General features: G+C 65.3%; 95 protein-coding genes and 1 pseudogene. 46 read left to right on the top strand and 50 right to left on the bottom strand.

Annotated elements, in window-relative coordinates:
• Window positions 1-134 precede the first annotated feature (134 nt).
• Entirely contained in the window at window positions 135-428 is a 294-nt protein-coding gene (locus ACED18_RS13695; protein ID WP_377293111.1) for a restriction endonuclease, read from the bottom strand.
• Between the two features lie 32 nt (window positions 429-460).
• On the opposite strand from ACED18_RS13695, the gene ACED18_RS13690 reads away from it, so the two are divergent.
• From ACED18_RS13690 to ACED18_RS13680, 3 genes and pseudogenes are all read left to right on the top strand, one after another.
• The gene (locus ACED18_RS13690; protein ID WP_377293089.1) at window positions 461-1,048 is read left to right on the top strand and encodes a biosynthetic peptidoglycan transglycosylase; all 588 of its coding nucleotides are present in this window, start codon (window positions 461-463) and stop codon (window positions 1,046-1,048) included.
• A 931-nt stretch (window positions 1,049-1,979) separates the two neighbouring features.
• Window positions 1,980-2,168 (top strand): annotated as a pseudogene (locus ACED18_RS13685) (transposase); the annotation flags it as partial.
• 23 nt (window positions 2,169-2,191) lie between these two features.
• On the top strand, window positions 2,192-3,730 hold the full coding sequence (locus ACED18_RS13680) for an IS3 family transposase (protein WP_377293087.1): 1,539 nt from the start codon (window positions 2,192-2,194) through the stop codon (window positions 3,728-3,730).
• Here the strand turns inward: ACED18_RS13680 and ACED18_RS13675 are convergent.
• Window positions 3,687-6,842 (bottom strand): multidrug efflux RND transporter permease subunit, encoded by a 3,156-nt coding sequence (locus ACED18_RS13675; RefSeq protein ID WP_377293085.1) that lies wholly within the window; start codon window positions 6,840-6,842, stop codon window positions 3,687-3,689. The two genes, ACED18_RS13680 and ACED18_RS13675, sit on opposite strands and share 44 nt — an antisense overlap.
• 11 nt (window positions 6,843-6,853) lie before the next feature.
• On the bottom strand, window positions 6,854-8,017 hold the full coding sequence (locus ACED18_RS13670; protein ID WP_377293083.1) for an efflux RND transporter periplasmic adaptor subunit: 1,164 nt from the start codon (window positions 8,015-8,017) through the stop codon (window positions 6,854-6,856).
• 164 nt (window positions 8,018-8,181) lie between these two features.
• On the opposite strand from ACED18_RS13670, the gene ACED18_RS13665 reads away from it, so the two are divergent.
• The 3 genes from ACED18_RS13665 (at window position 8,182) to ACED18_RS13655 (ending at window position 10,629) form a co-directional block, all read left to right on the top strand.
• Window positions 8,182-8,871, top strand: coding sequence for a response regulator (locus ACED18_RS13665; protein WP_377293081.1), 690 nt, complete (start codon window positions 8,182-8,184; stop codon window positions 8,869-8,871).
• Window positions 8,868-9,929 carry an ATP-binding protein gene (locus tag ACED18_RS13660; RefSeq protein WP_377293079.1) on the top strand — a complete coding sequence of 354 codons (1,062 nt, stop codon included), beginning with the start codon at window positions 8,868-8,870 and terminating at the stop codon, window positions 9,927-9,929. Before ACED18_RS13665 ends, ACED18_RS13660 begins: the two co-directional genes overlap by 4 nt.
• A 178-nt stretch (window positions 9,930-10,107) precedes the next feature.
• Complete coding sequence (locus tag ACED18_RS13655; protein WP_377293077.1) at window positions 10,108-10,629, top strand: GNAT family N-acetyltransferase; 522 nt, start codon at window positions 10,108-10,110, stop codon at window positions 10,627-10,629.
• An 18-nt stretch (window positions 10,630-10,647) separates the two neighbouring features.
• On the opposite strand, the gene ACED18_RS13650 is transcribed toward ACED18_RS13655, so the two are convergent.
• From ACED18_RS13650 to kdpF, 7 genes are all read right to left on the bottom strand, one after another.
• Window positions 10,648-10,851: a hypothetical protein gene (locus tag ACED18_RS13650; protein WP_377293075.1), complete on the bottom strand. Its 204-nt coding sequence runs from the start codon at window positions 10,849-10,851 to the stop codon at window positions 10,648-10,650.
• Window positions 10,852-10,940: 89 nt separating this feature from the next.
• The gene (locus ACED18_RS13645) at window positions 10,941-11,633 is read right to left on the bottom strand and encodes a response regulator (RefSeq protein ID WP_377293073.1); all 693 of its coding nucleotides are present in this window, start codon (window positions 11,631-11,633) and stop codon (window positions 10,941-10,943) included.
• The gene (locus ACED18_RS13640) at window positions 11,630-14,314 is read right to left on the bottom strand and encodes an ATP-binding protein (RefSeq protein ID WP_377293071.1); all 2,685 of its coding nucleotides are present in this window, start codon (window positions 14,312-14,314) and stop codon (window positions 11,630-11,632) included. The genes ACED18_RS13645 and ACED18_RS13640 overlap by 4 nt, the downstream gene beginning before the upstream one ends.
• Window positions 14,315-14,324: 10 nt before the next feature.
• Window positions 14,325-14,894: a potassium-transporting ATPase subunit KdpC gene (gene kdpC / locus ACED18_RS13635; protein WP_377293069.1), complete on the bottom strand. Its 570-nt coding sequence runs from the start codon at window positions 14,892-14,894 to the stop codon at window positions 14,325-14,327.
• Between the two features lie 2 nt (window positions 14,895-14,896).
• The gene (gene kdpB / locus ACED18_RS13630; protein WP_377293067.1) at window positions 14,897-16,960 is read right to left on the bottom strand and encodes a potassium-transporting ATPase subunit KdpB; all 2,064 of its coding nucleotides are present in this window, start codon (window positions 16,958-16,960) and stop codon (window positions 14,897-14,899) included.
• Between the two features lie 10 nt (window positions 16,961-16,970).
• Window positions 16,971-18,680, bottom strand: coding sequence for a potassium-transporting ATPase subunit KdpA (gene kdpA, locus ACED18_RS13625; protein WP_377293065.1), 1,710 nt, complete (start codon window positions 18,678-18,680; stop codon window positions 16,971-16,973).
• Between the two features lie 13 nt (window positions 18,681-18,693).
• Window positions 18,694-18,780: a K(+)-transporting ATPase subunit F gene (gene kdpF, locus ACED18_RS13620; protein WP_377293109.1), complete on the bottom strand. Its 87-nt coding sequence runs from the start codon at window positions 18,778-18,780 to the stop codon at window positions 18,694-18,696.
• Between the two features lie 585 nt (window positions 18,781-19,365).
• Between kdpF and ACED18_RS13615 the strand changes: the two genes are divergently transcribed.
• Window positions 19,366-21,117, top strand: coding sequence for an MFS transporter (locus tag ACED18_RS13615; RefSeq protein WP_377293107.1), 1,752 nt, complete (start codon window positions 19,366-19,368; stop codon window positions 21,115-21,117).
• A gap of 182 nt (window positions 21,118-21,299) precedes the next feature.
• Here ACED18_RS13615 and ACED18_RS13610 read toward each other — a convergent pair whose 3' ends face one another.
• A complete protein-coding gene (locus ACED18_RS13610; protein ID WP_377293063.1) occupies window positions 21,300-22,754 on the bottom strand; it encodes a DHA2 family efflux MFS transporter permease subunit in 1,455 nt (484 codons plus the stop codon).
• Between the two features lie 288 nt (window positions 22,755-23,042).
• Here ACED18_RS13610 and ACED18_RS13605 point away from each other — a divergent pair, with 288 nt between their 5' ends.
• The gene (locus ACED18_RS13605) at window positions 23,043-24,050 is read left to right on the top strand and encodes an MBL fold metallo-hydrolase (RefSeq protein WP_377293061.1); all 1,008 of its coding nucleotides are present in this window, start codon (window positions 23,043-23,045) and stop codon (window positions 24,048-24,050) included.
• Between the two features lie 216 nt (window positions 24,051-24,266).
• Here ACED18_RS13605 and ACED18_RS13600 read toward each other — a convergent pair whose 3' ends face one another.
• Entirely contained in the window at window positions 24,267-24,575 is a 309-nt protein-coding gene (locus tag ACED18_RS13600) for an ATPase inhibitor subunit zeta (RefSeq protein ID WP_377293059.1), read from the bottom strand.
• A gap of 278 nt (window positions 24,576-24,853) precedes the next feature.
• Here ACED18_RS13600 and guaB point away from each other — a divergent pair, with 278 nt between their 5' ends.
• From guaB to adhP, 4 genes are all read left to right on the top strand, one after another.
• The gene (gene guaB, locus ACED18_RS13595) at window positions 24,854-26,350 is read left to right on the top strand and encodes an IMP dehydrogenase (RefSeq protein WP_377293057.1); all 1,497 of its coding nucleotides are present in this window, start codon (window positions 24,854-24,856) and stop codon (window positions 26,348-26,350) included.
• A gap of 154 nt (window positions 26,351-26,504) precedes the next feature.
• A complete protein-coding gene (locus ACED18_RS13590; protein ID WP_377293055.1) occupies window positions 26,505-26,870 on the top strand; it encodes a hypothetical protein in 366 nt (121 codons plus the stop codon).
• 140 nt (window positions 26,871-27,010) lie between these two features.
• Window positions 27,011-27,436, top strand: a complete 426-nt coding sequence (locus ACED18_RS13585) for an MAPEG family protein (RefSeq protein ID WP_377293053.1) — start codon at window positions 27,011-27,013, stop codon at window positions 27,434-27,436.
• 103 nt (window positions 27,437-27,539) lie between these two features.
• Entirely contained in the window at window positions 27,540-28,613 is a 1,074-nt protein-coding gene (gene adhP, locus ACED18_RS13580) for an alcohol dehydrogenase AdhP (protein WP_377293051.1), read from the top strand.
• A gap of 283 nt (window positions 28,614-28,896) precedes the next feature.
• Here the strand turns inward: adhP and ACED18_RS13575 are convergent, their stop codons facing one another.
• Window positions 28,897-29,847: a LysR substrate-binding domain-containing protein gene (locus ACED18_RS13575; RefSeq protein ID WP_377293049.1), complete on the bottom strand. Its 951-nt coding sequence runs from the start codon at window positions 29,845-29,847 to the stop codon at window positions 28,897-28,899.
• A 204-nt stretch (window positions 29,848-30,051) separates the two neighbouring features.
• Here ACED18_RS13575 and ACED18_RS13570 point away from each other — a divergent pair, with 204 nt between their 5' ends.
• Complete coding sequence (locus ACED18_RS13570; RefSeq protein ID WP_377293047.1) at window positions 30,052-30,342, top strand: DUF1127 domain-containing protein; 291 nt, start codon at window positions 30,052-30,054, stop codon at window positions 30,340-30,342.
• Between the two features lie 182 nt (window positions 30,343-30,524).
• Here ACED18_RS13570 and ACED18_RS13565 read toward each other — a convergent pair whose 3' ends face one another.
• The 6 genes from ACED18_RS13565 to ACED18_RS13540 form a co-directional block, all read right to left on the bottom strand.
• A complete protein-coding gene (locus tag ACED18_RS13565; protein WP_377293045.1) occupies window positions 30,525-31,388 on the bottom strand; it encodes a DUF937 domain-containing protein in 864 nt (287 codons plus the stop codon).
• 114 nt (window positions 31,389-31,502) lie between these two features.
• Window positions 31,503-32,876, bottom strand: coding sequence for a glutamate--cysteine ligase (locus ACED18_RS13560; protein WP_377293043.1), 1,374 nt, complete (start codon window positions 32,874-32,876; stop codon window positions 31,503-31,505).
• A 142-nt stretch (window positions 32,877-33,018) separates the two neighbouring features.
• Entirely contained in the window at window positions 33,019-33,756 is a 738-nt protein-coding gene (locus tag ACED18_RS13555; protein WP_377293041.1) for a 16S rRNA (uracil(1498)-N(3))-methyltransferase, read from the bottom strand.
• 16 nt (window positions 33,757-33,772) lie between these two features.
• Window positions 33,773-35,290, bottom strand: coding sequence for an inorganic phosphate transporter (locus tag ACED18_RS13550; protein ID WP_377293039.1), 1,518 nt, complete (start codon window positions 35,288-35,290; stop codon window positions 33,773-33,775).
• A 174-nt stretch (window positions 35,291-35,464) separates the two neighbouring features.
• Window positions 35,465-35,983 carry an NUDIX hydrolase gene (locus ACED18_RS13545; RefSeq protein WP_377293037.1) on the bottom strand — a complete coding sequence of 173 codons (519 nt, stop codon included), beginning with the start codon at window positions 35,981-35,983 and terminating at the stop codon, window positions 35,465-35,467.
• Between the two features lie 241 nt (window positions 35,984-36,224).
• Complete coding sequence (locus ACED18_RS13540) at window positions 36,225-37,034, bottom strand: FadR/GntR family transcriptional regulator (protein ID WP_377293035.1); 810 nt, start codon at window positions 37,032-37,034, stop codon at window positions 36,225-36,227.
• A gap of 166 nt (window positions 37,035-37,200) precedes the next feature.
• Here ACED18_RS13540 and ACED18_RS13535 point away from each other — a divergent pair, with 166 nt between their 5' ends.
• Window positions 37,201-38,490 carry a DUF3422 family protein gene (locus tag ACED18_RS13535; protein ID WP_377293033.1) on the top strand — a complete coding sequence of 430 codons (1,290 nt, stop codon included), beginning with the start codon at window positions 37,201-37,203 and terminating at the stop codon, window positions 38,488-38,490.
• 15 nt (window positions 38,491-38,505) lie between these two features.
• Here the strand turns inward: ACED18_RS13535 and ACED18_RS13530 are convergent, their stop codons facing one another.
• The gene (locus tag ACED18_RS13530) at window positions 38,506-39,402 is read right to left on the bottom strand and encodes a LysR family transcriptional regulator (protein WP_377293031.1); all 897 of its coding nucleotides are present in this window, start codon (window positions 39,400-39,402) and stop codon (window positions 38,506-38,508) included.
• Between the two features lie 178 nt (window positions 39,403-39,580).
• Between ACED18_RS13530 and ACED18_RS13525 the strand changes: the two genes are divergently transcribed.
• The 3 genes from ACED18_RS13525 to glcF all read left to right on the top strand — a co-directional run bounded on the left by ACED18_RS13525 (window position 39,581) and on the right by glcF (window position 43,638).
• Window positions 39,581-41,065 carry an FAD-linked oxidase C-terminal domain-containing protein gene (locus ACED18_RS13525; protein WP_377293029.1) on the top strand — a complete coding sequence of 495 codons (1,485 nt, stop codon included), beginning with the start codon at window positions 39,581-39,583 and terminating at the stop codon, window positions 41,063-41,065.
• A gap of 66 nt (window positions 41,066-41,131) precedes the next feature.
• Window positions 41,132-42,331: an FAD-binding protein gene (locus ACED18_RS13520; protein ID WP_377293027.1), complete on the top strand. Its 1,200-nt coding sequence runs from the start codon at window positions 41,132-41,134 to the stop codon at window positions 42,329-42,331.
• Window positions 42,331-43,638: a glycolate oxidase subunit GlcF gene (glcF, locus tag ACED18_RS13515; protein WP_377293025.1), complete on the top strand. Its 1,308-nt coding sequence runs from the start codon at window positions 42,331-42,333 to the stop codon at window positions 43,636-43,638. The genes ACED18_RS13520 and glcF overlap by 1 nt, the downstream gene beginning before the upstream one ends.
• 380 nt (window positions 43,639-44,018) lie before the next feature.
• On the opposite strand, the gene ACED18_RS13510 is transcribed toward glcF, so the two are convergent.
• The 3 genes from ACED18_RS13510 to ACED18_RS13500 form a co-directional block, all read right to left on the bottom strand.
• Window positions 44,019-44,687 carry an outer membrane protein gene (locus tag ACED18_RS13510; RefSeq protein ID WP_377293023.1) on the bottom strand — a complete coding sequence of 223 codons (669 nt, stop codon included), beginning with the start codon at window positions 44,685-44,687 and terminating at the stop codon, window positions 44,019-44,021.
• Window positions 44,688-45,021: 334 nt separating this feature from the next.
• Entirely contained in the window at window positions 45,022-45,717 is a 696-nt protein-coding gene (locus ACED18_RS13505; RefSeq protein WP_377293021.1) for a L,D-transpeptidase, read from the bottom strand.
• Between the two features lie 263 nt (window positions 45,718-45,980).
• Complete coding sequence (locus tag ACED18_RS13500; RefSeq protein ID WP_377293105.1) at window positions 45,981-46,946, bottom strand: L,D-transpeptidase family protein; 966 nt, start codon at window positions 46,944-46,946, stop codon at window positions 45,981-45,983.
• A gap of 226 nt (window positions 46,947-47,172) precedes the next feature.
• Here ACED18_RS13500 and ACED18_RS13495 point away from each other — a divergent pair, with 226 nt between their 5' ends.
• Window positions 47,173-47,814 (top strand): DNA-3-methyladenine glycosylase I, encoded by a 642-nt coding sequence (locus ACED18_RS13495; RefSeq protein WP_377293019.1) that lies wholly within the window; start codon window positions 47,173-47,175, stop codon window positions 47,812-47,814.
• Window positions 47,815-48,433: 619 nt separating this feature from the next.
• Here ACED18_RS13495 and ACED18_RS13490 read toward each other — a convergent pair.
• The 3 genes from ACED18_RS13490 to ACED18_RS13480 form a co-directional block, all read right to left on the bottom strand.
• Window positions 48,434-48,865 carry a DUF305 domain-containing protein gene (locus tag ACED18_RS13490; protein ID WP_377293017.1) on the bottom strand — a complete coding sequence of 144 codons (432 nt, stop codon included), beginning with the start codon at window positions 48,863-48,865 and terminating at the stop codon, window positions 48,434-48,436.
• Window positions 48,866-48,981: 116 nt separating this feature from the next.
• Complete coding sequence (locus tag ACED18_RS13485) at window positions 48,982-49,365, bottom strand: hypothetical protein (protein ID WP_377293015.1); 384 nt, start codon at window positions 49,363-49,365, stop codon at window positions 48,982-48,984.
• An 87-nt stretch (window positions 49,366-49,452) separates the two neighbouring features.
• On the bottom strand, window positions 49,453-49,971 hold the full coding sequence (locus tag ACED18_RS13480) for a hypothetical protein (protein WP_377293013.1): 519 nt from the start codon (window positions 49,969-49,971) through the stop codon (window positions 49,453-49,455).
• A gap of 162 nt (window positions 49,972-50,133) precedes the next feature.
• Here ACED18_RS13480 and ACED18_RS13475 point away from each other — a divergent pair, with 162 nt between their 5' ends.
• The 9 genes from ACED18_RS13475 (at window position 50,134) to ACED18_RS13435 (ending at window position 60,953) form a co-directional block, all read left to right on the top strand.
• A complete protein-coding gene (locus tag ACED18_RS13475; protein WP_377293011.1) occupies window positions 50,134-50,793 on the top strand; it encodes a helix-turn-helix domain-containing protein in 660 nt (219 codons plus the stop codon).
• A gap of 120 nt (window positions 50,794-50,913) precedes the next feature.
• Window positions 50,914-52,395 carry a histidine--tRNA ligase gene (gene hisS / locus ACED18_RS13470; RefSeq protein ID WP_377293009.1) on the top strand — a complete coding sequence of 494 codons (1,482 nt, stop codon included), beginning with the start codon at window positions 50,914-50,916 and terminating at the stop codon, window positions 52,393-52,395.
• Window positions 52,396-52,661: 266 nt separating this feature from the next.
• Complete coding sequence (locus ACED18_RS13465; RefSeq protein ID WP_377293007.1) at window positions 52,662-53,804, top strand: ATP phosphoribosyltransferase regulatory subunit; 1,143 nt, start codon at window positions 52,662-52,664, stop codon at window positions 53,802-53,804.
• Window positions 53,801-54,496, top strand: a complete 696-nt coding sequence (hisG, locus tag ACED18_RS13460) for an ATP phosphoribosyltransferase (protein WP_377293005.1) — start codon at window positions 53,801-53,803, stop codon at window positions 54,494-54,496. The genes ACED18_RS13465 and hisG overlap by 4 nt, the downstream gene beginning before the upstream one ends.
• Window positions 54,497-54,677: 181 nt before the next feature.
• On the top strand, window positions 54,678-55,346 hold the full coding sequence (locus tag ACED18_RS13455) for a hypothetical protein (protein ID WP_377293003.1): 669 nt from the start codon (window positions 54,678-54,680) through the stop codon (window positions 55,344-55,346).
• Window positions 55,347-55,516: 170 nt separating this feature from the next.
• Window positions 55,517-56,224 (top strand): glutathione binding-like protein, encoded by a 708-nt coding sequence (locus tag ACED18_RS13450; protein ID WP_377293001.1) that lies wholly within the window; start codon window positions 55,517-55,519, stop codon window positions 56,222-56,224.
• Window positions 56,225-56,284: 60 nt separating this feature from the next.
• Window positions 56,285-56,692 (top strand): GFA family protein, encoded by a 408-nt coding sequence (locus ACED18_RS13445; protein WP_377292999.1) that lies wholly within the window; start codon window positions 56,285-56,287, stop codon window positions 56,690-56,692.
• Between the two features lie 44 nt (window positions 56,693-56,736).
• The gene (locus ACED18_RS13440; protein WP_377292997.1) at window positions 56,737-57,954 is read left to right on the top strand and encodes an NAD(P)/FAD-dependent oxidoreductase; all 1,218 of its coding nucleotides are present in this window, start codon (window positions 56,737-56,739) and stop codon (window positions 57,952-57,954) included.
• Between the two features lie 188 nt (window positions 57,955-58,142).
• The gene (locus ACED18_RS13435; RefSeq protein WP_377292995.1) at window positions 58,143-60,953 is read left to right on the top strand and encodes an EAL domain-containing protein; all 2,811 of its coding nucleotides are present in this window, start codon (window positions 58,143-58,145) and stop codon (window positions 60,951-60,953) included.
• Window positions 60,954-61,230: 277 nt separating this feature from the next.
• On the opposite strand, the gene groL is transcribed toward ACED18_RS13435, so the two are convergent.
• From groL to ACED18_RS13415, 4 genes are all read right to left on the bottom strand, one after another.
• Window positions 61,231-62,868 (bottom strand): chaperonin GroEL, encoded by a 1,638-nt coding sequence (gene groL, locus ACED18_RS13430; protein ID WP_377292994.1) that lies wholly within the window; start codon window positions 62,866-62,868, stop codon window positions 61,231-61,233.
• Window positions 62,869-62,977: 109 nt separating this feature from the next.
• Window positions 62,978-63,274, bottom strand: coding sequence for a co-chaperone GroES (groES, locus tag ACED18_RS13425; RefSeq protein ID WP_377292993.1), 297 nt, complete (start codon window positions 63,272-63,274; stop codon window positions 62,978-62,980).
• Window positions 63,275-63,513: 239 nt separating this feature from the next.
• On the bottom strand, window positions 63,514-64,872 hold the full coding sequence (locus ACED18_RS13420) for a hypothetical protein (protein WP_377292992.1): 1,359 nt from the start codon (window positions 64,870-64,872) through the stop codon (window positions 63,514-63,516).
• Between the two features lie 383 nt (window positions 64,873-65,255).
• Window positions 65,256-65,717, bottom strand: a complete 462-nt coding sequence (locus ACED18_RS13415; RefSeq protein ID WP_377292990.1) for a hypothetical protein — start codon at window positions 65,715-65,717, stop codon at window positions 65,256-65,258.
• 206 nt (window positions 65,718-65,923) lie between these two features.
• Between ACED18_RS13415 and chrA the strand changes: the two genes are divergently transcribed.
• The 3 genes from chrA (at window position 65,924) to ACED18_RS13400 (ending at window position 69,271) form a co-directional block, all read left to right on the top strand.
• Entirely contained in the window at window positions 65,924-67,330 is a 1,407-nt protein-coding gene (gene chrA, locus ACED18_RS13410) for a chromate efflux transporter (protein WP_377292988.1), read from the top strand.
• Window positions 67,331-67,432: 102 nt separating this feature from the next.
• A complete protein-coding gene (locus ACED18_RS13405; RefSeq protein WP_377292986.1) occupies window positions 67,433-68,281 on the top strand; it encodes a TIGR01459 family HAD-type hydrolase in 849 nt (282 codons plus the stop codon).
• Between the two features lie 9 nt (window positions 68,282-68,290).
• Complete coding sequence (locus tag ACED18_RS13400; RefSeq protein ID WP_377292984.1) at window positions 68,291-69,271, top strand: bifunctional riboflavin kinase/FAD synthetase; 981 nt, start codon at window positions 68,291-68,293, stop codon at window positions 69,269-69,271.
• Here ACED18_RS13400 and ACED18_RS13395 read toward each other — a convergent pair whose 3' ends face one another.
• From ACED18_RS13395 to ACED18_RS13385, 3 genes are all read right to left on the bottom strand, one after another.
• Window positions 69,272-69,469, bottom strand: a complete 198-nt coding sequence (locus tag ACED18_RS13395; protein ID WP_377292982.1) for a type II toxin-antitoxin system HicA family toxin — start codon at window positions 69,467-69,469, stop codon at window positions 69,272-69,274.
• The gene (locus ACED18_RS13390; protein WP_377292980.1) at window positions 69,469-69,720 is read right to left on the bottom strand and encodes a DUF1902 domain-containing protein; all 252 of its coding nucleotides are present in this window, start codon (window positions 69,718-69,720) and stop codon (window positions 69,469-69,471) included. Before ACED18_RS13390 ends, ACED18_RS13395 begins: the two co-directional genes overlap by 1 nt.
• A gap of 70 nt (window positions 69,721-69,790) precedes the next feature.
• Window positions 69,791-69,976, bottom strand: a complete 186-nt coding sequence (locus ACED18_RS13385; protein ID WP_377292978.1) for a hypothetical protein — start codon at window positions 69,974-69,976, stop codon at window positions 69,791-69,793.
• Between the two features lie 306 nt (window positions 69,977-70,282).
• Here ACED18_RS13385 and ileS point away from each other — a divergent pair, with 306 nt between their 5' ends.
• The 3 genes from ileS to ACED18_RS13370 all read left to right on the top strand — a co-directional run bounded on the left by ileS (window position 70,283) and on the right by ACED18_RS13370 (window position 74,735).
• Window positions 70,283-73,195 (top strand): isoleucine--tRNA ligase, encoded by a 2,913-nt coding sequence (ileS, locus tag ACED18_RS13380; RefSeq protein WP_377292976.1) that lies wholly within the window; start codon window positions 70,283-70,285, stop codon window positions 73,193-73,195.
• Window positions 73,196-73,602: 407 nt separating this feature from the next.
• On the top strand, window positions 73,603-74,220 hold the full coding sequence (locus ACED18_RS13375; protein ID WP_377292974.1) for a hypothetical protein: 618 nt from the start codon (window positions 73,603-73,605) through the stop codon (window positions 74,218-74,220).
• A gap of 32 nt (window positions 74,221-74,252) precedes the next feature.
• On the top strand, window positions 74,253-74,735 hold the full coding sequence (locus ACED18_RS13370) for a GNAT family N-acetyltransferase (RefSeq protein WP_377292972.1): 483 nt from the start codon (window positions 74,253-74,255) through the stop codon (window positions 74,733-74,735).
• Window positions 74,736-74,747: 12 nt separating this feature from the next.
• Here the strand turns inward: ACED18_RS13370 and ACED18_RS13365 are convergent, their stop codons facing one another.
• Together ACED18_RS13365 and ACED18_RS13360 are read right to left on the bottom strand one after the other, a co-directional pair.
• Window positions 74,748-75,263: a cysteine hydrolase family protein gene (locus ACED18_RS13365; RefSeq protein ID WP_377292970.1), complete on the bottom strand. Its 516-nt coding sequence runs from the start codon at window positions 75,261-75,263 to the stop codon at window positions 74,748-74,750.
• A 73-nt stretch (window positions 75,264-75,336) separates the two neighbouring features.
• On the bottom strand, window positions 75,337-75,822 hold the full coding sequence (locus ACED18_RS13360) for a nucleoside deaminase (RefSeq protein WP_377292968.1): 486 nt from the start codon (window positions 75,820-75,822) through the stop codon (window positions 75,337-75,339).
• A 107-nt stretch (window positions 75,823-75,929) separates the two neighbouring features.
• Here ACED18_RS13360 and ACED18_RS13355 point away from each other — a divergent pair, with 107 nt between their 5' ends.
• The 3 genes from ACED18_RS13355 to ACED18_RS13345 all read left to right on the top strand — a co-directional run bounded on the left by ACED18_RS13355 (window position 75,930) and on the right by ACED18_RS13345 (window position 79,724).
• On the top strand, window positions 75,930-78,119 hold the full coding sequence (locus tag ACED18_RS13355; RefSeq protein ID WP_377292966.1) for a pseudouridine synthase: 2,190 nt from the start codon (window positions 75,930-75,932) through the stop codon (window positions 78,117-78,119).
• Entirely contained in the window at window positions 78,119-78,676 is a 558-nt protein-coding gene (gene rsmD / locus ACED18_RS13350) for a 16S rRNA (guanine(966)-N(2))-methyltransferase RsmD (RefSeq protein ID WP_377292964.1), read from the top strand. The genes ACED18_RS13355 and rsmD overlap by 1 nt, the downstream gene beginning before the upstream one ends.
• 190 nt (window positions 78,677-78,866) lie before the next feature.
• Window positions 78,867-79,724, top strand: a complete 858-nt coding sequence (locus ACED18_RS13345; protein WP_377293103.1) for a patatin-like phospholipase family protein — start codon at window positions 78,867-78,869, stop codon at window positions 79,722-79,724.
• 151 nt (window positions 79,725-79,875) lie between these two features.
• Here ACED18_RS13345 and lpxK read toward each other — a convergent pair whose 3' ends face one another.
• From lpxK to ACED18_RS13315, 6 genes are all read right to left on the bottom strand, one after another.
• On the bottom strand, window positions 79,876-80,925 hold the full coding sequence (gene lpxK / locus ACED18_RS13340) for a tetraacyldisaccharide 4'-kinase (protein ID WP_377292962.1): 1,050 nt from the start codon (window positions 80,923-80,925) through the stop codon (window positions 79,876-79,878).
• A 97-nt stretch (window positions 80,926-81,022) separates the two neighbouring features.
• Window positions 81,023-81,763 (bottom strand): HAD family hydrolase, encoded by a 741-nt coding sequence (locus ACED18_RS13335; RefSeq protein ID WP_377292960.1) that lies wholly within the window; start codon window positions 81,761-81,763, stop codon window positions 81,023-81,025.
• A 55-nt stretch (window positions 81,764-81,818) separates the two neighbouring features.
• On the bottom strand, window positions 81,819-83,138 hold the full coding sequence (gene waaA / locus ACED18_RS13330) for a lipid IV(A) 3-deoxy-D-manno-octulosonic acid transferase (RefSeq protein WP_377292958.1): 1,320 nt from the start codon (window positions 83,136-83,138) through the stop codon (window positions 81,819-81,821).
• 188 nt (window positions 83,139-83,326) lie between these two features.
• Window positions 83,327-83,563 (bottom strand): DUF4170 domain-containing protein, encoded by a 237-nt coding sequence (locus ACED18_RS13325; RefSeq protein ID WP_149739481.1) that lies wholly within the window; start codon window positions 83,561-83,563, stop codon window positions 83,327-83,329.
• Between the two features lie 58 nt (window positions 83,564-83,621).
• Complete coding sequence (locus ACED18_RS13320) at window positions 83,622-84,455, bottom strand: 3'(2'),5'-bisphosphate nucleotidase CysQ (RefSeq protein WP_377292956.1); 834 nt, start codon at window positions 84,453-84,455, stop codon at window positions 83,622-83,624.
• Entirely contained in the window at window positions 84,442-85,788 is a 1,347-nt protein-coding gene (locus tag ACED18_RS13315) for a TldD/PmbA family protein (protein ID WP_377292954.1), read from the bottom strand. Before ACED18_RS13315 ends, ACED18_RS13320 begins: the two co-directional genes overlap by 14 nt.
• A gap of 101 nt (window positions 85,789-85,889) precedes the next feature.
• On the opposite strand from ACED18_RS13315, the gene ACED18_RS13310 reads away from it, so the two are divergent.
• Entirely contained in the window at window positions 85,890-87,707 is a 1,818-nt protein-coding gene (locus ACED18_RS13310) for a monovalent cation:proton antiporter-2 (CPA2) family protein (protein WP_377292952.1), read from the top strand.
• 162 nt (window positions 87,708-87,869) lie between these two features.
• Here the strand turns inward: ACED18_RS13310 and ACED18_RS13305 are convergent, their stop codons facing one another.
• Window positions 87,870-88,094, bottom strand: a complete 225-nt coding sequence (locus ACED18_RS13305; RefSeq protein WP_377292950.1) for a DUF2093 domain-containing protein — start codon at window positions 88,092-88,094, stop codon at window positions 87,870-87,872.
• Window positions 88,095-88,186: 92 nt separating this feature from the next.
• Complete coding sequence (gene mutL / locus ACED18_RS13300) at window positions 88,187-90,064, bottom strand: DNA mismatch repair endonuclease MutL (protein WP_377292948.1); 1,878 nt, start codon at window positions 90,062-90,064, stop codon at window positions 88,187-88,189.
• A 262-nt stretch (window positions 90,065-90,326) separates the two neighbouring features.
• Here mutL and ACED18_RS13295 point away from each other — a divergent pair, with 262 nt between their 5' ends.
• Both ACED18_RS13295 and ACED18_RS13290 read left to right on the top strand, forming a co-directional pair.
• The gene (locus ACED18_RS13295; protein WP_377292946.1) at window positions 90,327-92,051 is read left to right on the top strand and encodes a PAS domain-containing protein; all 1,725 of its coding nucleotides are present in this window, start codon (window positions 90,327-90,329) and stop codon (window positions 92,049-92,051) included.
• A 223-nt stretch (window positions 92,052-92,274) separates the two neighbouring features.
• Window positions 92,275-93,615 carry a putative bifunctional diguanylate cyclase/phosphodiesterase gene (locus ACED18_RS13290; RefSeq protein WP_377292944.1) on the top strand — a complete coding sequence of 447 codons (1,341 nt, stop codon included), beginning with the start codon at window positions 92,275-92,277 and terminating at the stop codon, window positions 93,613-93,615.
• Window positions 93,616-93,781: 166 nt separating this feature from the next.
• Here the strand turns inward: ACED18_RS13290 and ACED18_RS13285 are convergent, their stop codons facing one another.
• Window positions 93,782-94,717: a LysR substrate-binding domain-containing protein gene (locus ACED18_RS13285; RefSeq protein WP_377292942.1), complete on the bottom strand. Its 936-nt coding sequence runs from the start codon at window positions 94,715-94,717 to the stop codon at window positions 93,782-93,784.
• A 115-nt stretch (window positions 94,718-94,832) separates the two neighbouring features.
• Here ACED18_RS13285 and ACED18_RS13280 point away from each other — a divergent pair, with 115 nt between their 5' ends.
• Together ACED18_RS13280 and ACED18_RS13275 are read left to right on the top strand one after the other, a co-directional pair.
• Window positions 94,833-96,386, top strand: a complete 1,554-nt coding sequence (locus ACED18_RS13280; RefSeq protein WP_377292940.1) for a trimethylamine methyltransferase family protein — start codon at window positions 94,833-94,835, stop codon at window positions 96,384-96,386.
• Window positions 96,387-96,445: 59 nt separating this feature from the next.
• Entirely contained in the window at window positions 96,446-98,491 is a 2,046-nt protein-coding gene (locus ACED18_RS13275) for an NAD(P)-binding protein (RefSeq protein WP_377292938.1), read from the top strand.
• A 62-nt stretch (window positions 98,492-98,553) separates the two neighbouring features.
• Here the strand turns inward: ACED18_RS13275 and ACED18_RS13270 are convergent, their stop codons facing one another.
• Window positions 98,554-99,192 (bottom strand): PRC-barrel domain-containing protein, encoded by a 639-nt coding sequence (locus ACED18_RS13270; protein ID WP_377292936.1) that lies wholly within the window; start codon window positions 99,190-99,192, stop codon window positions 98,554-98,556.
• A 309-nt stretch (window positions 99,193-99,501) separates the two neighbouring features.
• Window positions 99,502-101,256, bottom strand: a complete 1,755-nt coding sequence (locus tag ACED18_RS13265) for a methyl-accepting chemotaxis protein (protein ID WP_377292934.1) — start codon at window positions 101,254-101,256, stop codon at window positions 99,502-99,504.
• A 417-nt stretch (window positions 101,257-101,673) separates the two neighbouring features.
• Here ACED18_RS13265 and ACED18_RS13260 point away from each other — a divergent pair, with 417 nt between their 5' ends.
• Window positions 101,674-102,402: a helix-turn-helix domain-containing protein gene (locus tag ACED18_RS13260; RefSeq protein ID WP_377292932.1), complete on the top strand. Its 729-nt coding sequence runs from the start codon at window positions 101,674-101,676 to the stop codon at window positions 102,400-102,402.
• A gap of 24 nt (window positions 102,403-102,426) precedes the next feature.
• Here the strand turns inward: ACED18_RS13260 and ACED18_RS13255 are convergent, their stop codons facing one another.
• From ACED18_RS13255 to ACED18_RS13240, 4 genes are all read right to left on the bottom strand, one after another.
• A complete protein-coding gene (locus ACED18_RS13255; protein WP_377292930.1) occupies window positions 102,427-103,311 on the bottom strand; it encodes an SMP-30/gluconolactonase/LRE family protein in 885 nt (294 codons plus the stop codon).
• Window positions 103,308-103,946, bottom strand: a complete 639-nt coding sequence (locus ACED18_RS13250) for a 2-dehydro-3-deoxy-6-phosphogalactonate aldolase (protein WP_377292928.1) — start codon at window positions 103,944-103,946, stop codon at window positions 103,308-103,310. The genes ACED18_RS13255 and ACED18_RS13250 overlap by 4 nt, the downstream gene beginning before the upstream one ends.
• A 70-nt stretch (window positions 103,947-104,016) precedes the next feature.
• Entirely contained in the window at window positions 104,017-104,934 is a 918-nt protein-coding gene (locus tag ACED18_RS13245) for a 2-dehydro-3-deoxygalactonokinase (protein ID WP_377292926.1), read from the bottom strand.
• A gap of 2 nt (window positions 104,935-104,936) precedes the next feature.
• Entirely contained in the window at window positions 104,937-105,692 is a 756-nt protein-coding gene (locus ACED18_RS13240) for an SDR family NAD(P)-dependent oxidoreductase (RefSeq protein WP_377292924.1), read from the bottom strand.
• Between the two features lie 207 nt (window positions 105,693-105,899).
• Between ACED18_RS13240 and ACED18_RS13235 the strand changes: the two genes are divergently transcribed.
• The 4 genes from ACED18_RS13235 to ACED18_RS13220 all read left to right on the top strand — a co-directional run bounded on the left by ACED18_RS13235 (window position 105,900) and on the right by ACED18_RS13220 (window position 110,216).
• Complete coding sequence (locus tag ACED18_RS13235) at window positions 105,900-106,703, top strand: IclR family transcriptional regulator (RefSeq protein ID WP_377292922.1); 804 nt, start codon at window positions 105,900-105,902, stop codon at window positions 106,701-106,703.
• Window positions 106,704-106,892: 189 nt separating this feature from the next.
• Entirely contained in the window at window positions 106,893-107,615 is a 723-nt protein-coding gene (locus ACED18_RS13230) for a LuxR family transcriptional regulator (RefSeq protein WP_377292920.1), read from the top strand.
• Window positions 107,616-107,745: 130 nt separating this feature from the next.
• On the top strand, window positions 107,746-108,492 hold the full coding sequence (locus tag ACED18_RS13225) for a helix-turn-helix transcriptional regulator (protein ID WP_377292918.1): 747 nt from the start codon (window positions 107,746-107,748) through the stop codon (window positions 108,490-108,492).
• 512 nt (window positions 108,493-109,004) lie between these two features.
• The gene (locus tag ACED18_RS13220; RefSeq protein ID WP_377293101.1) at window positions 109,005-110,216 is read left to right on the top strand and encodes an Mrp/NBP35 family ATP-binding protein; all 1,212 of its coding nucleotides are present in this window, start codon (window positions 109,005-109,007) and stop codon (window positions 110,214-110,216) included.
• Window positions 110,217-110,343: the final 127 nt, after the last annotated feature.

Below are 110,343 nucleotides of genomic sequence, written 5' to 3'. Positions count from 1 at the left end.
GTGATCCAACACCATACGAATGGCGCGTTGACGGACTTCAGGTGAAAACTTGTTCGTTGTCTTGCTCATAGTGGCTCCACTTTCTCAGAAGTTGCAGCCTCCGGCAAACCCGGTGCGGTTCAGCAAGCCTGCAATCACTCGTCGCCGAAGAAGTCCTCGTCCAGCCGCTTGAACTCCACCGTGCGGTAGCTGCGGACGCCGACGCCGTGTTCGATCATGAGGTCGGCCAGTTCCTGCCCGTCGATCAGGATCACCCGCTGGGCCAGATGCTTGACGTAGTCGCGGGCCGGCTGGCTGAAGGTGGAGGTGGTGACGAAGACGCCTTTGGTGGCGCCGAGGCCTACGAGGCTTCCGACGAAGGCGTTGACATCCGGGCGGCCGACCGGCTTGCCGGGGGCGTATACAGGTGTGTCATTCCGCCGTACCAGTTGAGTTGAGTTCAGCGGGACAGCGCAATACCATGGGCGCCACGAATGTGATGAGCGCTATGATTTATCGTCGAGATTTTGAGCATCTTGTGGCTGCTGTAAAGTATTTGCTATCAAACAGCACTGCGCAGCGGCGGACCATGGACACTGTCATTCACGCCGTGCTGGTTGCAGAGGATCGTCGCTTCATGCGACACAGCGGTGTGGATTTGATCGCTCTCTTACGTGCGGCAATTAAGTGGGCACGAGGCGGTCGCCTTGAAGGCGCCAGCACCATTGAGCAGCAACTTGTCCGTACTATTCGAGGGCGGTATGAGCTAACTCTGGGAAGAAAGTGCTCCGAAATAATTTTAGCATCGCGGCTGAGTAGGGCTTTTCCGAAGGCGGAGTTAATCAATTGCTACTTGCATATCGCGTACTTCGGTTGGAGAGCCAATGGTATTGAGCAGGCTGCGGCTAGGCTTGGGGTCGATCTAGATGCCTGCAGCATCGAGGAAGCGGCCGCGCTAGCAGCCATGTTGAAGGTGCCTATGCCCAAGGTGCCTACCGCCCGTTTTGCTCAGAGGCACTCGATGAGGGTCGATTATATCATCAAGAACTGGGCTGCCATGAGGGACTAGACCGGATGATTTCGCCGTGGATGCTTAGCTTAACCCAATCTTATCCGAACCCCTCAGAGTGGGGCTCGTTTGGAGCGCTAAGCAGGGAAGATGTATACCGATTTGTGCGCTTGTGGTTGTGTGAGGGTATTCCATTTGCATTTTCTAGGCAGCCCGCCGTTTACGAAATTGCGCGTGAGCGGCTCGCTCAAAGTTTAGGCTTGCATCCGAAAGACGTGAGCATGACGGGGAGCGGCCGCTTGGGGTTTTCACTCGCGGGATACAAGTTTGGTAGCCCATACGATGTTGGCCGGTCAGACTTCGATCTGTTTGTCGTTTCGCAGCATTTTTTTGAAGCGTTGTCTCGTGACGCAAAACTGTTCGTAGACCGCTATGCCACGGGCCTAGCTAAGCCGCGGACCGCAGCCGAAACAAAGTTTTGGCCGGAAAATACCAAGCGGCTCACGGAGAACACGGACAAGGGCTTCGTTGACCAAAAGCTGATACCGAATGTCGATCAATATCCCGCCGCCCAGCGCTGTTATCGTGGGTGCTATGCATTCGCAAAAGCTGTGCAAGACCTTCACAACTTGCATAAAGCGCCTCAAGTCAGTGTGAGAGTGTATTCTGACTGGGGGACGGCCACGCGCCAAATTGTGAGGACGGTCGTATACTCACTAAGGAAAGCGGGATACGAGGTCGCTTGAGGGCTAATAGGTGGGCGTCAGCTCGACATAAGATAAGAAAGGTTGGCCTGCTGCCGGTTTCATGGACACCGAGTTAAGGTGTTCCTCCTGAAAGAGGTGGCTCGTGACCTGAGCCCTGACTTCCCTCCAATTTTCGGGAGAGTCTTGAGTTTTCTGCTCTGGGACTGCTCTGATCCCTAAAAACTGGATCGTTCATAACTGGAGTTTTCCGCGGTAACTTCCCGGCTGGGAGAAGGAGCGGAAGCATGAAGGCATCGAAGTTCTCGGACGCCCAGAAGGCGTTCATTCTGAAGCAGGGCGATGATGGTGTGCCGGTGGCCGAGATTTGCCGGAAGGCTGGGATCAGCCAAGCAACCTATTTCAATTGGCGCAAGAAATATGCGGGTCTGCTGCCCGACGAGATGCGTCGATTGAAGGGGGGTGCGGACGAAAACTTGGACCACCAAGGAGGTAGTTCATGTATTCCTACGCAGACAGACTTCGAGCGGTCGAGCTGTATCTCAGGCTGGGCAAGCGACTTAACGCGACCATTCGGCAGTTGGGTTATCCTACAAAGAATGCCCTGAAGGGCTGGTACCGGGAGTACGTCGAGAACCGCGACTTGCGTGTTCAGGCGGTAGCTCGAGCACCGAAATTCTCGGAGGCCCAAAAGCAGGCCGCACTCGAGCACTTTCGCACCCATGATCGTTGCATCTCCGCGACGATGAGGGCGCTCGGCTATCCTGGAAGAGGAACACTGACCGCTTGGGTTCGTGAGGCGTTTCCGGAGACGCGAACATCGATGGTCGGTCGGTCATGGCATCCGGGTTATAGCGAGGATGTGCGGCAGGCTGGTGTCATCGGGCTATGCGGTGGAGATGAAACCGCACAACAGGTAGCAGACCGACTGGGCGTCTCAAGGCCGACCTTGTACAGCTGGAAGGACCAGCTTCTCGGTCATGAGGCCCCATCATCCATGAAACGCCGCAAAGCGAACTCCAAGGTGCCTGAACGTGAGGAACTCGAGCGACAGCTTGAAGTCCTGCAGCGTGATATCCGCCAGTTGCAACTCGAGCATGATCTCCTGAAGAAGGCCAACGAACTCATAAAAAAAGACCTGGGCGTCGATCTGCAGATCCTGAGCAATCGGGAGAAGACACAGCTGATTGACGCCCTGAAGGAAGTTTATCGCTTGCCAGAGCTGCTCGCCCAGCTCCGAATTGCCCGGAGCTCCTACTTTTACCATCGCACACGCATGTGTCTGGCAGACAAGTATGCCGCCATTCGTCACAGCCTTGCGGAAGTCTTCGAAGCAAACCGTCGCTGCTACGGCTATCGCCGATTGCAGGCGTCGCTAGCCAGGCAAAGCGTGACAATCTCGGAGAAGGTTGTGCAGCGTCTGATGAAGCAGGAGCAACTGATTGTCGCCAAGCCGCGTCGACGGCGGTTTGGATCCTATCTGGGAGAGATCAGTCCCGCGCCGGAGAACCTGATCAATCGTGACTTCCACGCAAAAGCGCCGAACGTAAAATGGCTGACGGATATCACCGAGTTCCAGATCCCGGCCGGGGAGGTGTACCTCTCGCCCATCATCGACTGCTTCGACGGCATGGTAATCAGTTGGTCGATTGGAACGCAACCAGATGCAGGCCTGGTCAATACCATGCTGGATGCCGCCATTGAGACCGTGACCAACGGGGAGGACCGGCCAATCGTCCATTCCGATCGCGGAGCTCATTATCGTTGGCCCGGCTGGCTAACACGGATCAGCAACGCGCAGATGGTTCGCTCGATGTCCCGGAAGGGCTGCTCACAAGACAACGCTGCATGCGAAGGCTTCTTCGGCCGGTTGAAAACGGAACTCTTCTATCCACGAGATTGGAAAACCATCACGATCGAACAGTTCGTCACCGAGGTGGATGCTTACATCCGCTGGTACAACGAGAAGCGCATCAAGATATCGCTAGGATCGCTCAGCCCGGTCGAGTATCGTCAGAGCCTCGGTCTGAACTTATGAAGCACTCCAACTTTTTATCCGCACCCCCGTCCGGCTTGGCGGTGAGGCGCATCACGAAGATGTAGAAGACCGGGACGAAGATCAGCGCCAGGAGCGTCCCGGAGATCATTCCGCCGAACAGGCCGGTTCCGATGGCGTTCTGGGTTTCCGAACTGGCGCCGGAAGCCATTACCAGCGGCACGACGCCCAGGGTGAAGGCGAGGGAGGTCATCACTATGGGGCGCAGGCGCAGGCGCGCGGCCTCGACGATGGCTTCGGCGAGCCCGATCCCGTCGCGCTGACGCTTGCGGGCGAATTCGACGATGAGCACGGCATTCTTGGCGGACAGGCCGATCAGCGTGATCAGTCCGACCTTGAAGAACACGTCATTCTCCAGCCCGCGCAGATGAACGGCGATCACGGCTCCGATGATGCCGAGCGGCACGACGAGCATGACGGAGAGGGGAACCGACCAGCTTTCGTAAAGGGCTGCCAGCACCAGAAAGACGACCAGGAAGGAAAACGCCATCAGCATCGGCGCCTGTGCGCCCGATTGACGTTCCTGCAGCGATTGTCCCGTCCATTCGACGGCAAAGCCCTTGGGAAGGGTGAGCGCCAGCCGCTCGATTTCATCCATGGCCCTGCCGCTGGAAACGCCCTCTGCCGCAGATCCGGAAAGACTGGTGGACGGGTAGCCGTTGTAGCGCGTGACCTGCAGCGGGATGGTGGACCATTCCGGCGTCACGATCTCGGAAAGACGCACCATCTTGCCCGCATCGCTGCGCAGGTGCAGGCTCAGGATATCGTCCACCTGCATGCGGCTTTTCGGCTCGGCCTGCACGATGACCTGCTGCAGGCGGCCATTGCGGGGGAAATCGTTGACATAGCTGGAGCCGACGGCGCCGCTCAATGTGTCGCTGATGGTGGAATAGGCAAGGCCGAGCGCCGCAGCCTTCTGCCGGTCGATGGTGAGGGTGACGCTTGGTCCGCTCGGAAGCCCGTCGACGCGAACGTCGCGCAAGAGTTTGCTTCGCGAGGCAAGTTCGGTCAGCTGGGCCGCCGCCGCGCCGAGTGCGGCCGCGCCCTGATTGGCGCGATCCTGCAACCGCAGCGAAAAGCCTGATGTCGTCCCCAGCTCATCGATTGCCGGTGGCTTCAGGCTGAAGACTTCGCCCTCGCTGGCCGCGGACATGGCTTGCGCGGCAGCGGCCAGTTCCGCGTCCACGCCCGTGGTGCGCTTGCTCCAGTCCGTCAGTGTCGTGAACGACATGGCCGTGTTCGGTCCCGAGCCGGAAAAGCCGAAGCCCATGATCGTCAGGTTGTTGGCGATGTCGGGACGGCCTTTGACATGCGCCTCGAACAGGTCGACGACATCGCGCGTGCGCTCGGCCGTGGCCTCTGCCGGCAAGGTGAAGGAGGTCATGAAGGAGCCCTGGTCCTCTTCCGGCACGAAGGTGGTGGCAAGCGTCGTGTAGCCGAAGCCAACCGCAGCGACGATGGCCGCGTAAACGGCCATGGTCCTTCCGGTCCGCCGGACAAGACCCGCCACCCAGCCGGCATACCCCGCCGTCAGGCGATCGAAAGCGCGGTTGAACCCGCCAAAGAATCCCCTGCTCGGGTGATGGTCGGGGCCGATCGGTTTCAGCAGCGTGGCACACAGCGCAGGCGTGAGGCTCAGCGCCAGGAAGGCAGAGAAGAGGATGGAAACGGCCATGGAGACCGTGAACTGTCGGTAGATCGCGCCGACCGAACCGGACGCCAGGCCCATCGGCAGGAAGACCGCCGTCAGCACCAGCGTGATGCCGATCACCGCGCCGGTGATCTCGCCCATCGCCTTGCGGGTTGCCGCGCGCGGCGACAATCCCTCCTTGGCCATCAGCCGCTCGACATTTTCAACGACCACGATCGCGTCGTCGACGATGATGCCGATGGCCAGAACCATGCCGAACATCGTCAGCACATTGATGGAATAGCCGATCGCCAGCATCACGGCGAAGGTCCCGAGAAGGGCAATCGGAGCCACGATGGCGGGAATGAGCGTGTAGCGCACGTTCTGCAGGAAGAGCAGCATGATCAGGAAGACGAGCACCATCGCTTCGGCGAGCGTCTGCACCACCTTCTGGATCGAGATCTTCACGAAGGGCGCAGTATCGTAGGAAATCGCATATTCCAGCCCGGCCGGCATGGTCAGCGCGAGTTCGGCCATGCGGGCACGCACGCCGGCAGACGTGCTGACGGCATTGGCACCGGGCGTCATCTGGATGGCGGCTGCGGTGGCGGGCTTGCCACCATCGAGGATGGCAAAGCTCGAGGACTGCGGCCCGATCTCGATTGTCGCGAGATCGCCGAGCGTCAGCCGCGAGCCGTCGGGATTGGATCTGACGATGACCTGGGCAAATTCCTCGGGCGATTGCAGCTGCCCCCGCACATTCAGGGGAACGCTGACCTTCTGCCCGGGAACCGTCGGCGCATCCCCCAGACGTCCGGGTGCCACCTGGATATTCTGCGTCTGGATGGCCTGTGTCACCTCCGCCATCGAGATCGAGTGGGCCAGCAGGCGGACCGGATCGATCCAGATCCGCATGGCGGCTTCGGAGCCGAAGGACTGTACCCGCCCGACGCCGGCCACGCGCTTCAGCTCGGGCGCAATCGTGCGCACGAGGTAATCGTCAAGCGAAAGAGCATCGATGGTTCCGTCCTTCGACTTCAAGGACACAATCATCAGGAAGCCGGCAGAGGCGGACTCGACCGTCAGTCCCGCGCGCCGCACCGGCTCCGGCAGCCGCGCCTCCACGGCTTTCAGCCGGTTCTGGATATCCACTTGCGCCAGTTCCGGATTGGTGCCCGGCTTGAAGGTGACGGTGATGGTCGTCGATCCCGACGAATCGGCCGATGAATCGAAATAGAGAACGTCCTTCGCGCCGGAAATTTCCCGCTCGATGACGCTGGTGACGCTGTCGTTGATCACCTGCGGCGTGGCGCCGGTATAGGTGGCGTAGATCGATACGCTCGGCGGCGCGATGACCGGAAAGCGCGAAACGGGAAGCTGCGGGATGGAGATCACACCCGCAATCACGATCAGGATGGCGATGACCCAGGCGAAGACCGGCCTGTCGATGAAGAACTGTGGCATCATTTCCTCCCTTAGTCCTGACGCCGCGTGGCGACCGCCGAGGGCGTAATGTCGAGCGGCTGCCCGGCCTGCACGCGCTCCTGCCCGAGGACGACGATGGTTTCGCCGGCGCCAAGGCCCTTGGTCACGAGATAGTGTCCGTCCACCAGCGGCCCCAGTTCGACCGCCCGTCTTTCGCCGGTCCTGTCTGCGGCGATGACCACGAGTTCCGGCTTTCCCGCCGCATTGCGGCTCACCGCCTCCTGGGGAACCATGAGCGCGGCACGATGAACCTCCCGCGGCACCACGGCGCGAACGAACATGCCCGGCAGCAATTGCCCATCCGGATTGGGAACCCGGATGCGGATGCCGAGGCTGCCCGTGGCGGCATCGACCGAAATGTCGGAGAAGAGAATATGGCCGGCATGCGCATAGGGCTTGCCGGTGACGGTGCGTATGAACACCGGCAAGGCCTGGGGATCGCCGGTGCCGGCCTCCGGTGCCGTCTCCTGCAACTGCTCGAGGCTGATCGAGGATTGCCGGACATCCACATGGACCTGATCGATCTGCTGCACCACCGCCAGCGGTGCGGTCGCCGAGGCGGATGCCAGTCCGCCTTCGCTCATGAAGGACTGGCCGATGATGCCGCTGATGGGGCTGCGCACGGTGGCATTCGACAGCTCAAGCCGTCGCCGCGCCAGATTGGCCCTGGCTTCCGCCACGTTTGCCTTGGCCTGGGCGAGGGCTGCCGTTGCATTGTTGAAGGCCTCGTCGCTGGTGATCTTCTGTGCCGAAAGCCGTTGCGATCGGTCGAACTTCACCGTCGCATTCGAAAGTTCGGCTTCGGCGCGCGCCAGAACGGCAGCCGCCGCATCGGCCTCAGCGACGAAGGGCGCCGGATCGATCTGGAATAGCGCCGTGCCGGCCGTCACCACGCTGCCTTCCTCGAACAGCGTTTTGCGGATGATGCCGTTTACCTGCGGCCGGATCTCCACTGTCCTGAGGGCGGCGACGCGGCCGGGCAGCTCGTCATAGACGGTGACCGCCTGCGGCTGGACGGTCGTGACGCTGACCCGCGCCGGCGGCGTCTGCGAAGACGCGTTCGCGTCGCCGTCGGATCGATCGCTGCAGGCGCAGAGAAGCAGGGCCGGCAGGCACAGGACGCCGAGTGTCCAGAAGCGGGAGCCGCGAAGCATGGGTATCCACCATCCAAGTTGCTGACGAGCTTGTCAGGACGGCTCACTAGCGACGGGACGTTGGGGCTTTGTGGAGGCTGTGTTGCGATTGTGTGGAGCTGGGCCGCGCCCACTCGACGCTTTGAATGTTCGGTGGCATTGAAATCGGGAGGAGCGCAATAACCATGGCAGAACTCGTTTTGATCGCCGAAGACGATGCGGAGATCGCCGGCATTCTTCAGGCCTACTTCACCCGCGAGGGCTTTCGCACCGTCCACGCCCGTGATGGGCAGGTGGCGCTGGACCTGCACCGCACGCTGAAGCCCGACATTGTCCTGGCCGACATCACCATGCCGCGGCTGGATGGCTGGGAGCTTCTGGCGGAAATCCAGAGGCGCGGCCGCACGCCCGTGATCATGATCACGGCACTGGATGAGGATGTCGATCGCCTGCAGGGATTGCGCATCGGTGCGGACGATTACATCGTCAAGCCGTTCAACCCGATCGAGGTTGTCGCGCGGGCCAAGGCGGTCCTGCGCCGGGCCGGCCTCAGCCAGGCAGGAGTGATGATCCGCGCCGGCGCCCTGACGATCGATCTCGATAGCTATCAGGTCAGGATCGACAAGGACGGCGTGCCGGTCACCCTGTCACTGACGCTGACGGAATTCCGGCTGCTCGCCCATCTGGCCCGCACGCCCACCAAGGTGTTCTCGCGAAGCGAACTGGTGGATGCCTGCCTCTCCGGATCGGATGCGCTGGATCGGACCATCGACAGCCATCTGAGCAAGCTGCGCAAGAAGCTCGAACAGGCCGGCGCCGAGGGCATGCTCGCCAGCATCCGGGGCGTCGGTTACCGCCTGGCGGTCGATCCATGATCGCGAAGGGACTGAGCCGGCAGATTCTTGTCGCCATGGCCTTCGTCACCGTGGCCGCCGGTCTGCTGGTCTTCTTCGGAACCTACCTGGCCTTCACGATCCTTTTCTATTTCTCGCCCTGGTCCGACGATACCGAGAATTGGCTGACGGGCTTCGACTTCATCATCCTCGCCATCCTCATCTTCATCGCGCTCATCGTTGCGGCCGTCGCCGCGATCAGGCTGGCGCGCCGTATTCTGGAACCGCTGGAATCGCTGGCGACGAGCGCCCGGCGCATCAAGGACGGCGACCTGTCGGCGCGCGCCGTGCCCGGCGATCACTCCCTGGGCGAGACCGCGCTTCTGGTTCAGGACTTCAACGCCATGGCCCAGCGCCTTCAGGATATGGCTGCCGACATGACCCTGTGGAACGCCACCATCGCCCATGAATTGCGCACGCCCCTGACCATCCTGAAAGGGCGGCTGCAAGGTATGATCGACGGTGTCTTCGAACCGGATGAAGCCTCTCTTCACGCGCTTGTCCTGCAGGTGGACTCGCTGGCAAGGCTTGTCGAAGACCTTCGGACGGTTACGCTCGCCGACAGCGGCCACCTCGATCTGCACCTGCAGCCCGTCCGTCTGAAGGAGGAGATCCTGCGGCTGGCGGGCGTGCTGGATCAGGAGCTGAAACAGGATGGCTTTGATCTGCGGCTCGACCTGGACGATGTCGTCGTGCGTGTCGATGCCATGCGTATCCGGCAGGCCCTTCTGGCCCTCATCACCAATGCGCGCCGCTATGCCATCCGGGGTGTCATCGACATCACCCTTCGCGTGGCCGATGATCAGGTGATCCTGCGCATCGCCGACGAGGGGCCGGGTCTTGACGCAGACATCGCGTCCGCGGCCTTCGAACCGTTCCGGCGGGGCAAGCGCTCGGGCGCGATGGAGAAGGGCGGCAATGGCCTCGGCCTGTCCGTCGTGCGCGCCATCGTCGAGGCCCATGGCGGTAAGGTCCGCTATGCGCCGTCCCCGGCAGGCGGGGCGATGTTCGAAATTGCCTTCGGCAAGCCCGTCCCCTGAGCCGCTGGCCGCAGGCGGGGCCTCCACACAATCTCCACATCCCCTCCACACAGTCTCAAGCCAGTCCTTCTAAGGGAGGGAGGAGGGGCCGATTGAGGCCGCACGGCAATTCCTTCGGTGGAGCCGGGCGTCCGGGCCGTTTTCGATCCCGATCCTCCAGCACTGTCGCGAGAAAGACATGAGCAGCAATATTGTGACCCTGGCACCCGCCGATGCAGGCGATATCCCGGCCTTCAAGAGAGAGCTCCAGGAGGCCTTCGCCATCGCCGTCGTCGATACATTCGGCGATCTCCCCGATGGTCCGATCCCCTCCGACGAGGATCTGGATATGTCCATCTACGCGCCGGGAGCCGCGACGCTGCGCATCCTGCGCGATGGCCGCAAGATCGGCGGCGCCGTGGTGACGATCGATCCGGAAACTCATCACAACACGCTCGACCTCTTCTTCGTGAAGGTCGGCGAGCATGGGCATGGCGTCGGCCATCAGGCCTGGCTTGCCATTGAAGCGCGCTATCCGCAGACCGTCGTCTGGCGCACGCACACGCCGTATTTCGAGAAGCGGAACATCCACTTCTACGTCAACAAGTGCGGCTTCAAGATCATCTCGTTCTTCAATGCCAGGCACACGGATCCGCATCAGCCCGGCCCCGGAGATCTTCCGGACGATGACGGCTTCCTGTTCGAGAAGGTGATGCGATAAGGGCGGCTCTGCCGCCTGTCAGCGGAGGAAGCGGCGCGCCGCCCAGGCGATGACCAGACCGAGGACAAGCGTCAGCAATCCACGCCAGATCCAGGGGCTCTGGTTGATCATGAAACTCGACGCCGGATAGGGAAAGAGGCCGCTGCCCTGGGCCATCCAGATCAGGCCCGCCAGCGCCATGAACAGGCCAAGGATCGTAAGCCCTACGCGTGCATAAGCCATGTCGCCTCCGGACCAAGCCCACCGATGATGCCGACACTACAGGCGACACCGCAGCCGGGCAAGCCGGGTGCCCCATCGGCCGCGCGATATCAGTCCTGGTCCGCCATGCGGTAGCCCACGCCCGGCTCGGTGCGCACGATCTGCGGTTCGGTGGGGTCGCGTTCGATCTTCTGCCGGAGCTGGCCGATGAAGACGCGCAGGTAGTGCAGGTCGTCGGCGTGGGCGGGGCCCCAGATGGTCGTCAGCAGCGTGCGGTGGGTGACGACACGGCCGGCGTGGCGGGCAAGGAGGAGCAGCAGATCGTACTCCTTCGGCGTCAGATGCACAGGCTCGCCGGCGCGCGTGACCAGCCGCTTGACCGGGTCGATGCTGAGGCCATCGACCTCGGTGACGGCAGGGATCGCGTCGCGCCGGCCCCGGTGGCGCAGGGCCGTGCGGATGCGGGCGGTGAGTTCGCCGATGCCGAAGGGTTTTTCGACATAGTCATCGGCGCCGAGATCGAGCGCTGCGATCTTCTCGCTCTCGCGGTCGCGGGCCGAGAGGATGAGGATGGGGATGTCCGACCAGCCCCGCAGGCTGGCAATGACCTCCTTGCCGTCCATGTCGGGCAGGCCGAGGTCGAGGATGACGAGGTCGGGTGCCCTTGTCGCGACGGCCTTCAGGGCCTCCGCTCCCGTTGCGGCCTCCACGACATCGTAGCCGGCGGCCGCAAGCGACGGCTTCAGGAAGCGCTGGATCTGCGGCTCGTCGTCCACCACCAGAATGCGGGCTTCGCTCGTCATGGATCTGTCCTGGCATCGCCTTCGGGAAAGCGCATCACGATCCGCGTTCCGCGCTTTTTCAAGGCAGGACTTTCGGCATGAATGCGACCGCCCATGGCCTCGACGAAGCCGCGGGCGATGGATAGGCCAAGCCCGGTGCCGGGGGCGCGGCCGTCCGGCTTGCCCCTGCGATAGAATTTTTCGAAGATCCGGTCCAGATCCTCGGCCGGGATGCCGCGTCCGAGATCGGTGACGGAGATCACCACGTCCCCCTCGTCGCGTCGGGCATAGACATTGACCGGGGCGTCGCCACCATATTTCACGGCATTGTCGAGAAGGTTGAACAGCACCTGTGACAGCAACACGCTGTCGCCACGGATGAGCGGCAGGGCGGCGGCGATCCCCGTGTCGATCTGCCGGCCGGGTGCATATTTGCGGGTGCGCTCCACCGCCGACTGAACGACATCGGCGACATCCACCCAGTCGCGCTTCGGCTTCAGCGTGCCGGCCTCGATGCGCGTCATGTCCAGGAGATTGGCGACGAAACGGCTCATCCGGCCGCTTTCCTCCTCGATTGACTGCAGGAGATCGTCGCGGCTTTCCGCGCTCATGCGGTCGCCGAGTTCGCGAAGCCCGGTGACGGCGCCCGTGATGGTGGCAAGGGGCGTGCGCAGGTCATGCGAGATGGAGGAGAGCAGCGCCTCGCGGTAGCGCTCGCCCTCCAGCCGTGCGGCCTGCTCCACCGTCTCGTCGGCGAGCCGCGCGCGGTCGAGCGCAATCGCCGTCTGGTCGAGGATGGCGGCCAGCGCGCGCTCGGCATTGAGGTCGAGCCGCTCGCCCGCATGCTCGATGCCGCACACACCGACGATACCGTGGGGGCCGGAGAGCGGGCGGAAGGCGAAGCGGCTGTTGGGAAGCGTGCCGGTGCCGTGGCCGGCCGCCTCGCGCTTGTCATGGGCCCAGCGCGCGGCGGTGTAGTCGGTGAGATCGAGTTCCGTATCCGGCGGCCAGGCGGCGGCCACGGTCAACTCGCCCTTCTTCGGCAGCAGCAGCACCACCTTTCGCCTGAGGCTCGCCTGCAATTGCGAGACGGCGAGCCAAAGCGCGTCCTCGCTTTTCGCGGTGGTCGAGAGCTTGCGGGAGAAATCGTAGAGCGATTGCAGCGCGCTCGCCCGCACCCGCGCCGCCTCCGCCTGTTCGCGGATGCGCGAGGCAAAACCGCCGGCGATCACCGCCACGGCGATGAAGATGAAGAGCGCGAAGACCTCGTGCGGCGCGGCGATGGTGAAGGTGTGGATGGGATCGATGAAGTAGAAATTATAGGCGAGCGCGGACAGTGCCGCAGCGAGGAAGGCGGCGACATAGCCCCCGACGACGGCAGCGCCGAGCACAGCCAGCAGGAAGATCAGCGAAATGTTCGGCAGGTTGACGAAGCGGTCGATGATGACGGCCATCAGCGTGGTCGCGGCAACGAAGCCGAGCGCCGTCAGGGCGGAGCGTTGCAGGTCCCTCAGCAGCGGGCGTGGCAGGGCGGGGGAGAGGTGCAAGCCGGTCTCGCCGTCGCCCGTGACGACGTGAATGCCGAGGCCGGACGCCTGACGCGCCAGCGCGTCCGGCAGCGAGCGGCTGACGAGCGCCTGCCACCGGCTGCGCCTGCGGATGCCGACGACGATCTGGGTCACGTGTTCGCGGCGGGCGAGTTTCAGGATCTCGGCGACGAAATCATTGCCGGTCAGCCGGCGCGTTTCCGCCCCCAGCGCCTCGGCGAGGTGAAACAGCGTGTCGATGCGGTTCAGCCGCTCGGGCGTCTCCACCTCGCGGTCGGCCCGTTCGATGGAGACGACCAGCCAGGGGGCGTTGAGGCCTGAGGCAAGCCGGCTGGCGACCCGCACCACCTTCTCCGACAGGGCATCGGCACCGACGCAGACCAGCAGGCGCTCGCCCGTTGCCCAGGGTCCGTCGATGGCGTTCTGCTTGAGGTAATCGACCATCTGGTCGTCCACCCGGTCGGCGGTGCGGCGCAGCGCCAGTTCGCGCAGCGCCGTCAGATTGCCGAGGCGGAAGAAGCTGTCGGCGGCGCGGCTGGCGCTGTCGGGCAGGTAGACCTTGCCCTCCTTCAGCCGCTCGATGAGTTCGGAGGGCGCGAGATCGACCAGCAGCACCTCGTCGGCCCGCTTCAGCACGGTATCGGGCACGCGTTCGCGCACGGTGACGCCGGTGATCTCGGCGACGAGATCCGCAAGGCTTTCGAGATGCTGGATGTTGAGCGCCGTCCACACATCGATGCCGGCGGCGGTCAGTTCCTCGATGTCCTGATGGCGCTTGGGGTGGCGGCTGTCGTCCGGGTTGGAATGGGGGAGCTCATCGACGATGACGATGCGCGGGCGGCGGGAAAGGGCCGCATCCAGATCGAACTCCTCCAGCATGCGGCCGCGATGCGGCACGCGCCGGCGCGGCAGCACCTCCAGCCCGTCGATAAGGGCCGCCGTCTCGCTGCGGCCATGGGTCTCGACCAGGCCGACGACGATGTCGATGCCGTCAGCCTTCAGCCGCCTTGCGCGCGACAGCATGGCATAGGTCTTTCCGACGCCGGGGGCGGCGCCCAGAAAAACCGTCAGCTTGCCCCGGCGGTCCTTGTCCGCCAGGGCAAGCAGGGCATCGGGATCGGGACGACGCTCGTCCCTGCGGTCGTCATCCGCCATGCGTTCACGCTCACTTCGTCAGGGCATCGAGTGCCAGATTGAGCTCTAGCACATTCACTCGGGATTCGCCGATGAGGCCGAAGGCGGGATGTTGCGTCTGGCGCTCCACCAGCGCGGCGACATCGGCCGGGCCGAGACCGCGCGCGGCGGCAATGCGGGAAACCTGCGCGCGGGCAAAGTCCGGCGAGATATCCGGATCGAGGCCGGAGCCGGATGTGGTCACGGCATCGGCGGGCACCGGGCGGGTCATGCCGGTCGCGGCAAGGCGCTCCACCTCCGCCGCGACTCGGTCGCGAAGCTTGACGGAGGTCGGGCCGAGATTGGAGCCAGAGGAGGCGGCGGCGTTATAGGCGTCCGGTCCGGTGGCGGAGGGGCGCGGCCAGAAATAGCGCGCGCTCGTGAAGGCCTGCCCGATCAGCGTGGAGCCGGCGACGGCGCCGTTGCGCGTCACCAGCGACCCGTTGGCCTGATCGGGAAAGGTGGTCTGGCCGATGCCGGTGATGGCCAGCGGATAGGCAAGGCCGGTCAGCACCGTGAAGGCAACGACGAGGGTGAAGGCGGGGCGGAGATGGTTGAGCATGATCACACCAGATGAAGGGCGCTGACGGCGAGGTCGATGACCTTGATGCCGGCGAAGGGAAGAACGAGACCGCCGAGGCCGTAGACGAGCAGGTTGCGGCGCAGAAGGCTCGCCGCGCCGGCCGGCGAATAGGCGACACCTTTCAGGGCGAGCGGGATCAGCGCAACGATGATCAGCGCGTTGAAGATGACGGCCGAGAGGATGGCCGATTGCGGCGAGGCCAGCCCCATGACGTTGAGCGCGCCAAGTGCGGGATAGGTGGCGACGAAGAGCGCGGGGATGATGGCGAAATACTTCGCGACATCGTTGGCGATCGAAAACGTCGTCAGCGACCCGCGCGTCATCAGGAGCTGTTTGCCGATTTCGACGATCTCGATGAGCTTGGTGGGGCTGGAATCGAGGTCCACCATGTTGGCGGCCTCGCGGGCAGCCTGGGTGCCGGTCTGCATGGCCACGCCGACATCGGCCTGGGCAAGCGCCGGCGCATCATTCGTGCCGTCGCCGCACATGGCGATCAGGCGGCCGCCCTGCTGCTCGCGGCGGATATAGGCGAGCTTGTCTTCGGGCGTCGCCTGGGCGAGGAAATCATCGACACCCGCTTCCGAGGCGATGGCGGCGGCGGTGACCGGGTTGTCGCCGGTGACCATAACGGTACGGATGCCCATGGCGCGCAGCGCCGCAAAGCGTTCCTTGATGCCGGGTTTGACCACGTCCTTCAGGTGGATGGCGCCGAGCAGACGGTCGCCATCGGCAACGGCGAGCGGCGTGCCGCCGCTGCGGGCAATGCCATCGACGGCGCGGCGGAAGTCTTCCGGCGCGGCCTGTTCGGTCAGTCCCGCAAACCGCAGCACCGCATCGACAGCACCCTTGCGCAGGCGGCGCGGGCCGATATCGACGCCCGAGAGGCGCGTTTCGGCGGTGAAGCCGATGATGGCATCGAAGGTTGTCTTCGGCTGTGCGATACCGAATTCGCCGCTGGCGAGCGCCACGATGGAGCGACCCTCCGGCGTTTCGTCCGACAGCGAGGCGATGAGCGCGGCTTCCGCGAGCTCTGCCGCCGTCACGCCCGGGGCGGGCAGGAAGTCGCTCGCCATGCGGTTGCCGAAGGTGATGGTGCCGGTCTTGTCGAGCAGCAGCGTATCGACGTCGCCGGCCGCCTCCACCGCGCGCCCGGAGGTGGCGATGACGTTGAAGCGCACGAGGCGGTCCATGCCGGCAATGCCGATGGCCGAGAGCAGACCGCCGATGGTGGTGGGGATGAGCGTGACGAGCAGGGCCGCGAGCACCGTGACCGACAGGACCGTGCCGGAATAGCCGGCGAGCCCCCAGATGGCGACGCAGACGAAGAGGAAAATCAGCGTCAGGCCCGAAAGCAGGATGGACAGCGCGATCTCGTTCGGCGTCTTCTGCCGCTGCGCGCCCTCGATCAGCGCGATCATGCGATCGACGAAGGAGGAGCCGGGCTGCACGGTGATCTTCACCTTGATCTCGTCCGACAGCACCTGGGTGCCGCCGGTGACGGCAGACCGGTCGCCGCCGGATTCGCGGATCACGGGGGCGGATTCGCCGGTAATGGCGCTTTCATTGACGGAGGCGACGCCTTCGATCACCTCGCCGTCGCCGGGGATCAGTTCGCCGGCCGCAACCAGCACGACATCGCCGATCTTCAGCATCGAGGCGGGAAGCGTCTCGGTGCGACCATCGGCGGTCAGCCGGCGGGCGACCAGCTCCGACTTGGTCTTCTTCAGGCTGTCGGCCTGGGCACGGCCACGCCCTTCGGCCACGGCCTCCGCGAAGGTGGCAAAAAGCACGGTGAACCAGAGCCAGGCGGCGATCTGGCCGGAAAAGCCGGCGGCAGAAGGGTTCGTGACGAGGTCGCGCAGGAAGAGCACGGTCACGACGGCCGCGACCGCTTCCGTCACGAAGATCACGGGATTGCGCAGCAGCTGGCGCGGATCGAGCTTGCGCACCGCATCGCCAAGCGCGGGCACGACGATGTCGGGGTCGAAGAGGCCGGGCGCGCGGTGCGCCTCCCGCGTCTCCGGATGGGTCTTGTCGTTGGACATGGGAAAATCCTTAGAAGGTCTGGCCGGCGAGCATGGCGAGGTGTTCGACGATCGGGCCGAGCGCCAGCGCCGGGAAGAACTGCAGGCCGCCGAGAATGAGGATGATGCCGATGAGAAGGCCGACGAAGAGCGGGCCGTCTGTGGGGAAGGTGCCGGCAGAGGCAGGCGTCTTCACCTTGGCGGCGAGCGAGCCGGCAATGGCCATGACCGGCACGACATAGGCGAAGCGGCCGAGCAGCATGGCGATGCCGAGCGTGGTGTTGTACCAGACAGTATTGCCGGAGAGGCCGCCGAAGGCCGAGCCGTTGTTGCCGGCGGCCGACGTATAGCCATAGAGGATTTCCGACAGGCCGTGCGGGCCTGATGTGCCGATGCTCGCCACGGCGAAGGGCAGCATGGCGGAAACGGCGGTGAAACCCAGGATGACGAGCGGCAGGATCAGCACGGCCAGCATGGCGAAGGTCATCTCGCGACCCTCGATCTTCTTGCCGAGGAATTCCGGCGTGCGGCCGACCATGAGGCCGGCGACGAAGACCGACAGCAGCGCGAAGACCAGCATGCCGTAGAGACCCGAGCCGACGCCGCCCGGCAGCACTTCGCCGAGCTGGATGAGGAACATCGGCACGAGGCCGCCGAGCCCCGTCATCGAGCCCAGCATGCCGTTGACGCCGCCATTCGAAAGGCCCGTGGTCACGGCCGTGTAGAGCGCCGTCATCGCCTGGCCGAAGCGGATCTCCTTGCCTTCCATGTTGCCGAGTGCCGGATCGACGCCGAGCGCCGTCAGGATCGGGTTGCCTTGGGCTTCCGCCCAGTAGGTGACGGCAACGCCGGCGATCAGGAGCACGGCCATGGCGGCGATCAGCGCCCAGCCCTGCCGCCGGTTTCCGACCATCTGGCCGAACGTGTAGACCATCGCCGCCGAGATCGAGAGCATGGCGAAGATGTTGAGGTAGTTCGACCAGGCGGACGGGTTCTCGAACGGATGGGCGGCGTTGACGTTGAAGAAGCCGCCGCCATTGGTGCCGAGCTGCTTGATCGCTTCCTGCGAGGCGACGGGCCCCAGCGAAATCACCTGATTGGCGCCTTCGAGCGTGGTGGCGGTCACGGAGGCCTGGAGCGTCTGCGGCAGGCCCATGGCGACGAAGGCGAGCGCGACGACGATGGCGAGCGGCAGCAGCACGTAGAGCGTCGCGCGCGTCATATCCACCCAGAAATTGCCGAGTGTGGCGACACGCGAGCGGGCCAGCGCACGGGTGAAGGCGACGGCGAGCGCCATGCCGGTGGCGGCCGAGAGGAAATTCTGCACCGTCAGCCCGGCCATCTGGCTGAAATGGCTCATGGTCGCTTCGCCGGCATAGTTCTGCCAGTTGGTGTTGGTGATGAAGGAGACCGCCGTGTTGAAGGCAAGATCCGACGGCACCGCCGCGAAACCCTGCGGATTGAACGGCAGAACGCCCTGCAGGCGCAGGATCGCGTAGAGCGCGAGGAACCCGGCCAGAGAGAAGACGAGCATGGCAAGCGTATAGGCAAGCCAGCTCTGCTCCCTGTCGGGATTGACGCCGCTCAGGCGGTAGAGATCGCGCTCCAGCCGGCCCAGCACGGGGGACAAAAGGGTGCGCTCGCCGGCAAAGACGCGGGCCATGTAAAGGCCGAGCGGCTTGATGACGACGAGAACGGCGAGAAGGAGGAGGCTGATCTGGAGCCATCCGACGGTGGTCATGGCGCGCTCCCGATCAGAACCGCTCGGGACGCAGAAGCGTCACGACGAGATAGATGCCAAGGGCGATGGCGACGAGGAGGCCGAAGAGAGGTTCGAGCATGATGCCGCCTCACAGCCGGTCGAGCGCGCGGGCGTAGAGCGCCAGCACGAGAAGCGTGCCGCAGCCAAGCGCGATGAAGATGAAATCGAACATGTCGATGCTCCTGTTGAGACAGGAACCGGCTTACGCCCGATGACGGTCAGGTTTCGATTGGGAAGGTGGGGGCAGGAGATAAGGAAAGTATAAGGATGCCGCCCGCGCCGCCGCGCCGCGCGGCGATCGCAAGCCCGCAAAGCGATCAAAAGGTAAGTCATGGAGAACGCATTCATCCACAGTCTTACCCCCTCTCTTCAACCAAAGTCGTCCTGAACCGCGCGCCTCCAGCGTGTTACAAAGGATCATGGCGCCCGACAAACCATCCCTTGCGGAGTGCGGTCGGGCGGCAGCCGCGCCATGGGAAGGATGCGGATTTCGTTTGGCTGGCCGCCACAGGGGCCGTGTCCGTTCCGGGAGGTCGAGGACGGAAGCGGCGGTGGCCGGGACAGGGAATAGGACGCCGGACTCGTCAGTCACGGCGAACACTGGAGGAGGAATTTTTCAATGGCAGCGACGGATATCAGCAATGTCGGGGACCGCTCGCGTCCCATGACAGCGGAGGAGAAGAAGGTCATCCTGGCCTCCTCCGCAGGCACGGTCTTCGAGTGGTACGATTTCTATCTTTACGGCTCACTGGCGGCCATCATCGGCGCGCAGTTCTTTACGGCTTTCCCGGAAGCAACGCGCAACGTGTTCGCGCTTCTGGCCTTCGCCGCCGGCTTCATCGTGCGGCCCTTCGGTGCGCTGGTCTTCGGGGCGCTCGGCGACCTCATCGGCCGCAAATACACCTTCCTGATGACCATTCTCATCATGGGCTTCTCCACCTTCCTCGTCGGCATGCTGCCGACCTACAACAGCTGGGGTGCGGCCGCGCCGATCATCCTCATCATCCTGCGTATGGCCCAGGGCCTGGCGCTCGGCGGTGAATATGGCGGTGCCGCTGTCTACGTGGCCGAGCACGCGCCGGCCAACCAGCGCGGCTATTTCACGGCCTTCATCCAGACGACGGCAACGCTCGGGCTCCTGCTCTCGCTCGTCGTCATCCTCTCGGTACAGAGCTATGTGAACAGCCACTGGGATCCGACCCCGGTTCTCGATGCGGCCGGTGCCGCCGTCATGAACCCGGAAGGCACGCCGAAGATGATCAAGGCCTTCGATCTCTGGGGCTGGCGCATCCCGTTCCTCGGCTCGATCATCCTGCTCCTGGTTTCGCTCTATATCCGCATGCAGATGCATGAATCCCCCGCCTTCAAGAAGATGAAGGCCGAGGGCACCGCATCCAAGGCCCCGCTGCGCGAAGCCTTCGGCACCTGGAAGAACGGCAAGTTCGCCCTCATCGCGCTCTTCGGCCTCGTCGCCGGCCAGGCCGTTGTCTGGTATTCGGGCCAGTTCTACGCGCTGTTCTTCATCCAGAACGTCGTCAAGGTCGACAGCTTCACCGCCAACGTCATGGTGGCCTGGTCTCTGATCCTCGGCACCGGCGGCTTCCTGTTCTTCGGCTCGCTGTCGGACCGCATCGGCCGCAAGCCGATCATCCTCGCCGGCTGCCTGATTGCCGCGCTCACGTACCACTCCGTCTTCCCGCTTCTGACGAAGACGGCCAATCCGGCGCTCTATGCCGCCCACCAGACCCCGGTCATCGTGACCGCCGCCCCCGGCGACTGCTCGTTCCAGTTCAACCCGACGGGCACGGCCAAGTTCACCTCGTCCTGCGACATCGCGAAATCGACGCTCGCCAAGACCTCGGTGAATTATGAAACGGTCGAGGATGCGGCCGCCACGACGGCGCAGATCAAGATCGGCGACACCGTCATCCCGGCCTACAACGCCGCAACGCTTGCCGGTGACGATGTCAAGGCAGTGCCGGCCGCCTTCACCAAGTCTGTCAACGACGCGCTGACGGCCGCCGGCTACCCGCTGAGCGCGGAAGCCAACACGACGGTCATCAAGGCCGGCAACTTCTTCGACATCTTCACCGGCCAGAAGATCACGGTCATCCTGATCCTGACCTATCTGATCCTGCTGGTGACCATGGTCTACGGTCCGATCGCCGCCATGCTGGTCGAACTCTTCCCGACCCGCATCCGCTACTCCGGCCTGTCGCTGCCCTACCATATCGGCAACGGCTGGTTCGGCGGCCTGATGCCGGCCACCGCCTTCGCCATCTCCGCCCAGACCGGCAACGTCTATGGCGGCCTGTGGTACCCGATCGTGATCGCCGCTGCGACGGTCGTCATCGGCGTGCTCTTCGTGCCCGGCGGCACGCACAAGAAGGACATCTTCGCCGACGACGCGCGGTGAGGCATGGTTCCGGACGGGGCTCACCGGGCCCCGTCCTCGCAGGTCAATGCAGACAAGGGCAAACGTCCGGTCACTCGCCTGGGTGACCGGACGTTTCCGTTTGGGGAAAAGGTGCCACGAAGGCTGTCAGCGACGAAACGGCGTCGATGAACGGCCGGGCGACTGCCCGCGGCCGCCTGCTTTCACTCCGCCGCTTCCTCGACCAGCTTTGCCGCCCTGCTGCGATGGCCCGATACGCGCTCCCCTGCATTGCCATCCATGCGCACGAAGGGGATCACGGCCAGCAGCGTCAGTACGGCGATGATCATGAAGGCGAGCTGGAAATCGCCGAGCGTCAGGCGCGTGCCGGTGAAAAGGTTCTCCAGCTCGAGGATCGTGCCGGCAACGGCCACGCCGAGCGCCAGGCTCATCTGCTGCAGCACCGCGCTCATGGCGGTCGCCTTGCTGGCGTCCCGGTCGTCGATATCGGCGAAGGAGAGCGCATTGACGCTGGTGAAGAAGAAGGACCGCGCAAATCCGGCGATCAGCAGCGTGCAGAACATCACGGCATAGGGCGTGGCCGGCGTGAAAAGGCCGTTGGCGAAGGTCATGGCCGAGCCGATCAGCGCCGCGATGATCAGCGTGGTACGGAAACCCGCCGCAGCCAGCACGCGGCGGGCGAAAAACTTGGTGGTGATGGCGCCGATCGCCCCGACGAAGGTGATCATGCCCGACTGGAAGGCATTAAGCCCGAAGCCCACCTGCAGCATCAGCGGCAGCAGAAAGGGCACCGCGCCGACCGAGATGCGAAACAGCGTGCCGCCCGTCGCTGCCGCGCGAAACGCGCTGTCGCGGAAGAGCTTGAGGTCGAGGATGGGGGCTGGATGCCGGCGGGCGTGGAAGACGTAGAGCACGCCGCAAACGACGCCGATGACAATCGCCGCGATCCCGATCACCGGCGGAAGGGCCGGCATGCTGACGACCGAAAGACCGAACATGGTGCCGGCGGCGGCGATCGCACTCAGCAGAAAGCCCCTGACGTCGATCGGCGGCGGGGCCGCGGCCTCGATCACCGGCAGGTAGAGCCCCGACGCGATGTAGCCGATCAGCCCGACCGGAACGTTGATGAGGAAGATCCAGTGCCAGGAGAAATAGGTGGTGATGAAGCCGCCGAGCGGCGGTCCGGCGAGCGGCCCGACAAGGGCCGGAATGGTCAGCAGCGCCATGGCGGAGACAAGCTGGCGCCGGTCGGTGCCGCGCACCAGCACCAGGCGCGCCACAGGCGTCATCATCGCCCCGCCCATGCCCTGCAGGAACCGCGCCAGCACGAAATCCACGAGGCTCGACGACACGGAGCAGAGAATGGAACCGGCGATGAAGACGAGGATCGCCCAGCGAAACACGCGCTTGGCGCCGAAACGGTCCGCCATCCAGCCGCTCAAGGGAATGAAGATGGCAAGCGACACCATGTAGGCGGTCAGCGCCAGCTTGAGCGTGATGGGGCCGACGCCGAGATCGCGCGCAATCGCCGGCAGCGAGGTGGAGATCACGGTCGAGTCCATCTGCTCCATGAAAAGCGCGACGGCGAGAATGATCGGCACCAGCCTGTTGAGCGGGGCGGGTTCGGACGGGGAAAGGTCTGAAGCAGAGACTGGCATGGGGCACGCATCGGATGGGGGCCGGAAGGGGAGGGCGCGGCCCGTCGGGATCTTGGTCGAGGCAATAGATAGCGTCGTTACTCCACCTGTCCTCTCGCAAAGATGAAGATTTGGTAAGGGTCCATCACATCGCTGTGAGAGACGTGTCTTTCCGGCTGGTGCGCCTATCTTGCAGCATGGTCCAGACAGCCGTGGCCTTCGTAAGCGGCGACGGAAATGACTTGAGGCTTTTCACTACCGGCCATCCGGCCGCCACCCGCAAGCCGACCAGCAAAAGAGGATATTGCCATGTCCGAACCGCTTTCGACGCCCGCCGCCTTCACGCTCAATCGCCGCGTTCTCTTCGGGCTGACCGCCGGCGCACTCGCCGCACCCGCCATCCTGCCGCGGCTCGCCTCGGCCCAGAATGCCGCCGCACCGGCTGCCGGCGCCGAGCCTGCGCCCCGCATTCACAGCTTCCCGCTCGGCGGCTTCAAGGTCACCGTGATCTCCGATGGCAAGCGCGTCTCGGAAAAACCGCAGGAAACCTTCGGGACCAACCAGACGCCCGAAGCCGTCGGGGAGCTCCTGACCGCCAATTTCCTGCCGGCCGACAAGTTCGTCAACGGCTTCTCGCCGACGCTGGTCGACACCGGCTCGGAAGTCGTTCTCTTCGATACCGGCATGGGCGAGGGCGGCCGCGAGGCGGGCGCCGGCCAGCTGATCAAGGGCCTGGCGGCTGCGGGCTACACCCCCGACAAGGTCTCGGTCGTCGTCATCACCCACATGCATGGCGACCACATCGGCGGCCTCATGGAGGGCGGCAAGCCGGCCTTCCCGAACGCACGCTATGTGACCGGCCAGACCGAGTACGATTTCTGGAAGGACGCGGCCCGCGTCGGCACGCCGGCCGAGAACGGCCACAAGACCGTGCTCGCCAAATTCGCGCCGCTCGCGGAAAAGGCGACCTTCATCGGCGATGGCGGCGAGGTCGTCTCCGGCATCTCCGGCATGAATGCCTTCGGTCACTCGCCTGGCCACATGGTCTACCGCATCGAATCCGACGGCAAGGCGATGATCCTGACGGCCGATACGGCCAACCACTTCGTCCTCTCGCTGCAGCGTCCCGACTGGGAAGTGCGCTTCGACATGGACAAGGCCGCAGCCGCCGCGACCCGCAAGAAGGTTTTCGACATGATCGCGACCGATCGTCTGCCCTTCGTCGGCTACCACATGCCGTTCCCGGCCGTCGGCTTCGTGGAAAAGCAGGATCAGGGCTACCGCTTCGTTCCGGCCAGCTACCAGTTCGATATCTGAGGCCGATCGTCAAACGGGCGGGACGGATGATGTCTGTCGCNCAGGGCTACCGCTTCGTTCCGGCCAGCTACCAGTTCGATATCTGAGGCCGATCGTCAAACGGGCGGGACGGATGATGTCTGTCGCCGCCCGGCGTTCGACGCTGTGGCCGACAGCACCGGCCGCGCGTCTGGGCCCGTCGCTTCTTCCGAGGCGGCGGGCTTTCGCTGACCGCGATCAGTGATCGTGCATGTCGCGCGCGACGTCGCGCAGCACGGCAGCCATGCGGCTCTGCAATTCGTCGTCGCTGACGGATGCGCCGGCCAGCGCAAGATCGGAGCGCAGGCGCTCAAAGGCCGCAGTCGGGCCTTCGGCAGAGGCAAGAGCCAGCTCCTGCGCGTAGGCATCCGCATCCTGCCGGCGCATGGTTGCGGCAGCCCACAGGCCGACCAGCGCATTGCGCCGCGCCTCGGCCTTGAACATGAATTCCTGCTGGTAGGCGAACTCCGTTTCGAGGGCCTGGGCCCGCTTCCTGATGGCAGTCATTTTAGTCCCCGTTCGAAAAGCTTTTATCCGGTTCTGTTCCCGAACCGTGAGCACAACCTAACCGGCAGAGCTTAAAAACGAGGCCACCATAAAGGGCTAATGGACCGTCAACCGATTTGATCGACTTGCAAGGCAGGTCAGGCGTGCGGTTTTTTCAGTTCCCAACCTGTCAAAGACGTGTTACGTGCCCTCGCCAACTTCCAAGAAACGCTTCCAGCGACCGGGCGACCCGCCGTTCCGGAACCGTTTCGTTTTTCGTTTGTGAAAAGGATATTGGCATGGCCCGCATCATCGAGACAGCTACCGGCATGGAGGCCCTGACCTTCGACGACGTGCTCCTGCAGCCCGGTCACTCCGAAGTCATGCCCGGCCAGACGAATGTCGCGACCCGCATCGCCCATGATTTCGAGCTGAACCTGCCGATCCTCTCCTCGGCCATGGACACGGTGACGGAAGGGCGCCTCGCCATCGCCATGGCCCAGGCCGGCGGCCTCGGCGTCATCCACCGCAACCTGACGCCGGCGGAACAGGCCGAGGAAGTCCGCCAGGTCAAGAAGTTCGAAAGCGGCATGGTGGTCAACCCCGTCACCATCGGCCCGGATGCGACGCTCGCCGATGCCCTGTCGCTGATGAAGATCCACGGCATCTCCGGCATCCCGGTTGTCGAAAACGCCGCCTCCGGCAAGGCGGGCCGCCTCGTCGGCATCCTCACCAACCGCGACGTGCGTTTTGCCTCCAATCCTGCCCAGAAGATCTACGAACTCATGACCCGCGAGAACCTCGTGACGGTCAAGGAAAACGTTGATCAGGTCGAGGCCAAGCGCCTTCTGCATTCGCACCGCATCGAAAAGCTGCTGGTGGTGGATGGCGAGGGGCGCTGCGTCGGCCTCATCACCGTCAAGGACATCGAAAAGTCGCAGCTGAACCCGAACGCCTCCAAGGATGCGCAGGGCCGGCTGCGCGCCGCCGCTGCCATCTCTGTGGGTGACGACGGTTTCGAACGTGCCGAACGCCTCATCGATGCCGGCGTCGACCTCATCGTCGTCGATACCGCCCACGGCCATTCGCAGCGCGTTCTGGACGCCGTCACCCGCGTCAAGAAACTGTCGAACTCGGTGCGCATTATGGCCGGCAACGTCGCCACCGCCGATGGCACGAAGGCGCTGATCGATGCCGGTGCTGATGCCGTCAAGGTGGGCATCGGTCCTGGCTCGATCTGCACCACGCGCATCGTCGCCGGTGTCGGCGTTCCCCAGCTTGCCGCCATCATGGCCTCCGTCGAGGCCGCGCAGGCCAGCAACATCCCCGTCATCGCCGATGGCGGCATCAAGTTCTCCGGCGACCTCGCCAAGGCGATCGCCGCCGGTGCCTCGGCCGTCATGATCGGCTCGCTGCTGGCCGGCACGGATGAAAGCCCGGGCGAGGTCTTCCTCTACCAGGGCCGCTCCTTCAAGGCCTATCGCGGCATGGGCTCCGTCGGCGCCATGGCGCGCGGCTCGGCTGACCGCTATTTCCAGGCCGAAGTGCGCGACACGCTGAAGCTCGTGCCGGAAGGCATCGAAGGCCAGGTGCCCTACAAGGGGCCGGTCGGCGGCGTGCTGCACCAGCTCGCCGGTGGCCTCAAGGCCTCCATGGGCTATGTCGGCGGCAAGGACATCAAGGATTTCCAGGCCAAGGCGACCTTCGTGCGCATTTCCGGCGCCGGCCTGCGCGAAAGCCACGCCCATGACGTGACGATCACCCGCGAAAGCCCGAATTACCCCGGCGCCGTCTGATCCAGACGACTGGCGAAGATCGAAAGGCCGTGTCTCTTAACCAAGAGCACGGCCTTTGTCATTCCGCCCCGTTTTGGGTGTTGCAAGCAGGCTCTAACATTCCAAGAATGCGCGCGTCCGGCGCGGTTGGGAGCGCCATGCAGAGGGAAGTTTCATGCTGAAGACATTGATGACCGCGGCCGCACTCAGCCTGGCCGCGACCACGGGCGCATTCGCGCAGGAAGTCACGGCCGGCACCTATGACGTCGAGGGCACCAATCTCGACGGCTCCGCCTATAGCGGCACGGCAACCATTGCGCTCGAAAGCGACACGACCTGCTCCATCACCTGGGAAACCGGCGGCACGACCTCGCACGGCATCTGCATGCTCTATGACGATGCCTTTGCGGCTGGCTACGTGCTGCAGGATGCCGTCGGCCTCGTGGTCTACAAGGTCAAGGGCAACGGTGTCCTGGAAGGCGGCTGGACGATCACCGGCAAGACCGGCTCCGGCACCGAGACGCTGACGCTCAAGAAGTAAGTTCGCGTCGGAAAGACCATCCATCAGGGCCGCGCCGGATCTCCGGCGCGGCCTTCCGTTTGGCCGGGCGCGGATCGGCGTTTCCCTTTGCCGCAGGCTTGCTCTACATCTGCGGCCCCGCACCGATGGAGTTGCCGCCTGTGATCGTCCTGTCTTCCGCCTATCTCTTCTGGCCGATGTTTGCCCATGTGCTGCTGGTTCTCGCCGTCTACATGCTGCTTTCGAAGTGGCGCGTGGCGGCCGTTCGCGCCGGCAAGGCGTCGGTCTCGCAGTTCAAGGACAATCTCGCCGAGCCCGCCGACAGTCTTGCGGCGAAGAACAACATCGCCAACCAGTTCGAAGTGCCGGTGCTCTTCCACATCGCCTGCATCCAACTGCAGCTTTTCGATGCCGTGACCATCCTGCCTGTCGTGCTCGCCTGGCTGTTCGTCGCCAGCCGCATCGCGCATGCCACCATTCACCTGACGAGCAACCGCGTGATGTGGCGCCGCCGCGCCTTCATCGCCAGCCTCCTTTTGACCGTCGGCCTCTGGGCCTATCTGGCGCTCGATCTCGCACTGGGTTGAGGGCGGCGCATCCCCGCGTTGATTCCGATCAAGGGCAGCGGCGTGACGCGGTGCTACTGACGGCCATCCGAAACCCGCAGCCAGGTCTGCGAAGGAGACGACGATGGCAGGGATGATGAAAGCCGCGGTGGTGCGCGAATTCGGCAAGCCGCTGACGATCGAGGAATACCCGATCCCGACACCGGGCCCGGGCCAGATCTTGGTCCGCTACGCCGCGACCGGTGTGTGCCACACCGATCTGCACGCCGCCAATGGCGATTGGCCGGTCAAACCCAATCCGCCCTTCATCCCCGGCCATGAAGGCGTCGGCCATGTCGCCGCGCTCGGCGCCGGTGTCACCGGCATCCGCGAAGGTGACAGGGTCGGCGTTCCCTGGCTGCACACGGCCTGCGGCTGCTGCTCGCCCTGCCGCACCGGCTGGGAAACGCTCTGCGGCAGCCAGAAGAACACCGGCTATTCGCTGGACGGTACCTTCGCGCAGTATGGCCTGGCCGATCCGGCCTTTGTCGGCCGCCTGCCGGATAGTCTCGACTTTGGCCCGGCCGCGCCGGTGCTCTGCGCCGGCGTCACCGTCTACAAGGGCCTGAAGGAAACCGAGGTCCGCCCCGGCGAATGGGTGGTCATCTCCGGCATCGGCGGGCTGGGCCACCTCGCCGTGCAATATGCCAAGGCCATGGGCATGCATGTGGTCGCAGCCGACATCTTCGACGACAAGCTGAAGCTCGCGACGGCGCTCGGCGCCGATGTCGTGGTCAACGGCCGCGATGCCGATGCCATCGAGCAGGTGCAGAAGGCGACGGGTGGCGTGCATGGCGCGCTTGTCACCGCCGTCTCGCCCAAGGCCATGGAACAGGCCTTCGGCTTCCTCCGCGCCAAGGGCACGATGGCGCTCGTCGGCCTGCCGCCGGGCTTCGTGGCGCTGCCGGTTTTCGACACCGTTCTCAAGAGAATCACCGTGCGCGGTTCCATCGTCGGCACGCGACAGGATCTGGAGGAAGCGCTCGCCTTCGCCGGCGAGGGCAAGGTCGCCTCGCATTTTTCCTGGGACCGGCTGGAGAACATCAACGCCATTTTCGCCCGCATGGAAGAGGGCAGGATCGATGGCAGAATCGTGCTGGATCTTTCTGAGCAAAAGCTTCAATACATTGAAGATAATACACGTTTTGACTGTAGATAGGGAGTGAAATCGAACCTTTGCGGTAGGCGGAATTTACCAGCCTGAAAGTTTAACCTTAACGCGGGCAAGGATTCAACAAGACCAAAAATGGCGCCTTTCCGGCCTGTTGGCGGGTAGGCTCTTGCTGTAGGTTCCCAATCGCCGCGTTGGGCGGTGGGATATGCATTTCAACTTCCGGTTTTTCTTCCAGTCTTAGCCCCAGTGATTTCATCCGCCTGTCGCCGCGGTCGTTTGCTCAAACGGCCGCGGTTTTTCTTTGGGCATACCGGACGGGGTGGGGCGCCTACCAGCCTGGCAGCATATGGCTCTGGCGCAGGCGTGGATAACGCGGCAGACCCTTCAGGTCGTTCTCGATCTCGTCGCTCACCGTGTTCGGCGTGATGTTGTCGAGGCAGGCGGTGATATGGTTGGTGATCGCGTTGGACAGCGACGGCGAAAGGCCGGGCCGCCGCATGATGCCGATCTGCACCGGCGCCAGCGCCGGAAAGCCATCGGTCACCGACAGAACCTTCATCCCCGGCCGCAGTGCCGATTCCGGCATCACCGAAACCGCCATGCCCGCAAGCACGGCCGCCGCGACGACGGTGGAAGACCAGCTCGTGAAGAGCACGTTGTATTCCTTGCCGGATGCATCAAGCGCCGCACAGGCCGCCTGCCGCCACTGGCAGTCGCGACGACCGACCGCGAGCGGCACCGGCGCGTTTTCCGGAAGCGGGTGGTTGACGGAGCTGACCCAGCACAGCGGTTCGGTCCGCACCACGTCGGAGGCGCGGGCGCGGGGATTGTGCGTCACCAGCGCAATGTCGAGATCCCCGCGCGCCAGCTTTTCGGCGAGATCGACCGAGGGCTCGCAGACGATGTTCAACTCGACATTGGGATGCGTCTTGGCAAAGCGCATGATGATTTCGGGCATGTACCGGTCGGCATAGTCGTCCGGTGTGCCGATCCTGAGCGTCCCTTCCAGACGATTGTCGTCGAAGGACGCCATGGCCTCGTTGTTCAGGCGAATCATCCGCCGGGCAAAGTTCAACAGCTTGTCGCCATCCACCGTCAGCCGGTTGCCGCGCCCGTCCTTGACGAAAAGCGGCTTGCCGACCCGCTCTTCCAGCCGTCGCATCTGCATGGAAACGGCCGATTGCGTCTTGAAAACGCGATCGGCAGCCTTGGTAAAGCTGCCGGTATCGGCGATGGCGACGAAGGTCTGGAGCTGGTCGATATCGAGCGGTGCGGACATGAACGGGTGCCATCAGTTAAACTGATGGATATCATTAGAAACATTCGTTGGACTGATCAATACGGATTTGCGAAGCCAGCAAGGCAAATCGCTGGCGGCCACCGTTCCCGGGCTGCCGCCGATCTCTGGTCAAGGCCCCGCCCATCCGCCCGGGCGGGGCTTCGTCCGCCATTGTTTCAACGCGACCCTCGAAGGAGTTTTCCCATGTCCGCGCCCCGTTCCGCCCTCGATCTCGCTGCGAGCAAGCCTGGTCTTGCCCTTCGCACCGCCGAGTTCGTCGGTCTGGTGACGAACCTCGTGCGACTGTGGCGAAACCGAAAAGCCGTCGCGGCGCTTTCCGAACTCAGCGAATCGCAGCTGCTGGATATCGGCCTGACACGCGATGACGTGCGGGTTGCCGCAACCTCGTCATTCTTCGCTGATACGGGCAGCCATCTGACGCGTGCGGCGCGCCTGCGTGCCGGCGACAATCTTCGCGGCCTTCGCGGCCCCTGAACCGGTTTTGCCGGTCCGACCATTTGCTGCGCCCCGCCGGGCGCAGCGACGATCCCCGCAGGGTTTTGAGCCAACGAACCCTGCCTCTTGCCCGGTGCCCGGTCCCAAGCCGGCCACCGGGCTTTTTTATGCGGCGCGCTGGTGGCGGTTTCTCCGCCGGACGCGGTAAGGCCTGGGGCGCCTCAGGCCGTCCCCTTGCCCTTGCCGAGATAGGCGTCCAGCAGGCCGTCGAACTGCTTCTGATATTCTTTCTGCGCGGCAATGCCACTGTCGAACATCGTGCTGAAAAACGCGCTCATCTGCTCGCCGACCTTGGCATCCGCCGCAGGCTCCGGCTTGGCTTCGGCGGGCTTGGCTGCCGAGGTGGCAGCAGCCTTCGCGGTGCTGTCGAGGAAGTCCTGATAGGCCTTCACGAAGGGGTTCGCGGCAAAGAGATCGGGCTCGGGCTTCTTCTCGGCCTGCGGCATGCCCATGGCGAAAAAGCCCTGCATGGCCTGGGTAAAGGGGTTGTCGAAGGGATTGACGGGCTGCGGCTCCTTTTGCGCGAACCCGGCCGCCTCCATGAAGGGCCGCATCATCGCCGCGTAGGGATTGTCGGCCGCTGCCTGTCCCGGCTGCTGGAACGGCGCCATCATCTGCTTGAAGAAACCGCCCATCAGCGCGCTCGCCACCACAGGCAGCATCTGCTTGTAGATTTCCTGGCCGATCCCGGTCATCTGCGCGGCCTGGGCGGCAATCGCGCGCGACACCTCCTTGGAGCCGAAAAGGCGGCCGAGCGCTGCATTGCCGTCATCGATACCCTGGGGCGAGAAAGCGCGCGCCAGATCCTCGAAATAGGGAGCGTAATTGCCGCTCGCCATGGCCGCGAAGAGGGGCGTGAAATCCATCGGGCTTGTCGCCTGCCGCTTCAGCGCGGAGGAAAAGGCCGGCATCAGCGCTTCCGTCGCAAGCCGCGCCTGCTCCTGCGCGAGGCCGAACTGGCGGGCCATCATGTCCATGGCCTTGCCGTTCTGAGCCTGCATCATCATGTCGTAGAGTGGCAGCATTGCGATTCCCCCGTCACGCCCGGTTCACCCGGTTCGAAGCGCACTATAGGGCAAATCGGCGGTGGCAAAACCGCTTTTGTGACGGATCGGCGGTCATCCCCGAGGGAATGATGCTCAATATTGGAATTCACCGAAGATCGGCTCGACCGAACCATTCCAGCGGCCGTTGTAGAGCGCCAGCAGTTCTTCGGCGAGCGTCATGCGCCGGGCCACCATCTCGTCGAGCGGTGCAAGGAAGATCGTCTCGTCCACGCCCTCGCCATTCAGCCGGGCGCGGTTCTTGAGCCCGAGCCTGGAGATGGCGAGGATGTCACGCGCCACCGACCAGAGATCGCGCCCGCGCACCGTCGCCGAAAGGCCTTGTGCCGGCACGGCGTCGCGCAGCGCCAGCGCATCCGCGTAGGTCCAGTCCTTCACCGCCTGTTCGGCCGCATCGAGCGCGGCACCGTCGTAGAGCAGGCCCACCCAGAAGGCCGGCAGGGCGCAGATCCGCCGCCAGGGACCGCCATCGGCCCCGCGCATTTCGAGGAAACGCTTCAGCCGCACATCGGGGAAGAGCGTCGAGAGATGGTTCGTCCAGTCGCCCATGGTCGGCTGCCACTCGGCAAGCGTGCCCTTCAGCGCGCCGTCCATGAACTGGCGGAAGGTGATGTGCGTGCAGTCATGATACTGGCCGTCGCGCACGACGAAATACATGGGCACGTCGAGCGCCCAGCGCGCATAGTCCTCGAAGCCGAAGGTCGGGGCGAAGAATCCCTCCCGCATGCCGGAGCGCTGGTTGTCCGTGTCGCGCCAGATGTCGCCGCGCCAGGATTGCAGACCGTTCGGCTTGCCGTCGGTAAAGGGCGAGCTGGCGAAGAGGGCGGTCGCCAGCGGCTGCAGCTTCAGCGACAGCTGCATCTTGCGCCGCATGTCGGCCTCCGACGAAAAGTCGAGGTTCACCTGGATGGTGCAGGTGCGGTACATCATGTCGAGCCCCTGCGAGCCCACCTTCGGCATGTAGCGCGACATGATCCCGTAACGCGACTTCGGCATGCGCGGCGTCTCGGCAAGGGTCCATTTGGGGCTGCCGCCGATGCCGAGGAAGCCGATGCCGAGCGGCTCGGCGATCGCCTTGACGGCGGACAGATGCTCGTTGGATTCCTTGCAGGTCTGGTGCAGCGTCTCCAGCGGCGCGCCGGAGAGTTCGAACTGGCCGCCCGGCTCCAGCGAGATCGCGCCGCCGCCCGAGGTCGCGGCAAGCCCGATGATCCTGCCGGCATCCTCGATCGGCTCCCAGCCGGTCTTTTCCTGAAGCTGGCGCAGAATGGTCTCGATGCCGGCTTCGCCCTCATAGGGCACCGGCGCATGGTCCGCCTTGAAGAAGACGAATTTCTCGTGCTCCGTTCCGATACGGAAGGCCTCTTTCGGCTTCGAGCCTTCCGCCATGTGCTCGGCGAGCTCGCCGATGGAGGAAACCGGCGTCAGGTCGGTGGTGTCTCTGGCCATGGTGGTCTTCTGCTTCTCAAGATCGGGGCCGCGCCGGACGCGGACATGGACGCTGCTGCTTGAACCGGATTGGTCGGGCTGGCAAGCGAAATCATTTCATGCCTGTTTCAAAAAACAATGACGCTTTGCGACCTTGAAAGGCTCATTTCCAGTCCCCAAGCGACGCCTGCAAAACCGCCATCGCGGCGACCGCGGCCGTGTCGGCCCTGAGGATGCGCGGCCCGAGCGGAATGGCGGTCACAAAGGGCAGGGACCGGAGCAGGGCGCGCTCCTCTTCCGAAAATCCGCCCTCCGGCCCGACCAGCAGGGCAAGCTTTCGCTCGGCAATCCCCGCAAGGATCGGCAACGGGTTCTGCCCGGCATCGCCCTCGTCGCAGAAGATCAGCCGGCGGCTCGCATCCCACCCGGCAAGCACGTCGGTCAGTCGGCGCGGCGCCTCGACGGACGGGATCGACAGGATGCCGCACTGCTCGGCCGCCTCGATCACATTGGCTTCCACCTTCTCGACCGAGCCGATCCGGCCCTGCACATGCTGCGTCATGACCGGTACGAGCCGGCCGGCGCCCATCTCCACGGCCTTCTGCACGAGGTAGTCGAGCCGGCCGACCTTCAGCGGCGCGAAGAGATAGTGGAGGTCGGAGGCCTCCGGCTGCGGCCGCGTCTGCTCGAGGGCGACGAGCGTGATCTTCTTGCGGCTCGGAAAATCGACTCGCGCCCGCCACTCGCCATCCCGGCCGTTGAAGACGAGAAGTTCGGCGCCCGCCTCCAGCCGCAGCACATTGGCGAGATAGTTGAACTGGTCGGCGCTCGCCTCCTGCGCCATGCCGGGCCCGAGAGGACCGCCGATGTAGAGGCGTTGCATGCGGAAATTGGCGCGCATGGAGGTCTCCTGTCGTTCAGCGCAGGGTGCTGCTGACCAGCAGGGCGTAGATCCCTGCCGACAGCGTGCCGCTGGCCGGCACCGTGATCACCCAGGCCGCGAGGATCGTCATCAGATGCGACCGCCGCACCAGATAGCGCCGACGAGTTTCCGACGCGTTGACGTTCATCGCCGTGTCCTCGCCCTCATCCTCCGGCTCGCCGGCATTGCGCGTGACGAAGGCGCGCCGTTGGCTGGAGCCGGTGGTGGACCATTCGCGGTAGAGACCGACGCCGAACACGGCGCCCACGGCGATATGGGTGGAGCTGACCGGAAGCCCGAGGGCGGAGGCGAAGGTCACGGTGATCGCAGTGGCCATGACCACGCAATAGGCGCGGATCGGGTTGAGCTTGGTGATCTCGCTGCCGACGACCCGGATGAGCCTCGGCCCGTAGAGCAGGATCCCGACGGACAGGCCGAGCGCCCCGATCACGATCACCCAGAAAGGCGTCGACAGCGGCTTGGCGAAGACGCCGCTGCCGAGCGCATGGATGATGCCCGAAAGCGGCCCCACGGCGTTCGACACGTCGTTGGCCCCGTGCGCGAAGGACATGAGCGCCGCCGCGAAGATGAGCGGCAGGCGAAACAGCTTGCGAAGCGACTGGTTGCGGTTCTCCAATCCTTCGGCAGCGCGCGCAATGATCGGCCGCAGCGCCCCATAGCTGGCCGCGCCGATCATCAGGCCGATCGAGAGGGCCTGGAACCCGGTGATGCTCAGCATCTGCCCGGCGCCGACCAGCATCAGATAGGCGGTGAAGGTGCCGACCATCACGGCCAGCAGCACAGGCACCCAGCGCCGCGCCGCCGTGATCTTGTCCTCCCGGTAGAGCATGGCCGACTGCACGAAGACGAGAAGGCCAATGGCGAAAAAGGCGCCGAAGAGAGGAGAGGTAATCCAGCTGACGACGACAGCGCCAATGCTTTTCCAGTGCAGTGCCGATGCGCCGGTCGCCACCATCCCCGCGCCCGCCACGCCGCCGACGATGGCATGGGTGGTGGAAACCGGCGCGCTGGCCCAGGTGGCGATGTTGACGACGAGGGCCGCCGACAGCAGCGCCGCGATCATCACCTTGGCATAGGCAAGGTCGCTCGGCATGCGTTCCGGATCGACGATGCCCGTCGCGATCGTATCGATGACGCTGTGGCCGGCAATCAGCGCGCCGGCCGTGTCGAACACCGCCGCGATGGCAAGCGCGGTCCCGAGCGACATGGCCCGCGATCCCACGGCCGCGCCGACATTGTTCGTCACGTCGTTGGCGCCGATGTTGATGGCCATGTAGACGGCAAGCGCAGCGCCGGAAATGGCAAAGACCGCACCCGGCCGGTCGAGTGTCACGAGGGCTGCGAAGCTGGTGGCCAGGACTAGGAAGATCAGGGCCAGGCCCGGCGCCACCAGCGAACGCGCCACGCGCACCGAGACCTCTTCGACGCGGTTGTACTTCTCAAGGTCCTTGTCGAGGATGGATGTGCCGCCGCTGCGGGTTTTCTTGGCCATTGTGGTTCAGTCCAGAAACGAAGAACGGTAGCGGCATCCGGCATGCCCCGCACAATCATGCAGGTCCAGCGGCTTATGCCACCGCCCATGTGGCTCGCGCAATCGGCGCTGCACGACAAAAGCAGCGTTTGTGCGCGCCGCACAAGGCGCCAGCAGGACGGATGCGGGGATGGCTCAGGCGGCCTTCGTGGATTTGCGGCTCGGCGTGGCAGGCGAGGGCGCGAGCGGCGCATCTGCCGCGAATTTACGGATCAGCGCCTTCAGTTCGGGTTCCTCGACGCGGTTGACCGCCTCTTCCGGCGTCACCCATTCCAGGCGGCGCTTGCCCTTCTCCTTGAACTTCGAGACCATCTGCGAGACCAGAAGAGGGTGGACGGCCACCACGCAGGGCACCTTCACGCCATGGTCGAGACCCTTCTGGTACTGATAGGTGCCGATCATGTCGTCCTCGACCGTGCCCTTCACGCCGGCTTCCTCGAAGGCTTCCTGCGCAGCCGCTTCCGCCGCCGTGCGGCCTTCCATCGGCCATCCCTTCGGAATGACCCAGCGCCCCGTGTCGCGGCTGGTGATCAGCAGGATTTCAAGCGCGTCGCTGCCTTCACGCCGGCGATGGCACAGCGCGGCATACTGCATCCGCGTGGGACGGCGGAACATGAGCTGCATGTCGGCGACGAGGCGGTTGAGGATGTTCAATTCAAGGTGGTCCTTTCAAGGAATGCGCAAGGCGGCAGGCTGTCAGCTCTGCTTGTCGGGTAGGTGGGAGAACAATATCACAGCCTGGCCCTAAAATTGTGTCTATCACACCTCCTGTCCAGAGCGGCGGCGGCTCATGGGTGCAAGTGCCGGAAAACAGGCACAAATTTTGGTTGGGTTCCCCGTTTGGTAAGTCGCGGGCATCGCAAACGCGTCAAGTCCTTGTTTTTCTGCGTCATTTCTACGACTTTTCGCAGGAATCAGATGACGAATCATCTCGGTGGATTCGTCTCAAGGAGGAGACCCGCGCGCGATCGTCGGCCCTGTCGGCGGCACGTGCGGCGTCGATGATGAAATCAATATGCGCTTCCGCCGCGGCCCTTGCCCTGTCCGGATCGCGGGCGAGGATGCCGGCCAGGATGGCCTCGTGTTGCAGGAGCAGGGCGTCATGCGCGCCAGGCGCTGCAAAAACCATGCGGCGGTTGAGAAGGATGCCTTCCGACAGCAGCCTGTAGCAGGCCCGCATCGTGTGCAGCAGCACGATGTTGTGCGCGCTTTCGCCGATGGCCGTGTGGAAGGCGATGTCGGCTTCCAGTTCGCGGTCGTAATCATCGACGGCATGGCCGGCCCGCATCTCGGCAATCAGACCGGAAAGATGGGCGCGGTCGTCGTCCGTCGCCCGCTCCGCGGCCAGCGCCGCCGTCATGCCCTCCAGCGCGCGCCGGTAGTCGAGATAGTCCTGCCGCGCCTGTCCGTGGCGCGAGATGAGGTCGATCAGCGGCTGTGAAAACACCTGCCCGACAATATCGGCCACGAAGGTGCCGCCGCCGTGCTGGCTGACGAGAAGACCGCGCGTTTCCAGGATCTTCAGCGCCTCGCGCAGGATCGGCCTGGAAACGTCGAGCCGTCGCGCCAGATCCCGCTCGCCCGGCAGCCTGTCGCCGTCGCGCAGCACCCCGTCGAGGATCAGCCGCTCGATGCGGGCCACGATTTCGTCGGCCGTGCGGCCGTGATGTATCGGCGCGTAGAGATCAGTCCGCGTCTCGCCCAAGGCTTCTCCTCCGCCTGCTCGATGCCATCCAGTGATGGCACACGCGCCCTGCGGGTCGCAAGCAGCCAGCCCGCAAACCGTCACATCGGCAAGGCACGCGAATGAGGCTTTTGCTTTTTCGCCCATGCTTGCTAACCATGGTCATGGGAAAAGGGGGAGCGCCGCCATGGCACGTCGCATGTTCGAATTTCCGCCCGCCACGGCGCGGGCCCAGGCGCTCGGGGAGATCCATTCGCGGCCCTATGTGCTGGTCGGCTCGCCGCGTGTAATCCTGCAGCTCGCCTTTCTGACGGAAGGCGGTTCCTCGGTCGATCAGGCGGTGATGGCCGAGCTGTCGCGCTCGCGCGGCGTCTCGCCGCCGGCGCGCGAGGCCAATCACCACGCCATGAGCTGGGGGCCCGGAACGCTGCGCTGGGAGCGCCACACGGAATTCTCCACCTATTTCTGGGACGGCCCCGTGCCGGAAAAGTTCGGCGCCGATGTCACGCAGCATCCCTTCGGCGACGGCTTTCCGCCGCCGGGCACGCTGATCTCGGCCATCCGCCTCGAAGTGCGCCCGGACAGCGAGGAGACCCGCGAGGCGATCGCCCAGTTCGACCAGACCAGCCTCTGCTTCAGCGAGGCCAAGAACGGGCAGGCCCTCGTCGTCACCGATTTTCGCCAGAACGGTGACGGTATGACGCAGATCCTCGTCATCGACCGCTCCCTGACGGAGGCCGGACGCGGCGCGCTCGTCCAGCGCCTGCTCGACATCGAAACCTATCGCACGCTCGCCATGATGGGCCTGCCGCTGGCCCAGTCGCTCTGGCCGGATGTGCGCCGCATCGAAAACGGCCTGACGGCAATTACCCAGCACATGAAGGGCGGCGTACGCGAAACCGCCGACCGGCAACTGTCCGAAATCACCCGCCTCGCCGCCGAACTGGAAGCGGGCGCCGCCCTCAGCCTCTACCGCTTCGGCGCCAGCCGCGCCTATTACGGCATCGTGCAGGAGCGCATCCGCGCGCTCGGCGAGACCGGCGTGCCAGGCTACGAAACGCTCGGCACCTTCCTTGAACGGCGTCTTGCACCCGCCATGCGCACCTGCCAGTCCATCGAGGAACAGCAGGCCAATCTCTCGCGCAAGCTCGCTCGCGCCACCGCGCTACTCAGAAGCTGGGTGGATGTGGAACTGGAGCGGCAGAACGCGACGCTGCTCTCCTCCATGGACCGCCGCGCCCGCCTGCAGCTTCGCCTGCAGCAGACCGTCGAAGGCCTGTCGGTCGCCGCCATCTCCTATTACGTCGTCGGCCTCTTCGGCTATCTCGCCAAGGCGATCGGCCACGATCTCGTGCCCATCGATCCCGGCGTGCTGACGGGCGCCTTCGTGCCCGTCGCCGTCATCGGCGTCTGGCTGATCGTGCGCCGCATCCGCAACCGCCATGCCGAGGAAGACAAGGAGCATGGCGATGCCTGATGACGGATCCGGGCGTCACCCCTCCCAGTAGGGCACCGGCCCGTAAAGCCCCGCGAGATAATCGATGAACAGCCTGACCTTGACCGGCAGGAACTGCCGGCTCGGATAAACCGCCGAGAGCGCCAGGGTCTTTGATCCCTCATAGGCCGGCAGCACCTGCACCAGCCGGCCCTCCTTCAGCTCCCGGCCGATATCCCAGGTGGAGCGCAGCGCGATCCCGAGCCCGGAGATCACCGCCTCGCGGATCACCTCGGAGGAATTGGTGGTGAGCGGTCCTTCCGGCCGGTAGGTGATGGCCCCGTCCGGTCCCTCCAGCCTCCACGCATCGTGATTGTGGGCCGGCAGCAGGATGTGGCGGGCGAGATCCTCGATCCTTTCGGGCATGCCGTGTTTTTCGAGATAGGCCGGTGCCGCGCAGAGCAGGCGGCGCACCGGCGCCAGCCGTCTGGCGACAAGGCTCGAATCGGAGAGGTCACCGATCCGGACCGCGAGATCGAAGCCGCCGGCGACGATGTCGGTGAAATCGTCCGAGAGCATCAGGTTGATCGTCAGCTCCGGATGCGCCCGCATGAAGGGCACGAGATGCGGGGCGATATGCTGGCGGCCGAAGGAGGTCGGCGCCGAAATCTTCAGCGTGCCCTGCGCCTGTCCGGACCGGCCTGAGACGAAGGCCTCCGCCTCCTCGATGGCGCCGAGCACGGAGCGGATGCGCGCGTGAAAGCCTTCGCCCGCCTCCGTCAGCGAGATCTGCCGGGTCGTGCGCTGCAAAAGCCGCGTTCCCAGCCGGTCCTCCAGCCGCTTGATGCGCTTGGAGATCACCGCCGGCGACAGCCCCAGCGCCCGCCCCGCCGCCGACATGGAGCCGGTGGAAACGACGCGGGCGAAAATGTCGAGGTCTTCCAGATGCGTCATGCCCGCTCCATTTATTCCCTAACGGCAAAAGTTCTTAGCATTTTCGCCGACCTTGGTGCAGTGGCAAAGGCATGGTCCAAGTGGTAAAGAAAAATGACCAGTGACCGCGCCTGCCACATCCGCTAGGCTTGGGGCTGACGTTCCGCTGACGACGATGGCGGTTTCAGGGAGGACAACCATGCACCAGCCGATCGCCTTTCTCGAGCCGCGCCGCGCCGTCCTCGACCGCCGCGCCGTCATCGTCTCCGATCTCGCCGATCTCCTGCCCAAGGGCTGCCTGATCAGCGACGCGCGCGGCCTTGTGCCCTTCGAAACGGACGCCTTCGTCTCCTACCGCCGCCTGCCGCTCGCCGTCGCCCTGCCGGAAACCACCGCGCAGGTTTCGGCGCTGCTCAAATATTGCAGCCGCTACGGCATTCCCGTCGTGCCGCGCGGCGCCGGCACCTCGCTCTCCGGCGGCGCCATCCCGCAGGAAGATGCCGTCGTCATCGGCCTCTCCAAACTCAACCGCATCCTGGAAGTGGACCTGCCGAACCGCACCGCCACCGTTCAGGCCGGCGTCACCAATCTCTCGATTTCCGAGGCGGTCTCCGCCGACGGTTTCTTCTACGCCCCGGACCCGAGCTCGCAGCTCGCCTGCACCATCGGCGGCAACATCGGCATGAACTCAGGCGGCGCCCACTGCCTGAAATACGGCGTCACCACCAACAATCTGCTGGGCGTGACCATGGTGCTCTTCGACGGCACCGTCATCGAGCTCGGCGGCAAGGCGCTGGATGCGGCCGGCCTCGATCTGCTCGGTCTCGTCTGCGGCTCCGAAGGCCAGCTCGGCATCGTCACCGAAGCGACCGTCCGCCTGATCGCCAAGCCCGAGGGCGCGCGCCCCGTGCTCTTCGGCTTCCCGTCGTCGGTCGAGGCCGGCGCCTGCGTGGCCGAGGTCATCGGCACCGGCATCATCCCCGTCGCCATCGAGTTCATGGACAAGCCGGCGATCGAGATCTGCGAGGCCTTCGCCAAGGCCGGCTATCCGCTCGATGTCGAGGCTCTCCTGATCGTCGAGGTCGAGGGCTCCGAGGCCGAGATGGACGCCATGCTCGCCGCCATCATCGAGATCGCCCGCCGCCACGGCGTCTCCACCATCCGCGAATGCCAGTCGGCAACCGAGGCGGCCCTGATCTGGAAGGGCCGCAAATCCGCCTTCGGCGCCACGGGCCGTATCTCCGATTATATCTGCATGGATGGCACCGTGCCGCTCGGCAAGCTGCCCTACGTGCTCGAAAAGACCGCCGAGATCGTCGCCGGCTACGGCCTGCGCGTCGCCAATGTCTTCCACGCCGGCGACGGCAATATGCACCCGCTCATCCTCTTCAACGCCAATGACCCCGAAGACGCCGCCCGCGCCGAAGCGGCCGGCAACGATATCCTCAAGCTCTGCGTCGATGCCGGCGGCTGCCTCACCGGCGAGCATGGCGTGGGCATCGAGAAGCGCGACCTGATGCGCCACCAGTTCGCCGCGGTCGATCTCAACCAGCAGATGGCCGTGCGCGCCGCCTTCGACCCGGACTGGATCATGAACCCGTCGAAGGTCTTCCCGCTCGACGGCCGGCCCTCATCCGCCGCCGCAAAGCGAGTAGACTCACCCCGTCTCGCCACCGCCTCCTAACCGGCCCGCATCCGTTCGCTCCTTCTCAACGGCCGCTGAACCGCGGCCCGAACCCCGGATCTCTCCATGCCCGATATGCTGAACCCCACGAGCGAGGCCGAAGCCGCCGAGATGATCCGCGCTGCGGCCGCCGACGGCCGCGCGCTTGCCATCCGTGGCGGCGGCACCCGCAGCATGCGCGTCGCGGGCGAAGGCGCCACCATTCTCTCCACGTCCGGCCTCACCGGCATCACCGCCTACGAGCCGGCCGAAATGACCATGACCGCGCGCGCCGGCACGCCCCTTGCGGAAATCGAGGCCGCTCTGGCCGCCCACCGGCAGATGCTCGCCTTCGAGCCCCATGATCTCCGCCCCGTTCTGGGCACGGCGGGCGAGCCGACCATCGGCGGCGTCTTCGCCACAAATGCATCAGGACCCCGCCGTTTCGTGGCGGGCGCGGCGCGCGACAGCCTGCTCGGCGTCCGCTTCGTCAACGGCAGCGGCGAAGCGGTGAAGTCCGGCGGCCGCGTCATGAAGAACGTCACCGGCCTCGACCTCGTCAAGCTGATGGCCGGCTCGCGCGGCACGCTGGCGCTGATGAGCGAAGTCACCTTCCGCCTGCTGCCCGTGCCGGAAACCGCCGCGACCATCGTGCTTTCCGGCCTCGACGACGAAGCCGCCGCCCGCGCCATGGCGGCTGCCATGAGCCTGCCCGTCGAGGTTTCCGGTGCCGCCCACCTGCCCGAAAGCGTGCGCGGCCGCTTCCTCGGCGGACATCTTCCCGAAGGCGCCGCCACCGTGCTCCGCCTCGAAGGTCTTGCCGCCTCCGTCGCGGTGCGCCTCGAAAAGCTTACCGCCGCCATGGCGCCCTTCGCCCCCGTCACCCGCCTCGACCGCGACGCGACCATCGCCCTCTGGCAGGAGATCCGCGATGCGAAACCCTATGCCGACGGCACGACGCGCGCCCTCTGGCGCGTCTCCGCCGCCCCCATGGAAGGTCAGCGCCTCATCGCCGCGCTGCGCCTGCAGGCCGGCATCGACTGCTTCTACGACTGGCAGGGCGGCCTCGTCTGGATGCGCATGGAGGCCGGACCCGAGGCGGCGTTGGTGCGCGGCTACGCCGAAAAACTCCCCGGCACCGCCCACGCCACCCTCATCCGCGCCGACGCTGCTTCGCTTTCGGCAACGCCCGCCGAACACCCCGTCTCCCCCGCCCTCGAAGCCCTCACCACCCGCATCCGCGCGTCGATCGATCCCGCGGGCATCTTTTCCGGAAAGGCTGCCTGATGCAGACCAGTTTCTCCCCCGCGCAGCTTGCCGATCCGCATGTGGCCGAGTCCGAAAAGATCCTGCGGCGCTGCGTGCATTGCGGCTTTTGCACGGCCACCTGTCCGACCTATGTGACGCTCGGCGACGAGCTCGACAGTCCGCGCGGGCGCATCTACCTCATCAAGGACATGCTGGAAAACGGCCGTGCCGCCGACAAGGAGACGGTCACGCATATCGACCGCTGCCTCTCGTGCCTCTCCTGCACGACCACCTGTCCGTCGGGCGTCGATTATATGCATCTCGTCGATCACGCCCGCGTCCATATCGAAAAGACCTACACGCGGCCGCTGCCGGATCGCCTGACGCGGGCGCTGCTCGCCTTCGTGCTGCCGCATCCGGCGCGTTTTCGGCTGGCGCTGAAGGCCGCAAGCCTTGGCCGCCCCTTTGCCGGTCTCTTGAAGCGCTTTGCCGCCACGCGGCCACTGGGCAACATGCTGGATCTCGCGCCCGGCCGCGTGCCGGCGCCGTCCGCCTCCGCGGTTCCCGGCACGCGGCTCGCGACGGCCGAAAGGCGCGGCCGTGTCGCCATCCTCTCGGGCTGCGCCCAGCCGGTGCTGAAGCCGGAGATCAACGAGGCCACACTGCGCCTCCTCGCCCGCATCGGCATCGAGGTCGTCATTCCCGAGGGCGAGGGCTGCTGCGGCTCGCTCGTCCACCACATGGGGCGGGAAGAGGAAGCGCTGGCGAGCGCCCGGCGCAACGTCGATGTGTGGACCCGCGAGATCGAGCGCGGCGGGCTCGACGCCATCCTGATCACCGCGTCGGGCTGCGGCACGACGATCAAGGACTACGGCCACATGCTGCGGCTCGATCCCGCCTATGCGGAAAAAGCGGCGCGCATCTCCGGACTTGCGAAAGACATCACCGAATACCTCGCAACGCTCGACCTGCCCCGCCAGGAGCCCCGCAAGCTGACGGTCACCTACCACTCCGCCTGCTCCATGCAGCACGGCCAGAAGATCACACTGGCGCCGAAACTGCTCCTGAAGGCGGCGGGTTTCACCGTGCGCGATCCCGCCGAAGGGCATCTCTGCTGCGGTTCCGCGGGCACCTACAACATCCTCCAGTCTGAGATTTCCGATAGGCTGAAGGCCCGCAAGGTGAAGAATCTCGAGGCCACGAAGCCCGACGTGATCGCCACCGGCAACATCGGCTGCATCACCCAGATCGCCACCGGCACGGCGGTGCCGATCGTCCACACGGTGGAACTGCTGGACTGGGCCTATGGCGGCCCGAAGCCCGCCGCGATGGCGGGTCGCGTGTGAGGGGCGGCTGCGATTGAGGTGAGGGGAGGGGGCGGATATCGCGACGGCTCGTCTCCCACTCAGGTCAATCTCTCTCCCTCTTCATGAACGTGGCTGCCAACTCACCGTCAATTTGCCACGAGGGTACGCCCGTCGCCACACCTGCGGTCATCACCTCTGTTTTGCGTGGGCATGTCGCTCGACTTGGGTGCGGCCGCCACCCCACCCTCCCGTCATGCTCGGGCTTGACCCGAGCATCCATGCGGCAATCGCCGTGTGCGGCCGTGGATCCTCGGATCAAGCCCGAGGATGACGGCGGAGTGTGGGGACGACCTGGAAACCAAAGGGCCAATGCCCCGTAGGCCATGCATGCCAGCCGCTCACGCCACCGGCACACCCCATCAGAAATGATAGGACACGCCCACATTCACCGCATTGGTCAGCACGTTCGTCTTCAGCTTCGCGCCGCTGTCGATATCGACGTTCACCCAGGAGTAGTTGCCCTTGTACTCGGTGAAAACAGACCAGTTGTCGGTGATGGCGTAGGAGACGCCGGCCTGCGCCTGCAATGTGGCGCCGCCCACCTGATAGCCGAAGGTGCGGCCGGAGGGGCGGGTGACTTCGACGTGCGGAATGTTGATGCCGGCGCCGAGGCCGACATAGGGTGTCCAGGCCCGGCCCGGCTCGGTGAAGCGGTAGAGGGCGTTCACCGTCAGGAGGTTCAGGCCGTCGGTGAATTCGAAATGCGTCCAGCCCGGCGTTTTCGCGAAGGTATCGCCGCCCGCATAGACCTTGGCATGGGAAAAATCGATCGAGAGACCGAGGTCCGGCTCGCCCAGCGACTGCAGCCACCAGGTGGCGCGGCCACCGTAATAGGGCGGGCTGGCGAAGGACTTGCCTTCCCAGCCGGCCGTGAAATGCGTGCCGTCGCTCGTCGTCACCCCGCTGTGCGGCGCCGTCTGGTAGCCGCCATAGACGGAGAATTGCAGGTCTTCCGAAAGGGCAGGGGCGGCGGTGAAGATGAGGGTGCTGGCGCAGAGAAGGGCGGCAAGGCGGGCGGTCGAACGCATGGGGCAGATCCGGGAAGGCTAACGAGAGCCCTTCCATAGCACCCCGCCGCCCCGGATATATGACAGTTGCATGAAATTCGGGGCGGGCGCGATGGGCTTTCGCCTGGGGCGGAGCGCTGAGGAAAGTGTCGCACACACCCCCTCTGCCCTGCCGGGCATCTCCCCCGCAAGGGGGGAGATCCGCAGGCTGCAGGCTTGGCGCTCCTCGCCATCGACGCAATCGCTGATGGCACGAGGCGGGAAGCCGGTCCGCCCATCCGATCTCCCCCCTTGCGGGGGAGATGCCCGGCAGGGCAGAGGGGGGTAATCCCAGCTCGCCGCCCTACAGCCCCCATCACCCCCCGAACAGCTGCCGGAAGAAATCGACGCCGCGGTCGTCGAAGCTCACCTTGCCCTGCCGATTGCCGGGGCCGACGACGATGACCTTGGAGCCGACGGGCACGCGGTCGTAGAGGTCGGTGACGTCCTTGTTCATCATGCGGATGCAGCCGGACGACATGTTCTGGCCGATCGACCAGGGCTGGTTGGTGCCGTGGATGCGAAAGGCCGTGTCGTGGCCGCCCTTGTTGTGCAGGTAGAGCGCGCGGGCGCCGAGCGGATTGTCCTCGCCGCCGGGCTGGTAGGCGGGCAGGATATGGCCCTTGCGGGCCTCGCGGGCGCGCATTTCCGGCGGCGGCGTCCATCCCGGCCATTCGGCCTTGCGGCCGACCTTCACGACGCCCGACCAGCCGAAGCCCTCGCGGCCGACGCCGATGCCATAGCGCGTGGCACGGTTTTCGCCGTCCACCAGATAAAGAAACTTGTTGTTGGTATCGACGATTATCGTGCCCACCGGCTCGTCCGTTACGAGCCGCACCCGGGTGCGGGCATATTTGCGGTCCGGCATCTTCTTGTTGGCGACGGGAACCACGTTGCGGTCCGTCGAAAAACCGGCCGGACGTTCCATCATCGGCTGTGCCACGGCGGCCGTCGTCGCGGCGAGGCTGACGATCAGTGCCGCCGCGCCCATCCTTACGTGTCTCATGCTCATGCGGTCATTCCTTCTCCCCGGGCAACGTGCACCTGCCTTGCCGCCCGCTCCACCTTTCCCGTGCGCCGCCATCCCACCAGCGCGATGCACAGGCTAACCCATCGATTCCGGATGACAAGAGCGGTTTTGGGCGCAGGTCCGGCCGGCGCGTGCACGTTGTCGCGTCGGAGGCTGGTGATCACGCGATCATCCTCGAAGCCCCGCGACCGGGCGCCCGTGGCGATGTCCTGCCACCCCGCGCACCGGTGCCGCCGCTTTCCGCGTTATTGCACGATGACGCGGGTGCCGACCTTCACGCGCTCGTAGAGATCGACCACGTCTTCGTTGCGCATGCGGATGCAGCCGGAGGAGACAGCATAGCCGATCGTCCAGGGCGCATTGGTGCCGTGGATGCGGTAAAGGGTGGAGCCGAGATACATGGCGCGGGCGCCGAGCGGATTCTGCGGGCCGCCATCCATGCGGGCCGGCAGGAAATGGCCCTTGGCGGCCTCGCGCTCGATCATTTCCTGCGGCGGGTTCCAGTCCGGCCATTCGGCCTTGCGGGTCACCGTGTGCGTGCCGGCCCATTCAAAGCCGGGCTTGCCGACGCCCACGCCGTAGCGTCGCGCCTCGCCATTGCCCTGCACCAGGTAGAGGAAGCGGTTGTTGGTGTCGATGACGATCGTGCCGGGCTTTTCGGCCGTCTCGTAGGCCACCTGCTGCGGCAGGAACTTCGGGTCGATGGCGCGGCGGGAGGGGTCGCCGGCCCGGGTGATCGCCGCCACCTGCTGCTGGTCCATCGGCTGCGTCGCGTCCGGCTGCGCATAGAGCGGCTGCACGGCCTGCCGGCGCGGCATCTGGCCGCCCAGCGCAACGCCGGCGCGGTCGATGCGCCGCATGCTGACACCGGGCAGCCCGTCCATCGGCTGTCGGCGCGCCTGATACTGGCCCTGATACTGGCCCGGATAGGGCCGCTGATACTGGCCCTGATAGACCCGCTGCGGCGCCTGCCCTTGCTGGTAGGCGCCCGCCTGGTAACGGGTGGCGGCGCGCTGCTGCTGGCGATAGACCGGCCGCACGGCCCCGTCTTGCACGCCAAGCTGCAGCAGCCACGGGGCCGCGAGATCCGGGCTGACGATGACAGGCGGGCGGTTGGCATAGCGGTCGCCGGCCTCTGCCATGCCGCAGGATGCGGCAAGCAGGGAGAGCGCAACGAAAGGGGTTGCAAAAAGAGAGGCGGTCTTGAACATCGGGCGCACGCTGAAAACCTTTCGCCGAAGGATGAGGCCCGGCACGGGGCCATCGAATGGCCGGATCGTGGCAGCCGCGCGCAAGCGAATGGTAAACGCAGGGTCGTGAAACTCCGATCGATGGCGCAAACCTTTCGGTAGGGTTATCGAGCAGTTGAGCGCCATGGTTTCCGGAAGGTAAATGGCAGGCGGCAAGCGGCCGGAACGGCGAGCGAAGGAGAAAGATATGACGGAACCCACTGTTGCCGAGGGCCTGAGAACGGATGAAGACGGCGTCGTGACCTGTGCCTGGCATGGCGGGCTTTCCGACTACCGCGTCTATCACGATACCGAATGGGGCCACCCCGTTCGCGATGACACGCGCCTGTTCGAGAAGATCTGCCTGGAAGGCTTCCAGTCCGGCCTTTCCTGGCTGACCATCCTCAGGAAACGCGAAGCGTTCCGCGCCGGCTTTGCCGGTTTCGACATCCCGTCCGTCGCCGCCTTCGGCGAGGCGGATGTGGAGCGGCTGGTGGCCGATCCCGGCATCGTGCGCCACCGCGGCAAGATCGTCTCCACCATCAACAATGCCCGCCGCGCGCTGGAGATGCAGGCCGAATTCGGTTCGCTCGCCCGCTACTTCTGGTCCCATGAACCCACGCCGGAGGAGCGCCCGGCCGTCATCGATCTCGCCCATATCCGCGCCAACCCGACGACGGCCGTCTCCGTTCGCATATCCAAGGACCTGAAGAAGCGTGGCTGGACCTTCGTCGGCCCGACCACCGTCTATGCGTTCATGCAGGCTATGGGGCTGGTCAACGATCACCTGGAAGGGTGCGCCTGCCGGACCGCCGTGGAGCACAAACGGGCTTCTTTCCATCGTCCGTAAGTTGCGGCTGACTCGAAACTTGCGTGAAGCTGACCGAAAGTTCGTTTTTTCGCCTCTCCGACCTCTGCTCGGCATTTTAGGGATTCCAAAAGCGACTGAATCAGCTAGCTTCTGGATCAGCGGCAAATCACTTCACAGTCTCGCGTTGGACATCCTGTACGTGCTCGTATCGGCGGGCGCCGCTGTGTGCTGAATGAATCGGCATCTTGGGGAGATGACATGACGTCAAAGTTGACCACCGAAGACTGGGCCTGCTTCAAGGCGCGCGAGATTGTCGAGCGCGAGGGACTGACCCTCGTACGGGCCGCGCGCGGCAGCAGCCGGAATGAACTGCATGAAAGCAGCCTTCGCCTCGCACGGGCTATCGCTGCCACACTGATCGAGGCTTCCGCGGACTCATCCGCCTTTTCAAGCCGTGCACGCTCTTACTGACGCACATCGCAAGACCGCTGCCTTGGTCGTGGCGGACCCGGGGTTGCCGATCACTGTCGGCGCCTCGCGCTGGGGCTTCGTGTCTTGCGAAATGTCGTCCTGTGCGTTCCGGGAGGCAGGCGGGCCTCCCGGAACGACGCATTTCAAAGGCGCATGAGCGCCGGATTCTCTATCCTCTTGTTTACCCCTAGCCTCCGTTGCGAGAGAGCCAGGCCTTCATCTGCCGGATTTCGGCTTCCTGCGCGGCAATGATGCCTTCGGCCAGCTTGCGGATTTCAGGGTCGGTGCCGTACTGAAGCTCGACCTTTGCCATGTCGATCGCGCCCTGGTGATGGGCAATCATGCCGCGAACGAAATCCACATCGGCCTTCCCGGAAAATTCGATCGCCATGTCCGCATGCATGCGGCTGTTGGCCTCCTGAAACGCCTTGCTGGACGGGGCATCGGCGCCCGGCCCCTTCGGTGCCATCGCGTCCATCTTGCTCATGTCATGATGCTGGGTGCCGTGGTCGCCGTGCTTTTCCGCCGCCATGGCGGTCGCGGGTGCGAAGGCGAAAGACACGGCGGCGAGGGCGGGCATAAGCCGGGTGCGGCTGAAGGATGTCAGGTAAGCAGTCATTGTCTGTTCCAATCTCTTCTCAATCCCGGCACGCGTTCACGACCATGGCCCCGGGTATCGGGGCGTCATGATGGTCTGGGCGGCGGCCGGATGGGGTCTGTGATGGTGAAGGAGGATCAGGCGAAGGACCGCGGCGGCCGGAACGGCGGCGCTGCGCCGCGCCCCAGGAGGATCGCCGAAAGGCTGGGTGCAAGCCTCTCGGCCCCGACTGCCAGCCAAGAGGGGAGAACGATGCGGGTGGGAATTCCGAAGCAGGCCGCGCAGGCCGCCATGCTGGCGTGCGAGCCGCCATGCCGCTCGTCCGGCGCTGCCGGCGGATGGGCCGCGGCGTGATGCGCTTCTCCGGTGGTCACGGCTGCCGCGGCGGCCACGCCCCGCTCCCCGGCGCCATGATGATGGACGCTGCCAATACCGGCGAGCGCCATGGCCTGCGCATGCACCGGCGCACCGGCAAGGCCGGCGGCAGACAGCATCATCAGGATCATCACAACGAAGCGCATGCCGCCACCATGGCCGAGCTTTGCGGCCGCCGCAAGGCGCCGATGCCGAGACGGTAAAGTCCCGCCTGCGCGCCGGGCGACGAACGATCAGTCGAGGTCGATCGGCTCGTCGAGAAGAAGGAAATAGCCGCTGAGCAGGCTCGTCATGCCGTCCGCACCGCAGGTCGAGCGGCCGAGGCATAAGAGCGCCGGTTCTCCGGGTGCCCCGGCGCGCCGTGCGCGATAGCTGAACAGCATGGGCTTGCCGGTGGCGCGCTCCAGCGTTTCGAGCACCGTCTCGCGCTCGGCGGTCTCGTAGATGCTGACGACATCCATGATGCCCCGTTCACCGGGGGCTAGCCCGTGCATGGCCGCGGCTGTCGCGCTGAGCCGGTAGATGCCCGTCAGGAGATTGCAGTCGAAACGCGCCGCAACGGTCGGGTCGCCGGCCAGCCGTTCCAGCCAGTCGAAGGCGGCGGCCCGCGCCATGACGCTGCTGCGCAGGGTTTCAAGCGCGCGGTCTGCCGCAAGACGAGGTGCCGCCGACGGATGGCCGGGCAGCCATGCGTCCTCGCCCTTCTCGCCGGGCCTGCCAAAGGCCTCGGGTGCTCCTGATCGTCTGCTCACGCCAAAAATCCCGGAACATGGCCTGTGATCCGTCCCAGGCGCGCCGCGCCGGTCGGAGATACTGCCAGATTGCGTCATAGGCAATTTTAAAGGACTGGAATCGCTGTCGAAAGCGGGTACATTGATCATTCAATAAACCATTGATACGTGGATATTGAGTTTATGCAATCGGAAGGTGCATTTTCCAGCGCGACATCCTTGTCGTCCGCCGTCACGGATCTGATTGCCCACCTGCGCGCCTATCGGCTGAAGATGGGCCTGTCCCAGTCCGACATTGCCTGGAAACTCGGTGTATCCCTGCCCACCGTCTCGCGCTGGGAGCGTGGCGTGGCGCGACCGGACCTGCGCGCCATCGGCGCCATCATCGATTTCATGCGCCGCGCCGACAGCCACGATGCGGCAACGCTGGTGCGCAACGTTGCCCAGTCGCGCGAAAGCCGCAACCTGTGGGAAGGCGAGGATATCCGCTACCTCGTCGGCTCCCGGCGCGAATATCTGGAGACGCCGCAATTGCGCCCCCTCGTCGGCGAGTCGATCCGCCGCTACCTCGCCGGTCCCTATGCCATGCTGGTGGAGGATCGCGGCCTCTGGGCGGCTCTGCGCCGCCACGAGATCGCCTCGGCCGAATTCTTCGGCGGCACGGCCATGACCAACACCTTCCTCCCGGCCGGCATGGTGCAGCGCAAGCGCATCGTCATGCATGCCGGCTACACGGGCGAGGTGCGCTGCGAGAGCCATTCCATCCTCATGCCGAAGTCGCAGGCGACCGTTCAGGAAGGCGTGGTCCTTCACACCTGGGACGATCTCGGCAGGCCCGTCTGAGACGGCGCGGCGCCCGCCAGCCGCCCGGCGGGAAACCCCGCGCCCACCAGCCTTGTCGCAAGGCTTTCAATCCGCTAGGAAGCCGGCACTTTCCTCCTGCATTTGAAGGCGCGGCCGACCATGTCCGACAAGAAGAAGACCCAGAAGCTCAAGGCCCGCCTGCCGCGCGGTTTCGTCGATCGCGAGGCGGCCGATATCCGCGCGCTGAACGAGATGACCGCGAAGATCCGCGAGGTCTACGAGCGCTACGGCTTCGATCCGGTCGAAACGCCGCTCTTCGAATATACCGATGCGCTCGGCAAGTTCCTGCCCGACAGCGACCGCCCCAACGAGGGCGTCTTCTCGCTGAAGGACGATGACGAGCAGTGGATGAGCCTGCGCTACGACTTGACCGCGCCGCTCGCCCGCCATGTGGCGGAGAACTTCCAGGAGATCCAGCTTCCCTACCGCACCTACCGCGCCGGCTACGTCTTCCGCAACGAAAAGCCCGGCCCCGGCCGCTTCCGCCAGTTCATGCAGTTCGACGCCGACACGGTGGGCGCCGCCGGCGTGCAGGCCGATGCCGAAATGTGCATGATGATGGCCGACACGATGGAAGCGCTGGGCATCAAGCGCGGGGACTATGTGATCCGGGTCAACAACCGGAAGGTGATCGACGGTGTCATGGAAAGTGCCGATCTCGGCGGTGACGACAATGCCGGCCGCCGCCTCGGCGTGCTGCGGGCGGTGGACAAGCTCGACAAGTTCGGTTTCGACGGTGTCCGTCTTCTGCTCGGCCCCGGCCGCAAGGACGAGTCCGGTGATTTCACCAAGGGCGCCGGCCTTTCCGATACGCAGATCGATTTCATCATCGGTTATCTCAAGAACGAGGATGTCCAGCCGTCCAGCCAGCTCTACGCGGACGGCCTGGGCGAACTCATGAACATCGAGACGATGGTCAGGTCTGCCGGATATGGCGAAGAGCGCATCAAGATCGACCCCTCCGTCATCCGCGGCCTCGAATACTACACCGGCCCCGTCTTCGAAGCCGAACTCACCTTCGCCGTCACCAACGAGAAGGGCGAGAAGGTCGTCTTCGGCTCGGTCGGCGGCGGTGGGCGTTATGACGGGCTCGTGTCGCGCTTCATGGGCCAGCCCGTGCCGGCCACCGGTTTCTCCATCGGCGTCTCGCGCCTGATGACGGCGCTGAAGAACCTCGGCAAGCTCGGCACGGAAGAGGTTGTCGCGCCCGTGCTCGTCACCGTCATGGATGGCGATGTGGAGGCCATGGGCCGCTACCAGCGCTTCACGCAGCAGCTGCGCAATGCAGGCATCCGCGCCGAAATGTACCAGGGCAACTGGAAGAAGTTCGGCAACCAGCTGAAATATGCCGACCGCCGCAACTGCCCCGTCGCCATCATCCAGGGTGGTGACGAGCGGGCGGAAGGCGTCGTGCAGATCAAGGATCTCATCGAGGGCAAGCGCCTCTCCGGCGAGATCACCGACAACACCGAATGGCGCGAAGCCCGCGTCGCCCAGATCGTCGTGCCCGAAGCCGACCTCGTCGCCAGAGTCGCCGAAATCCTCGCCGCCCAGGCCGAGGATCGTGCCCGGCAGGGGTGAGGATCTTCCGTGCCCGTGATCGTGGCGTACCCCCCTCTGTCCTGCCGGACATCTCCCCCGCAAGGGGGGAGATGGGCTGGGCGCGGGCGCAGTGGTTCCTCGCCGGTGTTTGAGTGCAGCGAAGGCGCGCGGTTTGGTGCTGATCATTGCCAAGCACTCCGACTGATCTCCCCCCTTGTGGGGGAGATGTCACGAAGTGACAGAGGGGGGTATCGCCGCAATCTCCCTGCTGACATGAGAAGCGCCCCACAGACCGGACCCCGCCCATGCCCCTGATCAACCTGCCCGCCTTCGCCCCCGCGCTCGCCGAAGATCTGGCGGCCCTGAAGGCCGAGCGGGTGGATACGCCCGTCATCCAGCCGGCCGCGCCCTTTCTCGACATGGCGGGCGAAGACCTGCGCCGCCGCATCTTCCTGACGGAAAGCGAGACGGGCGAGAGCCTGTGCCTGCGCCCGGAATTCACCATTCCCGTCTGCCTGCGCCACATCGAGACCGCCACCGGCACGCCGAAGCGCTATGCCTATCTCGGCGAAGTCTTCCGCCAGCGCCGCGAAGGCGGCAACGAATTCTACCAGGCTGGCATCGAGGATCTCGGCGATCCCGATATGGCAAGCGCCGATGCCCGCGCGGTGGCCGATGCGGTCCGCGTGCTCGCCCGCCGGCTGCCCGACCAGCGGCTTGCCGTCACGCTTGGCGATCAGGGCGTCTTCGAGGCGGTGGTGGCGGCCTGCGGCCTGCCGGCCGGCTGGCAGAAGCGGCTCATCCACGCCTTCGGCAACCAGGCCCATCTCGCCCGCCTGCTCGAAGCGCTGTCGGACCCGGAAAAGGCGGAAGTCTTCAATCCTGAGCTCGAAAAGCTCGCCATCCGCGGCCTGCTGGAGGATGAGGCAGGCCTTGCCGCCCATATCGACGCCACCATGCAGGCGACCGGCTATTCCACCAATGCCAGCCGCAGCCCGGCCGAAATCGCAAGGCGGCTGAAGGAAAAGCTGGAGCTGGAAAGCATCCGCCTCGATGCCCGCACCCACGGCCTGCTGACGGAGTTCCTCCGCCTCGATATCCCGCTCGCGGAAGCGCCGGCCGCGCTCTTTGCCTTTGCCGAACGCTCCGGCCTCGATATCGCCGCAGCACTCGCGCGCTTCGATGCGCGCGTGGCGGCCATCCGCAATGCCGGCGTCGATCCCGCCATCGTCACCTACCGCGCCGCCTTCGGCCGTCCGCTCGATTACTATACCGGCCTCGTCTTCGAGGTGACGGTGAAGGGGGCGGCTGCGGTGCTGGCCGGCGGCGGCCGGTTCGACCGGCTGCTGACGCTGCTGGGGGCTGCCGACCGCATTCCCGCCGTCGGCTTCGCGCTCTGGCTGGACCGCATCGAGACCGCCATCAACGAGGGGAGGGCGGGAGAATGACCGTCACCATCGGCCTGCCGTCCAAGGGACGCATGAAGGAGGATTGCTCGGCCATCCTCGCCCGCGCCGGCCTGCCCGTCGTCGCCGTCGGCAATGACCGCTCCTATCGCGGCCGCGTGGATGGACGCGAGGATATCGAGATCGCCTTCCTCTCTGCCTCGGAGATTGCCCGCGAGATCGCCGCCGGCACTGTCGATTTCGGCGTTACCGGCGAGGATCTGGTGCGCGAAGGCCTGGCCGAAGTGGAGAGCCGCGTCGAATTTTCCGCCCGCCTCGGCTTCGGCCATGCGGACGTCGTCGTCGCCGTGCCGGAAATCTGGCTCGACGTGGATACAATGGCCGACCTTGCCGATGTCGCCGCCGATTTCCGCGCCCGCCACCAGCGCCGCCTCACGGTCGCCACCAAGTACTGGCGGCTGACGCAGCAGTTCTTCTCCCAGCGCCACGGCATCCAGCTTTACCGCATCGTCGAAAGCCTCGGCGCCACCGAGGGCGCACCCGCCTCCGGCTCGGCCGATATCATCGTGGACATCACCTCCACGGGCTCGACGCTCCACGCGAACCACCTCAAGGTTCTCTCCGATGGCGTCATCCTGCGCTCCGAGGCCTGCCTCGTGCGGGCCCGGCGCCCCGAGCATGATGCCGATCCGGTAATTGCCGAGATCGTCGAGCGTGTGCGCGCCGTCGTGTGACGGCAAGGCGGCCGCAAGGCCCGCGCAAGGCTCGTATCGCAGGGTGGCGTTACTAAGCGGGGCCATGCCGTTCCGCCATCCGGCCGTCTTTCGGGCCGCGTGATGGCGCTTTTCGGCCCCGATATACCGATCAAGCCCCGGATGAACCGCGGACACCGATCCCAGACGAAGGATTCGGCCGATGGTCAGCGCGCTTGACACCGTCCGCTACGCCACCTCCCAGGCCCTCTTGAAGGCGCTGCGCGAAACCGATGCGGATGCCGCCGCCGCGCAGCAGACGCCCATGGCCGGCATCCTGCGCGAATACGGCATCGACACCTCCGCCGGCACCAGCCCCGGCACGCTCTCGCTCTCCGCCCTCCTGACCGGTATCGGCAGCCGCACCGGCGCTGACCTCACCGGCACGACCGGCATTGTCGGAACGACGGCCAGCGTGCAAACCGTTTCCACCGATATCGCCACATCGTCCTTCATGACCGGCCTTGCCGCCCGCATCGTGGCGCTGGCGGATGCGCCGGACACCAAGGCGCAGGGACAGGCGATGGCGCAGGCGCTGAAGGCCGGCACGCTCACGGTCTTCGATCCGCTCACCGGGCGCTCCGTCGCGGCCTTTTCGCCCGACAAGCAGGCGACGGGCAAGACCACCGAGATCGGCGTCAGCGGCTGGAGCGACTATCTGAAGGACCATCTGAAGCGCGGCGAGGACGGCACCTTCGCCCGCGCCAAGGACGGCAGCTATATCGACGCAGCCACCGGCGCCAACGCCTGGTTCGGCACGATCGGCACCGGCTATGTCTACGTCACCTGGCCGGCGGCCCAGTCCACGGCAAAGACGTCTTCGGCGACGTAACTCACGGCGCATTTTTCGCGTCGCGCATCTGACAATCAGCTGCCGCGCTCCCTATCTCATCCTGGCCCCTGCCGGGCGCCTGCGGCATGAACCCGCCGCAGGCTCCGGCCTTTCCTCGATTGCTGCGGCCCGGCCTTGCACCGGTGTCCGCGCCCTTTCCGGAGCCTGCCATGGCCGATCTGTCCGCCTTTCCCATCACCACCAAGTGGCCCGCCAAGAACCCCGACATCATCCAGCTCTATTCGCTGCCGACGCCGAACGGCCAGAAGGTGTCGATCGCGCTCGAAGAACTCGGTCTTCCCTATGAGGGCCACCGCATCGACATCAGCACCAATGTGCAGAAGTCGCCGGAATTCCTGTCGCTCAATCCGAACGGCCGCATCCCCGCCATCATCGACCCCCACGGCCCGGACGGCCAGCCGATCGGCCTTTTCGAATCCGGCGCCATCCTCGTCTATCTCGCCGAAAAGACCGGCAAGCTCCTCCCGAAGGACGCGAAGGGACGTTACGAGACGCTGGCCTGGGTCATGTTCCAGATGGGCGGCGTCGGCCCCATGCTCGGCCAGTTCGGCCACTTCTTCAAATATGCCGCGGACAAGGTCGCCAACAATTCCTACCCCATGGAACGCTACCGGGATGAATCGAAGCGCCTGCTCGGCATTCTCGAGGAGCGGCTGAAGGGTCGCGAATGGCTGATGGGCGATGAGTACACCATCGCCGACATTTCCACCTTCACCTGGGTGGAAGGCGCCCGCCGTTTCTATGGTGCGGCCGACGTGCTCGGTTACGACCAGCTGCCGAACGTCACCGGCTGGGTCGCCCGCGCGCTTGCACGGCCCGCCTCGCAGCGCGGCCTTGAGGTTCCCGCCAAGGATTGACCTGCCCCTTGCGCCGGTGGCGAGCCTGCGGGACTGTCCTTTCAAAACAAGGAGGTTTCCATGTTCGTCACCGGCCGCTGCCATTGCGGAGAGATCACCTACGAGGCCGAGATCGACCCCGAGGCCGTTTCCATCTGCCACTGCACCGATTGCCAGCGCCTCACCGGCTCGCCCTTTCGCGTCACCGCCCTTGTGCCGGCCGATGCCGTCCGGTTGACGGCGGGCCAGCCGAAGCGCTACCGGAAGATCGGTGACAACGGACGCGGCCGTCTCCAGCTTTTCTGCCCTGACTGCGGCGCGCCGCTGTTCACGACGGGGGAGGGCGCAGACGCGGCAGTCTGGGGTATCCGTTGGGGTAGCATGGACCAGCGCGCGGTGCTGTCGCCGAAACGGCAGTTCTGGTGCCGTTCGGCCGTCGACTGGGTGGCCGGCATCCAGAGTCTGCCCGGCACCGACGGGGACGACTGAGGCGGCCAGGCGCGTGGCCGTGAGAGGATTGAGGTAGGACTGGCATGACGGACCGGATCGTGATCGTGGGTGGCGGACAGGCGGGCTTTGCGGCCGCTGCCAAGCTGAGAAGCCTGGGCGATGCCCGGCCGATCACCATCCTCGCCGCCGAGGCCTCGCTGCCCTACCAGCGCCCGCCGCTCTCCAAGAAATATCTCCTGCGCGAGATGAGTCTCGACCGGCTCTTCTTCCGCCCGCAGGAATGGTTCGATGAAAACGCCGTCGAGCTTCGTCTTTCCACCGTCGCGAAAAGCATCGATCGCGACGCCCGCACGGTCGCGCTCTCGACCGGCGAAACGCTCGCCTATGGCACGCTGGTGCTCGCAACCGGCGCCACCCCGCGCCGCCTTCCGGCCGAAGTCGGCGGCGATCTCGGTGGCGTCTTCGTGCTGCGCGACTTCGCCGATGCCGATGCCCTGGCCGGCGAGATGCAGCCCGGCCGCCGCGTACTGATCGTTGGCGGCGGCTATATCGGGCTCGAGGCGGCAGCCGTTGCCCGCTCGCTGGGGCTCGAGGTGACGCTGATCGAAATGGCGGACCGCATCCTCAACCGCGTCGCCTCCGCCGCGACCGCCGACCTGCTGCGCGCTGTCCATCTCTCGCGCGGCGTTGTTCTGCGCGAGAAGACCGGCCTCGTTCGTCTCGACGGCCGCGATGGCCGCGTCGTTGCCGCCGCGCTTTCCGATGGCACGCGCCTTGACGTCGATCTCGTCATCGCCGGCATCGGCGTCATCGCCAATGATGCGCTGGCCCGCGATGCCGGGCTCGAAACGGCGGGCGGCATCGTGGTGGATGCCTTCGGCCGCACCGCCGACGCCGCCGTCTTCGCCGCGGGCGATGTCGCCGTCTTCGATTATGACGGCGCCCGCATCCGGCTGGAATCCGTCCAGAACGCCGTCGATCAGGCAGAAGCCGTCGCCGCCGTCATCGCGGGTGGTGAGACGCCCTATCGTCCCTATCCGTGGTTCTGGTCCGACCAGTTCGACATCAAGCTGCAGATCGCCGGCCTCGGCCGTGCCGGCGACGACACCGTGCTGCGCCCCGGCCAGCGCGAGGGCAGCGTCTCCGTCTGGTACTTCCGCGACGGCACGCTGAAGGCAGTGGATGCCATCAACGACGCCAAGGCCTATGTCACGGGAAAGAAGCTGCTGGAACTCGGCCGGTCCCCGAGCGCCGACACCATCCGCGACGCCGCCATCGATCTCAAGACGCTTCTTGCCTGACTGAGCCTGGCTGACTGAGCCGGGCGGATGGCGCCTTTCGTTCTGATCTTGTTAAGGATATTAGCAAGGCATAACCTTCCAATTCATCTCTACCTGCATATCTTCATCAATGCTTAGAGCCCGGTCGTCCATGACGGACATTGGCGATCTTCAGGTGCTCTGTAGCGTTACGATTCGGATATGCGGTCATGATGAAAGTGCTGAACTGCCTTGTGGTCGATCACGATCCGAAGCTCGTCCTCTTGGCCGCGGCACTGTGTTTTCTGACCTGCTATGGCGCCGTGGTGCTGCTGCAGCGGGCCACCGCCTCCGAGGGCAAGGCGCATTTCATCTGGCTGCTCGTGGCGGCGGCCTCGGCAGGCTATGGCATCTGGTCCACCCATTTCGTCGCCATGCTCGCCTACGATACCGATATCGTGCTGGGGTTCGAGGCGGGCCCGACCCTTCTGTCCCTGGTGATCGCCATCGTCATGACCTTTGCCGGCCTCGTGCTGGCTGGCACAAGACACCCGGGATTGACCTCGAAACTCTCCGGCGCCGCCTGTTTTTCAGCCGGGGTCTCCGCCATGCATTTCATCGGCATGAGCGCGCTGGAACTGCCTGGCGCCATCCGGTGGGACGGGCAGCTGGTTATTGCCTCCCTGGTGCTCGGGCTCCTCTTCTCCTCCGCCGCGTTCTTTGCGGTGCGCACGTCAGCCTCCTCGCTGCTGCGCCGCACGCTTCTGCCGGCTGTCCTCTTCACGCTCGCCATTGTCTCCCTGCATTTCACGGCGATGGGCGCCGTGACCGTCGGCGACGGGCCCCTGCCGGAACATCCGGGCGAGGCCGTGTCGCCGGGCCTGCTTGCGATCATGATCACGACGATTGCCGTTTCCCTGCTGTGCACGGGCATCGCGATCGCCGCTTTCGCCAAGCGCACCCAGCGCGACCGCGCGGCAAACGAGCGGCAGCTTTCCATGCTGGTGCGCGGCGTGACCGACCACGCGGTCTGCATTCTCGATCTTGAGGGACGCGTGACGACCTGGAATGCCGGGGCCGAGCGACTGAAAGGCTACCGCGCCGAAGACATCATCGGAGAGAACTTCGCGCGATTCTATTCGGATGCCGACCAGCGGGCGGGCGAGCCCGGCAAGACGCTCAGCGAAGCGCTGCGTGTCGGCGGTATCGAGCAGGAGGGCCAGCGCTACCGCAAGGATGGAACGACATTCTGGGCCAACGTCCTCATCGATCCCATCTACGACACCGAAGGCCGGCACATCGGCTTTGCCAAGATCACCCGCGACCAGACCCGCCAGAAGGCGGCGGCCGAAAAGCTGGCGCGCGTCACCGCCAATCTCGACATCGCCGTTGAGAACATCACCCAGGGCATCTGCCTTTTCGATGCCGATGAGCGCCTGGTGCTCTGCAACCAGCGGGTCCGCCAGATTTTCGGCGGCACGCCCGATATGCAGCTGATCGGGCTGACCTTCCGGGAACTGCTGGGTCTCATCGATGCCGTCAGGAACGGTCAACCCCCGGGGTCCACCGCCAATGTCGAGGACATCTATCAGCGCCACCTTGTCCCCCTGAAGGCCACCGGCCGCTCCGACATCATCGTCAAGATGCCCTCCGGCGCGTCGATTTCGATCCAGTATCGCACCACGCCCGGCGGCGGCTTCGTCAGCACCTATGAAGACATCACCGAGCGCCTGCAGTCGGAAGACCGCATTGCCTTCCTCGCCCGACATGATGGCCTGACGGGCCTGCCGAACCGCGTCCAGTTCCGCTCGGGTCTCGAAGCGGCGATGGCTGTCGCCGATCGGACCGGCGGCCATGTCGCGGTGATCGCCCTTGATGTGAAGGCGTTCAAGGAGATCAACGACATCCACGGGTCGGTCGGCGGCGATCTGGTCCTGACGACGCTTGCCGCAAAGCTCTCCGCCACCTGCGGGGAGGGCGTTCTCGTTGCGCGTCTCGGCGGCGATGAATTTGCCGTTGTCCGTCCCTTCGACGCGCTTGCGGAGCTCGAGGATTTCGTCACCGCGATCGAGACCGCCACGACGACAGCCGTGACGGCCGGTGAACATGAGATCAACGTTGGTTGCAGCATCGGCGTCGCCCTCTATCCCACGGATGCCGCAACGGTCGAAACGCTCGTCAACAACGCGGATCTGGCCCTGCAACGCGCCAAGGCGGCGCTGAACCGCAACATCTGCTTCTACGAAATGGACATGGACGAGGCCGCGCGCCTGCGCCGCGTGCTGGCCGTCGATCTCTGGCAGGGCGTCGCCCGCCGCCAGTTCGCCCTTCACTACCAGATCCAGACCGCCGTCCAGACGGGCGCGCCGACCGGCTACGAGGTGCTGTTGCGCTGGGCCCACCCCGAGCGCGGCTTCGTCTCGCCGGCCAATTTCATTCCGATTGCCGAAGAGTGCGGTGCGATCCTGCCGATCGGCGAATGGGTGCTGAAGGAAGCCTGCCGCGAGGCCGCAAGCTGGGACAACGGTCTCAAGATCGCCGTCAATCTCTCGCCCGTCCAGCTCGCCCATGCCGATATCGTCACGCTGGTGCGCGATACGCTTGCCGAAACGGGGCTCGATCCCGTCCGGCTGGAGCTGGAAATCACCGAGACCACCATCATCGGCGACAAGCAGCGCGCGCTGGAAACGCTGCGCCAGATCAAGGCGCTCGGCGTCACCATCGCCATCGACGATTTCGGCACAGGCTATTCCTCGCTCGATACGCTGCGCTCCTTCCCCTTCGACAAGATCAAGCTCGACCGCAGCTTCATGAACGAGGTGGAAGACAACGCCGAGGCCAAGGCCATCCTGCGCGCCATCCTGGCGCTCGGCCGCAGCCTCAACGTGCCCGTCTTGGCCGAAGGCGTGGAAACGGTCTCCCAGCTCGCCATCCTGCGGGAGGAGGGCTGCGACGAAGCCCAGGGCTATCTGCTGGGACGCCCGCAGCCGATCGACAGGATCCATGCCGCAGTGCCCGTCAGCGGGCCGGTCGCGGCCTGAGGGCCGACAGGGCACATCCCCCTCATCCGACCCTTCGGGCCACCTTCTCCCCGAGGGGAGAAGGGCTGGCGGCGCCGCCCTGCCAGTCTCCGGTGTTCGTCAAAGCGCCCCTCTTGCTCTCTTCTCCCCAGCGGGGAGAAGATGCCGGCAGGCAGATGAGGGGGGCGAAGCCACCCACCGCGCCGCCGCCACCACCCAACCCAGCACACCCGCAATCCCCCAAACGAAAAAGGGCGACCCGAAGGCCGCCCTTTCCGTATGCGAAGCGTTGGACTGATCAGAAGTCCATGCCGCCCATGCCGCCGCCCATGCCGCCGGGCATTGCGGGAGCTTCCTTCTTCGGCAGCTCGGCGATCATCGCTTCCGTCGTGATGAGGAGCGAGGCAACCGAAGCGGCGTTCTGAAGGGCGGTGCGGACGACCTTGACCGGGTCGACGATGCCCATGGCGATCATGTCGCCATATTCCGACGTCTGGGCGTTGTAGCCGAAGTTGTCGTCGTTCTTGTCGAGGATCTTGCCGACCACGATGGAGGCTTCGTCACCAGCGTTTTCAGCGATCTGGCGAACCAGCGACTGCAGCGCACGGCGAACGATGTTGATGCCGGCTTCCTGGTCGTCGTTGGCACCCTTGACGGTGATCTTCGTGGAGGAGCGCAGCAGGGCCGTGCCACCACCGGGAACGATGCCTTCCTGAACGGCGGCGCGCGTTGCGTTCAGCGCGTCGTCGATGCGGTCCTTGCGTTCCTTGACTTCCACTTCCGTTGCACCGCCGACGCGGATGACGGCAACGCCGCCAGCGAGCTTGGCAAGGCGCTCCTGGAGCTTCTCGCGGTCGTAGTCCGAAGAGGTTTCTTCGATCTGCGCCTTGATCTGCGCGACGCGGCCTTCGATGTCGGACTTCTGGCCGGCACCGTCGACGATCGTCGTGTTTTCCTTGGAGATGGAAACCTTCTTGGCGCGGCCGAGCATGTCGAGGGTGACAGACTCGAGCTTGATGCCGAGGTCTTCGGAGATGACCGTGCCGCCCGTCAGGATGGCGATGTCTTCGAGCATGGCCTTGCGGCGGTCGCCGAAGCCCGGAGCCTTGACGGCAGCGATCTTGAGGCCGCCACGCAGCTTGTTGACGACGAGCGTTGCAAGGGCTTCGCCTTCGACGTCTTCAGCGATGATGAGGAGCGGCTTGCCGGTCTGGACGACGGCTTCGAGAACCGGGAGCATCGCCTGGAGGTTGGAGAGCTTCTTCTCGTGCAGGAGAATGAAGGCGTCTTCGAGGTCGGCGACCATCTTTTCCGGGTTGGTCACGAAGTAGGGCGAGAGGTAGCCGCGGTCGAACTGCATGCCTTCGACGACTTCGAGTTCGGTCTCGGCGGTCTTGGCTTCTTCAACCGTGATGACGCCTTCGTTGCCGACCTTCTGCATGGCTTCGGCAATGTCCTTGCCGACCTGCGTGTCGCCATTGGCGGAGATCGTGCCGACCTGTGCGACTTCTTCCGAGGTGTTGATCTTCTTGGCCTTGGCCTGGAGATCCTTGACGACTTCGGACACGGCCAGATCGATACCGCGCTTCAGGTCCATCGGGTTCATGCCGGCGGCAACGGCCTTCTGTCCCTCGCGAACGATCGCCTGGGCGAGAACGGTTGCGGTCGTGGTGCCGTCGCCGGCGATGTCGTTGGTCTTCGAAGCGACTTCGCGGACCATCTGGGCGCCCATGTTCTCGAACTTGTCTTCCAGTTCGATTTCCTTGGCGACGGAAACGCCGTCCTTCGTGATGCGCGGAGCGCCGAAGGACTTGTCGATCACGACGTTGCGGCCCTTCGGACCCAGCGTGACCTTGACGGCATCAGCGAGAATGTCGACGCCGCGCAGCATCTTTTCGCGCGCGGTGCGGCCGAATTTGACTTCTTTGGCTGCCATGGTGAAAACTCCTTGTAAGGGTGTCTGCGATTGTTTCGCGGAACGGATATCGGCTTGTCGATCCCCCCGGCTGGCCCCCAGGCCAATCACCGGAAAGGCGGTCGAAAAATCAGCCGATGATGCCCATGATGTCGGCTTCCTTCATGATCAGAAGGTCTTCGCCGTTGAGCTTGACTTCGGTGCCGGACCACTTGCCGAACAGGACGCGATCGCCAACCTTGACGTCGAGCGCAACGACCTTGCCGCTCTCATCACGGGCGCCGGAACCGACAGCGACGATCTCGCCTTCCTGCGGCTTTTCCTTGGCGGTATCCGGAATGATGATGCCGCCCTTGGTCTTTTCTTCAGACTCGACGCGCTTGACGACGACACGGTCGTGCAGCGGGCGGAAATTGGTGCTTGCCATTGTCTTAATCCCTCGATCAAATGACATGGACGGACCCGGAAAGGCCCCTCGAATGTGTTAGCACTCTCTCTGGAGGAGTGCCAGCGACGTCGATTTAGGGATTGGCGCGGGGGGAGTCAAGGATGGGGTGGGGGATTTTTGGTGGCTGGTGGTAGCGAAACTGCCTAAGTAACCAGCATACTCGGCGCCGCTGTAATTCTTGTCGGTAAAGCCTCGCAATCACGAGGGGCCATGGCCAACTAATCGGTGTCATTATCTCGGGGCGATTGTTCTAATTCAACGAAATCAAACCAGTCCTTACTTTCATCGTTTAGGTTCCGATGAAACTGCTCAGACATTGGGAACGGCACGTTATAGTGTTTCGCCATCACATCGACCAATTCCGCGAGTTGAGCCTCGCGCCGGATCGAATCGAGTTGAAAGCTCTTCTTAATGACGCCGCGCATATTAGAGGCGCTAACCGTCACCTGAAGTATGAGTGGTGCAACGGTGTCGGCTGCAATCGTGCCGACTCCGTCGAAGCGCCAATTGCGCCCATGCCTAAAGTCTTGGCAATTAAATTCGATATCCGTTCCCCCGTCGGGCTCGAAAGCAAAATTCATGTCATGACGTCCTACACGAATCGGACGAAAGTTCCCAGGTTCGATATTGGGGTAAATACGAAACCGATGGGGCTCGGGCCGTGGCACTATAGGTCCAAACAAACGATGTACGGTGAACTTGTTGTGTATCGTGCCGCCACTCGCTTCGATGTGTACGACTAGGTTTTCTGCCTGAACAGAGCCCTCGTTTGAAATTGTCAACTGAAAGGGTACCTGTCCATATTGAGTCTCGAAAAATCTATGGACTTGGGAAGCGTAGAGAGGGAGCGACTTTGCGATGAAGGCATCGTACTTGTCATCGTAGCTAAAGTCGTGACCAATGCCTCCCAAATAACTGGTGGTACGTTGCAAAATACGCGGGTGTTTTGAGACAAGCCGCGCTACAAGCGCCTTCTGCTCTGAAGGTGACAAAGGAGATATCCGGAAAGTCTCCACGGGGGCCTGAACGCCAAAGGTCACATTCGCTTCTATTTGAGGCTCGGAGGACTCCAGTTCTCTTACGCGGGCTTTAAGGCGAGCGACTTCTTTTTCGTGGGGGCTGGGTTCGGGCTCAATTAGCCAGTTGTCGGGCAATTGCCAGCACCGCAACCCATGGCGCGAGGCCATGGATATGGGATTGATATCTTGGCTCAGAAGAATTTTTCGCTCATGCGCAACATCAATTGCGTGAATAATTTGGGCGACTACTTTCGCATCCCCCTCGTCGGGGTCCAGGTCATCAAGCTTATTCCAGTCAACACGCGAAGTCCGGGCGACCGCGATATCAACGGCCGGTGTGGTGTCAGAGATGCGGGCGGGTTTTCCTGATACCGCCGCCGGAGTAATTAAGCGGTTGAAGTCCCGAGCCCTTTTTCCAACTCGTCCGTCTCTTTTCCGCTTGTCTATCTCGACATTCACTTGCGGAACAACCAGCACCAATATCGGACCGACAGAGTCAATCTCCGACCACGGAAGCGCAGGAAGGGGTTTCGCCTCGAGGGCCACCATCGTATCCATGAACACGATTGTTGAGTAATCATTTTGATCGAATTGGGGTTGCATCGTCACACGCTAGACCGTGGCGTATCGCATGGCAACCAGCGCTTGTGGGCGATGACCCTAAGGCCGAGGCTCGGTAAGCCATTTAGACCTCTAGTTGCCTAGCGAGTAGAGCCTCACCAGTTGTTGACCGCTTCTGCATCAAAGCAGCTCATGGTAAGCCATACCACGGAGGAGCCGTCCTCTAGCAACCGCCATCCCAACACCCCACACCTTCCCGAACTCACTTGTGTCTTTGCCCGCATAGGCCTCATCTCCTTCGGCGGTCGCGCCGGACAGATGTCCTTGATGCATCGTGATGTGGTTTAGGAGCGACGGTAAATGCCGGACAGCCGCCTCTCTCACCCCGCAGCCTGCTCCACCCCTGTCGCCACCTTCCCCCGATCCCCACTCATCCACCAATACGCCACCCCGCCCAGCGCCCAGCTCACCACCTGAAACACCGGCTCCGTCGCATCCGCCGTGATGCCGGACAGCGGCGGGGCGGCGGCGACGAAGTGGCCGTAGGCCCCGCCGGCCAGCATGGCGGGCACCCAGAGCGCCGGTAGCCGCAGTGCCCGCAGCCCTTCCAGCACGGCCGCGGCGGGGGCGGTGAGGAGCCAGAAGGGGCCGGTGAACAGGGTTCCGGCCGTGAGCGTGCAGGTCATCATCACCAGACTGACGGCCATGCCGGCAAAATCGATGCGGCCTGCGGAGACGTCCAGCCCGAGACGCAGTGCCGTCAGCACGAAGGCGGCGATGAAGGCGGCCCAAAGGGCGCCGACGATGGTATAGGCGATCCGCTTGAGAATGGTTCCGGCCATGGCTTGCTCCTGGTGCAGGGGTGGCGGTTTGGATGGCGCGATCCTGCCGGTGGGGCGGGGGTGCGTCTGTTCCGCCGGAAACAGGCCGCGTCCTCTCCCGCCCTCCTGCACGCCATGTTACATCCCTGTCACATCCCCGCTCTAACACCCGGCCCATCCGCCGGTGATCGGGCAGGAGTCCGAGGATGCGCTTGGGGAGGTACGGCATGCAGGGAGCAAAGGACGGAGCCGGGGCGGGCGTGACGGCCTCCGCCGCATCCATCCCCACACCCCCCACACCCATCCCCCCCACTTTCGCCGAGCTTACCCGCGTCTTCGCCCGCATCGGCCTTCTCTCCTTCGGCGGCCCCGCCGGGCAGATTGCCTTGATGCACCGCGAGGTGGTGGAGGAGCGGCGGTGGATGTCGGAGAGCCGGTTTCTGCATGCGCTGAACTATTGCATGCTGCTGCCGGGCCCGGAGGCGCAGCAGTTGGCGACCTATATCGGCTGGCTGCTGCATGGCACGCGCGGCGGCGTGGTGGCGGGGATGCTGTTCATCCTGCCGGGCTTTGCGGTCATTCTGGCGCTGTCGGCGGCCTATGCCCTCTTTCACGAGACCCACTGGCTGGAAACGGTGTTTTACGGGCTGAAGGCCGCCGTGCTGGCGATCGTCATCGATGCGCTGCTGCGCCTAGCCCGCCGCACGCTGAAGACGGGGTTGGCTCAGGTGCTCGCCGCCGGCGCCTTCCTGGCGCTCTTTGCCTTCGCGCTGCCCTTTCCGCTGGTCATTGCGGTCGCCGGTCTCGCCGGCTTTCTCCTGTCGCGCCGGGATGCGCTGAAGGGCGCGGCGGCGCTCGCCCCGCCCGAGCCGGACCCGATCCCCATCACGTCTGCCCCGCCGACGCTTGCCCATGCGGCAAAGACGCTTCTTACCTGCGGCCTGCTGTGGCTGGCGCCCTTCGCGCTGATTGCGGCGACATCAGGCCTCTCCGCCGGTTCCGGCGCGGTCTTCACCGCCATCGGCGCCTTCTTTTCCAAGATGGCCGTCGTCACCTTCGGCGGCGCCTATGCCGTGCTCTCCTATGTCGCCCAGCAGGCGGTGGAGGTGCATGGCTGGCTGAAACCCGGCGAGATGCTGGACGGGCTGGCGCTGGCGGAGACGACGCCGGGGCCGCTGGTGCTGGTGCTCGCCTTCGTCGGCTTCATGGGGGCCTGGCGCGGGGCGGCAGGGCTGGAGCCGCTGACGGCGGGGCTTTTGGGCGCCACGCTCACCGTCTGGGTCACCTTCGTGCCCTGCTTCCTCTGGATCTTCCTCGGCGCCCCCCATGTCGAAAGGCTCAGGCAGAATGTGGCGCTGTCGGGCGCGCTTTCGGCCATCTCGGCAGCGGTGGCCGGCGTCATCCTCAATCTCGCCCTCTGGTTCGCGCTGCACATCCTCTTTGCCCGCGTCTCGCGGCTGGAAGCCGGCCCGCTCTCGCTGCCGGTGCCGGATCACTCAAGCCTCGATCCCGGCGCGCTGGCGCTGACCATCCTCTCGGCGGTGCTGCTGATCGGCCTCAAGCGCGGCATCGTCACCACGCTCGCCATCGCGGCTGCGGCCGGCATCGCGCTGAAGCTTGGCGGCTTGGCCTGACGCGGTGTTTGGCCACGCCGGCCATTTTTTCCGGCCCGCGGCTTGTAATCTTGCCGCTTCCTTGCAATGTCAGGCGCTTGGAAAGCTTGCCGGAAAGACGTGATGAGCCCTCGCATATCCGCCCTCAGCGACATCTCAGGCCGCTACGATGTGATCCTCTGTGATGTCTGGGGTGTGGTGCACAATGGCGTTTCCGCCTTTTCCGAGGCGTCCGAAGCGCTCATGGCCGCCCGCCGGCGCGGCGTCACCGTCGTGCTGCTGACCAATTCGCCGCGCCCCAATCCGGGCGTGCTCACCCAGTTGCGCGGCCTTGGCGTGCCGGATGAGGCCCATGACCGCATCGTCACCTCGGGCGATGTCACCCGCGCGCTGATCGCCTCCGCCGCGCGCCGCATCTTCTTCATCGGTGCCGATCGCGATCTGCCGCTGGTCAACGGCCTCGATGTCGAGCTGGTCGGCGCAGACGCGGCCGAGACCATCGTCTGCTCCGGCTTCTTCGACGACGAGACCGAGACGCCGGACGATTACCGCGCCACGCTGTCGGGTCTTGCGGCGCGCAAGGTGCCCTTCATCTGCGCCAATCCCGATCTCGTGGTCGAGCGCGGCGATCGATTGATCCCCTGCGCCGGCGCGCTGGCCGCCCTTTACCGCGAGCTTGGCGGCGAAACGGCCATTGCCGGCAAGCCGTACCCCGCCATCTACCGCGCCGCCCTTTCCGAAGCCAAAGCCCTGCGCGGCAGCCTCGATCCGCGCCGCGTCATCTGCATCGGCGACGGCATGCCGACCGACGTGAAGGGCGCGCAGGATTTCGGCCTCGACCTTCTCTATATCTCCGGCGGCATCCATGCCGGTGACTACACCGCCGATGGGCGCATCGACGAGCGGAAGCTGAAAGCCTTCCTCGTCCGCGAAGGTGCAACGCCCACGGCCTGGATGCCGCGTCTCGCATAGGTGCCCCCCATGACCGTCTTTCACCGCAACGAGACCCGCCAGCCGCTGCCCGAACCCTTGAAGGGCGGCGTCATCGCCATCGGCAATTTCGACGGCGTGCATCGCGGCCACCAGGCCGTGCTGGCCCGCGCGCTGGATGAAGCCCGCGCCCGCGGCGTGCCGGCCCTGGTGCTGACCTTCGAGCCGCATCCGCGCACCGTCTTCCGGCCGGATATGCCGGTCTTCCGCATCACGCCTGCGCCGCTCAAGGCCCGCATCCTGGAATCCATGGGCTTCAGCGCGGTCATCGAATATCCCTTCGACCGCACCTTTTCCGACATGACGGCGAGCGCCTTCATCGAAACGGTGCTGCTCGACTGGCTGCACGCCGCCCATATCGTCACCGGCTTCGATTTCCACTTCGGCAAGGGCAGGGAAGGCGGCCCGGCCTTCCTGATGTCGGCGGGCGCCGAAGGCGGCTTCGGCGTCACGCTGGTCGATGCCTTCAGGGATGAAAACGCCGCCGTCATTTCCTCCAGCCACGTGCGCGCCGAACTCGCCACCGGCGATGTCGCCGGCGCGGCCGGCATGCTCGGCTATCGCTACACGGTGGAATCGGAGGTCATCCACGGCAAGGCGCTCGGCCGCACGCTGGGCTACCCCACCGCCAATATGCGCCTGGCGCCGGAAGTGGCGCTGAAGAACGGCATCTATGCCGTGCGCTTCCGCATGGCCGATGGCACGCTCTACAATGGTGTGGCCAGCTTCGGCCGCCGCCCGACGGTCGACAGTGATGGCGAGGCGCTGCTCGAAACCTTCGTCTTCGACTATTCCGGCGATCTCTACGGCCAGATCTGCGCCGTCTCCTTCTTCGGCCACCTGCGCGACGAAATGAAATTCGACGGCCTCGATGCCCTCGTCGTGCAGATGAAGCAGGACGACGCCGAAGCCCGCGCCTTGATGGCCGGCGTTCGGCCCTTGAGCGAGATTGACCGGCGGCTGTGCTTCTGATCAGAGGCGGTGGGTGGAGCCGGCGTCTTTCAGGATGGCGTTGGCTGTATGCCGGCTTTTCAGATTCCTTGGCACGATGAGGATCCGGCCGGTGTCTGTGTGCTTCCATTTTTCGTGGGAGCCCTTGGCGTTTGCGAAATAGCGGTAGCCAAATTCATGGATGAGGTCGCAGACCAGCTTGTAATAGCCGTCAGCCATCAGGCTGCCGCCGGCAACGACGGTCTCTGCCAGAGGATGGTCGGAATGAGATCCTCAATCGGGGTGCCTACCAAATCCTCCTTGGAAAGGTGATTGGCGACCACAAGGTCTGCTGCTTCGGACAGCAGGATGTCTTCGAAAGCGTCGAGATCGGCTGCCTCGATATGCAAACCGATAATATCGCTTTCGCTGTAAAACACGCCGGCCTCCGCATCCCAGATAGCCTTGACGTGGAAGGTCCGTCTGCTCATGGCGTCATTTCCTGTTTTACATAAACATAGTGCAAGCGTGCGTACTCGCCAATCTGTTCAGCCAGGGTCATCAATCCCCGTCAATCGCGCATTCTTCGCCGCTGTTCTCCGCGACCGCATCTCGGCCGCAATCTCGTTCGCGCTCAAGATCGATGTCGGCAAGGGGAAGTGATGCCATGAACGCGGCAAAAGAGAGAGTGGGGCCTGCACTTCTCCTTATCTCCTCTGGGACGACATCTTCGATCCGTTCGGCCATGGCCATACCTTTCATGTGGATTGAGAAAAGCTAAGCTGGATCGCGCTTCCTGTCGAGCATCATGAGCCACCCCTTCAGCCTCTTCCCTTCCGCCGCGAAAAGCCGTAAAGACCGCGCCATGACGTTTCATCGGCCGATCATCGATCTGCGAATTACCGGCCCGGCCTTCCGCGTTCTCTGAGCGAGGCCGGAGGGTCCGGGTTTTCGGGTGTGCGAACTGCCGCCCGCCGCACGTCTTCATGTTTTCCCGTGATATTTCCGCGCCGATCCTCATTCGGGCGCCAGTAGAGAACCGATAGTTCAGCCATGACCGACAAAGCCGCCGAGACCACCAAAGTCGATTATTCCAAGTCGCTGTACCTGCCCGAGACCGATTTCCCCATGCGCGCCGGCCTGCCGCAGAAGGAGCCGGAGACGGTGAAGCGCTGGCAGGAGATGGGGCTTTACAAGAAGCTGCGTGCCTCGGCCGCCGGCCGGCCGAAGTTCACGCTGCATGACGGCCCGCCCTATGCCAACGGCAACATCCACATCGGCCACGCGCTGAACAAGATCCTCAAGGACGTTATCGTCCGCTCCTTCCAGATGCGCGGCCGCGATGCCGCCTACGTGCCCGGCTGGGACTGCCACGGCCTGCCGATCGAGTGGAAGATCGAGGAAAAGTACCGCGAGAAGGGCAAGAACAAGGACGAGGTGGAAATCAACGAATTCCGCCGCGAATGCCGCGAATTTGCCGAAGGCTGGATCGGCGTGCAGGCCGGCGAGTTCAAGCGCCTCGGCATCGAGGGTGACTTCGACAATCCCTACACCACCATGGCCTATCACTCCGAGGCCCGCATCGCCGGCGAACTCCTGAAGATCGCCAAATCCGGCCAGCTCTATCGCGGCTCCAAGCCGATCATGTGGTCGGTGGTGGAACGCACGGCGCTGGCGGAAGCGGAAGTGGAGTACCACGAGGTCGAGAGCGACACGATCTGGGTGAAGTTCCCGGTGGTTTCGGGTTCTGACACGCTCAGCAACGTCCACGTCGTCATCTGGACCACCACCCCGTGGACAATCCCCGGCAACCGCGCCATCTCCTTCTCTTCGCGCTTCCCCTACGGCCTCTATGAGGTCGAGACCGCGACGAACGATTTCGGCCCGCAGCCGGGCGACCGCCTGATCTTCGCGACCCGCCTTGCCGATGAAGCCGCTGCCAAGGCCAAGGTCACCTTCAAGTTCATCCGCGATGTCGCGCCGGGAGAACTTGCCGCCATCACCTGCGCCCATCCGCTCGCCCATCTCGGCTACGACTTCGCCGTGCCGCTGCTCGACGGCGACCACGTCACCGACGATGCCGGCACGGGCTTCGTGCACACCGCCCCCGGCCACGGCCGCGAGGACTTTGACGCCTGGATGGCGTCTGCCCGCGCGCTCGAAGCCCGCGGCATCTCGTCGAAGATTCCCTTCACCGTCGACGACGCAGGCTTCTACACGGCCGAGGCGCCCGGCTTCGGCCCGGATGCGGAGGGCGGTGCCGCTCGCGTCATGGATGACAACGGCAAGAAGGGCGATGCCAACAAGCGCGTCATCGAGGCGCTGATCGCCGCCAATAATCTCTTCGCCCGTGGCCGCATCAAGCACGACTATCCGCACAGCTGGCGCTCCAAGAAGCCGGTCATCTTCCGCAACACGCCGCAGTGGTTCGTCTACATGGACAAGGACCTCGGCGACGGCTCCACGCTGCGCACCCGCGCGCTCGGCGCCATCGACGACACCCGCTTCGTGCCGGCGATGGGCCAGAACCGCCTGCGCGGCATGATCGAGCAGCGGCCGGACTGGGTGCTGTCGCGCCAGCGCGCCTGGGGCGTGCCGATCTGCGTCTTCGCCAATGAGGCCGGCGATATCCTGCGCGACGACGCCGTCGATGCCCGCATCCTCGAAGCCTTCGAGAAGGAAGGCGCCGACGCCTGGTTCGCGGAAGGTGCGGCCGAGCGGTTCCTCGGCAATGCTTATAATCCGGCGGAGTGGAAGCAGGTCCGCGACATCCTCGACGTCTGGTTCGACTCGGGCTCCACCCACACCTTCACGCTGGAGGATCGCCCCGAGCTCAAGTGGCCGGCCGATGTCTATCTGGAAGGCTCCGACCAGCATCGCGGCTGGTTCCATTCCTCGCTGCTCGAAAGCTGCGCCACGCGCGGCCGCGCGCCCTATGATGCCGTCATCACCCACGGCTTCACCATGGCCGAAGACGGCCGCAAAATGTCGAAGTCCCTCGGCAACACCGTGACGCCGCAGGATGTGATGAAGGAATCGGGCGCCGATATCCTGCGCCTCTGGGTCATGAACACCGACTACTGGGAAGACCAGCGCCTCGGCAAAACCATCATCCAGACCAACATCGATGCCTACCGTAAGATCCGCAACACGATCCGCTGGATGCTCGGCACGCTCGCCCACGACACGGGCGAGGAGATCGCGCACGCCGATCTGCCGGCGCTCGAAAAGCTGATGCTGCATCGTCTGGCCGAGCTGGATGAGGTCGTGCGCGCCGGCTACGACGCCTTCGACTTCAAGCGTGTCGTGCGCGCACTCTCCGACTTCGCCAATGTGGAACTGTCGGCCTTCTACTTCGACGTCCGCAAGGATGCGCTCTACTGCGACGCCCCGTCCTCGCTGCGCCGCCGCGCCGCCCTGCATGTCATCCGCAAGCTGTTCGAAAGCCTCGTCGTCTGGTTCGCCCCCATGCTGCCCTTCACCATGGAAGAGGCCTGGCTCTCGAAGAAGCCGGATGCCGTCTCCGTGCATCTCGAACAGTTCCCGACAATCCCGGCCGACTGGAAGAACGAGGCGCTGGCCGCCCAGTGGGCTAAGATCCGCACGGTCCGCTCCGTCGTCACGGGGGCCCTGGAGATCGAGCGCCGCGAAAAGCGCATCGGCTCCTCGCTGGAGGCCGCGCCCGTCGTCCACATCGCCGATGCCGAGCTTCTGGCCGCGCTGAAGGATCAGGATTTCGCCGAGATCTGCATCACCTCCGACCTGACGATCGTCGAGGGCGAGGGCCCGGCAGACGCCTTCCGGCTGGCCGATGTCCCCAAGGTCGCCGTCGTCCCGACGCTGGCAGAGGGCACGAAATGCGCCCGCTCCTGGCGCATCACGAAGGATGTCGGCTCCGACCCGGCCTATCCCGACGTTTCCGCCCGCGATGCTGCCGCGCTCCGCGAGCTCGGGTTTGCGGCATAGGGCTGGATGAGAAGGACGGGGGCGGCTATCGCTGGCGATTGTCCGAAGGGTGCGCGAGCACCCCCCCCCCTCTGTCCTGCCGGACATCTCCCCCGCAAGGAGAGAGATTGGCCAGAGGCAAGCGCTCGGTTTCATCTCGACACCAGAGGGTATCTTGGCCCTTGCTGAGCGACACGGCCGCTCCCCAGCGGATCTCCCCCCTTGCGGGGGAGATGTCCGGCAGGACAGAGGGGGGTGTCACCCCTCGCGTCGACGGGGAGTAGCGCCCCATTCGCACCCCCGCGATTGCGCTTCCCGTCACCATCCGGTAAAGCTGCCTGAAAATCGGCGGATTCCTCCGTCAGGGCGCCATGAGGGCGTCCGTTAATGATGGCGTGCGTACCGGCGATGCTGGAAGGGTTCATGCGATGATGGCGAAGGTTCGGGTCTATGGCGGTCTGGCGGCGATGCTTGCGGGCTGCGCGGCGCTTTCCGGCTGCATGAGCAGCCCCACCTACGGCACCGACAAGACTGCGGCCGAACATTTGGTCGATGATCTCGGCTCCACGCTCGCCTTCACGCCGGATACCAACAAGACCAATACCAAGTACCAGCCGCGCGCAGGCCTCGTGCTGCCGCCGGGCAAGGAAGCAGCCGAACTGGTGCAGCCGCAGGCGACGCTGGCAAGCCGCGACAACAACCCGGCCTGGGTCGAATCGCCGGAAGAAACCCGCCAGCGCCTGCGCGAGGAAGCCGATGCCAACAAGGGCAGCGCCACCTATGTCTCGCCGCTCGCCAAGGCCAATGAAAACGGCCGCCGCCTGAGCGCCGCCGAGCAGCAGCAGGCCTACCGCGACGCCCGCCGCATCCAGATGGGCGCCTATTCCGACCGTCGCCGCTTCCTGTCCGATCCGCCGCTGGAATACCGCAAGCTGCCGGAAAACGCGGTCGCCGATCTCGGCGAGCCCGAGCGCGTGAAGGAAAAGCGCCGCAAGGAGCAGGCCGAAATGAAGAACACCGGCACCAAGTGGTACTGGCCCTTCTGATCGTGCAGCCGCGCTGACGAGGCGTCGTGTCCATGTCCCTCACCATTCGCGATGCCGTGCCGGCTGACGCCGCTGCCATTCTCGGCTTCATCACCGATCTCGCGACTTATGAACACGCTGCCCACGAGGTGGAGGCGACCGTCGAAAGCCTGACGGCGACGCTGTTCGGGACGTCACCCGCTGCTCGCGCAGTCATCGCCGAAAAGGACGGTGCGCCGGTCGGCTTCGCCATCTTCTTCTACAGCTATTCCACCTGGCAGGCCCGCAAGGGGCTCTATCTGGAAGATCTCTACGTCTCGCCAGAGGCGCGCGGCACCGGCGCGGGCAAGGCACTGCTCCGCCATCTCGCCCGCCTCGCGCTGGCGGAGGGCTGCGGCCGCTTCGAATGGTCGGTGCTCGACTGGAACGAACCTGCGATCCGCGTCTACGAGGCAATCGGCGCGAAGCCGCAAAGCGAATGGATCCGCTACCGTCTGTCCGGCGAAGACCTCGAGGCCTTCGCCGGCAAGGGATGAGGGCAGGCCCGATCAGGCCGCCTTCGCATCCGTCAGCACCTCGGTGCCCACGACATACCCCTTCGATTCCAGGCCGTTGAGTGCGATCAGATGCACGATCTCGCTGGGTGCGGCGCAGAGTTCGCCGATCACCTTGATCGTCAGGCCCCCGGCAAGCTCGGACAGCGCCGTGAAGATCACGCAGTTCTGCGTCATCATGCCGGTAATCAGAAGTTCGGTCGTATCGCCGAGATGGTCCTTGAGGTCCGTTTCCTGGAAGGCGTCCGCATGCTGCTTGATCACGACGGGCGCATCGCCGGCCGCCGCCAGAATGGCCGGTCGGATGGCGGCACCGGTGCTGCCGGTCGCAAACAGCCCCTCGGTTTCCGGCGAGACATGCTGCACCAGCACCACCTTGTCGCCGCGCGCCCGTGCTGCATGGATCGCGTCGACGATCCGCGCCTCGGTCTCTTCCGGCTGCCACAGCGGCAGTTCCCCGCCGGGGAAATAATCGTTCTGCACGTCGATCACGAGAAGGGTACGGGTCATGGAAAGGCTCCTTGGGTTGCTGCTGCAAGTTAGGTCCGTACGCACTGGAAGGGCAGGGGTGGCGTGAAATTTTCTACCCCTCCCGCCGCTCCCGGAAGAAGTCGCGCAGGATATCGGCCGCCTCCGTCGCGGCGAAGCCGGAATAGACCTCCGGCGCGTGGTGGCAGGTGGGGGCGGCGTAGAAGCGCACGCCATTGTCCACCGCGCCGCCCTTCGGGTCTTCGGCGCCATAGTAGAGCCGGCGGATGCGGGCAAAGGAGATCGCGGCGGCACACAGCGTGCAGGGTTCGAGCGTCACGTAGAGATCGGCGCCTGGCAGCCGCTCGCTGCCGAGCCGGGCCCCGGCCTGACGGATCGCCAGGAGCTCGGCATGGGCGGAGACATCGCAGAGCTCACGCGTGCGGTTGCCGGCAGCAGAGATGATCTCGCCATCGAGCACCACCACGGCACCGACCGGAACTTCGCCGCGCGCGGCTGCCTGACGCGCCTCTTCCAGCGCGCGCTCCATGAAGCCCGCGCCCGCACCCCTGTCCGAAAGCCGCCTGTTGCCGTCCGTCATTGCCTCTTCCGCGTCCGGGCCCGTCTTGCAGCGCTTTTGCCCGCAACTTTCCGCTTAACCGCAGGGCCCCGACCTGATAGGAGAGCGCCAAAAGGCAGGCAACACAAATGACAGACAAAGACAAGCCGAAGAAGCCGGGCGCCGCAAAGGCGACAGGCCGCAAGCCGGGTGCGAAGCCCGGCGCAAGATCCGCATCCTTCAGCGCCGACGGCCCGCGCCGCAGCGACAAGCCGTTTGGCGGCAAGGATGGCGCGAAGAAGGACGGCGCGAAGAAGAGCTTCGCCGGCAAAGGCACCGGAGCAAAGGGCGGCGGCGACTTCCAGAAGCGCAAGCCGCGTCCTGCCGAGGACGATGCGCCGCGCGCGCGCGCCGCAAAGGCCAAGGCCGGCGATGCCCCGGTCGCCTCGGCCGCCAGCGACGAGCCGCAGCGCATTTCCAAGGTGCTGGCGCGCGCCGGCGTGGCCTCGCGCCGCGACATCGAGCGCATGATCATGGAAGGCCGCATCACGCTGAACGGCAAGCTGCTCGACACGCCCGTGGTCAACATCACCGCAACCGACGAGGTGCTGGTGGATGGCGAGCCGGTGCGCGGCCCCGAGCGCACGCGCCTGTGGCTCTATCACAAGCCCGCCGGGCTGGTGACGACCAATTCCGATCCCGAGGGTCGGCCGACCGTGTTCGAGAACCTGCCGGAGGAGCTGCCGCGCGTGCTCTCCATTGGCCGCCTCGACATCAACACCGAAGGCCTGCTGCTGCTGACCAATGACGGCGGCCTGGCCCGCGTGCTGGAACTGCCGACCACGGGCTGGCTGCGCCGCTACCGCGTGCGCGCCCATGGCGAGATCGACCAGGCCGAACTCGACAAGCTGAAGGACGGCATCGCCGTCGATGGCGTGCTCTACGGCGCGATCGACGCCACGCTTGACCGGACCCAGGGTTCCAACGTCTGGCTGACCATGGGCCTGCGCGAAGGCAAGAACCGCGAGATCAAGAACGTGCTCGGCGCGCTCGGCCTCGACGTGAACCGCCTGATCCGTATTTCCTACGGCCCGTTCCAGCTCGGCGACCTGCCGGAGGGTGCCGTTCAGGAAGTGCGCGGCCGCATGCTGCGCGACCAGCTCGGCCCCCGCCTCATCGACGAGGCAAAGGCCAATTTCGACGCGCCGATCTACAATGACGGCACCGACAGCTTCGATGGCCGCCCCGCACGCGGGGATGACGACGAGCGCGGCGACTGGAGGAAGGGCGCCAAGGCCGAGCGCGGCGAGCGCACCGCCGATTTCAGAGGCGACAAGGCCGACCGCCGCGAGGAAGGCCGCGCCCGCCTCGATACGCGCCCCGCAAAGGGCGATCGGGGGGGCGACCGGGGTGGCAAGAGCTTCGGTGGCCGCGGTGACGAGCGTCGCGACGATCGGCGCGATGGCAAACGTGACGACCGGCCGGCCCGGGTGCCGGCCAAGCGCGCCCGCACCGCCAATGTCTGGATGGCGCCCGGCGCCCGCCCGATCGCCGAGAAGACCGAGAAGGACGCATCGGACGAGCCGATCATCCGCCGCGAGGATGATCGTCCGCGCGGCAAGCGCTACGGCAAGTCCGCAGACGGAAAGACGAACCGCACCGGCGCCAAGTTCGACCCCGACCGCAAGGCCGAGCGCCAGGCACGGGCCGATGCCGCCCGTCCGGTCATCCACCGCGACGAGGACGACAGCGACTGGATCCGCAGCGCCGACCGCCCGCAGCGGCGCGACGAGCGCGATGGCGAGCGTGGCGGTGACCGCCCGCGCGGCCCGCGCCGCGATTTCGGCGGCAGCGGTGGCGATCGCGATGCCCGCGGCCCACGCCGCAGCGAAGGCCGTGACGATCGGCCCACCCGTGGCGATGGCGACCGTGGATCCTTCAGCAAGGGTCCGCGCAGCTTCGGCGACCGCGAGGATGGCGGCGGCAAGCGTTTCGGCGATCGCGGTGGCAAGCCGGGCTTCGGCGGACGCGATGGCAAGCCGTCCTTCGGCAAGGGCCGCAGCTTTGGCGGTTCCGGTGATGGCGAGGGCTCCGGCCGTCCCGCTTCCGGCAAATCCTTTGGCAAGCCCGCTTTCGGCAAGGGCCCGCGCGCCAGCGGCGACCGCCCCTCCGGTGACCGCCCCTCGGGCGCACGTCCGGCCGGAAAGGGCGGCTTCGGCGGCAATGGTCCGCGTGGAAAGGGTCCGGGCGGTAAAGGCCCGGGCGGCAATCGTCCCGGTGGTCGTCCCGGCGGCAACCGCTCCGGTGGCAATGGTCCGCGCGGCGGCCGGGGCGCCTGATGCGCGTCGTCGGCGGTGAATTCCGCGGCCGTGCGCTCGGCGGGCCGAAGTCGGACGCCATCCGCCCGACGACCGACCGCACGCGCGAAAGCCTTTTCAACATTCTCCAGCACGCCCATGCCGGCGTGCTGGATGGCACCCGCGTGCTCGACCTCTTCGCCGGCACCGGCGCGGTCGGCATCGAGGCCCTGTCGCGCGGCTGCCGGTCGGGCATCCTGGTCGAGCAGAGCGTCGAAGGCCGCGGCATCATCCAGGGCAATATCGAGGCGCTCGGCCTGCAGGGCCGCGCCCGCATCCTGCGCCGCGATGCGACGGACCTTGGCAAGGTCGGCAATCTCGAACCCTTCCATCTCCTCTTCGCCGATCCGCCCTACGGGCAGGGTCTGGGCGAAAAGGCGATTGCCGCCGCCGTCTCCGGTGGCTGGCTGGTGCCGGGCGCGCTTGTCATCCTCGAGGAGCGCGCCGACGTGATGCCGGCCCTGCCGGAACGCTGCGCCTTCCTCGATGCCCGCGAATTCGGCGACACGCGCATGCATTTCTACCGCTTCGAGGGCTGAGCAAGCGCGCCAGCGCATCTGCCGCGCTTCCGCCACATGCGCCCGTCATCGCTTGTCGCTACAGTCGCTTGGCGCGCGCCTTCACCTCCTTGCGTGATGCGGGCGCTGGATGACGACCGAAGAGCGAGACTGCGTCATGACCGATCCGACAGCCCACGCCCGACCGAACCCGGTCCTCGAAGGAACCGCCATGACGGCCGGCGCGCGCTCGGCCGGTCCCACCGTTGCGGTCGCCTTTGGCGGCGGCGGCGCGCGGGGGCTGGCGCATCTGCATGTCATCGAGGTGCTGGACGAAATGGGCATCCGCCCGGTCGCGATCGCCGGCTCCTCCATCGGCGCCATCATGGGTGCGGGCATGGCGACCGGCATGCCGGGCCGGGAGATCCGCGACTACACACTCGCCACCGTCGGTCGGCGCGGCGAAGTCTTCAACCGCCTCTGGAGCCTGCGCCCCACCACGCTCAGCCAGGCCATGACCAACGGCTTCCGCTTCGGCCAGTTCAACATCGAGCGCATCCTGAAGGCCTTTCTCCCGGACGCGATCCCGGAGGATTTCTCCCGTCTGCCGATCCCGCTGAAGGTCACCGCCACCGATTATTACGGCATGCACGAGACGGTTTTCGACAAGGGCGCGCTGCACCCGGCGATCGCCGCCTCCTGCGCCATTCCGGCCGTCTTCATGCCCGTCAAGATCGGCGGGCGCGTGATGATCGACGGCGGCATCTACAATCCCATTCCCTTCGACCACCTGCGCTCGCTCGCCGACATCGTCATCGCCGTCGATGTCGTGGGCGGCCCGGATGGCGACGGCGAAACCATGCCCACCCGCATCGACAGCCTCTTCGGCGCCACGCAGCTTCTGATGCAGTCGATCATCGCCATGAAACTCAAGGCCGGCGCACCCGATATCCTGCTGCGCCCCGACGTCAACCGCTTCCGCGTGCTGGATTTCCTGCGCGCCGCCGATGTGCTCGCTGCCACGGAAAGCATTCGCGACGAACTGAAGCGGGCGCTGGCGGGTGTGATCGAGGCGCGGCTGAAGGGTTGAGTGCAGGCCGGGGGCTGCCGGTAAGGATGGCAATGTGGCACCCTTTGTGCTGCCGGCCTGATCATTCATCCCCGGCGGTTCGTTGAGCCCTGCATGGATTGCCGCGCCATCGACAGACGCAAAGCCACCCCATCATCCGGTAGCGACCGTCCTATCCCCGCCAGCCGACCCCGCCCTCGGCCAGCCGTCGCGCCTTTGCGCGAGCCAGCGTCTCGCGGATGATCGTCACCGGGGCGAGCGGGTCGTCGAACCCCATCTCGATCTCCAGCACGCGCGATTGCGCGGCAAGGGCGGCGGCCTGCGGATCGGTGCGCTCCAGCCGCACATGGTCCTTGGCGGTCGTCACCAGCATCAGCCCCTCGCGCTCTGCCGTTGCCAGCAGATCGGCCATCTCGTCGCCGGAGAGGTAGTGATGGTCGGGAAAGTTCACGCTCGCTGCAATCTCTGCGCCGACGGCGGAGAGCGAACGATGGAATTTGGCGGGATCGGCAATGCCGGCCCAGGCCAGCACGCGCTGCCCGGCAAGCTCGGCGCCATTGAGCGCCGTCACGGCCGCGCGGAACACGCCCTTGCCGGCCCGCGCCGCGCGCCGCACCTCCGGATCGGCCGCCTCGCCGTCGCCCACCTTCAGCAGCGCGCTGGCATGGCGCATCTGCACGGCAAGCGGCGCCCGCACGGGGCCGGCCGGCACGACGAAGCGGTTGCCGATGCCGCGCCGCCCGTCCACCACGATCAACGCATAGTCGATGACAAGCCGCGCGCTCTGGAACCCGTCATCCATGATGATGAGATCGGCTCCCGCCTCGATCAGCCGCAGCGCACCCTGCACACGCCTGCGGCAGATCACGGTCATCGCCTCGCGGGCGAGTAGAAGCGGCTCGTCGCCGACATCGCGCGCCCGATGGTGGGCGGGATCGACCAGCGTCGTCACGTCGAGCATGCCGCCATAGCCCCGGCTGAGAAAGCCCGGCGTCAGTCCCATGGCCTTCGCGGCACGCGCAATCGCGATCGAGGTCGGCGTCTTGCCGGCCCCGCCGACGGTGAAATTGCCGATGCAGAGCACGGGGGCGGGGACCGCACGGCGCTTCGCCCGCTCCATCCGCGCACCGGAAATCGCCCCATAGGCAAGCGCCGCCGGCGACAGCGCAAAAGCCCGCCAGTCCGCCCGCGTCCACCAGAAGGGCGGTGCCTCCGAAACCATCCGCGTCCCTGTTCCTTCCGCCCGCCCCACCGGCAGGCCGGCGACACAAAAGGCCAGAACGCCCGCCATTGCAAGCCGTTCAGTTCTCGCCTGCCGCTTACAGCACCCGGTGCAGCTCGGTAATGTCAGCCAGCACGTGATCCGAGGCGGCGGCGAGGCTTTCGGGCGAGCCGGTGCCGGTGAGCACGGCCACCGTGAGGCCGACGCCGGCGGCGCGGCCCATGTGGAGGTCGTGATTGTTGTCGCCGACGACGGCCACGTCACGCGGATCGAGCCCGGTGGCGGCGCAGAAGCCGAACACCATGCCGGGTTCGGGCTTGATCCCGTAGCCGCTGTCGTAGCCCGCGACATAATCGAGGCAGTCGGCAAAGCCGAAGCGGCGGGCCGTTTCGCGGATCGAGCGTTCATTGTCGCTGGAGGCGACGCCGAGGCGGTAGCCGGCGGCCTTCAGGCCTGCGAAGAAGGCGGCGAGATCGGTGACCGGCGTGGAATATTCCGCCGCCTTCGCAAAGAGATTGTCGAATTCGACGGTGAGGTCGGCAAGCGACAGCGGCGAGCCCGCAGCGATCATGCCCTCGGCGATTTCCACCGTGTTGCCGGCGGCCAGCAGGCTGTCGGGCGTCACGTAGCCGGTGTCGGAGTCCATGCCGGTGGCAGCGAGAATGACGCGCGCCAGCGCCTCGTCGCCGCGCGCGGCCCGCCGGCCGAGCTCGTAATTGATCGGCACCCAGCTCTTGGCATAGTCGAGCAGCGTGCCATCCTTGTCGAAGAGAATGCCGGCAATGCGCGGGCGCTCGGCCGGCGTCTTCTGGCTCTCGACGGCCGGTTCATCGCGCATCGCGGTCTCCTTGGCAAAGGGGCAGGTGGGGCGAAGGGGCGGACAGCCGGAGCCGTCACACCCCGCGCCCGGCCGGCGGCTGCAGCCGCGCCTTCATGGTCAGCGGGTTCAGATAGGGTTCGAGGCCGCGCAGCGTGGCCGAAAGCGCGCCGCGCATGTCGTGCACGCTCTGCATGCCGGCATCGATCATGCCGTGGCGCACGGCATCGTTGACCAGCAGATAGTGAATGCCTTTTGCCAGCATCTCGACATCGCGCACGATCTTGGCGCTGCCGGCGCTCGTCAGCGCCTGATAGGCATCGCGGAAATTCTGCACATTGCCGCCGGAGAGAATGGCGCAGCCGAGCATGGCGGGTTCCAGCGGGTTCTGCCCGCCCTCGGCAAACAGCGAGCGGCCGACGAAGGCGACCTCCGTCAGGCGCAGGTAAAGCCCCATCTCGCCGATCGTGTCGCCGAGAAAGACATCGACATCCGGCGTGATCTGGTCGCCGCGCGTACGGCGCGCCACCTTCAGCCCCTGCGCGACCAGCTCTGCCTCCACCGCATCGGCCCGTTCGGGATGGCGCGGCACGATGACGGTGAGCAGCCCCAGCCGCTCCTTCAGCGCCCGGTGAACCGTGCCCGCGGCAGCCTCTTCGCCCTCGAAGGTGGAGATGGCCGCCCAGGTCTTGCGATCGCCGATCTGCTGGCGATAGGTCGCAAGCGTGGCCGGATCGTGCGGCGGCGCGTCCGTATCGACCTTGAGATTGCCGGAGACCATCACCGGCAGCACGCCGAGCGCGGTGAAGCGCTCTGCATCGAGCGCGGACTGCGCGATCACGAGCGCCAGGTTTTCGAAGATCGCATCGGCAATCGCCGGGCGCTTCTTCCAGCGGTTGAAGGTGCGGTCCGACATGCGCCCGTTGACCAGCACCTGCGGAATATGGCGGGCGCCGAGCTCCATGATGGTCATCGGCCAGATCTCGCTTTCGGCGATGATGGCAAGGTCCGGCTGCCAGTAGTCGAGAAAGCGGCTCACGGCCGGTTTCATGTCCACCGGCACATATTGGTGGATGACGGTGTCTGCCAGCCGCTCCGCGACAACCTTCGCGGAGGTGCGGGTGCCCGTGGTCAGGATCACGGAGATGCCGCGCTTGCGCACTTCGCGGATCAGCGGCACGACCGAGGCCGTCTCGCCGACGCTGGCCGCATGGAACCAGACGAGCGGTCCTTCCGGGCGCGGAGCGCTCGGATAGCCGTAGCGTTCGCGCCGCCGGCGGGGATCTTCCTTGCCGCGCGCGGTACGCAGCGCCATGTAGCTCCAGATGACGGGCGCAAAAACCTGCCCGGCCAGCCGGTAGGTCGAAAGCATTGCGCGCGCATAGAAACTGCTCATGCCGTCATCATTCCTCACTGGATGCGCGGGCCTCGCCGGATGCGCAGGCTTTCCCGCATGCGCACACGATCATCTCGCGCATGCCGCTCGCTCACGGTATCTGCGTCGGCCGTGGCTTTCTCTCACGCTTGCGGCGGATTTCAGGCAGCCGGCCGGCCGTGCCGCAGGCATCGACCGTTTGATGGCGCTTACTCGGAACCGGGGTCCAGCAGACGGTGCATGTGCACGATGAAGTAGCGCATATGCGCATTGTCGACTGTTAGCTGCGCCTTGCTTTTCCATGCCGTCAGGGCCGAGGCATAGTCGGGGTAGATGCCGACAATGTCGAGCTTCGACAGGTCGCGGAATTCGAGCCCGGTCAGCGTGGTCAGTTCGCCGCCGAAGACGAGGTGCAGCAGCTGCTTCTTTTCAGAGGTGTCAGGCATGTCGGATCCATCGTTCAAACCGCTTTCGGGGCTGGTTTGAGGTATTCTTCCGTAAAGGTCAATGGCCTTCCATGGCTTGTCCGGCGGCGATCAGCCCGGCCAGCCGCGAGGCGGTCGCGGCACACAGCACCGTGTGCTTGACGCTCGGCCTGTTGTAGGTGAGCGCCGTCGCTTCCAGTGTCGCCAGCTGCCCGCCGGCCCGCTCCAGAATGAGGTCGGCGGCCGCCAGATCCCAGTCATGCGAGCCGGTCTTGACGATGGTGCCGTCGATGCGTCCGTCCGCCACCATGGCGATGCGATAGGCAAGCGAGGGCACGTGCGGCACGCGGTGAACGCCGTTGCGGAAGCCCGGCTCCAGCCGTGCGATCATGTCCTCCGCGGAGGCGACCTTCAGGAGGCTGTCCCCGGCGCCGGCAGCGCCGTCGGTCGTCGCGATCCGCGCGCCGTTCTTCAGCGCCGGTCCGTCACACGTTGCCTGAAAAACCTCGCCGAGCGCCGGTGCGTAGAGCACGCCCGCGACCGGCCGGCCGCGATGCACCACGGCGACGCTGACGCACCACAGGTCCTTGCCGGCGATGAAGGCGCGCGTGCCGTCGATCGGGTCCACCACGAACAGCGTCTCGCAGGACAACCGCGCCGGATCGTCATCCGTCTCTTCCGAAAGCCAGCCGTAATTCGGCCTCGCCGGCAGCAACATCTCCTTCAGCACATCATTGGCGGCGTAATCCGCCGTGCTGACGGGCGAGCGGCCGCCATGCTTCCACGTCACATCCGGCGCATTGCGGAAGAAGCCGAGCGCCGTGCGGCCGGCTTCCTCGGCGGCGCGGGTGATGAGGTCGAGATCGCCGGCCCAGGTCCCCCGGTCGTCGGCGGGGGCGTCACGTTCCGGCAAGGGTCATGCCTTCGATGGCGAGGGTGGGCGCGGCAACGCCGTATTTGCGGTCGATGTCGTTGGCCGGCGTCATGGCCATGAACATCTCCTTGAGGTTCGAGGCGATCGTTACTTCCGAGACGGCATAGGTCAGTTCGCCATTCTCGATCCAGAAGCCGGACGCCCCGCGCGAATATTCGCCGGTGATCATGTTGACGCCCTGGCCGATCAGTTCGGTGACGTAGAAGCCGGTGCCGACCTGCTTGATCAGATCCTCCGGCGAGATGTCGCCGGGCTCGAGCGCAAGATTGGTCGGGGCCGGCGAGACGCTGTTGCCGCCGCGCACGCCACGGCCATTGGTTTCAAGGCCCAGTTCGCGCGCCGTCGATGTGGAGAGGAACCAGTGGTTCAGCACGCCATCCTCGATCATCACCAGCCGCTCGCCCGCCACGCCCTCGCCATCGAAGGGACGCGAGGAGGAGCCGCGCACGACCAGCGGATCGTCGGTCACGGAAAGCCCGGCCTTCAGCACCGGCTTGCCCATCCGGTCGCGCAGGAAGCTCGTCTTGCGGGCAACGGAGGCACCGTTGATGGCGCCGGCAATGTGGCCGACGAAGCCGCGTGCGAGGCGCGGATCGAACACCACCGTCACGCCCTTCATGGTCGGCACCTGCCGTGGGTTCAGCCGCGCCACGGTGCGCTCGCCGGCCTTGCGGCCGATCTCGGCGGCATCGCGCAGGTCAGAGAAATAGAGACGGCTGTCGAAGTCGTAGTCGCGCTCCATCTTCGTGCCTTCGCCGGCAATCACGCTGACGGAACGGCCGAAGCGGCTGGCGCTGTAGGCGCCGGAAAAGCCGTGGGACGTCACGAGCACGAGCCCGCCGGAACCGGCGGACGCCCCCGCGCCGCTGGAATTGGTAACGCCCTTCACCGCAAGCGCCGCTTCTTCCGCGGCGAGCGCGGCATCGGTCAGAGCTTCGGTCGAGACTTCCGTCGGGTCGAAGAGCTCGAGATCGCGAATGGTCTTCGTCAGGCGGGCCTCGTCGGCAAGGCACGCATAGGGATCTTCCGGCGAGGCTTTCGCCATGGCGACCGCGCGTTCGGCCAGCACGCCGAGGTCGAAGCCCGGATTGGCCGAGACGCTGGCGACCCGGCGGCCGACAAAGACGCGCAGCGAGAAATCGTCGCTCTCGGAGGCTTCCGTCGACTCCACCTTGCCCAGTCGCACGGCAACAGAGCGGGAGCGGCCGCGCACCACCACGGCATCGGCCGCATCGGCCCCCGCCTTTCGTGCGCGCTCAACAAGGTCGGAGGCGCGGGCGAGCAGCGCGGCGGAATCGATCTCTTCGGTCATGATTTGGCCTTTCATTCCCTTCCCATTTATTGTGCAGTGCCGGGGGCATCAAGGGCTCGTTCCTGATTCCCTCTCCCTTTCGAAAAGCGAAGACCCTTTCCATGGCCACGTCCCCCGTCCTCTATTCGCAGGCCTTGTTGCTGCTTGGCGGCGCCGTCGTCTCCGCGCCGCTCTTCAAGCGGCTCGGCCTTGGCACCGTTCTCGGCTATCTCGCCGCCGGCGTGCTGATCGGGCCGATCGCCGCGCAGATCACCGAAGGGGAGGAAATCCTGCATGTCGCCGAGCTCGGCGTGGTCTTCCTGCTCTTCATCATCGGGCTGGAACTGAAGCCCTCGCGCTTGTGGCAGATGCGGCGTGACATCTTCGGGCTCGGCACGGCGCAGGTGCTGGTCACGGGTGCAGCACTCACCGCCATCGCCTTTTTCTGCGGGTTGCTGAGCTGGGAAGCGAGCATCATCGCCGGCTTCGGCCTGGCGCTCTCCTCCACCGCCTTCGCCATGCAGATTTTGGAAGAGAAGAGCGATACCAACACCCGCTACGGCCAGCGCGCCTTCTCCGTCCTGCTCCTGCAGGACATGGCGATCGTGCCGCTGCTGGCGGTCATTCCGCTTCTTGCCAACCAGGCGCCGGAAGCCACGACAACGCCGCTGCAGGATTTCTCCATCGCGCTCATCGCCATCGGCGGCGTGGTGGCGGCCGGGCGCTATGCGCTGAACCCGCTCTTCCAGCTGATCGCCCGCACCGGCGCCCGCGAGGCGATGATCGCGGCCGCCCTTCTGGTCGTCATGGGCGCGGCCACCGTCATGCAGGTTGCCGGCCTCTCCATGGCCATGGGCGCCTTTCTCGCCGGCGTGATGCTCGCCGAAAGCAGCTACCGCCACGAGCTGGAGGCCGATATCGAGCCGTTCCGCGGCATCCTTCAGGCCCTGTTCTTCATGGCGGTCGGCCTGTCGCTGCAGCTCGAAGTGATCAGGGAAAACTGGATGTTCATCGCGCTCGCCGTGCCGGTGGTGATCCTCGTCAAGGGCGGCGTGGTCTACGCGCTCTGCCGCATCACCGGCTCGCAGCACAATGATGCGGTCCGCATCGCCGCGCTCCTGCCGCAGGGCGGCGAGTTCGGCTTCGTCCTCTTCACCACGGCTGCCACGGCCGGCATTTTCACCGATGGCATCGCCTCGCTTCTGGTCGTGGTCGTCACTGTCTCGATGGCGCTCACCCCCGCCGTGACCGCGCTGGCCCGTCTCACCATGACCGAGGCCGGCGAGCGCGAGGAACTGGAAGAGGACTTCGAGGGCGCCGGCGCCGACGTGCTGATGATCGGCTTCTCGCGCTTCGGCCAGATCGCCTCGCAGATCCTGCTCGCAGGCGGTCGCGATGTGACGATCATCGATGATTCCGCCGCGCGCGTGCGCCAGGCCGAGACCTTCGGCTTCCGCATCTATTTCGGCGACGGCACCCGCCTCGACGTGCTGCGCGCCGCCGGCATCGAGAAGGCCAAGATCGTCGCCGTCTGCACGCAGAAAAAGGAGATCACCGACCGCATCGTCGCGCTGGTCCAGGCCGAATACCCCAATGCCCGCCTTTTCGTGCGCTCCTACGACCGCCTGCATACGCTGGAACTGAGGGCCGCCGGCGTCGATTACGAACTGCGCGAAACCTTCGAGTCCGGTCTCGTCTTCGGCCGCAAGACGCTGGAAGCGCTCGGCATCGGCGACGACGAGGCCATCGCCATCACCGACGACATCCGCCGCCGCGACGAGGCCCGCCTCGACGCCCAGGCCGCCGAAGGCATCACCGCCGGCCGCCACATGCTCCACTCGAAGCCGGTGCGTCCCGAACCGCTGGTCAAGCCGAAGAAGGATGTCGCCCACGTGCCGAACGAGGGCCACGAACTGCCGGATGTGGAGGAGGTGCGGTAGGGCGCGGATCGGCTGAGCGTGTGGGATTGGTCCCGGCTTCGCTGCCCCCGTCGAACGAAGCCGCCGGCTTCAACGGCATTATCAGAAGGCGTTTTTTACTAAGCCCGCGGGGTTTACGGGGCCAGCCGCGAGGAACCCGCGCCGGCCAACGCAAGCCCGCCCTCAGGCCTGTCCCGGAAGTCCCCCGGCGCGGCGTTCGGCTTCGAGCGAGGCGGCGGCGTCCACATAGGCTTCCTGCCGCGCCACGCTCCAGTAGCGCAGTTCGTCCACCGGCACCTGCTTTCCGGTGATGGCGCAGATGACGTGGGAGCCGGCGAGCAGCACCTGATAGTCGCCATCGAGATAGCGGATCTTCGCCTCGCGCATGCCGCCGTCGTACCGGTTCATCGTCTGCCTCGTCTCATGTCAGTCCGTTGTCCCGGCATAGACCCTTGCAGGCCGGCTTGCCAAGCCCCTGAAGTCCAAACCGTTCCGGCACCTCAACTCCGGCCGAACAGGCGTTCGATGTCGGACAGCTTGAGTTCGATATAGGTCGGGCGGCCGTGATTGCACTGGCCCGAGCCCGGCGTCGCCTCCATCTGGCGCAGAAGCGCATTCATTTCTTCTGGCCTGAGCCGCCGGCCGGAGCGCACCGAACCGTGGCAGGCCATGGTGGCGGCGAGATAGTCGAGGCGCGCAGCAAGGCCCCCGGCCGTATCCCATTCCGCCAGCTCGTCGGCCAGTTGCCGCACCAGCCCCACCGCATCCATCTCGCCCAGCATCGATGGCGTCTCGCGCACGCAGACCGCGCCCGGCCCGAAGCGCTCGATGCCGAGGCCGAGGCGCGAGAAGCTGTCGGCATGTGCCATCAGCCGGTCGCAATCCTCCTCCGGCAGGTCGATGATCTCCGGGATCAGCAGCGCCTGCGCCGGGATGGCGCGTTCGGCAAGCCCCTTGCGCATGGCCTCGAACACCAGGCGTTCATGGGCGGCATGCTGGTCCACGATGACGATGCCGGTCTTCGTCTGGGCGACGATATAGTTTTCGTGCAGCTGGGCGCGCGCTGCACCCAGCGGAAAGCTTTCGGCCGGAGCTTCCGTTGCAGCTTCTGCCGGCGTCTCCCCGCCGCGCTCCAGAGTGGTGCGCGCCGAAGGCGCTGCAAAATCCGCAAAGCCACCCTGGGCCACCTCGCCAAAGCCGCCGCCGCTCCGGGCCGAAACGGTGTTTCCGGCAAAAGAAAGAGGGCGCGACGGCGAGCCATCCGCGTTCCAGGGCGAGGCCGGCCGAGCGGCCGCAAAGCCCGCACCATGGCCGAAACCCGCACCCGCCATGCCGCCGCCTTCCGGGCGGAAGGCGCGCATCAGCCCGCCGGCGCCGGTCGTGGCCGCCCGGTCGCCTTCGCGCGCCAGCGCCTCGCGGATCGCGCCGATGATCAGCCCGCGCACCAGCTGCGGATCGCGGAAGCGCACATCGGCCTTGGCCGGATGCACATTGACATCCACCAGCGCCGGATCGATCTCGATGGCGAGCACCGCCACCGGATAGCGCCCCTGCGGTATCGTCTCGGCATAGGCGCCGCGAATGGCCGAAAGGATCAGCTTGTCTTGCACCGGCCGTCCGTTGACGAAGGCATATTGCTGCAGCGAATTGCCCCGGTTGTACGTGGGAACGCCGGCAAAGCCCGTCAGCCGCACATCCTCGCGCGCCGCATCGAGCCCGATTGCATTGTCGCGGAAATCCTTGCCGATCACCTGCGCGATGCGCGCCAGCCGGTCGTCGCCCGCACCGGAAAATTCGAGTGTCGTGCGGTCGGACCCCGACAGCACGAAGCGGATCGCCGGAAAGGCGAGCGCCATGCGCCGCACCACCTCGGTGATCGCTGCGGCCTCCGCCCGCTCGCTCTTCAGAAATTTCAGCCGCGCCGGCGTGGCGAAGAAAAGGTCGCGCACCTCAACGACCGTGCCGGGATTGGCCGCCGCCGGCCGCACGGGCTTCAGCGCGCCACCTTCCACGGCGATCTCGTAGCCCTCCGCCGTGCCCGGCTGGCGCGTGGTGATGGACAGCCGCGCCACCGAGCCGATCGAAGGCAGGGCCTCGCCGCGGAAACCCAGCGTGCGGATGTCGAAGAGGCTTTCCGAAAGCTTGGAGGTGCAATGGCGGCGCACCGCCAGTTCCAGGTCTCCGGGCGTCATGCCCGCGCCATTGTCGGTCACGCGCAGCAAACCCTTGCCGCCACCGGCCGTGGCGATCTCGATGCGCGTCGCGCCCGCATCGATGGCGTTCTCGATCAGTTCCTTGGCCGCACTGGCAGGTCGTTCGATGACCTCGCCGGCGGCGATCTGGTTGATGAGGGTTTCAGGCAGCTGCTTGATGATCATGCGGCATTTTCGGGGATTCTCGTGGCCAAGGGAAGGCGGAGACGACGGTTTTCCCCGCCTGCGCGGTAGCCGGCCGTGATCCATTCAGCGTCAACCTCAGGTTACGCAAGCTCCGGTCAAGGAACACGGCTCATCATGAACGCAGACCCCTCGCGTTCATGCGACGGTGCCGGCGGATGCGGCTTGCCCCTGCTTCCCGGTTCCGAAGGGGCGGCCGCCTTCTGCCTTTCCGGGCCGGGCGGTCGGGAAATGGAGTAAGTGAATGACCGGATCGGCGTCACCAGACGCAAACATCCACCGCCTTGTTCTCGATGTCGCCGCAGATATGTTCGCAGCGGCCGTGCTCGTCTGCGACAAGTCGGATGCCATCGTTTTCGCCAGCCGAAGCCTGCTCCAGATCTTTCCCATTCCCGGCCAGTTCATCCAGCCTGGCACGCGCCTGCGCGATTTCCTGGGCGCCGTCTATGATTGCGGCATCCGGCCCGGCACCGTGCCGGAAACAAGCCGCCGTCGCGCCAACCGCGACGAGTGGATCTCGCGTCAGATCTCCATGCACTGGCGCGAGCGCCACGAGATGGAAGAGCGCATCGGCCGCAACCGCTGGATCAATATCGTGCTCCGGCGGCTGACGAGCGGCCACGGCGTTTTCGCCTTCGTCGATATTTCCGAGCAGCGCAAGCGCGAGGAGCAGTTGCAGCTCGACACGGAGCGTGTCGAGATGACCGAGCGCATCCTGGACGAAATGCCCAACCCGCTCTTCGTCAAGGACCGCAACCTGCATTATGTCGCGGTCAACAAGGCGTTCTGCCGGCTGCATGGCATCACGCCGGAACAGGTTCTCGGCCGTACGGTCTGGGATCTCATCGATCCCGATCTCGCCGAGCGCTACGAGCGCTCCGACCGGCAGGTGCTCGATACCGGCGAAGCCTTTGCCCTGCCGGAACAGGTCGTCACCGCCGATGGCGAGGATATGTGGGTGGTCACCCGCAAGTTCCGCGTCGGCGAGCCACCGAATGCCATGCTGGTCTCCTGCATGAACGATGTCTCGGAGGTCCTGACCTCCGGCGATGTCCCGCTTTCCGGCCCCTCCGGCACCGTGACGCCGGATTACGATGCCTTCCAACCCGGCCAGAACTGCTATGATCCCTTCCGCGCCATCGTCGTGCAGGATCTCGGCGGCGCGCCGGAACTCATCGAGCAGGCCAAGCTGCCCGATGCGGCGTCGTTGCGCCAGCGTCGCGTTGCCGTCGTCACCGCCGATTCAACGCTCGGCGGAGCCATCGTGGCGCAGCTTTCCATCTGGGGTCTCGAGGCCTGCGCCGTCACGTCGTTCGGGGAGCTGCGCCTGCTCCTGGAGCTTGCCGCCGGCGAAGGCCTGTCGCTGGATGCGGTTCTTGCCGATACGGCGCTCGGCCCGGCCGGCACATGGGCTGTTCCGCTCGTCCCCTTCGGCAATGACTATGATGCGCGCGCTCTTCTGTCGAACCTGGCGGATGTCGGCGTTGCGCTCTTTGCCGATGTGATGGCGCTCGACAGCGACGCCCACCTCGAGGCGGGTGCCGAGGCAGAAGGCCCCGAGCGCCAGCCGCTCGTCGATGTCCTCGTCGTCGAGGACAACCAGATCAACCAGTTCGTCTTCAGCCAGATTCTCGAAGCGCTCAGCATCAGCCAGCGCATCGTGGCGACTGGCCGTGAGGCGATCGAGGCGTGGCGGGCGCTTCGCCCGCGCTTCGTCTTCGTCGATATTTCCCTGCCGGACATGGATGCTTACGTCATGGTGGGCAAGATCCGCGAGCTGGAGGCCAATACGGAGGCCAAGACGCCGATCGTGATGGTTGCAAACGGGATCGAGGCTTTCGATGTCGACCGCGCCGCCCATGTCGGTGTCCGCGATCATATCATGAAGCCGATCAGCCCCGACGCCATAGAGGTGATATATCGGCGATATATTCCCGTTAAGGTTGGGAAAGAAGGATCGCAGCACTGACCTTGTGCGCTAACCCGTTGTCAATTCGCAAGTTCTCGGGATAGACCGCCCGAATTTTTGGAGCCTGCACGCTAGATATTGTTAAGGATCAACCTCCATTCTCTGCAATGTAATATGAGAATTCGCCTTCCTCGGCACGGGAAGGTGGGGCGCTTGTGGGTCATTTCAGGACGGATTCTCCGTTCCGGGAGACGACCACGCGCAAAGAAGGGTTGGCAAAGGCATGGTCGGGGCGACAGGCACACCCCCCAGGGCAGATGGTTCGGGCGCACCGGTGACGGATCGGCTCACGGGCCTTGGCACACTTGAAAGCCTGCGTGAGGCCATCGCCTGCATCGCTGCAGAGCGCGCCGCCGACCCCGCACCCTTCACCGTCGGCCTCCTCAATCTGGACGGGTTCAAACCCATCAACGATCTCTTTGGCCCGCAGTCGGGTGACGACATTCTCTGCCAGGTGGCCGAGCGTCTTCTGGCCTGCGTTCCCGATGGGGCCTCGGTCATGCGCACCGGCGGCGACGAGTTCGCCATTCTGCTTCCCTACGTCTTTGAAAGCCGCACGGCCGAAAAGGTCGGCGCCATGCTGAAGGAGGTGCTCTCGGCCCCCTTCGATATCGGCCAGAGCAATGTGCGGCTGTCGGCCAGCGCCGGCTTTGCCATCTACCCCTTCGCCGGCAGCGAGGCGGGCGATCTGATCAAGAGCGCGGCGACCGCGCTCTACCGCTCCAAGCGTCGCGGCCGCGCCCAGATCACCGTCTATTCCCACGAAATCGCGCAGGAAATGCGCCGCGCCACGCAGATGGAACAGGCGCTGCGAAACGCCATCATTGCCAATGACATCGACGTGCACTTCCAGCCGATCGTCGATCTTGCAAGCTCTGAAATCGTCGGTTTCGAAGCGCTGGCCCGCTGGTGCGATGCCGATCTCGGCTATGTCTCGCCGGCCTGCTTCGTGCCCCTTGCGGAGGAGCGCGGCTTCATCGATGCGCTCTCGGAAACCCTGCTGCGCAAGGCAGCCGAGACCGCGGTCTCCTGGCCGAAGAACATCTTCCTGTCCTTCAACCTCTCCTCGGCGCAGTTGATCGATCCCTCAACGGCGCTCAACGTGCTCGCGATCATCAACCGCGTCGGCCTCGATCCGCGCCGCCTGGATATCGAGATCACCGAGACCGCCGTGATGGCCGATGCCGAAATGGCGGGCCGGGTCATGACCATGCTGCGCAATGTCGGCACCCGCATCTCCCTCGACGATTTCGGAACCGGACAGTCCAGTCTCGGTCGCCTGTGCGACTTCACCTTCGACAAGGTGAAGGTCGATCGCTCTTTCGTCTCCCGACTGACGGCGGAGCGCAGCACGGAGCATATCGTCCGCGCCATCGTCGATATGTGCGATGGCATGAACCTTCAGGTCGTCGCCGAGGGTATCGAAACGGCCCGCGAAGCCGAAATCCTGCGCAAGCTTGGGTGCGGAATGGGGCAGGGGTGGCATTTCGGCAAGGCCGTCGATGCCGTCGCCGCCCGCCGCCTGATCAACGAAAATGCCACCCGCATGCTCTCTCTCGGCTGACGGCCGCGGCTGGAGACGAACGACGGCCAAGCCTCCACCGCCCGCCCACGGGTGCCTGCAGGCGCGAGAGCGCGGCGAGCAAAAATGCTCCAGCAGGTTTGACTCCGAACGACTTAAAAACAACGGGATAGGCCATTTCCGGTGAACCGGCTTTCACCGGAATGCGTTAGGCGCCCGGTGGCGGGCCGCCCAGGCTGCGTTCGCCCTCCGTCAGCAGCCAGTCACGCACCCGCCTTGCCTGTGGCGTCAGCTCGCGCGAGCGCGGCCACACGACGTAGAAGGCCAGACCCGTTTCCAGCACATGCCCGCCCACCGGCACGAGGCTTCTGGCCGCCACCTGCCGGTCGATCAGATGCTGCCAGCCAAGCGCGATGCCTTCGCCCGCCAGCACCGCCTGGATCACCAGCACGTAATCGTTGATGGCGAGCCGTCGTGGTCGGGCGCGATAGGCTATGCCGGCGCTCTGAAACCATTCCGCCCAGTCGCAGGCCCGCCGCACCGGCTCTTCCAGATGGATGAGGTCGAAAGTGGCGAGCGCGGCCGGACTGTCCGGCAGGCCATGTGTCGCGATGAAGGCCGGGCTCGCCACCGCCGTGATCACTTCCGGGGCGAGGAGCGCGGCGTGGTAGGTCGGCCAGTGGCTGGGATCACCGCCGCGAATGCCGAGCGGGATCGGCTCTTCCTCCAGATCGAGGTCGCGCACGCTGGTCTGGATGCGCAGGTCGATGTCGGGCAGATCCTCGCGAAGCTTCGCCAGCCGCGGCAGCATCCACATGGAGGCAAAGGCGGTGGAGGCGGCAAGCGTCACATGCGTCTCGCGCCCCTTGGCGCGGATCTGTTCGGCCGAACGCTGGATGCGCGCCAGTCCGAGCGAGACGTCGGCATGGAATTTCTCGCCCGCCTCCGTCAGCAGCACGGCGCGGTGCAGGCGCTGGAACAGCGGCTGGCCGAGCTGGTCTTCCAGCGATCGGATCGCATAGGACACCGCCGCCTGCGTCATGCCGAGCTCGGCCGCCGCGCGGGTGAAATTCTGGTGGCGCCCGGCCGCCTCGAAGACGATCAGGCTGCTGGCGGAGGGGAGAAGGCGGCGCAGGGTTTCCATAAAGACAGATTATGACAAAGGCTGAAATTTACCAGCGTTACAGTCGCTCTTTCCGGGTCTACCCTGTGTGAAATGGATGGCAACCATCCGCAAGGCAAGGTCCGGGGAGGGACAGATGGACGAGATCACCGCCACGATGGAACGCCCGGCCAGACGGGCGCGCGGCGACCGCGCCCAGCGCCGCAGCACGGGCAGCGCCGCCCTCGGCGTCCCCTACATCACCCGCAACATCCCGACCTACGATATTCTCGGCGAGGAGAGCCTTGAGAAGATCGAAAAGACGGCCGAGCGCATCCTGGCCGAAATCGGCATCGACTTCCGGGATGACCCGGCCGCGCTCGACCTGTGGCGCAAGGCCGGTGCGACGATCGACGGCCTGCGCGTGCGCTTCGAGCCCGGCATGCTCCTCGAACTCTGCGCAACGGCGCCGCAGACCTTCACCCAGCATGCCCGCAACCCCGCCAACAATGTCGAGATCGGCGGGAAGAACGTGGTCTTCTCTCCGGCCTATGGCTCGCCTTTCGTGATGGACCTCGACAAGGGCCGCCGCTACGGAACGCTGGAGGATTTCCAGAACTTCATCAAGCTCGCCCAGTCGAGCCCCTGGCTGCACCATTCCGGCGGCACGATCTGCGAGCCCGTCGATGTCGCCGTCAACAAGCGCCACCTCGACATGGTCTTCAGCCACATCAAATATTCCGACCGCGCCTTCATGGGCTCGATCACGGCCGAAGACCGCGCCGAGGATTCGATCGAGATGGCGCGGCTGCTCTTCGGCGAGGCCTTCGTCGATCAGCACTGCGTCATCCTCGGCAACGTCAACGTCAATTCGCCGCTGGTCTGGGACGGCACCATGACGAAATCGCTGCGCGCCTATGCCCGCGCCAACCAGGCCGCCGTCATCGTGCCCTTCATTCTCGGCGGCGCCATGGGCCCGGTCACCAATGCCGGCGCCATTGCGCAGTCTTTCGCCGAAACGTTGGCCGGCTGCGCGCTCACCCAGCTCGAGCGCAAGGGCGCGCCGGTCATTTTCGGCAACTTCCTTTCCTCCATGTCGCTGCGCTCCGGCTCCCCCACCTTTGGCACGCCGGAGCCCGCCATCGGCTCCATGGTGGTGGGCCAACTCGCCCGCCGCGCAAAACTGCCGCTGCGCTGCGCCGGCAATTTCTCCAATTCCAAGCTGCCGGACGGCCAGGCCATGGTCGAGGGCACCATGTCCATGCTCTCTGCGGTCCATTGCGGTGCAAACTTCATCCTGCATTCGGCAGGCTTCCTGGATGGCCTGCTCGCCATGTCCTACGAGAAGTTCATGATGGACATCGACCTCTGCGGCGCGCTGCATTCCTATCTCGCCGGCGTCGTGGTGGACGACAACACGCTGGCCATGGATGCCTTCGAGGAGGTCGGCCCCGGCAGCCATTTCCTCGGCTGCGCCCACACGCTGCGCAACTACCAGACCGCCTTCTGGGATTCGTCTCTTTCCGACAATGAACCCTTCGAGAAATGGAGCGAGGAGGGCGGCTCCACCGACTACGCCACCCGCGCCAACCGCGCCTGGAAGAAGGCGCTCGCAGACTATGAAGCGCCGCCGCTGGATATCGCCATCGAAGATGCGCTCAAGGACTATGTGACCCGGAAGAAGGGTGGCGTGGACGATGCCTGGTACTGAGACCCGTTCCCGGCGGGCCTGATCGCGCATCCTGCCTTCATGACAACAGAAAGACCGGCATGACCTCGAACGATCCGCTCCTGCAGCCTTACCGCCTCAAGCACCTGACCTTGAAGAACCGGATCATGTCGACGTCGCACGAGCCGGCCTATTCGGAAGAGGGCATGCCGAAGGAGCGCTACAGGCTCTATCACCGCGAGAAGGCGCGCGGCGGCATGGCGCTGACGATGACGGCGGGCTCGGCGATCGTCTCGCCGGACTCGCCCCCCGCCTTCGGCAATCTCCACGCCTATGACGATGCGATCGTGCCCTGGCTGAAGGCGATCGCCGAGGACTGTCACGCCGAAGACTGCAAGGTGATGATCCAGCTGACCCACCTCGGTCGCCGCACCGGCTGGAACAAGGGCGACTGGCTGCCGGTGCTCGCCCCGTCGCCGATCCGCGAGCCCGCCCACCGCGCCTTCCCGAAGATGATGGAGGACTGGGACATCGAGCGCATCGTCGCCGATTACGCGAGCGCGGCCGCGCGCATGCAGGCCGCCGGCCTCGATGGCATCGAGATCGAGGCCTATGGCCACCTGATGGACGGGTTCTGGTCGCCCGCCACCAACCATCGCGACGATGCCTATGGCGGAACGCTCGACAACCGCCTGCGCTTCACGCACCAGGTTCTCAACGCCATGCGCGCCGCCGTTGGCCCGGACTTCGTCATCGGCATCCGCATGGTCGCCGACGAGCAATGGGAGATCGGGCTCAGCGCGGAGGAGGGCGTCGAGATCGCCCGCCGTCTCGCCGGCTCCGGCCGTATCGATTTCCTCAACATCATTCGCGGCCACATCGACCACGATGCGCATCTGACCAACGTGATCCCGATCCAGGGCATGGCCGCCTCGCCGCATCTGGACTTCGCCGGTGCGGTGCGCGCGGCTACCAAATTCCCTGTCTTCCACGCTGCCCGCATCGCCGATGTCGCGACCGCCCGCCACGCGATCGCCGAAGGCAAGCTCGACATGGTCGGCATGACACGGGCCCATATCGCCGATCCCCATATTGTGAAGAAAATCATGGCCGGGGAGGAGGCACGCATTCGCCCCTGCGTCGGCGCGACCTACTGTCTCGACCGGATCTATGAGGGTGGCGGCGCGCTTTGCATCCACAATGCCGCCACCGGCCGCGAGGCCGTGGTGCCGCATGTGATCCGCAAGACGGATGGACCGCGCCGCACGGCGCTGGTCATCGGTGCCGGCCCCGCCGGGCTGGAAGCCGCCCGCGTTCTCGCCGAGCGCGGCCACGCCGTCACCGTTCTGGAAGCGACCGATAGGGCAGGCGGCCAGATCCTGCTCGCCGCGCGCAATCCCCGCCGCCGCGAGCTCGTGGGCATCGTGGACTGGCGGCTTGCGGAGCTGGAGCGCCTCGGTGTCGCGATCGAATACGGTGTCTTCGCCGATGAGGACGCGGTGCTCTCCCGCGGCCCCGACCTCGTCGTCATTGCCACCGGCGGCATTGCACAGAATCCGGCGCTGGAGGAGGGCGACGACCTCGTGGTCTCCAGCTGGGACATCATTGCCGGCACCGTAAAGCCTGCCGGGCCGGTGCTGCTCTACGACGACAACGGCGCCCATTCCGGCATGACGGCGGCCGAGCTGATCGCGACGAGCGGCGCCGAACTCGAGATCGTCACGCCCGAGCGCATGTTCGCGCCGGAGGTAGGCGGCATGAATCTCGTGCCCTACCAGAAGACCTTTGCCGAACGACAGGTCCGCATCACCATCAACACGCTGCTGAAGTCTGTGCGCCGCGACGGCAACGCGCTGGTCGCCACGCTTGGTAGCCATTATGCGGCCGACGCCCGCGAGGAGCGGCGCGTCGCGCAGGTCGTGGTCGAGCATGGCACCTTGCCGCTGGATGACCTCTATCTCGCGCTGAAGCCCCTCTCGCGTAATCGTGGCGCGGTCGATTACCAGGCCCTCATCCGCCGCGAACCGCCCGTCCCGAGCCACGATCCCGAGGCTGCCTTCGACCTCATCCGTCTCGGCGACGCTGTCGCAAGCCGCAACATCCACGCCGCCATCTACGACGGCCTGCGCTACGGCACATTGTTCTGAGAGACAAAACGCAAAAGGCGCCCCCTTTCGGGCGCGCCTTCCGCTGCATCATAGAGCGATGCTTACTGGGCCGTTGCCGGTTCCTGGGCCGGGGCGGTGCCCGTCGCCGGAGCCGTCGTCATGCCGTTGGTCGTGGACGACGTGGTCGAGCCGTCAACGGCAGCGCCGTTGTTGCGCTCGGCAAGAACCTGGGCCTTGGTTTTGAATTCCGGAGCGGCCTTCAGGCTTTCAGCCGTTTCCTGCGTGGTCAGCTTGATCTTGCCGTCCTGCGGGTTCTCCGAAACCGTCACGCTTTCGAAGGGAACGGCGACGTTCTTTTCGCCGATGCCGAGGAAGCCACCGACGCCGATCACGGCTGCTTCGACTGCGCCATCCTTCTTGAAGATCAGGTCGTTAATCTCGCCGATGCTTTCATCCGAGGAGTTGTAGACGGACTGGCCGACATAGGTGGACGAAGCAATCTGGTCCATGGACTGCTCGGTCAGATAGCCCGACGGTGCGGCGGCAGCAGAGGTGCTGGCAGCCGGCATCTCGGTCGACGGGGTCGTCATCGTACCGCTCGTGCCATCAGAACCCTGCATCGGCTGGGTTTCCATGGTCTGGGGCGTGGAAGTGTCCTGTGCGAAAGCAAGCGGGGACAGCGTGGTGACGCCTGCAAGCAGGGCGCCGGCCGCGACGGAAGCGATAAACTTGTTGGTCATGGGGTAACCTTCCTTTTCGTTTCGTTGCGATCAAGGCGCGGTTTCATTCATCCCGCACCGCTGATGCCGCTCTAACGTGTCGATCTGGAAAGTGGTTCCGCAGAAAATTTTTCCGAAAATCGGGAACATTTCAATATTTTAGAGCCCGCTTTCGGGAAAGCGGGCTCATTTTTTCTGATCACTTTGGGAGTGAAGGCTGCCTTCGGCCTCTGGAGCATAATCCGGCCGGAGTGAAACGAGGACCGACAAGATCATACTTTGAAAAATGGGCTGGAGCGCCGATCTGATCCTGTCAGATCGAGCAGCGCTCTAGAATTCTTCCCAGCTGTCGCCGCCCTTCAGCGCGGCATTGCCGTTGAAGGCCCGCACGGTCTTCGCCACAGATGCCCGTTGCGGCGCAGCAGGCGCAGCCGAGCGTCTGGCATTGTCCTGCGCGGCCATGGCCGCACGCTGCGTGCGATCGCCGATGTCGAACTGGCCGAGCAGTTCGAAGAGAAGCTGCGCCTCGCGGGCAAGGCTATGGGCGGCGGCGGTGGTTTCCTCCACCATGGCCGCATTCTTCTGCGTGCCCTGATCCATGGTGTTGACGGCAATATTGATCTCCTTGAGGCCGGTCGCCTGCTCGCGCGAGGCCTCGACGATCGCCTCGACATTGCTGTCCACGAGAACAACCTGGGAGACGATTTCCTCCAGCGCCTTGCCCGTATTGTTGACGAGCGTCACGCCGCTTTTGACGTGCTGGTTGGAGGTGTTGATCAACTCCTTGATTTCCTTGGCAGCCTTGGCGGAGCGCTGCGCCAGCTCGCGCACCTCCTGCGCCACGACGGCAAAGCCCTTGCCTGCCTCGCCCGCACGGGCCGCCTCCACGCCGGCATTCAGCGCCAGCAGGTTGGTCTGGAAGGCGATTTCGTCGATGACGCCGATGATGTTGCCGATCTCACCGGCCGACTGCTCGATCTTGCCCATGGCATCGACGGCCTGGCCGACGACCAACCCTGAATGCTCGGCGCTCTGCTTTGTGCCGCGGACCAGCTTGCCGGCCTCCTGGGCACGGCCGGCGGAATCGGTAACGGTCGTGGTGATTTCCTCCAGCGCCGCGGCCGTTTCTTCCACGGAGGCCGCCTGCTGTTCGGTGCGCTTGGAAAGGTCGTTCGATGCCGACTGGATCTGCTGGGATGCCGCGGCAATGGCGCCGGCATTGTTCCAGATCGTCTGCAGCGTCGAGCGCAGGTTCGCTGCCGTGTTGTTGTAGTCGCTGCGAAGCTGTTCGAGCGCGGTGATGAACGGACGCTCCAGCGTCCGGGTCATGTCGCCCTTGGCCATCGCGTTCAGCGCCTGCGCCAGATCCTGCACGTTGGCGACGCGGTCCGTCACGTCGGTGGCAAATTTCACCACCTTCACCACCTTGCAGTTCATGTCGAAGACCGGATTGTAGCTCGCCTGGATGAAAACCTTCCGTCCACCCTTGCCGATGCGGGTGAATTCGTCGGCAACAAATTCGCCACCGGCCAGCTTGTCCCAGAACCGCCGGTAGTCGTCCGATTGCGTATAGGCCGGATCGCAGAACATGCGGTGATGCTTGCCCTGGATTTCTTCCAGGCTGTAGCCGAGCGCCTTCAGGAAGTTGCCATTGGCCGTCAGGATCTCGCCCGACGGCGTAAACTCGATGATCGCCTGGGCGCGCGAGAGGGCAAACATCTTGCCCTCGACCTCCGCCGCTTCCAGCTTGCGTGCCGTGATGTCGGTCGCGATCTTGATGATCTTGTAGGGCTTCCCGCCCCGGCAGACCGGGTTGTAGGAGGCCTCGATCCAGACTTCCTTGCCGCCCTTGCCGATCCGCTTGTACTGGCGCTGGTCATATTCGCCGCGCCGCAGCTTTGCCCAGAAAGCCTCGTAGTCCGGGCTTGCCGCTTCCTTGGGTTCGACGAAAATCCTATGGTGTTTGCCAAGTATTTCTGCAAGCTCATAGCCGAGCGTCTTGCAGAAATTCGCGTTGGCGTTGATGATTGTCCCGTCAATCTTGAATTCGATGACGGCTTGAGATCTGCCTATGGCTTCAAGCATCGCGCGTGCATCCGACTGTCCAAGTCCAAACATGAGGTAATCCGCCCCTCTGATCGCAAATCGCAACGCCGCCCCCACGGCCTTTGCTTGCGGTCTGCCTTAATTTACTAAAATACCTTGTCGCCGATATGTGAATCATTGGTAAAAATTGGCTGACGCATCTTGCTGATGGTCGACTTTTTTTGCGAATATGCTCTCATTTCGTATTCCGGTTGAAAACAACTACAGTATATTCGAAAACTAAAGTCTACGCACTGAGCTATGTCGCGAAAATCGGAACTCGAACTAAACTTTAAAGAAATTGACGGACGTCAGGAATTTGTTGCGGCGCACAGCTGGCTGGGCGTGACTGTTTCCTACTCACGATTGCATCTTCCTGCTGCCTACGATTTTCACTGGGATGGGCAGACGCATTACTTGGCGCATCACGACCTGATTCTGGAGGATGGCGAGCTTCTGGTGACGGGCGAGCCGGCGGTTCCCGGCGGGGATCTTCGCGACCGCATGACCTATACGCCGGCCGGCTGCGCCATCGATGGCTGGGCCAAGCCCGCAGACCGCCTCAATGCCTTCACCGTGGTGAGCTTTGATCCCTCCGCCATGGAGGCGGAGTTGCAAAAGGAGATCAACGGCACCGAGGCCCGGCCGCACATCTATTTCACCGATGAAGGCCTCGGCGCCACGATGCGCCGTCTCGGTCATCTCATGACCGGGATCGATGGGCCGGTTTCCCGGCTCCACGCCGAAACGGTCGGCCTGGGAGCGGCGCTCGAAATGTTCCAGCTGTCACGGGAGACACGCCCGCGCCTGTCCGGTGCCGGGCAGCTCACGTCGCAGCAGTTGCGCCTCGTTCAGGCCTTTGTGGAGGATCATCTGGACAAGGACATCGCGCTCGATGACCTCGCCGCCCTTTGCGGTCTCACCCGCTTCCATTTCTCGCGCGCGTTCAAGGCAAGCACCGGCGAGCCGCCCTATCGCTATGTCACCCTGCGACGCATCGAAAGGGCACGAAAGCTGCTGGCCGAAACTGGCTGGCCGATTTCGGCCATTGCCACGGCCTGCGGGTTCAATGGCTCCAGCCAGTTTGCCCGCGCCTTCCGCGAGCTGCATGGCGAGACACCGCAGCAGTTCCGCCGCCGGGTGTGAACCGGCCGGCGGCGCAGTCGCCAATCAAAGCCGGAAAGCCGGCTCGAACTTGCCTTTAAAGGAAACGCCGAGCTCGAACGTGTTGCCGGCCCGCGGGTCTGCGGCCTTCTCCGCCGGGCCGTAATCCTGCCAGGCCGATGTCACCAGCACGCGGTCGGCCTTGCGGCCGATGGCGGCCGGGCAGCTCGATTGCTTGGCGGGCACGCCGTATCGGGCGATGCGGGTGCCGTCCGGGCGATAGACATCCACCGCCCCGATGCCCCAGGTGGCGTTCCAGATATTGCCTTCGGCATCGGTGATGGCGCCATCGATCGTGGCGTCGGAGCCATGCGCATCGACCAGCACCGTCGGCGTTCCCGTGGGCAGTCCCGTGGCCGGATCGAGCGCCACCCGCATCAGCCGGTTCGGGATGGAATCGACGTAATAGCCGACCGATCCGTCCGGCGAGAAGCAGATGCCGTTCGGAATGGTGATGCCGTCGAACAGCTTCGTGACCGTCGTTCCCGCGACGTGATAGATGGCGCCGGCACCATCCTCCGCTTTGCGCCCCATGGTGCTGGCCCACAATGCGCCGGAAGGGTGCATGCGCCCGTCATTGGAGCGATTTTCCGGTTTGTCCTCCAGCGTCACGTGGAGCGACAGGCTGCCATCGCCGGTGTTGCGGATGAAGAGACCCTGGTCGGAGACGATCAGTTGGCGCCCGGCGTCGACGACCGCCATCACGCTGCCGAGAAAGGGTAGGGGGTGCACGGTCTTGGTGCCGGTCGCAAGCTCGAGCGCATGCAGCGCCTTGCCCTTGATGTCGAACCACCAGGCCGTGTCGGTCGCCGGATCGTAGGTCGGCCCTTCGCCGAGTTCGAGATGCGCCCCGCACAGCACCCGTCCCTGAAACGCTTCCCGTTCCATCACGCCTCTCCTCCATAGACTCGGTCATAGGCCTCGATTGTCACCTTCGCCCGCTGTCCGACTTCGGCGGCACTCATGCCGGCCTTGTAGAGGCTGGAGCCGAGCCCGAAGGCGCGGATGCCGATGCGGGCGTAGTCGGCGAAGTTCGTTTCGGATACGCCGCCGACCGCGGCGATGGTCAGATCCTTCGGCAGCACGGCGCGGATCGCGTTGATGCCGTCCGGGCCGAGCACGCTGGCCGGGAAGAACTTGAGGCCCGTCGCACCCGCGCGCGCGGCGGCCAGCGCCTCGGTGGGCGTAAAGACGCCGGGCAGGGTCACCATGCCGCGCTCGGCGGCCAGCCGGATCACGGCCGGCTCCACATTCGGGCTCACCATCAGCCGTCCGCCGGTGCTGTCCAGCCGCTCCACGTCCTCGGTCGTCAGCACCGTTCCCGCGCCGATCAACACGCTTTCGGGGGCCATCTTCGCGGCGATCTCGATGGAGGTGAAGGGATCCGGCGAATTCAGCGGGATTTCGATCGCCGTCAGCCCGGCCTCGATCAGCGTGCCCACCACCGCTTCCGTTTCCTCGGGCTTCAGGCCGCGCAGGATGGCAACGAGCGCGCGCTGCATGGGGGGAAAGGGAATGCGGTTCATGAACATCGTCCTCTTGTAAGCCGTGGTCGTGCATCGGCCGCCCCGGCGCAATTCCATCTTCAGTCGGTGATCAGGCGGCCCAGATCTGCCGGGCCGCATGCGCAAGCCCTTCGCGCACCGTCGCATCCGCGTCCACCGTTCTGGCCGAAAGCCCGGCGACCGTAAAGGCCGCTTCGTAAAGACCGCCAAGCCCGCCCGACACGACGAGGATGGCCTCGCTGACGGCGCCGAACGACAGCGCCCCGGCCAGTTCCAGCCCGATCATCGTGCCCGAAAGCCGCGCCCGCGAGGCGGTCGCATCCTTGCCCTGCAGCAGCTGCCCGGCGCGGATGGAGAAGACGAGATTTGTGGCAAGGGCGGGATTGTCGATCGCGCTTGCAACGGCAGCACGGAAATCCGCATGGCTGCCGTCGAACCCGCCCGCGTCAGCCAGCGTGTGCGAGAGGATCGAATGGCGGGAGATCACGTCGAACAGTTCGCCCGTCATGAAGGTCGAGAAGCCCTCGACCCGGCCGCCGGCAAGCCGCACCCATTTGCTGTGCGTACCGGGCATGCAGACGAGGCCGCTCGCATCCGGCGCAAAGCGTGTGGCGCCCAGAAGCTGGGTTTCCTCGCCGCGCATGACATCGGGGTGGTCGCCATCGCGCTGGCAGAGCCCGGGCAGGATGCGCACGTCGCGGTGAAGGCCGGGCACGCGCACGGCCTGTCCGGCAATATCGGCAAGCGCGGCCGGGGTATCGATATAGCCGGCCTCGACCCAGCCCTGGCGGGCCCCCACCATGCCGCAGGCAATGACAGGTGTGTCGGCAGAAGCGCCGGCCTCGGCCAGATGCCGTTCCAGTACCGCCTCGAAACCGCCGGCCGCGGCTGCGCTGGTCATGCCGTCGCTCGCCCGTCGCTCGGCAAGAACGGCACCGTCGGCGCCGATCAGCCAGAGGCGGAAGCTCGTGGTGCCCCAGTCGACGGCAGCATAGGATGGGTTGGTCATGGTCAGGTCGCGCCTCCGTCGACGATGATGCTCTGTGCCGTCATGCCGCCGGAGGCGGACGAGGCGAGGAAAAGACAGGGGCCGACGAGATCGCCTGGCTCCAGTGCCCGTTTCAGGCACTGCCGGTCCACCATTCGGGCGATCGATTCCTCCGTAAGCCACAGCCGCTTCTGCCGCTCGGTGACGATCATGCCCGGCAGGATGCAGTTGACGCGGATGTTCTCCGGTCCGAGCCGCCCGGCAAGAGACCGTGTTAGCCCGACGATCCCGGCCTTTGCCGTGGCATAGGATGGAATGTCTCCCATGTTCAGGAGATAGGCGATCGACGAGAAGTTCACGATCGCGCCGCCGCCCGCCTTGCGCATGTAGGGCACGGCGGCCTGGGCTGCGAAGAACAGGTGGCGCAGGTTCACCGCCTGGCTCTCGTCCCAGTCGGCCGCCGTGACCGCGTCGAAATCCTGCCGGTCGTCGCGCGCGGCATTGTTGATCAGAATATCGAGCCCGCCGAGCTGCGTTGCCAGCGCCTCGACCGCCGTCGCAACGCCATCCGCATCCCTGAGGTCGCAGGCGACAGAGGCCGGCGCGAAGCCGTCGCCCCCGAGCTTGTCGACCAGCCGGCCTGCGGCATCGGAATCGATATCGAGAAAGCCGACGCGAGAACCCGCCCGGCAAAAGGCCTCCACCAAAGCCGCGCCGATACCCGATGCACCTCCGGTCACGAGCACTGCCTTGCCGATGAGGTCGCCATACTGCTGCATCAAAGCTCTCGCCCCGAGGCGCCCGCGGGAACCTCGATAAATGTGTTCCATTATATGGAACTTTGTTTTACTATGTGGAATATCACCGCCGACATCGGCCCTGTCAAGGTCTCCGGTAAGGGCCAGCGGAAGGGTGAGATGGGCGGCGAGGTCGGCCCGGCGACGCGGGTTGCCTGCATCGCTGTACGGCAGAGGAAGGAAAGCGGCATGACCGGAGAGCCGGGCAATTCCGAAACGGTTTCATCGACCGACACCGGCACGTTCGGCAAGGTCATGGCCGTGCTCGATCTCGTGCTGTCGGCCGATGAGCCGCTGCGGTTCACGGATATCCTGCAGCGCGCCGGCCAGCCGCGCGGCACCCTGCATCGCCAGCTTGCCCATCTGGTTCGCGAAGGCTTGCTGGTCGCAGGCCCGGATGGCAGCTATTCGCCCGGTCTTCGCCTCTTGCGGCTGGCGCATCGCTCCTGGTCCCGCCACAGTTTCCGCAGTGTCGCCGAGCCGCATCTCGCCCGTCTCAATGCCATCACGGGCGAGACTGTCCATCTCGGCGTGCTGAGCGGCGCCGACATCGTCTATATCGACAAGGTGGAGAGCCGGCAGGGGGTGCGGATGGGGTCGCAGATCGGCAAGGCCTCGCCCGTCTATTGCACCGGCCTTGGCAAGGCGGCCATTTCCCTGCTGCCGGATCCGGCGCTGGAGGCCTTGCTTGCCGGGTTGCAATTCGTGCGCCACACGCCGCAGACCCTTGCGGATGCCGACGCCCTGCGCCGGGAAGTGGAGGAGATCCGCGCCGCCGGCTATGCGCTCGACAGGGAAGAGCACGAAGAAGGTATTCGCTGCGTGGCCGCACCGATTCGCGCCGGGACCGATGATGTCGTCGCAGGAATTTCCGTGACCGGTCCCGCCTATCGCGTCTCCCTGCCGCAGCTTCTGGACTGGTCGCCGGTGGTCAGGGCGACGGCAGCCGAAATCGGCCGGGATTGGCGCCTGCGTCTCGGTCTGTTCCGCTGAAACGGGGTGGCTTTACGGTAAACTTTCCGCTCAAGCTGGACGCATTGCCCCGGAGAATGTTACCTTGAGGCTACGTTGACGTCGGTAAATTCGAGTGCGCCGTTGCCTGTGAACGGGTCTGCGCGCTCGTTTTGTGGTGGGTCTGTACCCTGTCTCGGCGGCGCGCCGAAATGAGTAGAAAAGTGCGACATGATGGACATCGCTTTCGTCGAGAGACTTGAAGAAACGCTGATCGCGCCGGAGCGCTGCATGAGCGCCGACGATGTCTCGACCGCGCTCAGTCGTCTCTGCAGCGATTTTCGCTTCAATGGCTTTATCGTCATGGTCCTGCGCGACCGTGCGTGCGAATTGCTTGCCGATCACACCGTGCTGACCAACTGGCCCGCAAAGCTGATCGCCCAGTATGACAAGGAGCGCTGGTCGCGCGGCAGCCCGATTTTCGACAATCTGCGCAAAAACACCCTTCCCTTCACCTTCGACATCGCCGAGAAACGCAATCTGCCCGTTGGCGGGCGGGTCTATGATGCGTTCGCCGAAGCCGGCCTGCAGCGCGGCGTTTATATTCCGGTCCACGATCGGCGCGGCGTGCGCGGGGCGATCGGCTTCGGCGGGGATCGCGAGACGGTGACGACCGAAGAGATCGTGGCGCTGAACATGGCCTGCAGTGCGCTCTTTCAGCGCGTTTGTGACCTCAACCTCGATCGGGCTGCGTTCACCGCGCGCCTGTCCGACCGCGAGGTGGAGTGCCTGCGATGGGCCGCGGAGGGCAAGACGGCCGGCGAGGTTGCTGCTATCCTCGGTCTTTCGGAATATACCGTGACCCATTACCTGAACCGCGCCACGCAAAAGCTCGACTCCGTCAACCGCGTCCAGGCCGTCGTCAAGGCGTTGCGTGCGAGGCTGATTGCGTGATGCAGCGCCCCGGAGCCACCTTGAGCCGCACACTGTCCACATCTCCGCATGGCCGCCTGCCACAGACCTTGCTGGCGCGGCAGCGGCACGCCCATGCGACCGCGCGTCTTGACCTTGCGGGGCCATGCGCATGCTGGGCACCATGAGCCGCGGCGAGAACCCTGGCGGCGCCTTCCGCACGGGCGACTTCGCAAGCGAGATCGCTGCGTTGCAGACGCAGTTCGATATGATCCGGTACATGCGGCGTATTGGTGGCCTGTTCGGCTTCACCCATTTCATGATTGCCACCGTGCCGCAGCAGGACGCCGAGAATCTGGCCAGCCATTCGCTGGTGACGAACCTGCCCTCGGATCTCCTGACCCGTTTCGATACGCTCGGTCTCGTCCATAGCAGCCTCGTGCTCAGGCGCCTGCGTGAAACGACGACGCCGTTCCAGATGCGCAATGATCCCGCCCTCATCGAGAAGGGTGGAGCCTGCGAATTCGAGCAGGCGCTGGTCGAGGCCAATCTCTTGCAGGGCAATTTCTTTCCGGTGCACGATGTCAGCGGTTCGCGGGCCTTCGTTGCCCTGATGGGTCCGGTGCTGGATGTGCCGCCCGCCGCCGTCATGGAACTCCAGATGGTCGCGATCCACGTCTTCAACCGGCTGGTCGATATCAGCGCGCTGTGGAAGACCGCGACCAGCAAGCTTTCCGAGCGTGAAATCCAGTGCCTGACCTGGACCGCTGCCGGCAAGACCAGTTCCGAGATCGCCGGCATTCTCGGCCTCTCCGAGCACACGGTGAACCACTATCTGAACCACGTCACCAAGAAGCTGGATGCCGTCAACCGCACCCAGGCCGTGGTCAAGGCTCTCAAGCGCGGCCTTATCAGCTGACCGCGCGAGCGATGCCGGCGCGCATGTGCTGCTGATTGCCGTTTTTCCGCGCTTTCTTGCGCGGATGCACAAGAATTGTGCATTTCGACTGCCGGGACGGTCATCTTCTTGCCAGTCAGGCGATTCCGGCTTTGGCTGTGAAGCACGGATTTTCGAAATATCCGTTGATTTATAGTCGTTTGTGCTTTTTCTCCCGCTCCCGGTCAGAAGCGACGTGCCATCTGGCACGCATCCTGCATTTCAAAGGACAGGTCCAGAGGGGACTGTAAAAAGACGCGCCCACGAAGGCAGCGAAACGTTAAGGGCTGTCGCCTCGCCGTGATCCCGGATGGACGGACACGGAGAACGAGGCGGCAGCCTTTTCGTGTCCGAACCCGGGCACTGCCTGAAACCCGCCGTGGCCAATCGTCTCAAAATGCCGCCGGTCCATTGGCGAGCGCGCCGCGCTCGATTATCTCTGCGGAACTGGCGTGCCGGTTTCCGGCCGCATCCTGCAGGAAATGGATGACGACATGGCAGACGTGACGAAAGAGATGGTGCTGGAAAAGCTTGCGACGGTGCGCGGGCCGGGCCTTGAGGGCAACATCGTCGAGCGTGGCCTTGTGTCCGAAGTCTTCATCGCCGACGGCAAGGTCTATTTCTCGCTGACCGTCCCGGCCGAACAGGCCCGCGAACTGGAGCCCATGCGCGCCGCCGCCGAGCGGGTCGTCAAGGAAATCCCCGGCGTGAAAGCTGCCATGGTGGCGCTGACGGCCGACAAGAAGGCCGGGCAGGGGGGCGAACCGGCCCGCCGCCCGCCACCGCCCGCCGGCGGCCACGCCCATTCCCATTCCCACGGACATGATCACGGCCCCGGCCACACGCATGCGCAGCCGCGCCAGCCCGGTCCCGCAGCCGGGCAGCCGCGCCAGCCGGTAAAGCCCGCCGGCATTCCCGGTGTCGGCGCCATCATCGCGGTCGCCTCCGGCAAGGGCGGCGTCGGCAAATCCACGACGTCGGTCAATCTGGCGCTGGGTCTCAAGGCCAACGGGCTCAAGGTCGGCATTCTCGACGCTGATATCTACGGCCCCTCCATGCCGCGCCTGCTCGGCATTTCCGGCCGTCCGCAGCAGATCGAGGGCCGCCTGATCCGCCCCATGGAAAATTACGGCCTCAAGGTCATGTCCATGGGCTTCCTCGTGGACGAGGAGGTCGCGATGATCTGGCGCGGCCCGATGATCCAGTCGGCCCTCCTGCAGATGCTGCGCGAGGTCGCCTGGGGCGATCTCGACGTTCTCGTCGTCGACATGCCGCCCGGCACGGGCGATGCGCAGCTCACCATGGCGCAGCAGGTGCCGCTCGCCGGCGCCGTCATCGTCTCCACCCCGCAGGATCTCGCCCTCATCGACGCCCGCAAGGGGCTTGCCATGTTCCGCAAGGTGGAAGTCCCCGTCCTCGGCATTGTCGAGAACATGAGCTACTTCATCGCGCCGGACACCGGCAAGCGCTACGACATTTTCGGCCATGGCGGCGCCCGCGCCGAAGCGCAGCGGATCGACGTGCCCTTCCTGGGGGAGGTGCCGCTGACCATGACGATCCGCGAGACATCCGACGCCGGTACGCCGATCGTCGTGGCCGAGCCGGACGGCCCGTCGGCCGCCATCTACCGTGAGATCGCCGCGCGCGTCTGGGAGGGCGTCACGGCCGGTGGCCCGCAGGCTGCGCCGGCCATCGTTTTTGAGTGAGCGGGCGCCTGCATTTCCATTAGGACTTGCGACACCGCGAGGGCAGCAATGCGGCAGAGACGTGGCAGGGTCATTGATTTTTGTCGCGGACTGCGTCATATGCCCCGCCGCACAGCGTTCTGTGCCC

Source organism: Rhizobium sp. SG2393 (genome assembly GCF_042610495.1).
In the GTDB taxonomy this organism is placed as follows: domain Bacteria; phylum Pseudomonadota; class Alphaproteobacteria; order Rhizobiales; family Rhizobiaceae; genus RU20A.
The sequence above is the reverse complement of the archived record's forward strand: the minus strand, read 5'-3'. Positions and strand labels throughout refer to the sequence as shown.

Coding starts and splice junctions, on each gene's coding strand:
- ACED18_RS13690 (WP_377293089.1), top strand. CDS start 461: ATGGGCGCCACGAATGTGATGAGCGCTATGATTTATCGTCGAGATTTT.
- ACED18_RS13680 (WP_377293087.1), top strand. CDS start 2,192: ATGTATTCCTACGCAGACAGACTTCGAGCGGTCGAGCTGTATCTCAGG.
- ACED18_RS13675 (WP_377293085.1), bottom strand. CDS start 6,842: ATGCCACAGTTCTTCATCGACAGGCCGGTCTTCGCCTGGGTCATCGCC.
- ACED18_RS13670 (WP_377293083.1), bottom strand. CDS start 8,017: ATGCTTCGCGGCTCCCGCTTCTGGACACTCGGCGTCCTGTGCCTGCCG.
- ACED18_RS13665 (WP_377293081.1), top strand. CDS start 8,182: ATGGCAGAACTCGTTTTGATCGCCGAAGACGATGCGGAGATCGCCGGC.
- ACED18_RS13660 (WP_377293079.1), top strand. CDS start 8,868: ATGATCGCGAAGGGACTGAGCCGGCAGATTCTTGTCGCCATGGCCTTC.
- ACED18_RS13655 (WP_377293077.1), top strand. CDS start 10,108: ATGAGCAGCAATATTGTGACCCTGGCACCCGCCGATGCAGGCGATATC.
- ACED18_RS13650 (WP_377293075.1), bottom strand. CDS start 10,851: ATGGCTTATGCACGCGTAGGGCTTACGATCCTTGGCCTGTTCATGGCG.
- ACED18_RS13645 (WP_377293073.1), bottom strand. CDS start 11,633: ATGACGAGCGAAGCCCGCATTCTGGTGGTGGACGACGAGCCGCAGATC.
- ACED18_RS13640 (WP_377293071.1), bottom strand. CDS start 14,314: ATGGCGGATGACGACCGCAGGGACGAGCGTCGTCCCGATCCCGATGCC.
- kdpC (WP_377293069.1), bottom strand. CDS start 14,894: ATGCTCAACCATCTCCGCCCCGCCTTCACCCTCGTCGTTGCCTTCACG.
- kdpB (WP_377293067.1), bottom strand. CDS start 16,960: ATGTCCAACGACAAGACCCATCCGGAGACGCGGGAGGCGCACCGCGCG.
- kdpA (WP_377293065.1), bottom strand. CDS start 18,680: ATGACCACCGTCGGATGGCTCCAGATCAGCCTCCTCCTTCTCGCCGTT.
- kdpF (WP_377293109.1), bottom strand. CDS start 18,780: ATGCTCGAACCTCTCTTCGGCCTCCTCGTCGCCATCGCCCTTGGCATC.
- ACED18_RS13615 (WP_377293107.1), top strand. CDS start 19,366: ATGACAGCGGAGGAGAAGAAGGTCATCCTGGCCTCCTCCGCAGGCACG.
- ACED18_RS13610 (WP_377293063.1), bottom strand. CDS start 22,754: ATGCCAGTCTCTGCTTCAGACCTTTCCCCGTCCGAACCCGCCCCGCTC.
- ACED18_RS13605 (WP_377293061.1), top strand. CDS start 23,043: ATGTCCGAACCGCTTTCGACGCCCGCCGCCTTCACGCTCAATCGCCGC.
- ACED18_RS13600 (WP_377293059.1), bottom strand. CDS start 24,575: ATGACTGCCATCAGGAAGCGGGCCCAGGCCCTCGAAACGGAGTTCGCC.
- guaB (WP_377293057.1), top strand. CDS start 24,854: ATGGCCCGCATCATCGAGACAGCTACCGGCATGGAGGCCCTGACCTTC.
- ACED18_RS13590 (WP_377293055.1), top strand. CDS start 26,505: ATGCTGAAGACATTGATGACCGCGGCCGCACTCAGCCTGGCCGCGACC.
- adhP (WP_377293051.1), top strand. CDS start 27,540: ATGGCAGGGATGATGAAAGCCGCGGTGGTGCGCGAATTCGGCAAGCCG.
- ACED18_RS13575 (WP_377293049.1), bottom strand. CDS start 29,847: ATGTCCGCACCGCTCGATATCGACCAGCTCCAGACCTTCGTCGCCATC.
- ACED18_RS13570 (WP_377293047.1), top strand. CDS start 30,052: ATGTCCGCGCCCCGTTCCGCCCTCGATCTCGCTGCGAGCAAGCCTGGT.
- ACED18_RS13565 (WP_377293045.1), bottom strand. CDS start 31,388: ATGCTGCCACTCTACGACATGATGATGCAGGCTCAGAACGGCAAGGCC.
- ACED18_RS13560 (WP_377293043.1), bottom strand. CDS start 32,876: ATGGCCAGAGACACCACCGACCTGACGCCGGTTTCCTCCATCGGCGAG.
- ACED18_RS13555 (WP_377293041.1), bottom strand. CDS start 33,756: ATGCGCGCCAATTTCCGCATGCAACGCCTCTACATCGGCGGTCCTCTC.
- ACED18_RS13550 (WP_377293039.1), bottom strand. CDS start 35,290: ATGGCCAAGAAAACCCGCAGCGGCGGCACATCCATCCTCGACAAGGAC.
- ACED18_RS13535 (WP_377293033.1), top strand. CDS start 37,201: ATGGCACGTCGCATGTTCGAATTTCCGCCCGCCACGGCGCGGGCCCAG.
- ACED18_RS13530 (WP_377293031.1), bottom strand. CDS start 39,402: ATGACGCATCTGGAAGACCTCGACATTTTCGCCCGCGTCGTTTCCACC.
- ACED18_RS13525 (WP_377293029.1), top strand. CDS start 39,581: ATGCACCAGCCGATCGCCTTTCTCGAGCCGCGCCGCGCCGTCCTCGAC.
- ACED18_RS13520 (WP_377293027.1), top strand. CDS start 41,132: ATGCCCGATATGCTGAACCCCACGAGCGAGGCCGAAGCCGCCGAGATG.
- glcF (WP_377293025.1), top strand. CDS start 42,331: ATGCAGACCAGTTTCTCCCCCGCGCAGCTTGCCGATCCGCATGTGGCC.
- ACED18_RS13510 (WP_377293023.1), bottom strand. CDS start 44,687: ATGCGTTCGACCGCCCGCCTTGCCGCCCTTCTCTGCGCCAGCACCCTC.
- ACED18_RS13505 (WP_377293021.1), bottom strand. CDS start 45,717: ATGAGCATGAGACACGTAAGGATGGGCGCGGCGGCACTGATCGTCAGC.
- ACED18_RS13500 (WP_377293105.1), bottom strand. CDS start 46,946: ATGTTCAAGACCGCCTCTCTTTTTGCAACCCCTTTCGTTGCGCTCTCC.
- ACED18_RS13495 (WP_377293019.1), top strand. CDS start 47,173: ATGACGGAACCCACTGTTGCCGAGGGCCTGAGAACGGATGAAGACGGC.
- ACED18_RS13490 (WP_377293017.1), bottom strand. CDS start 48,865: ATGACTGCTTACCTGACATCCTTCAGCCGCACCCGGCTTATGCCCGCC.
- ACED18_RS13485 (WP_377293015.1), bottom strand. CDS start 49,365: ATGCGCTTCGTTGTGATGATCCTGATGATGCTGTCTGCCGCCGGCCTT.
- ACED18_RS13475 (WP_377293011.1), top strand. CDS start 50,134: ATGCAATCGGAAGGTGCATTTTCCAGCGCGACATCCTTGTCGTCCGCC.
- hisS (WP_377293009.1), top strand. CDS start 50,914: ATGTCCGACAAGAAGAAGACCCAGAAGCTCAAGGCCCGCCTGCCGCGC.
- ACED18_RS13465 (WP_377293007.1), top strand. CDS start 52,662: ATGCCCCTGATCAACCTGCCCGCCTTCGCCCCCGCGCTCGCCGAAGAT.
- hisG (WP_377293005.1), top strand. CDS start 53,801: ATGACCGTCACCATCGGCCTGCCGTCCAAGGGACGCATGAAGGAGGAT.
- ACED18_RS13455 (WP_377293003.1), top strand. CDS start 54,678: ATGGTCAGCGCGCTTGACACCGTCCGCTACGCCACCTCCCAGGCCCTC.
- ACED18_RS13450 (WP_377293001.1), top strand. CDS start 55,517: ATGGCCGATCTGTCCGCCTTTCCCATCACCACCAAGTGGCCCGCCAAG.
- ACED18_RS13445 (WP_377292999.1), top strand. CDS start 56,285: ATGTTCGTCACCGGCCGCTGCCATTGCGGAGAGATCACCTACGAGGCC.
- ACED18_RS13440 (WP_377292997.1), top strand. CDS start 56,737: ATGACGGACCGGATCGTGATCGTGGGTGGCGGACAGGCGGGCTTTGCG.
- ACED18_RS13435 (WP_377292995.1), top strand. CDS start 58,143: ATGATGAAAGTGCTGAACTGCCTTGTGGTCGATCACGATCCGAAGCTC.
- groL (WP_377292994.1), bottom strand. CDS start 62,868: ATGGCAGCCAAAGAAGTCAAATTCGGCCGCACCGCGCGCGAAAAGATG.
- groES (WP_377292993.1), bottom strand. CDS start 63,274: ATGGCAAGCACCAATTTCCGCCCGCTGCACGACCGTGTCGTCGTCAAG.
- ACED18_RS13420 (WP_377292992.1), bottom strand. CDS start 64,872: ATGGATACGATGGTGGCCCTCGAGGCGAAACCCCTTCCTGCGCTTCCG.
- ACED18_RS13415 (WP_377292990.1), bottom strand. CDS start 65,717: ATGGCCGGAACCATTCTCAAGCGGATCGCCTATACCATCGTCGGCGCC.
- chrA (WP_377292988.1), top strand. CDS start 65,924: ATGCAGGGAGCAAAGGACGGAGCCGGGGCGGGCGTGACGGCCTCCGCC.
- ACED18_RS13405 (WP_377292986.1), top strand. CDS start 67,433: ATGAGCCCTCGCATATCCGCCCTCAGCGACATCTCAGGCCGCTACGAT.
- ACED18_RS13400 (WP_377292984.1), top strand. CDS start 68,291: ATGACCGTCTTTCACCGCAACGAGACCCGCCAGCCGCTGCCCGAACCC.
- ACED18_RS13395 (WP_377292982.1), bottom strand. CDS start 69,469: ATGGCTGACGGCTATTACAAGCTGGTCTGCGACCTCATCCATGAATTT.
- ACED18_RS13390 (WP_377292980.1), bottom strand. CDS start 69,720: ATGAGCAGACGGACCTTCCACGTCAAGGCTATCTGGGATGCGGAGGCC.
- ACED18_RS13385 (WP_377292978.1), bottom strand. CDS start 69,976: ATGGCCGAACGGATCGAAGATGTCGTCCCAGAGGAGATAAGGAGAAGT.
- ileS (WP_377292976.1), top strand. CDS start 70,283: ATGACCGACAAAGCCGCCGAGACCACCAAAGTCGATTATTCCAAGTCG.
- ACED18_RS13375 (WP_377292974.1), top strand. CDS start 73,603: ATGATGGCGAAGGTTCGGGTCTATGGCGGTCTGGCGGCGATGCTTGCG.
- ACED18_RS13370 (WP_377292972.1), top strand. CDS start 74,253: ATGTCCCTCACCATTCGCGATGCCGTGCCGGCTGACGCCGCTGCCATT.
- ACED18_RS13365 (WP_377292970.1), bottom strand. CDS start 75,263: ATGACCCGTACCCTTCTCGTGATCGACGTGCAGAACGATTATTTCCCC.
- ACED18_RS13360 (WP_377292968.1), bottom strand. CDS start 75,822: ATGACGGACGGCAACAGGCGGCTTTCGGACAGGGGTGCGGGCGCGGGC.
- ACED18_RS13355 (WP_377292966.1), top strand. CDS start 75,930: ATGACAGACAAAGACAAGCCGAAGAAGCCGGGCGCCGCAAAGGCGACA.
- rsmD (WP_377292964.1), top strand. CDS start 78,119: ATGCGCGTCGTCGGCGGTGAATTCCGCGGCCGTGCGCTCGGCGGGCCG.
- ACED18_RS13345 (WP_377293103.1), top strand. CDS start 78,867: ATGACGGCCGGCGCGCGCTCGGCCGGTCCCACCGTTGCGGTCGCCTTT.
- lpxK (WP_377292962.1), bottom strand. CDS start 80,925: ATGGTTTCGGAGGCACCGCCCTTCTGGTGGACGCGGGCGGACTGGCGG.
- ACED18_RS13335 (WP_377292960.1), bottom strand. CDS start 81,763: ATGCGCGATGAACCGGCCGTCGAGAGCCAGAAGACGCCGGCCGAGCGC.
- waaA (WP_377292958.1), bottom strand. CDS start 83,138: ATGAGCAGTTTCTATGCGCGCGCAATGCTTTCGACCTACCGGCTGGCC.
- ACED18_RS13325 (WP_149739481.1), bottom strand. CDS start 83,563: ATGCCTGACACCTCTGAAAAGAAGCAGCTGCTGCACCTCGTCTTCGGC.
- ACED18_RS13315 (WP_377292954.1), bottom strand. CDS start 85,788: ATGACCGAAGAGATCGATTCCGCCGCGCTGCTCGCCCGCGCCTCCGAC.
- ACED18_RS13310 (WP_377292952.1), top strand. CDS start 85,890: ATGGCCACGTCCCCCGTCCTCTATTCGCAGGCCTTGTTGCTGCTTGGC.
- ACED18_RS13305 (WP_377292950.1), bottom strand. CDS start 88,094: ATGAACCGGTACGACGGCGGCATGCGCGAGGCGAAGATCCGCTATCTC.
- mutL (WP_377292948.1), bottom strand. CDS start 90,064: ATGATCATCAAGCAGCTGCCTGAAACCCTCATCAACCAGATCGCCGCC.
- ACED18_RS13295 (WP_377292946.1), top strand. CDS start 90,327: ATGACCGGATCGGCGTCACCAGACGCAAACATCCACCGCCTTGTTCTC.
- ACED18_RS13290 (WP_377292944.1), top strand. CDS start 92,275: ATGGTCGGGGCGACAGGCACACCCCCCAGGGCAGATGGTTCGGGCGCA.
- ACED18_RS13285 (WP_377292942.1), bottom strand. CDS start 94,717: ATGGAAACCCTGCGCCGCCTTCTCCCCTCCGCCAGCAGCCTGATCGTC.
- ACED18_RS13280 (WP_377292940.1), top strand. CDS start 94,833: ATGGACGAGATCACCGCCACGATGGAACGCCCGGCCAGACGGGCGCGC.
- ACED18_RS13275 (WP_377292938.1), top strand. CDS start 96,446: ATGACCTCGAACGATCCGCTCCTGCAGCCTTACCGCCTCAAGCACCTG.
- ACED18_RS13270 (WP_377292936.1), bottom strand. CDS start 99,192: ATGACCAACAAGTTTATCGCTTCCGTCGCGGCCGGCGCCCTGCTTGCA.
- ACED18_RS13265 (WP_377292934.1), bottom strand. CDS start 101,256: ATGCTTGAAGCCATAGGCAGATCTCAAGCCGTCATCGAATTCAAGATT.
- ACED18_RS13250 (WP_377292928.1), bottom strand. CDS start 103,946: ATGAACCGCATTCCCTTTCCCCCCATGCAGCGCGCGCTCGTTGCCATC.
- ACED18_RS13245 (WP_377292926.1), bottom strand. CDS start 104,934: ATGACCAACCCATCCTATGCTGCCGTCGACTGGGGCACCACGAGCTTC.
- ACED18_RS13240 (WP_377292924.1), bottom strand. CDS start 105,692: ATGCAGCAGTATGGCGACCTCATCGGCAAGGCAGTGCTCGTGACCGGA.
- ACED18_RS13235 (WP_377292922.1), top strand. CDS start 105,900: ATGACCGGAGAGCCGGGCAATTCCGAAACGGTTTCATCGACCGACACC.
- ACED18_RS13230 (WP_377292920.1), top strand. CDS start 106,893: ATGATGGACATCGCTTTCGTCGAGAGACTTGAAGAAACGCTGATCGCG.
- ACED18_RS13225 (WP_377292918.1), top strand. CDS start 107,746: ATGCTGGGCACCATGAGCCGCGGCGAGAACCCTGGCGGCGCCTTCCGC.
- ACED18_RS13220 (WP_377293101.1), top strand. CDS start 109,005: ATGGCAGACGTGACGAAAGAGATGGTGCTGGAAAAGCTTGCGACGGTG.